General features: G+C 62.1%; 108 protein-coding genes and 1 tRNA gene (1 of these 109 only partly in view). 69 read left to right on the top strand and 40 right to left on the bottom strand.

Going from position 1 to position 113,844, the window contains the following annotated elements; genetic code table 11:
* Both ILT44_RS12930 and ILT44_RS12925 read left to right on the top strand, forming a co-directional pair.
* Positions 1-192, top strand: the 3' portion of a protein-coding gene (locus tag ILT44_RS12930; protein WP_204239998.1) for a VOC family protein. Its footprint begins 192 nt before the window's first position; 192 of the gene's 384 nt are visible here — the last part of the coding sequence; its start codon lies beyond the left edge, outside the window; its stop codon occupies positions 190-192.
* A gap of 170 nt (positions 193-362) precedes the next feature.
* Positions 363-869 (top strand): CreA family protein, encoded by a 507-nt coding sequence (locus ILT44_RS12925; protein ID WP_204239997.1) that lies wholly within the window; start codon positions 363-365, stop codon positions 867-869.
* A 6-nt stretch (positions 870-875) separates the two neighbouring features.
* Here ILT44_RS12925 and ILT44_RS12920 read toward each other — a convergent pair whose 3' ends face one another.
* Complete coding sequence (locus ILT44_RS12920; protein ID WP_204239996.1) at positions 876-1,487, bottom strand: LysE/ArgO family amino acid transporter; 612 nt, start codon at positions 1,485-1,487, stop codon at positions 876-878.
* Between the two features lie 94 nt (positions 1,488-1,581).
* Between ILT44_RS12920 and ILT44_RS12915 the strand changes: the two genes are divergently transcribed.
* Positions 1,582-2,475, top strand: coding sequence for a LysR family transcriptional regulator ArgP (locus tag ILT44_RS12915; protein ID WP_204239995.1), 894 nt, complete (start codon positions 1,582-1,584; stop codon positions 2,473-2,475).
* Between the two features lie 3 nt (positions 2,476-2,478).
* Here ILT44_RS12915 and ILT44_RS12910 read toward each other — a convergent pair whose 3' ends face one another.
* A complete protein-coding gene (locus tag ILT44_RS12910; protein WP_204239994.1) occupies positions 2,479-2,802 on the bottom strand; it encodes a hypothetical protein in 324 nt (107 codons plus the stop codon).
* 294 nt (positions 2,803-3,096) lie between these two features.
* Here ILT44_RS12910 and cysS point away from each other — a divergent pair, with 294 nt between their 5' ends.
* From cysS to cimA, 3 genes are read left to right on the top strand one after another with little or no spacing between them, the layout of a single operon-like run.
* The gene (gene cysS / locus ILT44_RS12905; RefSeq protein ID WP_204239993.1) at positions 3,097-4,563 is read left to right on the top strand and encodes a cysteine--tRNA ligase; all 1,467 of its coding nucleotides are present in this window, start codon (positions 3,097-3,099) and stop codon (positions 4,561-4,563) included.
* Positions 4,563-5,072, top strand: a complete 510-nt coding sequence (locus ILT44_RS12900; protein WP_204239992.1) for a GNAT family N-acetyltransferase — start codon at positions 4,563-4,565, stop codon at positions 5,070-5,072. The genes cysS and ILT44_RS12900 overlap by 1 nt, the downstream gene beginning before the upstream one ends.
* Positions 5,069-6,664 (top strand): citramalate synthase, encoded by a 1,596-nt coding sequence (cimA, locus tag ILT44_RS12895; protein WP_204239991.1) that lies wholly within the window; start codon positions 5,069-5,071, stop codon positions 6,662-6,664. Before ILT44_RS12900 ends, cimA begins: the two co-directional genes overlap by 4 nt.
* Positions 6,665-6,772: 108 nt before the next feature.
* Here cimA and ILT44_RS12890 read toward each other — a convergent pair whose 3' ends face one another.
* Positions 6,773-7,381, bottom strand: a complete 609-nt coding sequence (locus tag ILT44_RS12890) for an LOG family protein (protein WP_239468191.1) — start codon at positions 7,379-7,381, stop codon at positions 6,773-6,775.
* 129 nt (positions 7,382-7,510) lie between these two features.
* Here ILT44_RS12890 and ILT44_RS12885 point away from each other — a divergent pair, with 129 nt between their 5' ends.
* From ILT44_RS12885 to ILT44_RS12845, 9 genes are all read left to right on the top strand, one after another.
* The gene (locus tag ILT44_RS12885) at positions 7,511-8,809 is read left to right on the top strand and encodes a LysM peptidoglycan-binding domain-containing protein (RefSeq protein WP_204239989.1); all 1,299 of its coding nucleotides are present in this window, start codon (positions 7,511-7,513) and stop codon (positions 8,807-8,809) included.
* A gap of 128 nt (positions 8,810-8,937) precedes the next feature.
* Positions 8,938-10,851: an ABCB family ABC transporter ATP-binding protein/permease gene (locus ILT44_RS12880; RefSeq protein ID WP_204239988.1), complete on the top strand. Its 1,914-nt coding sequence runs from the start codon at positions 8,938-8,940 to the stop codon at positions 10,849-10,851.
* A gap of 188 nt (positions 10,852-11,039) precedes the next feature.
* On the top strand, positions 11,040-11,741 hold the full coding sequence (locus ILT44_RS12875) for a phosphatidylserine decarboxylase (protein ID WP_239468176.1): 702 nt from the start codon (positions 11,040-11,042) through the stop codon (positions 11,739-11,741).
* A 42-nt stretch (positions 11,742-11,783) separates the two neighbouring features.
* Positions 11,784-12,650, top strand: a complete 867-nt coding sequence (locus ILT44_RS12870) for a CDP-alcohol phosphatidyltransferase family protein (RefSeq protein WP_204239987.1) — start codon at positions 11,784-11,786, stop codon at positions 12,648-12,650.
* Positions 12,651-12,748: 98 nt separating this feature from the next.
* Positions 12,749-13,399, top strand: coding sequence for a Maf-like protein (locus ILT44_RS12865; RefSeq protein WP_307826479.1), 651 nt, complete (start codon positions 12,749-12,751; stop codon positions 13,397-13,399).
* A gap of 86 nt (positions 13,400-13,485) precedes the next feature.
* Positions 13,486-13,689, top strand: coding sequence for a DNA gyrase inhibitor YacG (gene yacG, locus ILT44_RS12860; protein ID WP_204239986.1), 204 nt, complete (start codon positions 13,486-13,488; stop codon positions 13,687-13,689).
* A 106-nt stretch (positions 13,690-13,795) separates the two neighbouring features.
* Positions 13,796-13,871, top strand: a tRNA-Phe gene (locus ILT44_RS12855).
* Positions 13,872-14,171: 300 nt separating this feature from the next.
* Complete coding sequence (locus ILT44_RS12850) at positions 14,172-14,360, top strand: hypothetical protein (protein ID WP_204239985.1); 189 nt, start codon at positions 14,172-14,174, stop codon at positions 14,358-14,360.
* A gap of 270 nt (positions 14,361-14,630) precedes the next feature.
* Complete coding sequence (locus tag ILT44_RS12845; RefSeq protein WP_204239984.1) at positions 14,631-15,044, top strand: Fic family protein; 414 nt, start codon at positions 14,631-14,633, stop codon at positions 15,042-15,044.
* A 59-nt stretch (positions 15,045-15,103) separates the two neighbouring features.
* Here the strand turns inward: ILT44_RS12845 and ILT44_RS12840 are convergent, their stop codons facing one another.
* The 3 genes from ILT44_RS12840 to ILT44_RS12830 all read right to left on the bottom strand — a co-directional run bounded on the left by ILT44_RS12840 (position 15,104) and on the right by ILT44_RS12830 (position 17,461).
* Positions 15,104-15,484 (bottom strand): hypothetical protein, encoded by a 381-nt coding sequence (locus tag ILT44_RS12840; RefSeq protein ID WP_204239983.1) that lies wholly within the window; start codon positions 15,482-15,484, stop codon positions 15,104-15,106.
* On the bottom strand, positions 15,481-16,401 hold the full coding sequence (locus ILT44_RS12835; RefSeq protein ID WP_204239982.1) for a site-specific integrase: 921 nt from the start codon (positions 16,399-16,401) through the stop codon (positions 15,481-15,483). The genes ILT44_RS12840 and ILT44_RS12835 overlap by 4 nt, the downstream gene beginning before the upstream one ends.
* Positions 16,402-16,753: 352 nt before the next feature.
* Entirely contained in the window at positions 16,754-17,461 is a 708-nt protein-coding gene (locus ILT44_RS12830) for a FadR/GntR family transcriptional regulator (protein WP_204239981.1), read from the bottom strand.
* A gap of 266 nt (positions 17,462-17,727) precedes the next feature.
* On the opposite strand from ILT44_RS12830, the gene ILT44_RS12825 reads away from it, so the two are divergent.
* The 6 genes from ILT44_RS12825 to hydA all read left to right on the top strand — a co-directional run bounded on the left by ILT44_RS12825 (position 17,728) and on the right by hydA (position 23,196).
* Positions 17,728-18,531, top strand: a complete 804-nt coding sequence (locus ILT44_RS12825) for a transporter substrate-binding domain-containing protein (RefSeq protein WP_204239980.1) — start codon at positions 17,728-17,730, stop codon at positions 18,529-18,531.
* Positions 18,532-18,609: 78 nt separating this feature from the next.
* Positions 18,610-19,281, top strand: a complete 672-nt coding sequence (locus ILT44_RS12820) for an amino acid ABC transporter permease (protein WP_239468186.1) — start codon at positions 18,610-18,612, stop codon at positions 19,279-19,281.
* Positions 19,278-20,012 (top strand): amino acid ABC transporter ATP-binding protein, encoded by a 735-nt coding sequence (locus ILT44_RS12815; RefSeq protein WP_239468174.1) that lies wholly within the window; start codon positions 19,278-19,280, stop codon positions 20,010-20,012. The genes ILT44_RS12820 and ILT44_RS12815 overlap by 4 nt, the downstream gene beginning before the upstream one ends.
* A 12-nt stretch (positions 20,013-20,024) precedes the next feature.
* Complete coding sequence (locus ILT44_RS12810; RefSeq protein WP_204239978.1) at positions 20,025-20,543, top strand: ureidoglycolate lyase; 519 nt, start codon at positions 20,025-20,027, stop codon at positions 20,541-20,543.
* Between the two features lie 8 nt (positions 20,544-20,551).
* Positions 20,552-21,766 (top strand): cysteine desulfurase-like protein, encoded by a 1,215-nt coding sequence (locus tag ILT44_RS12805; protein ID WP_204239977.1) that lies wholly within the window; start codon positions 20,552-20,554, stop codon positions 21,764-21,766.
* Between the two features lie 11 nt (positions 21,767-21,777).
* Positions 21,778-23,196 (top strand): dihydropyrimidinase, encoded by a 1,419-nt coding sequence (gene hydA / locus ILT44_RS12800; RefSeq protein ID WP_204239976.1) that lies wholly within the window; start codon positions 21,778-21,780, stop codon positions 23,194-23,196.
* Positions 23,197-23,210: 14 nt separating this feature from the next.
* Here hydA and ILT44_RS12795 read toward each other — a convergent pair whose 3' ends face one another.
* From ILT44_RS12795 to ILT44_RS12765, 7 genes are all read right to left on the bottom strand, one after another.
* Positions 23,211-24,452: an MFS transporter gene (locus ILT44_RS12795; protein WP_204239975.1), complete on the bottom strand. Its 1,242-nt coding sequence runs from the start codon at positions 24,450-24,452 to the stop codon at positions 23,211-23,213.
* Between the two features lie 79 nt (positions 24,453-24,531).
* Positions 24,532-25,986, bottom strand: coding sequence for an amidohydrolase family protein (locus ILT44_RS12790; protein WP_204239974.1), 1,455 nt, complete (start codon positions 25,984-25,986; stop codon positions 24,532-24,534).
* An 18-nt stretch (positions 25,987-26,004) separates the two neighbouring features.
* The gene (locus ILT44_RS12785) at positions 26,005-27,735 is read right to left on the bottom strand and encodes a dipeptide ABC transporter ATP-binding protein (protein ID WP_204239973.1); all 1,731 of its coding nucleotides are present in this window, start codon (positions 27,733-27,735) and stop codon (positions 26,005-26,007) included.
* Positions 27,732-28,646, bottom strand: coding sequence for an ABC transporter permease (locus ILT44_RS12780; protein ID WP_204239972.1), 915 nt, complete (start codon positions 28,644-28,646; stop codon positions 27,732-27,734). The genes ILT44_RS12785 and ILT44_RS12780 overlap by 4 nt, the downstream gene beginning before the upstream one ends.
* Positions 28,643-29,614 (bottom strand): ABC transporter permease, encoded by a 972-nt coding sequence (locus tag ILT44_RS12775; protein WP_204239971.1) that lies wholly within the window; start codon positions 29,612-29,614, stop codon positions 28,643-28,645. The genes ILT44_RS12780 and ILT44_RS12775 overlap by 4 nt, the downstream gene beginning before the upstream one ends.
* A 55-nt stretch (positions 29,615-29,669) precedes the next feature.
* Entirely contained in the window at positions 29,670-31,238 is a 1,569-nt protein-coding gene (locus ILT44_RS12770) for an ABC transporter substrate-binding protein (protein ID WP_204239970.1), read from the bottom strand.
* A gap of 220 nt (positions 31,239-31,458) precedes the next feature.
* The gene (locus ILT44_RS12765; protein WP_204239969.1) at positions 31,459-32,166 is read right to left on the bottom strand and encodes a GntR family transcriptional regulator; all 708 of its coding nucleotides are present in this window, start codon (positions 32,164-32,166) and stop codon (positions 31,459-31,461) included.
* Between the two features lie 166 nt (positions 32,167-32,332).
* Between ILT44_RS12765 and ILT44_RS12760 the strand changes: the two genes are divergently transcribed.
* Positions 32,333-33,523, top strand: coding sequence for an amidohydrolase family protein (locus ILT44_RS12760; RefSeq protein ID WP_204239968.1), 1,191 nt, complete (start codon positions 32,333-32,335; stop codon positions 33,521-33,523).
* 506 nt (positions 33,524-34,029) lie between these two features.
* On the opposite strand, the gene leuD is transcribed toward ILT44_RS12760, so the two are convergent.
* Both leuD and leuC read right to left on the bottom strand, forming a co-directional pair.
* A complete protein-coding gene (gene leuD / locus ILT44_RS12755) occupies positions 34,030-34,647 on the bottom strand; it encodes a 3-isopropylmalate dehydratase small subunit (RefSeq protein WP_204239967.1) in 618 nt (205 codons plus the stop codon).
* A complete protein-coding gene (gene leuC, locus ILT44_RS12750) occupies positions 34,647-36,065 on the bottom strand; it encodes a 3-isopropylmalate dehydratase large subunit (protein ID WP_204239966.1) in 1,419 nt (472 codons plus the stop codon). Before leuC ends, leuD begins: the two co-directional genes overlap by 1 nt.
* A 152-nt stretch (positions 36,066-36,217) precedes the next feature.
* On the opposite strand from leuC, the gene ILT44_RS12745 reads away from it, so the two are divergent.
* The 20 genes from ILT44_RS12745 to ILT44_RS12650 all read left to right on the top strand — a co-directional run bounded on the left by ILT44_RS12745 (position 36,218) and on the right by ILT44_RS12650 (position 59,368).
* On the top strand, positions 36,218-37,090 hold the full coding sequence (locus ILT44_RS12745; protein WP_204239965.1) for a GntR family transcriptional regulator: 873 nt from the start codon (positions 36,218-36,220) through the stop codon (positions 37,088-37,090).
* Entirely contained in the window at positions 37,087-38,304 is a 1,218-nt protein-coding gene (locus ILT44_RS12740) for an ABC transporter substrate-binding protein (RefSeq protein WP_204239964.1), read from the top strand. Before ILT44_RS12745 ends, ILT44_RS12740 begins: the two co-directional genes overlap by 4 nt.
* Before the next feature lie 62 nt (positions 38,305-38,366).
* The gene (locus ILT44_RS12735; protein WP_239468183.1) at positions 38,367-39,239 is read left to right on the top strand and encodes a branched-chain amino acid ABC transporter permease; all 873 of its coding nucleotides are present in this window, start codon (positions 38,367-38,369) and stop codon (positions 39,237-39,239) included.
* Positions 39,236-40,213: a branched-chain amino acid ABC transporter permease gene (locus tag ILT44_RS12730; RefSeq protein WP_204239962.1), complete on the top strand. Its 978-nt coding sequence runs from the start codon at positions 39,236-39,238 to the stop codon at positions 40,211-40,213. Before ILT44_RS12735 ends, ILT44_RS12730 begins: the two co-directional genes overlap by 4 nt.
* Positions 40,206-40,949, top strand: a complete 744-nt coding sequence (locus tag ILT44_RS12725; RefSeq protein WP_204239961.1) for an ABC transporter ATP-binding protein — start codon at positions 40,206-40,208, stop codon at positions 40,947-40,949. Before ILT44_RS12730 ends, ILT44_RS12725 begins: the two co-directional genes overlap by 8 nt.
* Positions 40,942-41,643 carry an ABC transporter ATP-binding protein gene (locus ILT44_RS12720; RefSeq protein ID WP_204239960.1) on the top strand — a complete coding sequence of 234 codons (702 nt, stop codon included), beginning with the start codon at positions 40,942-40,944 and terminating at the stop codon, positions 41,641-41,643. Before ILT44_RS12725 ends, ILT44_RS12720 begins: the two co-directional genes overlap by 8 nt.
* A gap of 13 nt (positions 41,644-41,656) precedes the next feature.
* Complete coding sequence (locus ILT44_RS12715; RefSeq protein WP_204239959.1) at positions 41,657-43,087, top strand: MmgE/PrpD family protein; 1,431 nt, start codon at positions 41,657-41,659, stop codon at positions 43,085-43,087.
* Positions 43,084-43,962 carry an isocitrate lyase/PEP mutase family protein gene (locus tag ILT44_RS12710; RefSeq protein WP_204239958.1) on the top strand — a complete coding sequence of 293 codons (879 nt, stop codon included), beginning with the start codon at positions 43,084-43,086 and terminating at the stop codon, positions 43,960-43,962. The genes ILT44_RS12715 and ILT44_RS12710 overlap by 4 nt, the downstream gene beginning before the upstream one ends.
* Positions 43,959-45,692 (top strand): hydantoinase B/oxoprolinase family protein, encoded by a 1,734-nt coding sequence (locus ILT44_RS12705; RefSeq protein ID WP_204239957.1) that lies wholly within the window; start codon positions 43,959-43,961, stop codon positions 45,690-45,692. The genes ILT44_RS12710 and ILT44_RS12705 overlap by 4 nt, the downstream gene beginning before the upstream one ends.
* Positions 45,689-47,752, top strand: a complete 2,064-nt coding sequence (locus ILT44_RS12700; RefSeq protein WP_204239956.1) for a hydantoinase/oxoprolinase family protein — start codon at positions 45,689-45,691, stop codon at positions 47,750-47,752. Before ILT44_RS12705 ends, ILT44_RS12700 begins: the two co-directional genes overlap by 4 nt.
* Positions 47,749-48,363: a cysteine hydrolase family protein gene (locus tag ILT44_RS12695; protein WP_204239955.1), complete on the top strand. Its 615-nt coding sequence runs from the start codon at positions 47,749-47,751 to the stop codon at positions 48,361-48,363. Before ILT44_RS12700 ends, ILT44_RS12695 begins: the two co-directional genes overlap by 4 nt.
* Entirely contained in the window at positions 48,360-49,757 is a 1,398-nt protein-coding gene (locus ILT44_RS12690) for an FAD-dependent oxidoreductase (RefSeq protein ID WP_204239954.1), read from the top strand. The genes ILT44_RS12695 and ILT44_RS12690 overlap by 4 nt, the downstream gene beginning before the upstream one ends.
* A 588-nt stretch (positions 49,758-50,345) precedes the next feature.
* Positions 50,346-51,389, top strand: a complete 1,044-nt coding sequence (locus ILT44_RS12685; RefSeq protein ID WP_239468182.1) for a LacI family DNA-binding transcriptional regulator — start codon at positions 50,346-50,348, stop codon at positions 51,387-51,389.
* A gap of 236 nt (positions 51,390-51,625) precedes the next feature.
* Entirely contained in the window at positions 51,626-53,461 is a 1,836-nt protein-coding gene (locus ILT44_RS12680; RefSeq protein WP_204239952.1) for an ABC transporter permease, read from the top strand.
* A 48-nt stretch (positions 53,462-53,509) separates the two neighbouring features.
* Positions 53,510-54,748 (top strand): ABC transporter substrate-binding protein, encoded by a 1,239-nt coding sequence (locus tag ILT44_RS12675; RefSeq protein WP_204239951.1) that lies wholly within the window; start codon positions 53,510-53,512, stop codon positions 54,746-54,748.
* A 35-nt stretch (positions 54,749-54,783) separates the two neighbouring features.
* The gene (locus ILT44_RS12670; RefSeq protein WP_204239950.1) at positions 54,784-55,911 is read left to right on the top strand and encodes an ABC transporter ATP-binding protein; all 1,128 of its coding nucleotides are present in this window, start codon (positions 54,784-54,786) and stop codon (positions 55,909-55,911) included.
* A 109-nt stretch (positions 55,912-56,020) separates the two neighbouring features.
* The gene (locus ILT44_RS12665; protein ID WP_204239949.1) at positions 56,021-56,644 is read left to right on the top strand and encodes a protein-tyrosine phosphatase family protein; all 624 of its coding nucleotides are present in this window, start codon (positions 56,021-56,023) and stop codon (positions 56,642-56,644) included.
* A 15-nt stretch (positions 56,645-56,659) separates the two neighbouring features.
* The gene (locus ILT44_RS12660) at positions 56,660-57,487 is read left to right on the top strand and encodes an inositol monophosphatase family protein (protein WP_204239948.1); all 828 of its coding nucleotides are present in this window, start codon (positions 56,660-56,662) and stop codon (positions 57,485-57,487) included.
* A gap of 96 nt (positions 57,488-57,583) precedes the next feature.
* Positions 57,584-58,432: an inositol monophosphatase family protein gene (locus tag ILT44_RS12655; protein ID WP_255549721.1), complete on the top strand. Its 849-nt coding sequence runs from the start codon at positions 57,584-57,586 to the stop codon at positions 58,430-58,432.
* A 501-nt stretch (positions 58,433-58,933) separates the two neighbouring features.
* Positions 58,934-59,368, top strand: coding sequence for a hypothetical protein (locus ILT44_RS12650; protein WP_204239946.1), 435 nt, complete (start codon positions 58,934-58,936; stop codon positions 59,366-59,368).
* Positions 59,369-59,426: 58 nt separating this feature from the next.
* Here the strand turns inward: ILT44_RS12650 and ILT44_RS31625 are convergent, their stop codons facing one another.
* The 9 genes from ILT44_RS31625 to hutI all read right to left on the bottom strand — a co-directional run bounded on the left by ILT44_RS31625 (position 59,427) and on the right by hutI (position 69,456).
* On the bottom strand, positions 59,427-60,599 hold the full coding sequence (locus ILT44_RS31625) for a collagen-like domain-containing protein (RefSeq protein ID WP_204239945.1): 1,173 nt from the start codon (positions 60,597-60,599) through the stop codon (positions 59,427-59,429).
* Positions 60,600-60,679: 80 nt separating this feature from the next.
* Positions 60,680-61,471 carry an ABC transporter ATP-binding protein gene (locus tag ILT44_RS12640; RefSeq protein WP_204239944.1) on the bottom strand — a complete coding sequence of 264 codons (792 nt, stop codon included), beginning with the start codon at positions 61,469-61,471 and terminating at the stop codon, positions 60,680-60,682.
* Positions 61,468-62,244 (bottom strand): ABC transporter permease, encoded by a 777-nt coding sequence (locus ILT44_RS12635; protein WP_204239943.1) that lies wholly within the window; start codon positions 62,242-62,244, stop codon positions 61,468-61,470. Before ILT44_RS12635 ends, ILT44_RS12640 begins: the two co-directional genes overlap by 4 nt.
* A 102-nt stretch (positions 62,245-62,346) precedes the next feature.
* Complete coding sequence (locus tag ILT44_RS12630; RefSeq protein ID WP_204239942.1) at positions 62,347-63,288, bottom strand: ABC transporter substrate-binding protein; 942 nt, start codon at positions 63,286-63,288, stop codon at positions 62,347-62,349.
* A 302-nt stretch (positions 63,289-63,590) separates the two neighbouring features.
* Positions 63,591-64,202, bottom strand: coding sequence for a HutD/Ves family protein (locus ILT44_RS12625; protein WP_204239941.1), 612 nt, complete (start codon positions 64,200-64,202; stop codon positions 63,591-63,593).
* The gene (hutU, locus tag ILT44_RS12620) at positions 64,202-65,866 is read right to left on the bottom strand and encodes a urocanate hydratase (protein WP_204239940.1); all 1,665 of its coding nucleotides are present in this window, start codon (positions 65,864-65,866) and stop codon (positions 64,202-64,204) included. The genes ILT44_RS12625 and hutU overlap by 1 nt, the downstream gene beginning before the upstream one ends.
* Positions 65,867-65,876: 10 nt before the next feature.
* On the bottom strand, positions 65,877-66,710 hold the full coding sequence (hutG, locus tag ILT44_RS12615) for an N-formylglutamate deformylase (RefSeq protein WP_204239939.1): 834 nt from the start codon (positions 66,708-66,710) through the stop codon (positions 65,877-65,879).
* 2 nt (positions 66,711-66,712) lie between these two features.
* Entirely contained in the window at positions 66,713-68,242 is a 1,530-nt protein-coding gene (gene hutH, locus ILT44_RS12610; RefSeq protein WP_239468181.1) for a histidine ammonia-lyase, read from the bottom strand.
* 11 nt (positions 68,243-68,253) lie between these two features.
* On the bottom strand, positions 68,254-69,456 hold the full coding sequence (gene hutI, locus ILT44_RS12605; RefSeq protein ID WP_204239937.1) for an imidazolonepropionase: 1,203 nt from the start codon (positions 69,454-69,456) through the stop codon (positions 68,254-68,256).
* Positions 69,457-69,608: 152 nt separating this feature from the next.
* Between hutI and ILT44_RS12600 the strand changes: the two genes are divergently transcribed.
* Complete coding sequence (locus ILT44_RS12600; protein ID WP_204239936.1) at positions 69,609-70,967, top strand: formimidoylglutamate deiminase; 1,359 nt, start codon at positions 69,609-69,611, stop codon at positions 70,965-70,967.
* 17 nt (positions 70,968-70,984) lie between these two features.
* Positions 70,985-71,689, top strand: coding sequence for a histidine utilization transcriptional repressor HutC (gene hutC, locus ILT44_RS12595; protein WP_204239935.1), 705 nt, complete (start codon positions 70,985-70,987; stop codon positions 71,687-71,689).
* Positions 71,690-72,545: 856 nt separating this feature from the next.
* Here hutC and ILT44_RS12590 read toward each other — a convergent pair.
* The 4 genes from ILT44_RS12590 to ILT44_RS12575 form a co-directional block, all read right to left on the bottom strand.
* Positions 72,546-73,706, bottom strand: coding sequence for a cystathionine gamma-synthase (locus tag ILT44_RS12590; protein WP_204239934.1), 1,161 nt, complete (start codon positions 73,704-73,706; stop codon positions 72,546-72,548).
* On the bottom strand, positions 73,703-75,079 hold the full coding sequence (locus tag ILT44_RS12585) for a pyridoxal-phosphate dependent enzyme (protein ID WP_204239933.1): 1,377 nt from the start codon (positions 75,077-75,079) through the stop codon (positions 73,703-73,705). Before ILT44_RS12585 ends, ILT44_RS12590 begins: the two co-directional genes overlap by 4 nt.
* A 215-nt stretch (positions 75,080-75,294) precedes the next feature.
* Positions 75,295-78,363, bottom strand: coding sequence for a right-handed parallel beta-helix repeat-containing protein (locus ILT44_RS12580; protein WP_204239932.1), 3,069 nt, complete (start codon positions 78,361-78,363; stop codon positions 75,295-75,297).
* A 467-nt stretch (positions 78,364-78,830) separates the two neighbouring features.
* On the bottom strand, positions 78,831-79,145 hold the full coding sequence (locus tag ILT44_RS12575; protein WP_204239931.1) for a hypothetical protein: 315 nt from the start codon (positions 79,143-79,145) through the stop codon (positions 78,831-78,833).
* 121 nt (positions 79,146-79,266) lie between these two features.
* On the opposite strand from ILT44_RS12575, the gene galE reads away from it, so the two are divergent.
* The 5 genes from galE to tyrS all read left to right on the top strand — a co-directional run bounded on the left by galE (position 79,267) and on the right by tyrS (position 84,842).
* Positions 79,267-80,259 carry a UDP-glucose 4-epimerase GalE gene (galE, locus tag ILT44_RS12570; protein WP_204239930.1) on the top strand — a complete coding sequence of 331 codons (993 nt, stop codon included), beginning with the start codon at positions 79,267-79,269 and terminating at the stop codon, positions 80,257-80,259.
* Positions 80,260-80,484: 225 nt separating this feature from the next.
* Positions 80,485-81,027 carry a DoxX family protein gene (locus ILT44_RS12565; RefSeq protein WP_204239929.1) on the top strand — a complete coding sequence of 181 codons (543 nt, stop codon included), beginning with the start codon at positions 80,485-80,487 and terminating at the stop codon, positions 81,025-81,027.
* 243 nt (positions 81,028-81,270) lie between these two features.
* Positions 81,271-82,284 (top strand): LolA family protein, encoded by a 1,014-nt coding sequence (locus ILT44_RS12560; RefSeq protein WP_204239928.1) that lies wholly within the window; start codon positions 81,271-81,273, stop codon positions 82,282-82,284.
* A 122-nt stretch (positions 82,285-82,406) separates the two neighbouring features.
* Positions 82,407-83,381: a phosphoribosylaminoimidazolesuccinocarboxamide synthase gene (locus tag ILT44_RS12555; protein WP_204239927.1), complete on the top strand. Its 975-nt coding sequence runs from the start codon at positions 82,407-82,409 to the stop codon at positions 83,379-83,381.
* Positions 83,382-83,588: 207 nt separating this feature from the next.
* Positions 83,589-84,842 (top strand): tyrosine--tRNA ligase, encoded by a 1,254-nt coding sequence (tyrS, locus tag ILT44_RS12550; protein WP_204239926.1) that lies wholly within the window; start codon positions 83,589-83,591, stop codon positions 84,840-84,842.
* 62 nt (positions 84,843-84,904) lie between these two features.
* On the opposite strand, the gene ILT44_RS12545 is transcribed toward tyrS, so the two are convergent.
* Entirely contained in the window at positions 84,905-85,597 is a 693-nt protein-coding gene (locus ILT44_RS12545) for an EAL domain-containing protein (protein WP_204239925.1), read from the bottom strand.
* Between the two features lie 278 nt (positions 85,598-85,875).
* On the opposite strand from ILT44_RS12545, the gene ILT44_RS12540 reads away from it, so the two are divergent.
* Complete coding sequence (locus ILT44_RS12540) at positions 85,876-86,835, top strand: homocysteine S-methyltransferase family protein (RefSeq protein WP_204239924.1); 960 nt, start codon at positions 85,876-85,878, stop codon at positions 86,833-86,835.
* Here the strand turns inward: ILT44_RS12540 and ILT44_RS12535 are convergent.
* From ILT44_RS12535 to ILT44_RS12525, 3 genes are all read right to left on the bottom strand, one after another.
* The gene (locus ILT44_RS12535; RefSeq protein WP_204239923.1) at positions 86,818-87,201 is read right to left on the bottom strand and encodes a DUF1622 domain-containing protein; all 384 of its coding nucleotides are present in this window, start codon (positions 87,199-87,201) and stop codon (positions 86,818-86,820) included. The two genes, ILT44_RS12540 and ILT44_RS12535, sit on opposite strands and share 18 nt — an antisense overlap.
* A 137-nt stretch (positions 87,202-87,338) precedes the next feature.
* Entirely contained in the window at positions 87,339-87,542 is a 204-nt protein-coding gene (locus tag ILT44_RS12530; protein ID WP_204239922.1) for a YgaP family membrane protein, read from the bottom strand.
* A 117-nt stretch (positions 87,543-87,659) separates the two neighbouring features.
* Entirely contained in the window at positions 87,660-88,391 is a 732-nt protein-coding gene (locus ILT44_RS12525; RefSeq protein WP_239468169.1) for a L,D-transpeptidase, read from the bottom strand.
* 258 nt (positions 88,392-88,649) lie between these two features.
* Between ILT44_RS12525 and ILT44_RS12520 the strand changes: the two genes are divergently transcribed.
* Complete coding sequence (locus tag ILT44_RS12520) at positions 88,650-89,228, top strand: tyrosine phosphatase family protein (protein WP_204239921.1); 579 nt, start codon at positions 88,650-88,652, stop codon at positions 89,226-89,228.
* 65 nt (positions 89,229-89,293) lie between these two features.
* On the opposite strand, the gene cueR is transcribed toward ILT44_RS12520, so the two are convergent.
* Both cueR and ILT44_RS12510 read right to left on the bottom strand, forming a co-directional pair.
* The gene (gene cueR / locus ILT44_RS12515; protein ID WP_204239920.1) at positions 89,294-89,746 is read right to left on the bottom strand and encodes a Cu(I)-responsive transcriptional regulator; all 453 of its coding nucleotides are present in this window, start codon (positions 89,744-89,746) and stop codon (positions 89,294-89,296) included.
* The gene (locus ILT44_RS12510; protein WP_204239919.1) at positions 89,743-92,271 is read right to left on the bottom strand and encodes a heavy metal translocating P-type ATPase; all 2,529 of its coding nucleotides are present in this window, start codon (positions 92,269-92,271) and stop codon (positions 89,743-89,745) included. Before ILT44_RS12510 ends, cueR begins: the two co-directional genes overlap by 4 nt.
* A gap of 232 nt (positions 92,272-92,503) precedes the next feature.
* Here ILT44_RS12510 and ILT44_RS12505 point away from each other — a divergent pair, with 232 nt between their 5' ends.
* The 3 genes from ILT44_RS12505 (at position 92,504) to ILT44_RS12495 (ending at position 94,945) form a co-directional block, all read left to right on the top strand.
* Positions 92,504-93,313 carry an endonuclease/exonuclease/phosphatase family protein gene (locus ILT44_RS12505; RefSeq protein ID WP_204239918.1) on the top strand — a complete coding sequence of 270 codons (810 nt, stop codon included), beginning with the start codon at positions 92,504-92,506 and terminating at the stop codon, positions 93,311-93,313.
* 140 nt (positions 93,314-93,453) lie between these two features.
* The gene (gene gstA / locus ILT44_RS12500) at positions 93,454-94,068 is read left to right on the top strand and encodes a glutathione transferase GstA (protein ID WP_204239917.1); all 615 of its coding nucleotides are present in this window, start codon (positions 93,454-93,456) and stop codon (positions 94,066-94,068) included.
* 79 nt (positions 94,069-94,147) lie between these two features.
* On the top strand, positions 94,148-94,945 hold the full coding sequence (locus ILT44_RS12495) for a glycosyltransferase family 2 protein (RefSeq protein ID WP_204239916.1): 798 nt from the start codon (positions 94,148-94,150) through the stop codon (positions 94,943-94,945).
* Positions 94,946-94,964: 19 nt separating this feature from the next.
* Here the strand turns inward: ILT44_RS12495 and ILT44_RS12490 are convergent, their stop codons facing one another.
* A complete protein-coding gene (locus tag ILT44_RS12490; protein WP_204239915.1) occupies positions 94,965-95,318 on the bottom strand; it encodes a RidA family protein in 354 nt (117 codons plus the stop codon).
* 818 nt (positions 95,319-96,136) lie between these two features.
* Here ILT44_RS12490 and ILT44_RS12485 point away from each other — a divergent pair.
* From ILT44_RS12485 to ILT44_RS12470, 4 genes are all read left to right on the top strand, one after another.
* A complete protein-coding gene (locus tag ILT44_RS12485) occupies positions 96,137-96,460 on the top strand; it encodes a hypothetical protein (protein ID WP_204239914.1) in 324 nt (107 codons plus the stop codon).
* Positions 96,461-96,828: 368 nt separating this feature from the next.
* Positions 96,829-97,185 (top strand): hypothetical protein, encoded by a 357-nt coding sequence (locus ILT44_RS12480; protein WP_204239913.1) that lies wholly within the window; start codon positions 96,829-96,831, stop codon positions 97,183-97,185.
* 507 nt (positions 97,186-97,692) lie between these two features.
* Positions 97,693-98,343: a hypothetical protein gene (locus ILT44_RS12475; protein ID WP_204239912.1), complete on the top strand. Its 651-nt coding sequence runs from the start codon at positions 97,693-97,695 to the stop codon at positions 98,341-98,343.
* A 695-nt stretch (positions 98,344-99,038) separates the two neighbouring features.
* Positions 99,039-99,215 (top strand): hypothetical protein, encoded by a 177-nt coding sequence (locus ILT44_RS12470; RefSeq protein WP_204239911.1) that lies wholly within the window; start codon positions 99,039-99,041, stop codon positions 99,213-99,215.
* Positions 99,216-99,278: 63 nt separating this feature from the next.
* Here ILT44_RS12470 and ILT44_RS31445 read toward each other — a convergent pair whose 3' ends face one another.
* Both ILT44_RS31445 and ILT44_RS12465 read right to left on the bottom strand, forming a co-directional pair.
* Entirely contained in the window at positions 99,279-99,413 is a 135-nt protein-coding gene (locus ILT44_RS31445) for a hypothetical protein (RefSeq protein WP_255549719.1), read from the bottom strand.
* A gap of 460 nt (positions 99,414-99,873) precedes the next feature.
* A complete protein-coding gene (locus ILT44_RS12465) occupies positions 99,874-100,422 on the bottom strand; it encodes an NUDIX hydrolase (protein WP_204239910.1) in 549 nt (182 codons plus the stop codon).
* Positions 100,423-100,796: 374 nt separating this feature from the next.
* Between ILT44_RS12465 and ILT44_RS12460 the strand changes: the two genes are divergently transcribed.
* Positions 100,797-101,912, top strand: coding sequence for a hypothetical protein (locus ILT44_RS12460; protein WP_204239909.1), 1,116 nt, complete (start codon positions 100,797-100,799; stop codon positions 101,910-101,912).
* Here ILT44_RS12460 and ILT44_RS12455 read toward each other — a convergent pair.
* Entirely contained in the window at positions 101,909-102,670 is a 762-nt protein-coding gene (locus ILT44_RS12455; protein ID WP_204239908.1) for a hypothetical protein, read from the bottom strand. The genes ILT44_RS12460 and ILT44_RS12455 overlap by 4 nt on opposite strands.
* The gene (locus ILT44_RS12450; RefSeq protein WP_255549718.1) at positions 102,663-102,875 is read right to left on the bottom strand and encodes a helix-turn-helix domain-containing protein; all 213 of its coding nucleotides are present in this window, start codon (positions 102,873-102,875) and stop codon (positions 102,663-102,665) included. Before ILT44_RS12450 ends, ILT44_RS12455 begins: the two co-directional genes overlap by 8 nt.
* A 600-nt stretch (positions 102,876-103,475) precedes the next feature.
* On the opposite strand from ILT44_RS12450, the gene ILT44_RS12445 reads away from it, so the two are divergent.
* The 5 genes from ILT44_RS12445 (at position 103,476) to ILT44_RS12425 (ending at position 106,184) form a co-directional block, all read left to right on the top strand.
* Positions 103,476-104,684 (top strand): tyrosine-type recombinase/integrase, encoded by a 1,209-nt coding sequence (locus ILT44_RS12445; RefSeq protein ID WP_204239906.1) that lies wholly within the window; start codon positions 103,476-103,478, stop codon positions 104,682-104,684.
* Between the two features lie 133 nt (positions 104,685-104,817).
* Complete coding sequence (locus tag ILT44_RS12440) at positions 104,818-105,060, top strand: hypothetical protein (RefSeq protein WP_204239905.1); 243 nt, start codon at positions 104,818-104,820, stop codon at positions 105,058-105,060.
* 387 nt (positions 105,061-105,447) lie between these two features.
* Positions 105,448-105,582, top strand: a complete 135-nt coding sequence (locus ILT44_RS31715; RefSeq protein WP_204239904.1) for a helix-turn-helix transcriptional regulator — start codon at positions 105,448-105,450, stop codon at positions 105,580-105,582.
* 97 nt (positions 105,583-105,679) lie between these two features.
* Positions 105,680-105,880, top strand: a complete 201-nt coding sequence (locus tag ILT44_RS12430; protein ID WP_204239903.1) for a hypothetical protein — start codon at positions 105,680-105,682, stop codon at positions 105,878-105,880.
* On the top strand, positions 105,873-106,184 hold the full coding sequence (locus ILT44_RS12425) for a winged helix domain-containing protein (RefSeq protein ID WP_204239902.1): 312 nt from the start codon (positions 105,873-105,875) through the stop codon (positions 106,182-106,184). The genes ILT44_RS12430 and ILT44_RS12425 overlap by 8 nt, the downstream gene beginning before the upstream one ends.
* Positions 106,185-106,912: 728 nt before the next feature.
* Here the strand turns inward: ILT44_RS12425 and ILT44_RS12415 are convergent.
* Positions 106,913-108,604, bottom strand: coding sequence for a sensor histidine kinase (locus ILT44_RS12415; protein ID WP_204239900.1), 1,692 nt, complete (start codon positions 108,602-108,604; stop codon positions 106,913-106,915).
* Between the two features lie 167 nt (positions 108,605-108,771).
* Here ILT44_RS12415 and ILT44_RS12410 point away from each other — a divergent pair, with 167 nt between their 5' ends.
* The 5 genes from ILT44_RS12410 (at position 108,772) to ILT44_RS12390 (ending at position 113,770) form a co-directional block, all read left to right on the top strand.
* Positions 108,772-109,350, top strand: a complete 579-nt coding sequence (locus tag ILT44_RS12410; protein WP_204239899.1) for a hypothetical protein — start codon at positions 108,772-108,774, stop codon at positions 109,348-109,350.
* Positions 109,351-109,492: 142 nt separating this feature from the next.
* A complete protein-coding gene (locus tag ILT44_RS12405; RefSeq protein ID WP_204239898.1) occupies positions 109,493-109,801 on the top strand; it encodes a hypothetical protein in 309 nt (102 codons plus the stop codon).
* A gap of 498 nt (positions 109,802-110,299) precedes the next feature.
* On the top strand, positions 110,300-110,689 hold the full coding sequence (locus ILT44_RS12400; protein ID WP_204239897.1) for a hypothetical protein: 390 nt from the start codon (positions 110,300-110,302) through the stop codon (positions 110,687-110,689).
* A gap of 1,366 nt (positions 110,690-112,055) precedes the next feature.
* Positions 112,056-113,174 (top strand): acyltransferase family protein, encoded by a 1,119-nt coding sequence (locus tag ILT44_RS12395; protein ID WP_204239896.1) that lies wholly within the window; start codon positions 112,056-112,058, stop codon positions 113,172-113,174.
* 206 nt (positions 113,175-113,380) lie between these two features.
* Positions 113,381-113,770 (top strand): NUDIX domain-containing protein, encoded by a 390-nt coding sequence (locus ILT44_RS12390; protein WP_204239895.1) that lies wholly within the window; start codon positions 113,381-113,383, stop codon positions 113,768-113,770.
* Positions 113,771-113,844: the final 74 nt, after the last annotated feature.

The raw sequence follows: 113,844 nt of genomic DNA, 5'->3' as shown, positions 1-113,844 counted from the left end.
GGAGCCATGATCGCCCTCGTCGCACGCAAGCGCAGCGTGGTCGATGCCTGCCATGCAGCGGCCCTGGAACAGGGCGGGACGGACGAGGGCAAGCCGAGCCTGCGCCCCCACTACCATCCGAACTACTACGGCGCCTATTTCCGCGATCCCGACGGCAACAAGATCTGCATCGTCTGCCATCAGCCTGAATAGCGCATCGTGCGGCCCGCTGGGTCCGCGCTCAACGATGCGCGCATCTAGGCTGGAGCATCGGATGGATCCCAAAAGTGCAAATCCACTTTTCACGTCCGATGCTCAAGACCCTCGTCAAAGGCCAGAGCTATCCCCACATGAGAGCGTAACGGTGGGAGATGAATCCGACAATGCTTGCACGAATCGCCTTGGCCCTGACCCTCGCCCTGGCTGCCGCCACCGGTGCTACGGCCCAGGAGCCTGACCTGATCTTCAAGAAGTCGACGGTCTGGCGGGCGCTGACGCCTGACGACAAGCTTGCGGTCTATGGGATCGACGATCCGGTGGTGGAGGGCGTGGCTTGCCACTACACGACGCCTGAGCGCGGCGGCATCGCCGGCACCTTCGGCGTGGCCGAGGAGGTGTCCGACATCTCGCTCTCCTGCCGCCAGGTCGGACCGGTGAAGTTCAAGCAGAAATTCGGCCAGGGCGACGTGGTGTTCAGCGAGCGCCGCTCCCTCATCTTCAAGAAGATGCAGATTGTCCGCGGCTGCGATGTGAAGCGCAACACCCTGGTCTACATGGTCTACTCGGACCGGCCGATCGAGGGCTCGCCCAAGAATTCCACCTCGACCGTGCCCCTGATGCCCTGGGGTACCGAAGTGCCTGCGAAATGCGGGGACTGGGTGAATTCCTAAAGCGCATCAGCCTGCGCTTTCGTTCAGCAGCAATCTTGCGGCCGTGGCCCACATGATCAGTCCGATGGCGGTATCGAGAATGCGCCATGTGACGGGTCGGGCAAACAGGGGCTTCAGAAAGCGGGCGCCGAACCCGAGGGAAAAGAAGAACACGAAGGAGGCCAGCATGGCGCCGGTAGTGAACAACCCCTTTCCCTTATCAAACTGAGTCGAGATCGAGCCGATCAGGACCACCGTGTCGAGATACACATGCGGGTTCAGCCAGGTGAGAGCGAGGCACGTGAACACCGCCCTGCCAAGGCCCGACGGTGCCGCGTCGGACGGTCTTAAGGAGGCCGATCCGAAGGCCGCCATGAAGCTGCGTGCGCCATAGGCAAGGAGAAACGCGGCGCCTCCGTAGCGCAGAACCGTCTCGGCCCAGGGTACCTCCGCGCTGAGCCGCGCGAAGCCGGATACGCCGGTCAGGATGAGCACCGCATCCGAGACCGCGCAGGTGAGACACACGGCAAGCACATGCTCCCCGCGCAGGCCGATGCGCAGCACGAAGGCGTTCTGGGCCCCGATGGGAAGAATGAGGCTGAGGCCGAGCAGGAAGCCGGCAAGGAGCGGGGCTGTCATGTCGATTGTCCAATGAGGATTCGACGCTTGCTAGATCCTTGATTAGAATTAGGACAGTTAAACTCTCTGATGCTGATTAAGAAACGCTAATCCAATGCTGGATTACGACCTCCTCTCGGCTCTTGCGGCCGTCATCCGGACCGGAAGCTTCGAGCGCGCTGCGCAGCACCTCAATGTGACCCCCTCGGCAATTTCTCAGAGGGTGAAGCTGCTGGAAGAGCGGATCGGGGCAGTTCTCGTCATCCGGGGCCAGCCCTGCCTGGCGACGGAGGCCGGGCAGCGCCTGTGCCAGCATGTGGAGCAGGTGGCGCTCCTGGAGAATTCCCTGCGCCAGTCGCTTCCAGGTCTGGAGCCAGAGGGCCGTCCAGTCACCCTCCGCATTGCCGTGAACGCGGACAGCCTCGCCACCTGGTTCATTCCGGCCATGGCCGAGACGAATGGGTTTCTCTTCGATCTTGTTCTGGACGATCAGGATTACAGCGCCGACTGGCTGCGGCGTGGGGAGGTGATAGCCGCCGTGACCTCCCATGGAAAGCCTATCCAGGGGTGCAACTGCCAACCCTTGGGCGTCCTGCGGTACGTTGCGACGGCAAGTCCCGACTATATGGCGCGATGGTTCGCCGAGGGGCTGGACGAGCATTCGATTGCCCGCGCACCATGCCTGGTCTTCAACCAGAAGGACAGGCTGCAGAGCCTGTGGCTGCGTCAGGCTTTCGGAACGGACGGGCGGCCGCCGGTCCATTGGCTGCCGTCATCCCAGGCTTTCGTGGATGGCGCATTGGCAGGATTGGGCTGGGGCATGAATCCGGAGATGCTGGTCCTGGATCATCTTCAGGCCGGGAGGCTGGTGGCCTTGAAGCCGGGTCAGGTTCTGGAAGTGCCCCTGTTCTGGCAGCAAAGCCGAATCGTCAGCCTGCTGCTGGGGGAGGTGACCCAGGCCGTGTTGAAGACGGCCCGGACCCTGTTGATGCCGCTCGGCACGGTCTAGAGCTCAGTTCGAGCAGGTCACCGAGACCGGCGGATCCTTGGGACCGAAGGAGGCCTTCTGGATGTTCCCCGTGACCTCGTCCGGCGCGACCTGCCGGAAGGAAACGGCCTTGGTGTAGCCGTGAGCCTCGCACCAGGCGTTTGCCACAACTTGGCCACAAGCCTGGTTTCCTATGAGGCATTCCGCGACGCCATAGCCGTCGGTGGAAGGCACCATGAAGGTCGCTTCGGTCGAAGAGGCCTGGGTACCATTGGGAAGCAGCGTCAGGGACGCGGCTGCGAAAAACACGGCAGTACCCATTCCGAGCATGGCAAATGCGCGGCGCATCGTAGACCTCTTTGTTTGAACTCGTGCGATTATGCCACGAGTGTGCGTGAACAAAGCTCTAACGCGCTTGGCCGGAAGGCGTTTCATGCGTCCGTGCAAATAAAACATGCTTACCAAATCGGAAACCTTGACGTCCGAGGCCTGAATCGGCATTGATGGCTTCATGAACACGGCAACGATCCTCATTTCCGGGATTATTTGCGGCTAGCGCACTTCGCTGGCTGGAGCCGTCTCGTTCTCAATCCAAAGATCGAAACCATCCTCCGGCCTGCGGCCTGACAGGGGTTTGGTTTCATGGCGGTCCAGCTTCGGCTCTACAACACGCTGACCCGGTCGAAGGACGTTTTTCGCCCGATCGACCCTCGGAACGTGCGCCTCTACGTCTGCGGACCCACCGTTTACGACTACGCCCACATCGGCAACGCCCGCCCGATCATCGTCTTCGACCTTCTCTTCCGTCTGCTGAGACATGTTTACGGTACGGAAGCTGTGACGTATGTGCGCAATATCACGGATGTCGACGACAAGATTAACGCCCGCGCCGCCCGAGATTACCCGGATCTGCCCCATAACGAGGCCATCCGCGAGGTCACCCGGAAAACCGAGGAGCAGTTCCACGCCGACATCCGGGCGCTGGGCGTGCTCATGCCGGAGGACGTGAACGAGGAGGACAAGCCCCCGCGCTTCGTCGAGCCCCGGGCGACCGAGCATATCGACGAGATGCGCATGATCATCGAGCGCCTGATCGCGCGCGGGGCGGCCTATGTGGCCGAGGAGCACGTGCTCTTCTCGGTTGCGGCGATGCAGAACCTCCCCAACGTCCCGAAATACGGCGCCTTCTCGAAGCGCTCCCTCGACGAACTGCTCTCCGGCGCCCGCGTGGACGTGGCGCCTTACAAGCGCGACCCGATGGATTTCGTGCTCTGGAAGCCCTCAGGCCCGCAGGACCCGGCCTGGGCCTCGCCGGCCGGCATCGCGACGCCGGGCCGTCCCGGCTGGCATATCGAGTGCTCGGCCATGGCATGGCGGCACCTGGTCCAGGCCTTCGAGACGCGGCTCATCTGCGCCGACCCGACAGCCCGCGAGATCTTCGACATCCACGGCGGCGGCATCGACCTCGTCTTCCCGCACCACGAGAACGAGATCGCGCAGTCCTGCTGCGCTTTTGAGACGCCGCGCATGGCCAATGTGTGGATGCACAACGGCTTCCTGCAGGTGGAAGGGGAGAAGATGTCGAAGTCCCTCGGCAACTTCTTCACCATCAACGAACTGCTGCAGGATTGGCCGGGCGAGGTGCTGCGCTTCAACATGCTGCGCACCCACTACCGCCAGCCCATCGACTGGACGACGAAAGGGCTCGAGGAAAGCGAGAAAACCCTTGACCGCTGGTATGAGCTTGCGGGCAGGGGAGAGACTGCTTTCGTCTCGGACCAGATCGTCGATGCTCTCGCCGACGACCTCAATACGCCGAAGATGCTGGCGGAGCTGCATGCTCTCGACGGGCAGGGCGCTCATGAGGAACTCGGCGCGAACCTTCGCACGCTCGGTTTTCTTCTCGAAGGAGCAGAGGCCTGGAAGGCGCGCAAGCAGGCAGCGCTCAGCGTCGATCCTGCGAAGGTCGAAGCGCTGATCGCGGCCCGCAAGGACGCGCGCGCCGCCAAGAACTGGGCCGAGTCCGACCGCATCCGCGACGAGCTTGCGGCGATGAACGTCGTCGTGAAGGACAACAGAGACGGCACCACCTGGGAGGTCGCGCGCTGATGGGACAGGCCTTGCCGAAACCGGGGCTTCGTCCCTTCCTGCCGGCGGACCTCCCGGTTCTCGTCGATATCTACGAGGAGAGCATCGCGGAGCTGACGGGCGAGGATTACAGTGAGAGCCAGCAGGAAGCCTGGATTGCGCTTGCGGAGGATGAATCCTTTGCCGAAAAACTCACACAGGGTCTCACGCTGGTAGCCACCGTCGAGGGCTCACCCGCCGGTTTCATCGCGTTGAAGGACAACGAGGTGATCGAGCTGTTCTACGTGCATCCGGCCGTGGCGGGGCAGGGGATCGGCACGATGCTCTACGACGCTGTCGAGAAGCTCGCCGGCGCGCGCGGTGCGGCGCGTCTGATAGCGGAAGTACCTGACAATGCGCTGCCCTTCTTCCAGAAGAACGGGTTTCAGCCGCAGCGCCGCAACACGGTGCCATTAGGCGACGAATGGCTCGGCACCACCACCATGGAAAAGCGCCTGACGCCGCCCGAAGACAGGAAGTTGTCATCATGAGCCGAGACCGCGTCTACCTCTTCGACACCACCCTGCGCGATGGAGCGCAGACGACGGGGGTCGACTTCTCGCTCGAGGACAAGAAGGCGATCGCCACGCTCCTCGACCGGCTTGGGATCGACTACGTGGAAGGCGGCTATCCGGGGGCAAACCCGCTGGATACCGCCTTTTTTGCTGAGAAGCGCACCAAGAACGCCAAGTTCACGGCCTTCGGCATGACAAAGCGGGCGGGGCGCTCGGTGTCGAACGATCCCGGCGTCGCGGCCTTGCTGGAAGCGCAAGCCGACGCGATCTGCTTCGTCGCGAAATCATGGGATTACCATGTGCGCGTGGCGCTCGAGATCACGCCCGAGGAGAACCTCGCCGGCATTCATGAAAGCGTCGAGGCCGCCCGCGCGAAGGGCCGCGAGGTGCTCGTCGATTGCGAGCATTTCTTCGACGGCTACAAGGCCAATCCCGATTATGCGCTCTCCTGCGTGAAGACGGCCTATGAGGCCGGCGCGCGATGGGTCGTGCTCTGCGACACCAACGGCGGCACGCTGCCTCACGAGGTGGCGGAGATCGTCTCCACCGTCACGAAGGTTGTGCCAGGCACGCATCTCGGCATCCACGCCCATGACGATTGTGGCTGCGCGGTCGCAAACTCGCTCGCGGCGGTCGAGGCAGGCGCGCGCCACATCCAGGGCACGCTCAACGGTCTCGGCGAGCGCTGCGGCAACGCCAATCTCATCACGCTCATCGGCGCGCTGAAGCTGAAGGACGGCTATGCCGCCCGCTTCGATCTCGGCGTCACCGACGAGACGCTCGGACAGCTCACCCATGTGTCGCGGCAGGTGGACGAAATCCTCAACCGCCAGCCGAACCGTCACGCGCCCTTCGTGGGCTCCAGCGCCTTCGCCACGAAGGCCGGCATTCATGCCTCCGCCGTGCTCAAGGACCCGCGCACCTACGAGCATGTGGAGCCGGAAGTCGTCGGCAATGCACGCAGGGTTCTTGTCTCGGATCAGGGCGGGCAGTCCAACATCCTGGCCGAGCTGAAGCGCTGCGGCTTCGAGCTCGAAAAGGGCGATCCGCGCATCGCTCGCGTGCTCGATGAGGTGAAGCGCAAGGAATCCGAGGGCTTTGCCTTCGAGGGCGCCGACGCGTCCTTCTACGTGCTCGTCAAGCGCATGCTCGGCGAGGTGCCGGCCTTCTTCGACGTGGAGCGCTTCTCCGTCAATGTGGAGCGCCGCTACAACGCGGTCGGCGAACTGGTGACGGCGTCCGAGGCCATCGTGAAGGTGCGCGTCGGCGACGAGGTTCTGATCTCCGCAGCCGAGGGCAACGGCCCGGTCAACGCGCTCGATGTCGCCCTGCGCAAGGATCTCGGCAAGTACCAGCACCTGATCCAGGATCTGGAACTCGTCGACTATAAGGTGCGCATCTATCAAGGCGGTTCGGATGCGGTCACGCGCGTCCTGATCGAGTTCGCCGACGGAACGGGCGAGCGCTGGACCACCATCGGCGTCTCCCCCAACATCATCGACGCCTCGTTCCAGGCGCTCACGGATTCGATGGTCTACAAGCTGCTGAAGGGCGGGGCGGTGCTGTAGATCAAGGCCTTGCGTCTTCCTCTGTCCTTGGGCGCCCCATGAACATCTCGATCCTGCTGCCAATCCTGGGTGGGCTCGTTCCGTCCCGCGCAGGATGAAAATGCCTTCTCAGAACCGGCGTTCGATAGCCTCTTCGTTACTGACGATCCCAACCCGCCGGGCGGCGTTCTCAAGCATCGGGATGACGTCCTCCACACGCTCGGCCACGAGATAGTTGAGTTCCAAGCCATGGCGGATGAAGCCCTGTTCGCGCATATGGGCGATCAGGGTGAGCAGGGGCTTCCAGAATCCCTTGGTGCTCAGCATGAGGATCGGCTTGGTGTGGCGGCCGAGCTGGGACCAGGTCATCTGCTCGACGAGTTCCTCGAGGGTCCCGATGCCGCCGGGCATGGCCACGAAGGCGTCGGCCTTCTCGAACATCAGCCGCTTGCGGGTGTGCATGTCCGGCACGACTATGGTCTCCTGCACGTCGTCGAGGAGCTTCTCGCGGGATTTCAGGAAGTCCGGGATGATCCCTGTGACATAGCCGCCGTGGTCGAGGACGGACTGGGCGACCGTGCCCATCAGGCCCACATTGCCGCCGCCATAGACCAGATTGATCCCCTGCTCGGCCATGAAACGGCCCAAAGCCGCCGCATTCTCGGCAAAAACGGGATCGTCTCCGAAACCGGAGCCGCAATAAACGCAAATGGATTTGATTGTTTTGATGGATGACATGGGCATTTCGGAGAGGCGGGGAGCCTCCCGCGCTGAGTCGTAGAGCATTATTTTGTCCTTTATGGCCGTAGCCTTTTGAAAGATAAACGGTTTAAATGGCTGAAAGTGCCGCGTTTGAGAAAAAGCATCATGGCGCATCCGAAAGAGTTAAAGGGCACGATTGCGCTTCTCGGCGCTGCCGCGGCGGCCGTCGTCGCGGTTCTCCTCGGCGTGCTTTACTGGTCCTGGTCTAGAATTCCCGAGACCCCGCAGAATGCGGCCCCCGTCCAGTCGGCACAGCCGTCCGCCCCACCGCAGCAATCCGTCCCGAGCCAGCAGCAGGCAGCCGCCAAGCCGCCGGCCGAGGCGCCGCCACCGGCACCGGCCAAGGATGCCCCCATCGTTCCGTCCTTCGACGTGGTCCGCGTCGAGCCGGACGGCGAGAGCGTCATCGCGGGCCGGGCGGCCCCCGGGGCGACCATCGAGCTTTTGAGGGGCGATCAGGTTCATGCCCGCGCGGCGGCCGATGCCTCGGGTCTCTTTGCCATCGTGCCACCCCCTCTGCCGCCCGGCTCCCATCAGGTGGTGCTGCAATCCATCGCACCGGATGGGACCCGCCAGCGCTCCGCCCAGAGCGTGACGGTCGTCATCACGGACGGCAAGACGCGGCCGCTCGTGACCCTGACGTCTCCCGACAAGCCCACGGTGGTCCTGTCCAATCCCGAGCCGCCGGAGCCCAAGGTGGCCGAGGCGCCAAAGCCTGATGCCAAGCCGGCCGAGCCGTCTCCCGCGCCTCAGCAGCAGGCCGGAGCGGCCCCGACCGTCTCCCCGCCTGCCCCAGCTCCTGCGTCCCGTCCCGAAATCAAGATCGTGACGGTCGAAGCGGAGGAGGGAAAGCTCTTCGTGTCCGGCCTCTCCGCGCCGGGAGCCACCGTGCGGCTGTACCTCAACGAGAGCTTCATCGCCCCCGGCGGATCCGGCGGCGACGGCAAGGTGTCGTTCTCCATCGGCAGCGGCGTGAAGCCGGGCGACTACCGGATCCGTCTCGACGATGTGGATCCCGTCTCCGGCCAGGTCAGGTCCCGCGCCGAGGTGGGCTTCAACGTGCCCGTCCAAGTGGCCTCGACCCAGCCCAAGGCTCCTGCACCGCCGCAAGCTCCGGCTGCCGCAGTGCCGGCGGTAGCCCAGCCACCGGGCTCCCGCGAAGTGGCCTCGGCCGTACCGCAGACGCAGGTGGCTGACGCCGGCACGGTGGTGATCCCCAACATCAATACGGCCATCGTATCGCGAGGCGACAATCTCTGGCGCATCAGCCAGCGCATTTATGGCAAAGGCCTTCGCTATACGGTGATCTACGGTGCGAACCAGGAGCAGATCCGCAATCCGGACCTGATCTATCCGGGCCAGGTTTTCGTGCTGCCGGGCGAGCAGGAGCTCAAGAGCAACTGATCCGCTCTGCGCGCAAGAGGAGCCAAGCCGGATCAAGCTTAATTTGGAACAATTACAAAGGCGGGGTGAATTCACCCCGCCTTTCGCCTATATCGGGGGTCCAGCGTCTCGATTGGATTCTTAAGCGTATGCCTCCCTCCACCGCCGTCCCCACGACAGGCGCAGCCCGGCCCAAGCCGAGCGGCTTGGCCGCTACCTGGACAAAGCTCTGGCCGTATATCTGGCCCCACGGCCGCCCGGACCTCCAGCGGCGGGTGTTCCTAGCCTTCGGGCTGCTTCTGGTCGCCAAGGGCGTGACCATGGTGACCCCCTTCGCCTTCAAATGGGCGACGGACGCGCTCGTCGCCGTCACGAGCAGCGGCAATCAGGCGACGGAAGTTGCCGCGACTGCCGGGTCCTGGATCTGGAAGGCGCCGATCCTGCTGACGGCGATCTACGGCCTCACCCGCATCCTCATGGCGGTGCTCACGCAGGTCCGCGACGGCATCTTCGCCAAGGTCGCCATGCATGCGGTGAGGCAGCTCGCCCTCCAGACCTTCGAGCACATGCACCGCCTGTCGCTGCGGTTCCATCTGGAGCGTAAGACCGGCGGCCTGACCCGCGTGCTCGAGCGCGGCCGCGAAGGCATCGAGGAGCTGTCGCGCCTCGTGGTGCTCACGCTCCTGCCCACGATTCTCGAGTTCGTTCTCGTTCTGGGACTGCTCGCCTGGGAGTTCAACTGGGTCTATTCCGCCGTCGTGTTCGTGATGGTGGTGGTCTATCTCGCCTATACCTACAAGGCGACCCAGTGGCGGATCTCGATCCGCAAGCAGATGAACGACTCCGACACGGACGCCAACACCAAGGCGGTCGACTCGCTCCTGAACTACGAGACGGTCAAATATTTCGGCGCCGAGCAGCGGGAGACCGCCCGCTACGACCGCTCCATGGAGAAGTACGAGAAAGCCTCGACCCAGACCTATACCTCGCTCGCCGTTCTGAACGCCGGCCAGGCAGTGATCTTCTCCATCGGCATGGCCATCGTGATGGTGCTGGCCGCGCAGGACATCATCGCCGGACGGGCGTCCATCGGCAGCTTCGTTCTCGTCAACGCCATGCTGGTGCAGCTCTACATCCCGCTGAACTTCATGGGCATGCTCTACCGCGAGATCAAGCAGGCGCTGATCGACATCGACGACATGTTCATGATCATCGACCGCAACCCGGAAATCCAGGACAAGCCCGGCGCTAGGCCGCTCGTGACCAACGAGGGCGTCGTGCGTTTCGAGGACGTGCATTTCGCCTATATCCCTGAGCGTCCCATCCTGAAAGGTGTGACCTTCGAGGTGCCGGCCGGCCACACGGTCGCCATCGTCGGCCCGTCGGGCGCCGGCAAGTCGACCATCTCCCGCCTGCTGTTCCGCTTCTATGAGCCCAGCGGCGGCCGCATCCTCATCGACGGGCAGAACATCGCCGACGTGCAGCAGGCGTCCTTACGCAAGGTGATCGGCATGGTCCCGCAGGACACGGTGCTGTTCAACGACACCATCGGCTACAACATCCAGTACGGCCGCTGGGATGCGTCTCCGGACGAGGTGAGGGAAGCAGCGAACCTCGCCCAGATCGACCGCTTCATCGGCCTCCTGCCGGAGGGATATGACACACCGGTCGGCGAGCGCGGCCTGAAGCTGTCCGGCGGCGAGAAGCAGCGCGTGGCCATCGCCCGCACGATCCTCAAAAGCCCTCCGATCCTGGTGCTCGACGAGGCGACCTCGGCGCTGGACACCTTCACCGAGAAGGAGATCCAGGACGCCCTCGACCGGGTCAGCCGCGGTCGGACCACTCTCGTGATCGCCCATCGGTTGTCCACAGTCATCGGCGCCGACGAGATCATCGTTCTCGATCACGGGCGGATCGTCGAGCGCGGCGACCATGCGAGCCTCCTCGCCCATGGCGGGGTCTATGCCGCCATGTGGAACCGCCAGCGCGAGGCGGACCAGGCGAGGGAGACCCTCAAGCGGGCCGAGGAGGAAGAGCGCAGCCCCGAGAGCGTGGCAGGTTGACGGGAGCCCTTCCGCCTGCCATCCCCACTAAAGCATCGGACCCAAAAGTGGATTTGCACTTTTGGGACTCATCCGATGCTCATTTTCTAACTAGCGCATCGTTGAGCGCGGAAAACCGGGACCACTTTTCACTGACGTGGCCCGCTGGGTCCGCACGATGCGCTGGCGCTCTTAAGGCTTGAGAAAATATGACCGATATCCTGGAATCGATGCGCCGCATCTTCGTGCCGATCCACAAGGAGGGCTATCCCTTCATCCTGATCGCGCTGTTTGCGACGATCGTGCTGGCGTGGCTCTGGTCGCCGCTCGGCTGGATCGGCGCGATCCTGACCGTCTGGGTCTGCTACTTCTTCCGCGACCCGCCGCGGGTCACGCCCCTCCGGGAGGGCCTCGTCGTCTCCCCCGCCGACGGACGCGTGAACCTGATCACCACCGCCGTACCCCCGGCCGAGCTCGACCTGCCGCCCGAGCCCATGACCCGCATCTCGGTGTTCATGAATGTGTTCGACTGCCACGTGAACCGCGCGCCGGTCACGGGGCGGATCACCCAGATCCTCTACACGCCAGGCCTCTTCCTCAATGCCGAGCTCGACAAGGCCAGCGAGGACAACGAGCGCAACGCCCTCGTCATCGAGACGGCGAACACGAAGATCGGCGTCGTCCAGATCGCGGGCCTCGTGGCGCGCCGCATCGTTTCCTTCGTGAAGATCGGCGACCATTTGAGCACCGGCGAGCGCTTCGGCCTGATCCGGTTCGGCTCGCGCCTCGACATCTTCGTGCCGCTCGACGCCCAGGTCCTCGTCGGCCTCGGCCAGACGGCGGTCGCGGGCGAGACCGTGCTCGCGGACCTGACGGCGAACGAGCCTGCCCGTCAGTACCGGGTCGGATAGTTCAGGTTGCCGGTGACGCCGGCACCCCCTAGATGTCATGGCATGAGCGATCTTTTCCCCCCCTTCGCCCCCGACCCGAACGAGCCGCGCAAGCGGCTCTTCAAGCCGGTTCCGGTTCGGGTCATCGTCCCCAACATCATCACCCTGATCGCCCTGTGCCTCGGATTGACGGCGATCCGGCTGGCGTTCGAGGGACGTTACGAACCTGCTGTCGTCGCCATCGTGGTGGCCGCGCTGCTGGATGGGGTCGATGGGAGGGTGGCCCGTCTGCTGAAGGGCACGTCGCGCTTCGGCGCGGAGCTCGACTCCCTGGCCGATTTCGTCAATTTCGGCGTGACGCCGGCTCTCATGCTCTACAGCTTCCTGCTGAAGGACTTGAAGGCGGTCGGGTGGATCGCGGTGCTGGTCTTCGCCATTGCGATGGTCCTGCGTCTTGCCCGCTTCAACGTGATGCTCGACGATCCCCACAGGCCCGAGTGGAAGAAGAACTTCTTCACCGGCATGCCCGCTCCCGCCGGCGCGCTGACCTCGATGCTGCCCCTCTATCTCTCGTTCCTGGGCGTCTCGATGGGCCCCGCCGCCGCTTCGATCGCGCTCGTTTATCTGCTGGGGCTCGCCTTCCTGATGGTGTCCACCATTCCGGTCTATTCCGGCAAGACCATCGGCCTGAAGGTGCCCCGCCATTGGGTTCTGCCGATCTTCGTCCTGTCGGCTGCGGTCTTCGGGCTGTTGGCTAACTTCCCCTGGGAGATGCTCACCGTCCTCACGGTGCTGTTCCTCGGCTCCATCCCCTTGAGCGTCATGCGCTATCGCCAGCTCGACCGCGCCCATGCCGCACAGGCGGCGGCGCAGCCCCAGCCGGTACAGCCTCAGCCGGCCGTCTCGGAGCCGGAGCCGCCTGCCGCTTGATCCAAACCCTTCTGGTGCCATGTTGTCACCAGGCGCAGCCTTATGCCCTTGTGAGTGTTCTTGAGGGGTCTGCACGACCCCAGAGCGTGGAGAGAAAAGTGGCGTCGTCTTCCGAGGTGTCGAATTCCAGCGCCCGTTCGAAGCTCATTCTCGCGTCCGCCTCGCCCCGCAGGCTCGCTCTCCTGCAGCAGGCGGGCATCGAGCCCGACGCCCTCCTGCCGGCCGACGTCGACGAGGCGCCCCTGAAGAACGAGGGTGCGAAGGAACTCGCCAAGCGCCTGGCCCGCTCCAAGGCGGAGGTGGCGCGGAAGGTGGCCCGCACGCGGGAGGATTTGAGGGATTCCTATATCCTCTCCGCAGACACGGTGGTTGTCGTAGGCCGGCGTGTGCTCCCGAAGGCCGAGCTGGTGGACGAGGCGGCGGCCTGCCTGCGCCTGCTCTCCGGCCGCGCCCATAGAGTATACACCTCGCTCTGCCTGATCACGCCCAAGGATGGGATCCGCGAGCGCCTCGTGGAGACCCGGGTGCGCTTCAAGCGCCTGTCCCGGGACGAGTTCGAGCGCTATCTCGCCTCGGGCGAATGGCGCGGCAAGGCCGGCGGCTATGCCATTCAGGGGCTCGCCGGCACTTTCGTGGTCAAGCTCGTCGGCTCCTATACGAACGTGGTCGGGTTGCCCCTCTACGAGGCGGCCGCCCTTCTGGACGGGGAGGGCTATCCCGTCCGCCTCTCCTGGCTCGAGGCAGCCTGAAGCTATCTCCCCATCACCCTGTCGCCGCCTTGTGCTGAGGCAGGTCAGAAACCATGTTGCCCCTTGTGAGAGAAAGGAGTCGAGGGATGAATGCTGCCAACGAGAACAAGCCCATGGCTTCGTCCGGCAAGTGCCCGATCTGCGGCAAGCCCGCTGAAACCCAGTACCGGCCGTTCTGCTCCCGACGCTGCTCCGACGTGGACTTGAACCGCTGGCTCTCCGGCACCTACGCCATTCCTGTCGTCGAGAGCGAGCCGGACGATCCGGACGAGGGCGACCGGGAGGCGTGATCCTGAAAACCCGGGTGCAATTTTTCTCGTCCGACCCGCTGGACATAGGGTCTCTGTCTGACTATACACCCCTCCACGACGCGCACGGCTTCGCCGCGCATCGGATGCCCAGGTAGCTCAGTTGGTAGAGCATGCGACTGAAAATCGCAGTGTCGGTGGTTCGATTCCGCCCCTGGGCACCACTTATTTTCCTTATATATCAAAGGGTTGAGGTTCGATGACTTTAGGGCAATGTCTCTGATGTTACCGTGCTTGTCCTGGTGCTGTTTCTGAAGCCGGAGTGCTCGGCCCGTTCGGTTACCTTAAATCTAGATTGGCACGATCGCGGTGATAAAGAATCATTGCGGCCTCTTACGGCCAAGCCTAACAACCCGGATGAGAGCCACGGAACAGCTTAGCTCGGTAGGGGTTCTCCAAGAGTCTCACTTTCCTCGATTGGTGAGACCTATAAGTTTAGTTTTTCGATGCTCCAGGAGGGTAGGATGACCAATGCGCTAGAAGCTCTTCTTGAGAAGGCCAGGAAAGTGCAGCCTTCTCCGGAGCACCGCGAAGAACAGCGGCGCAGCTTTGCATACGGCAACACTCATTTCGAGAACAACCGGATCACTCGCGAGATGGTAGACGAACAAGCCGAGAAGCTTGCGAGGGAAAAGAATGAGCGGCGGGATTGAGAAACGGGATAGTTTCGCGCACGAACCCGAGCTTATCAAAGATCCGATAGAAAAGGCACAAGCTGAGGCCCGGAATGGGCTTCAGCAGTACGACTACGGTGTCCAAACCGTTCTCACGGCGCTGGAACGCGGTGGTTTCAAGCTTCGTCTTTCATTAGTGTTGGCATTGCAGCGCGAAGCACTACGCGGCATCAGCCAGTATGCTGGTAACTTTCGTCCGGGCGGTGTTGAGATCACCGGCAGTAAGCACCCCCAACGGATGCGCACCTCGTGCCCGAGCTGGTCGAGGGGATGTGCGATTATGTTAATGAGAACTGGGAACGGTCGACGCCACTTCATCTGGCCGCATACATTATGTGGCGCCTGAACTGGATCCATCCGTTTGCGGATGGAAACGGGCGAACCTCCCGGATCTTGTCATACGTGGTGCTCTCAATCAGGGCAGGTGGGATTCCGCCTGGAACCCCAACAATCCCAGATCTGATCGTCGAAAATCGGCAGCCTTATTTTAGTGCGCTCGACGCCGCTGATGAAGCGTGGTCGCAGGATCGTATCGATCTTTCAGTGATGGAGGAGTTGCTGGAAAATCTGCTGGCCAAGCAGCTGACCAGCTACTTTCAGCAAGCAGGTGGAAAGATCGATGATGCGTCCACCACCCCGCTGACACAGCAGGATGAAGGTTGATCAGCGGCGCTTTGGCGCCGCTTTTGGTTTTGCCAGAGCTGTTCGAGAACGGTTTCCTGTCACGCGAGCCACGTATCATGCTCGCTGCCCACACCATCCCAACAATGGTCCATGATTGAGACTCGGTGAGAGAAGTTTTCAGGGTTGCGCCCAGCTACCCGGTCGAGCACAACGCGCATCCGTTCAGTGTTGCCCAAGAGCCGGAATAGGTGCTGCCCAAGATCGGAGATTGAGGAGCGAAGGCCTCGCCCTACCGGATCCCTAAGGAGGCTGTTAAGCTCATTCCCCTCCCAACCGAGATCTACAATTTCGGCCATCGTCATCGACTTTCCAGGAGCAGGAGGGAAACGATCCTTTGCTTTTTCGATAGCGGTGAGAAGAGTGTGCAGTGCGTCCTCAATCGCTTGCACCTGAGTGTGATCATTTGCCGTTTCGGTCATGCTTCATCAGTCCTTTTATTACGCCTCACGACCCGCAGCTCAGCTACTCGGCTGGTCTGAACGATCTTACCTCGGTTGTATCGCATGGTCGTGCTGAGTTGGGTATGGGAGGCGGCTTTCATGACATCTTCTGCCTGTGCACCGGCTTCAAAGGCCTCTGAGACGGCTCCCGCGCGGCTGTCCATGTTCCAGACGTCGTCCGGCCATCCTGCTTTGCGGGCGATCTTCCTGAACGTCCGGCTGAAGTGGGACTTCTTCCAGGGTTTGCCTGAGCCCTCATCCAAGATGACGGGGCCTACCCGCCGCTCAGCCGGAACGCTAGCGAGCTCGTTAATCAGATCAGGATATAGCTTCAGATCGTGCTCTGCCGTCTCCGACCCATTTGACTTTGAGGTCGGCTTCCTAATGACCATGGCGTTGTCGACCTGGCCCCAGGTAAGTCCCCATTCCCAGATCCAAGCTCCGTCGGTGATAGCCCCCTGGATCTTCTCGCGAGCGTCAGGGGAGGGCTTAACCCATTCCCCGATGACGTCCTTCTGACGGAGCCCCAGATCGAACTGGAGGGTCACAGCAAGAGCAAGGGAAGGGCGCCCGGCCTCATGGGCAGCTTCGCGGAAGGCGATGATCTGGTCATAGGTCGGCCGCTTCTTACGGGGCTTGGGCGATTTGAACTCCATTCGCTCCAACACCTGGGCCAGTTTCAGGCAGTCATCATCCAGCTCGCACCCGTAGCTGATCACGCTGCGGAATGTCTGGATGCAGGCATAGGCGCTGCGCTCGCCGTGGGCGGCCGTCCAGTTCTTGTGCCAGCGTCGAAGATCCGTGCCAGTGATTTCTGAGACGCGCCGTTTGCCGACAGTGAAGATTATCGTCTTGATGTACCGGCTGTAGAAGATCTGTGTCCCGACGCTTCTCATGATAGGGCGAATCCTCGTCCGTCTCGAAGGCGACGCAGACCCAGGCGATCGATCCATTGCCGTGCAAGTTTTTCGATGTCTCTGCCCCGCCCGCCCATTCCAGCATTTCGGCGTTCAACGTCGCGACCCTTTGCTGTTGACCCGAAGGCGACCTTCGGGAGCATGCTCCTGGGCCGAAGGCAATGATTCACCTGATCACAACGGGCGGAATTGTCAGTGGTTGGGCCGCTGCATCGGGCATAGCGACTGAAACCGCCTTGTGAGCACCTGAGAAACTCGATGCTAACCCGTGCAGTCACGGGCGCTAGGGCCGAGGATAAGGTCGCTTCCGACGCCGACGACGGCGCACTCCTCAGAGCGAGATGCCGTACCGGCCCGCCGCCGAGCGGATATGGCCTTGCATGGCGTCTTCGGCCATGTCGGGGTCCTGGCTGGTGATGCCCTTCAGAATGGCCTCATGCTCCCGCACAGTTTCACTCAGGCGATCGAGCTGCGCCATGGGCAGCCGCTGGCTCTCGACCAGCATCTCGCGGACTGGTCGATACATAGCGGCAAGAACAGGGTTCCCGGACAGCTCGAAGATGAGATCGTGGAATTCCGTGTCCTTGACGGCGAGGCTGATCACGTCGCCCGCCCTCAGCGCCTCGTGCATGGCGTCGGTGCAGCGTCTCAGGCGCTCCTTGGCGGGCTCGTCGATGCGAGCGGCTGCGAGCCTGGCGGCGTAACCCTCCAGTCCCAGGCGCGCCTCGTAGACATCGGCGGGCGTGCATCGGTCAGAGTAGCGCCAGAGCGGCCGGCGTGCATTGGTTTTTGCAACGAACACCCCGCTGCCTGCCCGCACCGTAAGGAGACCCATGGTCTCGAGCACGGTCAGCGCTTCACGCACCGACGGCCGGCTGACCCCGAGTTGCTCCGCCAGTTCTCGCTGGGAAGGAAGACGCTGGCCGGCCTTGAGGCCACCCTTCAGGATCAGGCGCTGGATATGCTCGACGATGCCGCGCGGCACAGGGGTGCGGTCGGCGAGTTCCAATCCTGGCAGGTTCACTGGATCGCCTGTCATCTGCTGTCCCACCTATCCACACGTCGAAAGCTCATAACGTATCAGGTCGCGCTTCTGTGGCCCATTGGCTTGAACTACCCCAAACTGCACGATTTGCCTTGACCATGCTCCAAGATGTCTGCACGATCAACTGGTCAGATTGGTAAGACCAGTTTGGCCAATATAACCTACAGCCGGCCTGTGCATGCTTTCAAGGAGCCGGCTACCAGACGGCAGCAGAGAATCGATCGCCGGCGATGGATCCGGCGCGCAAGATGGAGGATTAGATGTCAGCGAAATTCATCCGACGCGGCGCATTCGCCGCAACCTTAACCGCTCTGATGGCTCTGTCGGCTGGGGTCACGGCCTCCGCCGCCGACATGAAGGTCGGAGCGAATGTCGGTAACGTTCCTTGGGAGTTCCAGGACGAAAAGGGCGAGATCGTCGGCTTTGAGATCGACCTCGCCAAGGAAGTCGGCAAGCGCCTGAACATGAACGTGTCCTTTGTGAACATTCCGTTCAACGGGCTGTTTGCTGCCGTGCAGTCAGGTCAGGTCGATGCCGCCGTGTCGTCGATCACCATCACGAAGAAGCGCCTGGAGTCGGTGTCCTTCGCCCAGCCTTACTATGATAGCGACCAGTCGCTGGCGGTGCGGGCTAACGCGGGCGTCAAGAACCTGGAGAGCATGGCAGGCAAGGTGGCCGCGGTCGACACAGGCTCGACCGGTGATATGTGGTCGACGCAGAACCAACAAAAATACAAGTTCTCCGACATCCGCCGCTACGAAGGTTTGGCGCCGGCGATGCTCGACCTCGCTGCGGGCCGCATCGATGGCTACATCAGCGACATCCCGGCCGTCCAGTACTACATCAAGGACAAGCCGATGTATCAGGTGGTGGAGCGCATCCCGACTGGCGAGCAGTATTCGATGATGTTTGCGAAAAACAGCCCGTTGGCGGAAAAGGTCAATGCCGAGATCTCGAAGATGAAGCAGGACGGGACCCTGGCGAAGATTCACGAGAAGTGGTTCGGCGCCAAGGCGGAGCCGAATTCGACGACCGTTAAGGTCATGGAGATGCCCAAGCTCTGATGAGCAACTCTGCCCGAGCGTCTGGCACTTGCGTTCCAGGCGCTCGGCATGGTCACGAATGCCGAGGCGCTGTCCGTCATGTCCATCTTCGACACCTTCCTGAACTGGAAGGTTTTCGTCCAAACTCTCCCCCTGCTCCTGTCAGGCCTGACCACCACGCTGACTCTGGGAGTCACAGCCATCGTCCTGGGCTTTATCGGCGGGCTGGTTCTCGCCCTAGTCCGGCTCTACGCCAAGACCCCCCTGCGGCAGGTGGCCGTCGCCTATATCGATGTCTTCCGCTCTATCCCAATTCTGGTCTTGCTCGTCGTCATCTACTACGCGTTGCCCTTTGTCGGGCTGCGGCTTTCCTCCTTCGGAGCGGCCGCATCGGCACTGAGCCTTGTCTCCGCCGCCTATTCCGCCGAGATCTTCCGTGCCGGAATCGAGGCTGTGCCGAAGGGCCAGTTCGAGGCTGCTCACGCCCTGGGCCTGAGCCCTTGGAGACTCATGAGCGACGTGGTACTGCCGCAGGCGCTGCGGATCGTCATTCCACCGATCACGTCGAATTCCATCAACGTGATGAAGGATACCGCTCTTGCGTCCGTAGTGGCGATGCCGGACCTGCTCAAGCAGGCGACGCAGGCGCAGGCGCTGGCGGCGAATCCGACCCCACTCATCAGCGCGGCCATTATCTACATCCTGATCCTGATGCCGCTCGTTCGCCTTGTCGGGGTCTTCGAAAAACGACTTGCGGTGAGGGGACGATGACGCGCCCGATTATCGAGATGAAGAATGTCGCCAAGTCGTTCGGACTTTTTCAGGCGCTGCACAGCATCGATCTTAGCGTAAGAGAGGGGGAGATCGTCGTCATCATCGGTCCGTCCGGCTCGGGTAAGTCCACTCTGATCCGCTGCATCAACCAACTCGAGGAGCACAACGGCGGCACGATCATCGTTGACGGGATGGAAGTCGGCCGCGGCCGAAAGCGCGCCGTGCTGACCGAGGTGGGCATGGTGTTCCAGAGCTTCAACCTCTTTCCGCATATGACCGTGCTCCGCAACGTTGCGCTTGGTCCCGTCCGCGTGCGCGGCCTGTCCTGGGTGGCAGCGGAGGAGCGCGCCGAGCGGCTTCTGGCCCGCGTCGGGCTCGCGGATCAGGCGGCGAAATACCCCGCGCAGCTCTCTGGCGGGCAGCAGCAGCGTGTCGGAATTGCGAGGGCGCTTGCCATGGAGCCGAAGGTGCTGCTCTTCGACGAGCCGACCTCCGCGCTGGATCCGGAGATGGTGGGCGAGGTCCTGGATGTCATGCAGCAACTTGCCAAGACCGGCGTCACCATGGTCGTCGTGACACACGAGATGGGGTTCGCCCGCAAAGTCGCCGACCGTGTGGTGTTCATGGACGGCGGACGCATCGTTGAGGAGGGGCCTCCCGACGAAATCTTCAACACGCCGCGTGACCCGCGCCTCAGAAGCTTCCTTCAGGCCGTCCTGTCCCACTAGGCTTACGAATCCGTGCAGACCCTGTTCCCCAAACGCTTGACGCCGTCAGCCTTCAGCCCGTTCGGCGAGGTGCTGTTCTTCGACCCGAACCGCAGCCGCCTGGTTAATGATGGGCGGGCGCTGCGCTTCGACACCGACACCCGCTTCGATCACACATCACCCGATGGCGAGCCCGTGCTTGCGGTTTACCGGGCCCGCGGTGGGCCGCTGCCGATGCGGCTCGTGACCTTCGAACGGCATCCTCTGTCATCGCAGGCGTTCATGGCCCTGTCGGCTGAGTGCTTCCTGATTGTCGTCGCGCCGCAGGACCGGGCGGGGCTGCCGGATCTCGACCGTGCCGAAGCGTTCGTCGGCCATCGGGGCGAGGGCGTCAACTACGCCCGCAACCTCTGGCACGCTCCGATTGCGGCGATCGGCCCCGACGGCGATTTTCTCATGTTCATGTGGGAAAGCGGCTCCTCCGGGGATTGCATTCTCCATCACCTTCACGAGCCGCTCGTCGTCGGCACGTCCCAACCTCCCGCAGAATAGGTGTATCCATGTCTCTCGATCTCGGCTTCGTTCGCTCTCAGTTTCCCGCTCTGGCGGACGGGTTCGCCTATTTTGATAATGCGGGAGGCTCCCTGGTCCTGCGCAATGTCGCTGAGCGAATTTCGGATTATCTCCTGACCACGAGTGTGCAGACCGGCGCCAGCTACGAGCACTCGCAACGGGCCACAAGCCGACTGATGGAGGCTCGCGCCAAGATCGCGCGGCTGCTCGGCGCAGGACGGCCGGAGGAGATCGTTTTGGGACCCTCCACCACCGTCCTCGCCCAGTTCCTATCCCGTGCCATGGAAAGCCGACTCAAGCCCGGTGACGAGATCGTCGTCACGAATTTTGACCATGAGTCGAATATTGGCCCGTGGCGCTCCCTGGAGAAGCGCGGCATCGTTATCAAGGAGTGGTCGATTGATCGCGACAGCTACGAGATCGACCTGGATGACCTCGACCGCCTGATGACCGAGCGGACCCGGCTCGTGGCGGTGACGCACGCCTCAAACATCCTGGGCACCATCAACCCGGTCAAGGAGATCGCGCGCCGCGTGCATGAGCGAGGTGCAGAAATCGTCGTCGACGCCGTCGCCTATGCTCCTCACCGGGCCGTAGACGTGAGCGATCTCGACGTCGACTATTATATCTTCAGCTTCTACAAAACCTACGGTCCGCACTTCGCCGTGATGTACGGCAAGTACGAGAAGCTGATCGAGCTCGATGGGCTCTATCACTACTTCTATGGTCGCGATAAGGTGCCGATGAAGCTTGAGCCAGGCAACACCAACTATGAGCTCGCTTGGGGCTCGGCTGGCATCGTGGACTACATTGATGCCCTCGGTGGCGTCACCGGGGACCGCGCCGCCATCGGCCGTGCCTTCGACAAGATCGCGGCGCACGAGACGCTCTTGGGAGAAAAGCTCCTCAGCTATCTGAGGGACCGCAACGATGTGCGCATCATCGGGCGCCGCGACAGCGCAACGGATCGTCGCGTGCCGACTATCGCCTTCAAGGTTGACGGACGCGACTCGGCCGAGATCGTGCGCTCGACCGAGGCCGACCGGATCGGCATCCGCTTCGGCGACTTCCACTCCCGACGTTTGATTGAGCATTTGGGCCTTGCTGACGGCAATGGCGTGGTGCGTGTCTCCATGGTGCACTACAATACACCCGAGGAGGTCGACCGGCTGATCGGAAGCCTCGACCGAGCGCTTGCCTGAGGAGGACGAAGATGGAGTTCGATCTCGCGATCCGGGGTGGCACCGTTGTCACCGCCTCCGACACGTTCCGCTGTGACGTTGGCGTCAGGGGCGAGCGCATCGTCGCGTTGGGTGAGAACCTACGCGCCCGGCGCGAGATCAACGCCGCTGGGCTTCTCGTGCTCCCTGGCGGCATCGACAGCCATGTTCACATTGCACAGCCCTCCGGTCCCGGAGTGGTGATGGCGGACGATTTCGCCTCCGCCACGGCCTCCGCTGCGGCCGGCGGCAACACCACAATCCTTCCCTTCGCGCTGCAGCAGCGAGGCACGTCCTTGCGGGCCTGCGTCGAGGAGTATCGGCAGAAGGCCGAGAACGAGTGCTATGTCGACACGGCGTTCCACCTGATCGTGTCCGATCCGACGCCTGAGGTTCTGGGTCAGGAGCTCCCCGCGCTGCTCAAGGATGGCTACACGTCGTTCAAGGTCTTCATGACCTACGATGATCTCGTGCTGAAGGACCGCGAGCTTCTCGATGTGTTCGAGGTGGCGCGTCGGGAGCGCGCCCTCGTGATGGTTCATGCGGAAGGATATGATGCCATCCGCTACATGACCGAGCGTCTCGAACGCGAGGGCCGGACCGCCCCTTATTATCATGCGGTTTCTCGCCCCGAGAGCGTGGAGCGCGAAGCCACGCACCGGGCGATCAGCCATGCGGAACTTGTCGACGTGCCGATTATGATCGTGCATGTGTCGGGCCGCGAGGCCATGGAGCAGATCCGCTGGGCGCAGTCCCGTGGTCTCAAGGTCTATGCCGAGACCTGCCCGCAATACATCACGCTTACCGCAGAGGACCTGCAAGGTCCGAACATGGACATGAGCGGCGCGAAATACGTCTGCTCGCCTCCGCCGCGGGATACCGAGAGTCAGGCGGCCATCTGGGAGGGGCTGCGCAGCGGTGTGTTCCAGACGTTTTCGTCAGACCATTGCCCGTTCCGCTACGACAGTCCGTCCGGAAAGCTCCACCCGAACGGCAAGACTTCCTTCCGCTGGGTGCCGAATGGCATTCCCGGCGTCGAGACACGTCTGCCCATACTTTTCTCGGAGGGCGTCTCCAAGGGGCGGATCTCCCTGAACCGGTTCGTGGAACTGACTGCGACCAACCACGCTAAGATCTATGGCCTCTATCCGCGCAAAGGCTCCATCGGCGTCGGCTTCGACGCAGACATCGTGCTCTGGGACCCGAACCGCCGTGAGGTCATTCGCCAGGAGATCCTCCACCATGGAGCCGACTATACGCCCTGGGAAGGGTTCGAGGTCACTGGTTGGCCAGTGACGACGCTGCTGCGCGGTCAGGTCGTGGCCGAGGGCGGACGTATCGTCGGCGCCAAGGGAGCTGGTCGCATCCTGGCCAGGGACGTGTCGGCCTATGCAGCACCCGCCCACACCTGAAAGCGGCACCTCCGTCAGCCCTCCCTGAGATGGGGAAGCACATATGCGGGAGCCGCCGCCCGGAGGCCGGACCAGATGCAGCCCACCGTGATCGAGACCACCATTATGGCGGGCCCGAGGAAAGGGTCGTTGCTGCTGCGCAACACGCTGACGGCAAAGGGGCATAGAGACGCGCCGAGATAACCGAAGCTTTGGGACATTCCGGACAGCATCGCCGTCACTTCAGGTGTCGGAGAGCGCAGCGAAACGAAAAGAAGTGCAAGGCCGAACAGGCCGCCTTGGCCGAGGCCAAGGACGAGCGCCCACATGAGGCGCGTCGTGAGGGGTGCATAGATCAGGCCGAGAAAGCCTGTGCAGGTGGCAAACAGAACCACCAGGATCAGCAATCGCGGTGATACCCGCCGTGTCGCGAGCGAGGGCACCAGCAGCGCGGTCCCGGTCTGCGACAGGATCGAGAGGGAGGTAACGACGCCCGCATCCAGCACGTCGAGCCCGCGGTCGCGCAGCAGCGTCGGCAGCCAGCCGAGAACGATGAACGCCAGACCTGCTTGAAGTCCCATGAAGGCCGTGACCGACCAGGCCAAGCGGTCGCGCATCAGAAGAGAGAAGCGTGGCAGGCGTGCTGTGCCTGCGGAGGGAGTCTCGACTGAAGCAAGGGTGGCCCACATGATGCTGCCGGCGAAGGCGAGGGCACTCCAACTCGCAAGGGCGAGCGTCCAGGAGCGCCACGCCTGTTCGAGAATGGGCGTCAGTCCCGCGGCACTGGCCCCACCGACACTCAGGATCATCGTGTATAGGCCCGTCATCGGGCCGAGCCGCGTGGGAAAGCGGCGGCGGATCACCACCGGCAGAAGCACTCCTGCCATGCCGATGGCCGCTCCTGCAACGAGGGTGCCGGTGAACAGCGCGAGACTCATCGGAAGGGCGCGGAGGGCAAGCCCCGCCGCAAGACCCATGAGAAGAACCGCGATGGCCCGTTCGAGGCCCAGCTTGGCGGACAGGAAGGGAGCGAGCGGCCCGAACGCGCCGAAGCAGAGCACAGGCATGGTGGTCAGAACGCCGATCCACACGCCGCTGAGGCCCAGGCTCGTCTGGATTTCGGCCACCATGGTCGCGGTGGAGGTTAGGGCAGGGCGCAGGTTGACCGCGGCTACCACGACGCAGACCACGACAAAGCCGGCGAGGAGTGATCCGACCTGCGTGCTGGCGCGCAACGCCTGCGCCTCATTCGTCTTCCGGTCGCGTACAGTCAGCATACCCTGTCCTTCCAACCGCGTGGAGGCGGCTGGCGTGGTTGGTCGTGAGGTCGGGATGGGGCCCGCCGTCCCCGGTCCATCAAGCTTCGATCTGGTCAGTTGCTCTCACATGGCGCCAGAACATTTTCGGCGTCTCCAGCATGGACCGGAAGCCGGTTCGGTCGAGCATCGCGTCCGTCTCGCGTTGCGCGTCATCGAGCACCTCGTCCTCATCGACGAACATGGCTTTGCGGCCCTGCAGGGCGATGCGGCCATCGACGATCACGGTATCCACGTCGTTGCCGTTGGCGAAGTAGATGAGCCGGAAAACCGGCATGTTGAGCGGGTAGAGGTGCGGACGGCGTAGGTCGAGCAGCACCACGTCCGCCTTCTTGCCGACTTCCAGAGATCCGATGTCCTTTTCCATCCCGAGCGCCTTGGCGCCGTCGATGGTGCACATCTCCAGTACGCGACCCGGCGGCAGCCAGGTAGGATCCTTGAAGTGGGTCCGGTGGTAATGCATGCATTGCTGCATGTGTCTGAACATGTCGCCGGAGCGGTCCGGCGCCGTAGCGTCCGATCCGAGGCAGACATTGGCCCCCGCCTCCAGCAACTCGGGCACCGGACAGCGCCCGAGGATCGATGCGATGGCGCTCGGATTGTGGACGATGCTGGTACCTGTGTCGGCCACAATCCGGATTTCGTCCTCGGTGAGATCGGTGGAGTGCGATAGAAGAGCGTTCGGCCCCAGAATCCCGAGTTCCTTGGCATAGGCGACGCTGCCCTTCGTGTGCCCGTCCTGGGTAAAGATGAGGCCGGCCTCGCGGGCGAGAGCCGCCGTCAGCCGGGCCTGGCGCTTTGCCTCCTCAAGATTGTCCGCCCCAAGCTCCGCGAGGTGTTCATCACGCAGGGTCGGCGTGATGAGCGCAATGTTGAGGCGCCCGCCATGCTTGCCGTGCCAAGTGTGGATGAGCGACTTGCAGGTTTCGAACTGCTCCTCGAAGCTGACGGGGCGCTCCACGGCTTTGCCGTCGATGATGCGCGCATAGATACGCGGGTGCGGCGGGCGGGTCGGGCCGACCGCCACCACGGAGCGGGTGCCGACCTCGCGCACGCCCTCGCAGTGGGCGTCGCCATAGATTGGCTCGTCGGTGCGCAGGATCGTGTCGCCGCCGCCTAGCAGGGAAACACCGGTTGTCACGCCGAAGCGCAGACGCTCAAGCGCCGCGAGCCGCGCCTCGGCGCGCCAGAATTCGGGTGTCGAGGCCACCGTATAGGCCTTGTGGCACGCCTCGTACCATGCGTTGCTGTCGCCGCCCCCCATGGTTTTGATCAGGCCATGGCCTGCATGGGCATGTCCGTCGATAAGGCCCGGCAAGACGATCTTGCGGCTGGCGTCGATGACAGTGGGAGCTTGGTGGGCCGCCATCACTTCGGAGGTGATGCCCACGGCGACGATCCTGTCCTTCTCGATAACGATCGCGCCGTTCTCGATCACCTGCCGTTCCGGGTTCATCGTGACGACGATGCCGTTGGTGATGATGATGTCAGCCATGGGATAAGCTCCAATCGGTCAGGCGGCTTTGGTTTCGCCGCGGATGCGGTCGAGCGTGGGAACGAGCGATAGCAGCTCCTGCGTATACGCATGCTGCGGCGCATCGAAGAGGGTTTCGGAGTCCGCCTGCTCCAGGAGCATGCCCTGACGCATCACGGCCACGCGGTCGCACATCTGGCGGACCACCGCGAGGTCGTGGCTGATCAGAAGGAGGGTCAGGCCAGTGGCGTCGCGCAGGTCCTTCAGCAAGTTCAGGATCTGCGCCTGCACCGACACGTCGAGGGAGGATGTCGGCTCATCGCAGACGATGAGCCTGGGTCTGGCACCTAGCGCCCGAGCGATGGAAAGGCGCTGCTTCTGCCCGCCGGAGAAGGCATGAGGGAAGCGCTGGGCGGCATCTGCATCCAGTCCCACCGCTTCAATGAGGCGGGCAACGTCGCGTTCCGCTTCTGTGCGGCTGCTCGCGAGCCGGTAGAAGAGAATAGGCTCGGACAGGATCGAGCCGATGCGCATGCGGCTGTTGAGTGAGGAGTAAGGGTCCTGAAAGATCATCTGGATCGCCTGTCGCAGTGGCCCGACCCGGCGGGTCGCGCCTTCGCCGGCAATGCTCTGGCCGCGATAGAGCACGCGGCCTGCAGTGGGGCGCACGAGACCCGACACGACATTGGCGATAGTGGTCTTGCCGCAGCCGGACTCTCCTACGAGGCCGAACACTTCGCCGCTGTGCACGGAGAAGGAGACGTTGTCCACCGCACGGAAGCTATGGCCGCGTGAACCAGGCAGCCATCCGCTGGTGATGTAGTCGACGCATAGGTTCTCGACCGACAGGATGGGCGCGTCGCTTGGTGCCTCATCCATGCCTTCCGCCCTTGCGCGCAGCTCCGTGCGAGCCTCATCCGCGCGACCCTTGCCTTCCTCGCCCAGAACCGGAAAGCGGTCGAGCCGCTGGTCGATGCGCGGCACAGCGCCGATCAGAGCCTTGGCGTAATCCGCTTTAGGACGGCGCAAAACCTCTTCCGTCGTTCCAGTTTCAACCACCTTGCCGCGATGCATGATCGTCACGCGATCGGCGATCTGCGCTACGACGCCCATGTTGTGGGTGACGAGCAGAATGCCGATACCGCGCTCGTCCGCCAGGTTCCGTAAGAGCTTAAGAATCTGCGCCTGAACCGACACGTCGAGGGCCGTGGTGGGCTCATCGGCGACGATGAGGCGGGGATTGCACGACAGGGCCGCCGCGATGACGACGCGCTGCCTCTGGCCACCGGACAGCTGGTGAGGATAGGCCTTGAGCCGCCGTTCCGGTTCCGGGATCCCGACGGCCCGGAGCAGTTCGAGTGCGCGGGTGCGGGCTGCGGCCTTATCCAGCCTCAGGTGATACCGCATTGCCTCGGTGAGCTGGCTCTCAATGGTAAAGAGCGGATTCAAGCTCGTCATCGGGTCCTGGAAAACCGCTCCCACATCGCGGCCGAGCACCACGTCTTTTGCAGAGCCTTTGGTCGGATCGAACCGCTTGCCTTCGATGTGGATGCTGCCCGCAGCAATGCGGCCGGGCCTCTCAAGAAGGCCCATCACCGTGTTGCCGATGGTGGTCTTGCCTGCGCCCGACTCGCCCACGAGTGCGTGGATTTCGCCGGGGCGAATGACAAGGGACGCGTTCTCGACGGCAGTGAAAACCGTGCCGTTCGCGAGCGGATATTCGACCCGCAGGCCGTCGACGGCAAGAACAGGGGTTGAAATCGCCTTCATCGTTTCACCCGCAGTTTGGGGTTGAAGCGGTCGCGCAGCCAGTCGCCGACCACATTAACGGCCAGCACGAGGATCACGAGGGCCAGGGCCGGGAAGAGGGCGATCCACCAGATACCCGAAAAGACGAACTCATTGCCGATGCGGATGAGCGTACCGAGGGAGGGATAGGTCGGCGGCATCCCCACCCCGAGGAAGGACAGGGTCGCCTCGGTGAGCACAGCCGCCGCGAGGTTTATGGTGGAGATGACGAGAACGGGACTCATCACGTTCGGCAAGATGTGCCGCAGCATGATCCGCCACGGCGGCAGGCCGATGACCTTCGCGGCCCGGACATAGTCCTTCGCGGCCTCGACCATCGCGGCCGCGCGCACTGTCCGGGCATATTGAACCCATTCGTGAATGGCGATGGCGCAGATCAGGATGATCGGTGCCCACTCCGCCGTTGCCGCGCCAGGAAAGATTGCCCGTGCGATGCCGCTCACCAGAAGCGCAAGCAGGATGGTGGGAAAGCTTAGGATCACGTCGGCGATGCGCATGATCAGGGCGTCGACGCGTCCACCGAAATAGCCGGCAAGAAGACCCAGCGTCACGCCGAGCGTGGCCGCTAGAAGAACCGCTCCGCCGCCGATGGCGATGGATACGCGCGCGCCATAGAGCATAGCCGAGAGGAGATCGCGGCCCTGATTGTCAGTGCCGAGGAGGAAGCGCGTGTCGCCTTCGGCCGTAAAGGCGGGCGGCAGCTCAGCATTCATCAGCTCGAAGGAGGCGAGATCAGTCGGATCATAAGGGGCGATCCATGAGGCCATGAGGGCGCAGGTGACGAGGATCATGACCAGAATGGCGGCCAGGATTACCGAGACCGGCGCGCCCAGGCGAAATAACAGGCCGGGGGAAGATGCGAGCGTTTTCATGCGGACCTCGCACGCAGGCGGGGATCAACCACAGCGTAAAGGATGTCGACCACGGTGTTGATGAGAACGAAGAGAAGGCCGACGAAGAGCAGGTAGGCGGCCATCACAGGAATATCGACGAAGCTGACCGCCTGTATGAAGAGAAGACCCATGCCTGGCCACTGGAAAACGGTTTCCGTCACGATGGCAAAGGCGATGAGAGAGCCGATTTGAAGGCCGGTGACGGTGATGACGGGCATCAACGCGTTGCGCAGTGCAAGCCTGAAGTGGATGTAACGGCTCGGAAGACCGCGCGCCCTTGCGAAGCGGATGTAGTCGCTGGAAAGAACGTCGATCATCTCGGCGCGCACCAGACGCATGATGAGGGTGAGCTGGTACAGTGCCAGGGTGATGCCGGGCAGGAGAAGCGACTTCAGTCCGCTCGCCGTGAGAAAGCCCGTCGACCACCAGCCGATGCTGACGATCTGGCCGCGCCCGAAGGAGGGCAGCCAGCCGAGGGTCACGGCGAAGACCAGAATGAGCACAATGCCCGTGACGAAGGTGGGCGTCGAGATGCCCACCAGGGAGAGGGCTTGAACCAGTCGCGCCGCCATGCCGTTCGGCTTCAATGCGCAGAGAACGCCAAGCGGAATGCCCAGGGCTAGCGACAAAACGGTCGCGACGATCACGAGTTCCAGCGTCGCGGGGAGGCGCTCGGCGATGAGCTGCGTGACCGGGCGTTGGTTTCGGTAGCTGATGCCCAGATCGCCCCTCAAGGTTCGGGTCAGGAAACGCCCGTACTGGACGAGCAGCGGCTGATCGAGGCCGAGCGAGCGGCGGAGTTCCGCTTTTTCCTCCACGGACGCGTTCTCACGCGACATCGTCGCAACGGGATCGCCTACATAGCGGAACATGACGAAGGATACCGCCGAGACGACAAGCATGACGAGGGCGGCTTGCCCCAGCCGGGAGAGAAGAACTTTCAACATGGCTCATCCAGGCGGCTGCCGCGCAGAGGCAGCCCGCCCGTCTCCTGCTACGGGATCACTTGACGGTGGCGAACCACAGGCGGACATACTCGTCCGAGAACTGCGGTACGTCGACGCCGTCGCGGACGGCCCAGGCCACGGGCTGCTGGTGGAGCGGTATGTACGCCACCGTATCGTGGGCCACCTTCAGGGCCTCCACGAGCATGGCGCGGCGCTTGCCCTCGTCGAGCTCGACGGCAGCCTTACGGGTCAGTTCCTCAATCTGCGGATTGCTGTAGGTGCCCGCGTTGGAACCGCCATAACCCTCCCTCTGCTCAGTGAGAAGCGACGAGAGCACGCTGAAGCCGTCCATGGGCGGCAGGGTTGCCCAGCCAACCATCGACACGTCGAATTCGCCACGGTCCTGGCGCGGGAAGTAAGTTGCACGGGACTCCGTCTGGAGTTCGGCTTGGATGCCGGCCTTGGCCCACATGGAGGCAATGGCCACGCAGGTCTGCTCATCATTGATATAGCGGTCGTTCGGGCAGTTCAGTTTGGTTTTGAAGCCATTCGGATAACCGGCCTCCGTCAGGAGCTGCTTGGCCTTGTTCGGGTCATAGGCTAGGGGCTCGTCATTCTCCTTTGCATAGCCAGGAACGGGGGGCGCCACGAGCGTGCCTGTTTTGCGCGACTTGTCGCGCATGACACGCTTCTTGATCGTGTCCAGGTCGATGGCCTGCCACATGGCCTGACGCACCTTGAGGTCGAGCAGCGGGTTCTTCTGCCCCGGCATGGCCTTAAGCTCGGGACGGAAGTTGAGCGACAGCATGATGAGGCGCAGCGATGGCTCCTCAATGACCTTGAACCCCTGCGACGAGGAAATCCGTTGAAGGTCTTGAAGCGGCGCCGGCGCGATCAGGTCGAGTTCCCCCGACAGCAGTGCCGCCACGCGCGTGGCGTCCGACTTCACCGGCTTGAACTCGATCCGGGTGAGATTGTGCTGGGCCTTGTCCCACCAGTCTCGATTTACGACGAAGCTGGTGCCAGCGTCGGGCTTGTAGGACTCGATCTTGAAGGGACCCGTTCCCACGGCTGTCGTGGAGGCGGCCGTGGTGACGCCCGTGGCGATGTTGCCGGGTTTTAAGGCGTCGTTCGCCTCCATCCATTCCTTATCCATGATGTAGATGCCGGCAAGGTCATTGAGGAGGAGCGGGTAAGGGCCCTTTGTGACGATATCGACCGTGAAGTCGTCCACTTTCTCCGCCTTGGCCACTGTCGCGAGATTGCCGCGGGCGCGGGCACCGGGATCGAGGATGCGGTTGATCGAAGCGACGACGTCGTCAGCGGTAAAAGGATTGCCGTTGTGGAATTTCACGTTCCGGCGCAGTTCGAAGCGCCAAGTGTCGGGCTTCACCGTATTCCAACTCACTGCCAGCGCTGGCTCAAGCTCTAGGGTGCGGCTGCGGCGCACCAGGGGGTCGAAGACGTGGTGCAGCATACTCGTGGTGAAGCTCTCCGTATGGGCATACGGGTCTAGCGTCGTGATGTCCGTCGGCGAGGCCCACCTGAGGGTCTTGGCCTCTGCAGGTGCTCCCATGAGAGCGCTGGCGGCGACGGTCAGGCTGGCAGCAAGTCTGGCTTTCATGTCTCGGCCTCCTCAGAGCCTCTGGATGTATTTCATTTTTGGATACAATTTTAGTAAAAATTGCATACGAAATGTGAGGCGTCAATTCCGCTCTTTGAGTAATTTCGAGCTTGGCGCCCAAAAAGCGGATAGGGGAATGCGGCCAAAGACCAACGACATGCTGGCGCTGGTTCTTGCTGGTGATCGATAAGAAGTCGACCGTAGGTCCTATGCCACGCCGTTAGGAGGCGTAACGATCGAGGATAGACCTGATGTCACGATGCTTTTCGGAATTTGACGACAGCAGGGCCCTGTCGGTGACGGCTTGGAGGTGATGATCCATTGCGTCGATAGCGGTCCGGCCATCCCTGGCTCTCAAAGCATCAATGATTTGCTGGTGCTCATTGATGGAGCAGTCCGAGGAGTGTGGCCGGCTGTAGAGAGCTAAGATCAACGAGCAGCGGGACACCACTTCATTTACGTAGCGTGCAAGAACACCGTTTCCGGAGAGGGCAGCCAGGAGAATATGGAACTCGCCTGCCAAGCGGATTGCAGCGGGCCCGTCATGTGCGTTGGCTTTCATCTCGAGCGCCACGTGCTGCTCTAAGCGCTCAATGTCCCGATCCGTCACCTTCTCTATAAGCCTGGCAATAACTTGTCGCTCCAGACACATCCGGGTCTCGAAAATATCCTGAGCTTCCGACAGGCTCGGCTGGGCGATAGTGGCGCCCTTATTGGGTTGCAGGTCGATGAGTCCCTCGGCATGGAGGCGCGCGAGGGCCGCTCTGACAATAGTGCGGCTGACACCGAAACGGTCTCCGATGATGTCCTCAGGCAGCTTGTCGCCTGGCATCAGGGCCTGCTCGATAATGGCGCGACGCAGTCCTGCGTAGACGGATTCGCTGCGGGTGCCTGAGGTTGTCTTTGGCTTTCTGATCGGCACGTTCATCAATGGTTACAGTACAGATGGAGGGCGAACTTTGTTCCACAAAATTTGAAGCTAAGAAAGAACTATTCATCTCGAAGATTGTATGCATTAATGTATACTTATTTCTGCCCTTTGCAATGGGGGCTGGGTCTTGTGTGGGCCCAATGGGTCAGGGATGAGAAAGCTGATGCATGACTTGGTCATTCGCAATGTGCGCCCAATGGGTGGCGAAGCAACCTCGGTGTCGATCCGCGATGGTCGGATAGCCGGCTACGGTTCGACCCCCGACAATGCTGCACAAGCTTTAGATGGGGCCGGGGCGATCCTAATCCCTGGGCTGGTCGAAGCCCATACGCATATGGACAAGACCCTTCTCGGTATGGGCTGGTACCACAACGAGGTCGGGCCGGCGCTGATCGACAAGATCGAGAACGAGCGAAAGCAGCGACGGATTCTCGGCATCGATCCTGCCCGTCAGTCTGCCCGCCAAGCCGTGCTCGCAGCCTCCCTCGGTGTGACACATATCCGGACCCATGTAGACGTTGACACCGAGGTCGGCACCACAGGCATCGAAGGCGTGCTCGAAACCCGGGAGCGCTACCGAGACATCGTCGATATTGAGCTCGTGGCCTTTCCGCAAAGCGGAATGCTCATCCGGCCCGGCACTGTCGAACTCATGGAGAAGGCCCTACAACTTGGCGCTCAGGTCGTAGGTGGCCTCGATCCCGCCGCTATCGACCGTGATCCGAAGAATCATCTTGACGTCGTGTTTGGTCTCGCTGACCGCTACGGCGTGCCGATCGATATCCATCTGCATGAGCCTGCGGAGTTGGGTGCGTTCTCGATGGAGCTGATCATCGAGCGCACCAGGGCTCTGGGCCTGCAGGGCAGGGTGACTATAAGCCATGCATTCTGCCTTGGCATGGCGGATCACGACTACGTTGCGGCTCTCATTGATGCCCTGGCTAATGCGCGGATCCACATTCTGACGACAGCACCGGCTTCCAGACCGGCTCCTGCTGTCAAGCGCTTGGTGGAGGCCGGCATTGTAGTCGCAGCAGGCTCTGATGGGGTGCGCGACACCTGGGGGCCTTACAACAACCCGGACATGTTGGAGCGTGCCGTCCTCGTCGGTCTGCGCAACAACCTGCGTCGTGACGATGAGGTCGCACTGGCGCTCGATACCTGCACCTATGGTGGTGCGCGGATGATGGGCCTCAATGATTATGGCCTGGAGCCAGGCTGCAAGGCAGATATCGTTCTGCTTGATGGAGAAACTCTCGCGGAAGCGATCGTGAGCCGCCGTCCGCGCAAAATGGTAGTCAAGGGTGGAAAGGTGATCTGTCGCGATGGGGCGACATCGATCACTGCGCCTTAGTACTCATCGCCAAGACTGAGAGGACGGGGGGCGGGACCCGGAGGATCGTGAATGTCGGATGAGCGACTCCTGGATGAGCGCCACGCCCGATCGACAGCTCGGGGCAGGCCGAGATCGATGTTAGCGCATCGTGCGGCCCTCTGGGTCCGCTGCGAACGATGCGCTCATCCGATGCTCTAGTCCTTGTGCGAGGTCTGAACAAGATTTGAGCTCAATGATACGCCTTTGCTCGAGCGGATTGCCAACCTCCCTGGCGCGGCTGGAGAACGTTCGGGAACAGCCGCTCCTTCGAGGGCGAAAACTTAATCAGATTAATGCCGAAACCTCGGAAGCCACCACACGCGGTGCGGCCTAGAACAGGGTTACACCATGCTGCGCTTCTTCTTTCATCATTGCAGTGACGACCATATGATGCGCACTCGGGTGGTTGCCTATTGCCGGGCCTCCGATTTGGGCCTGATCCAAATGAGATTGCTGCGCAGTAAACGGACATCTTTCGCGTGGCATCAGCATGCCGTTCGCGGCACCGCCCACGGGCGTCGTGATAAATCATCCGCCCTGAATCGCGTAATCGCATCTGCCTGATTGATCGTGAGATCGATATCGTCCCAGCCATTTAGAAGCTTCATGCGCCAAACGGGATCGATGTTGAACGGTACTGACAACCCGCCGGCAGAGATCATCTGCTCCATTAGATCCACGATCAGCATTGTGTCGTTCGCCTCAAGAAGTCTGATGAGCGTCTCCGCATCCCTCTCGTCCACTCTGGCGGGAAGAAGTCCGTTGTTGACAGAATTGGAAGCGAAGATATCACCGAAGCTCGGAGCAATCACGCAGCGGATGCCATAATCTACAAGCGCGTATACGGCGGCCTCACGCGACGAGCCCGCTCCGAAGTTTCGCCGCGCTACGAGAATCTGCGCATTGCGATGGCGAGGGCGGTTGAGTGGAAAGTCGGAAATCTCTACGTTGTCGCCAGAGAAGCGCATATCGTGAAGCAGGTAGCCGCCATAGCCTTCCGCGCGCGAGCGCTTCATGAACCGGGCCGGGATCAGCTGGTCCGTATCGATGTTCGCGTAGGGAAGGGGGCACGCCGTGGCAGCCAGGCGCTGAAAGGGTTGCATCAGGAGCGCTCCTCGATCAGGGGGCGGACGTCGGCGAGGTGGCCGGAAACGGCGGCGGCGGCGACCATCGCGGGTGACATGAGGTGGGTCCGCGCGCCCGGCCCCTGGCGACCTTTGAAGTTGCGGTTGGTGGTCGAGGCGCAACGTTCGCCTGGCTGCACGATGTCGCCATTCATGCCCACGCACATGGAGCATCCAGATTCGACCCACTCAAGGCCCGCCTCCTTGAAGATCTGATCCAGTCCCTCCGCTTCCGCTTGCTGCTTCACCAGAGACGAACCGGGCGAGACGAGGCCAGGCACCTTGGCCTTGCGACCCGACAGCACCTTGGCGGCAGCACGCAGGTCCTCGATGCGGCTGTTGGTGCACGAACCGATGAACACGCGATCGATGCGGATATCGGTAAGCTTCTGTCCCGGCTTGAGATCCATATAGGTTAGCGCATCACGTATCTGCGTTGCCCTGCCCGAATCCGGGATCGACTCGGGATCCGGCACAGCTGTGGTGATCGGCAGCGCGTCCTCGGGGCTGACACCCCAGGTGACAACAGGCGCGATCTCGGACGCATCAAGTACGATTTCACGGTCGAACTTCGCGTTCTCGTCGGTCCGCAGACGCAGCCAGTCCTCGGCTGCACGCTCGAAATCGTCGCGCGCAGGCGCAAAGGGCCGGTTACGCAGATACGCAATCGTCGTCTCGTCGGGGGCTACCATACCGCAACGCGCGCCCGCTTCGATCGAGAGGTTGCACAAGGTGAGCCGCCCCTCCATCGAGAGTGCACGGATGGCCGAGCCCGCATATTCCACCGCATGTCCTTGTGCGCCATCTGCGCCGATGCGCGCTATGATCGAGAGCGCAATGTCCTTAGCGCCGACGCCCAGGGCCAGCGTACCGTCGACGGTAATGCGCATGCGCTTGGGTTTCCGCTGCCAGAGCGTCTGCGTCATCAGTACGTGCGCGACTTCCGACGCACCAATGCCGAAACCCCATGCGCCGAAGGCGCCGTGCGTGGAGGTATGGCTATCACCACAGACGATGAGAAGGCCCGGAAGCGTCAGGCCCTGTTCGGGACCGACAACATGGACGATGCCTTGCCGCGGATCGTTGAGGCCGAACAGCATCACGCCGTTCTCCGACGTGTTGCGCTCTAGCTGGTCGAGCATGTTCTGGATCGCCGTATCGATGCCATGTCCGGTCCGGCGGGTTGGCACGTAATGGTCGGCGATACCGAAGGTGAGGTGCGGATGGGCGACCTTGGCGCCGCGCTCCCTCAGCTTGTTGAAGGCATGAAACGAGCCCTCGTGCACAAAGTGCCGATCGACCCACAGCAGCGTCTGCCCGTCCTCGCGGGTTACGATGGCGTGACTGTCCCAGAGCTTGTCGAACAGGGTCCGAGGACCGGAGGGGTTCTGCGCCATCTCGCTCTCCCGAATGCGCTCTCATGGTTCATGTCGGAGCCGACGTCAGTATTTCCAAAGGGGCGGCTTGACGCAAGCGAAATGTATTATAGGGTATACAGGTAACTGTTCTCTGTAGCAGTCAACATTGTTGCGGCCTGGAGCGGGCAACCTTGGCGGACGCAGTCGAACCCCTCAAAGCGAGGCGCATCTACCTTCTACTGCGCGAGCGCATCCTCAACGGCGATCTGGAGCCCGGCTCCCGGCTGCCAGGTGAATTGTCGATCGCGGCGGGATACGGAATTTCACGCGTTACGGTGCGGCGTGCGCTCGATACGCTGGCGAGCGACGGTCTCATCGACCGCCGACCCGGTTCGGGAACATTCGTGCGCGAGGGCAATTCGGTTCAGCCAATCGTGGCGGATCTCTCGAACGTGCTGTCCCACTTGGTCGAGATGGGCCGCAGAACCGGCGTGCGGCTGTTGTCCTTCGCTTATGTGAACCCGCCCGAGAGTGTCGCCGCGTCCCTGGGACTCGAGCCCGGCGAGCGGACACAGCGCTCGATCCGTGTGCGCCTCATCGACGGGGCGCCGTTCTCCTACCTCGTGACCCATGTGCCCGAGCGTATCGGCGTTACCTATTCCGAAGCCGACCTCGCGTCGACGCCGCTTCTCGGGCTCCTCGAACGATCGGGGGTCGTGGTCGAGGAGGCGAGCCAGAGCATCGGCGCCACCTTGGCCGGGCCGGACGTCGCTGACGCACTGGGGCTGGAGATCGGCTCGCCACTCCTGTCGCTCACGCGCGTCGTCTGGGATCCCTCGGGCCAGGGCGTGGAGCATCTCCATGCCCTCTATAGGCCGGATCGCTATTCCTTCCACATGGACCTCGTGCGGACCGGTGCCGTCGGTGCCCGCCGATGGAATCCCGTGGCAAAGCCGGCCACCGCCGGGCCGGAACCGCACAAGCGGATAATCAAAGGGCCGGAGAGCCCCAAGCCAAAGTCCCGCCCGGTGCGGGTGTCCAACCAGAGGAGAACATCGACATGAAGAATATGATGCGTCCGACGCGCCGTTCGATATTGCGGGCAGGCGCCGCTTCGGCAGCTGTGCTTGCCATGCCGGCCTACCTGCGCGCTCAGTCGCAGTCCGTGAAGATCGGCATCCTGCAGCCCGTCACCGGTGCGCTTGCGCAGGACGGTGACTTCGGCCGCATGGGCGCCGAGATGGCCATCAAGGAGATCAACGATTCCGGCGGCCTCAAAGGACTCGGCGGCGCCAAGCTGGAGATGGTCTTCGGCGACGCTCGCTCGAATCCCGAGGCCGGCACCCAGGAGGTCGAGAAGATGCAGGCCGACGGCGTTGCGGCCATCGTCGGCGGCTTCGCGAGCCCCATCTGCCTTGCCGCCACCCAGGCCGCCGCTCGTTATGACCTGCCCTACATCGTCGATGTCGGCGTCAGCGACCCGATCGTGCAGCGCGGCCTCAAGAACACGTTCCGCTTCGCACCCGGATTCGGCATTGTGACAGGAGTTGCTCTCGACAACCTGGTCAAGCTGAACGACGGCGCTGGCAAGCCCGCCAAGACGGTGGTGCTCGTACATGAGGACGGCCTGTTCGGGTCGGGTCTCGCCAAACTCATGCAGACGGAGCTGCCGAAGCGCGGCTTCGAGATCCTTGAGACCATCGCGCATCCGACGCCCGCGCGCGACATGTCGAATGTCGCCCTGCGCATCCGCTCGCTCAGCCCGGATCTTGTGATCCCGTCGAGCTATTACGGTGAGTTCGTGCTGCTCGCGCGCACCATGCAGCAGCAGCGCATCCGGCCGAAGGGCGTCTATGCCGTCCTCAACGGCGCGGCCTCGAACTACCGCTTCGTGAAGGAGTTCCCGGATGCGGCCAACGGCATCATGGATTGCAATCACTGGTACGATCCGCGCAATCCCAAAGCCCTGGAGCTCAAGAAGCAGGTTGAGGCGCAGGGCAAGGTGTTCGCCTACAATGTGCCCTTGAACTATTCCTGCGTGAAGCTCCTTGCCGACGCCATCAACCGGGCCGGTTCAGCCGACCGCGCGAAGATCATCGAGGCGCTGAACACCTCGACCTTCAAGGACCACATCATGCCCTATGGCGAGACGAAGTTCGTCAACGGACAGAACATGGGTGCCGCGCCGGTCAATACGCAGGTGCAGGGCAACGACATCAAGGTGATTTTCCCCGACTCTTTCGCGGACGCGAAACCGCAGTTCCCGGTGGCGGGCTGATCCTGGGGAATCGTCCTGGGGTGCATTGAGCACCCCAGGAAACCTGAGGAGTGTTTCATGTGATGTATTCACCCGCCATCATTGCGGAAGCCGTCGTGAATGGACTGATGACGGGTGCGATCTATGCGCTCATCGCGCTCGGTCTCACCCTGGTCTACGGCGTCCTTCACATCATCAATTTCGCCCATGGAGCACTGCTCACGGCCGCGATGTTTGCCGTGTGGGCCGTGCACGTGGCTTTCGGACTTGATCCCTATCTCGCAATCTTGCCGCTGACCCCACTTTTCTTCGGACTGGGCTATGCGGTGCAGCGCTTCGTAATCGGCCCCGCGAGCCATGGTAGCGATAGCAACATCCTGCTCGTGACCTTGGGTCTGTCCATCGCGATCGAAAACGCGCTGCTGGCCGGTTTCCGCTCGGACACTCGCTCCCTGAACACCGACTATGGCTTCCAGGTCGTGGAGCTCGGGCCGCTCCTGCTCTCCAAACCGCGCCTGATCGGCTTTGGCGCCGCCGTTTTGGTCACGGTGCTGCTGTGGCTTCTTCTCTCGCGCACCGACACCGGCAAGGCTATCCGGGCGGTCGCCAAGGAGAAGCTCGGCGCCAGCCTCGTCGGCATCGACGTGGCCCATGTCTACGCCGTGACGTTCGGGCTGGGCTGCGCCTGTTTGGCGGTGGCGGCATGCCTGCTCATGCCGACCTTCTACGTGAATCCACGCATAGGTCAGGCCTTCGTGCTCGTCGCGTTCACGATCGTGGTTCTGGGTGGCATGGGCTCCATCCCCGGCGCGCTCCTCGGCGGCCTGTTCATCGGCGTTGTCGAGAGCCTTTGCGGCCTGTTTCTCGGGGATTCGCTCGGCCAGATCGGCATCTTCCTCATCTTCATCCTGGTGCTGCTTGTGCGGCCGACGGGCATGTTCGGGGCAAAGGCATGACATTCCGCGACATCGTCCCGATCATCGCCGTGATCGCGCTCCTGGCTTTCGTGCCGGTCTTCGTCACGGCGAACACGGTTCTCAACTTCCTCGTTTTCACCCTCATCATCGCGCTCACCGCACAGGGATGGAACATTCTCGGCGGCTTTGGCGGCCAGTTCTCCTTCGGCCACGCCGCCTTCTTCGGCACGGGGGCGTATGCAGCCGCGCTGCTTCAGGTCCGCCTCGGAATCAATCCCTGGATCGCCTTTGCAATCGGCGCCATGGCCGGCGCGGCGGTCGGCTGGATGATCGGCTATCTGAGCTTCCGGTCCGGCCTGCGCGGCTCCTATTTCGCGCTGGTGACGCTCGCTTTCGCGGAGGTATTGCGGATCCTGGCCAACGCAGCAACCTTTACCGGCGGTGCAGCGGGCGTTCTGATCAAGCTGCACGTGCGGCCGGAGAACTTTCAGTTCGAGAGTCGGAGCGCCTTCTTCTGGATTGCGCTCGCCCTCGTCGGCGCCGTGCTTGTCCTGACCCGCTGGATTGAGCGGTCGCGCTTCGGCGCTCAACTCGTAGCCGTGCGGGAGAACGAGGCGGCTGCCAAGGCACTCGGCGTCGACACGCTGCGGGTGAAGCTCGGCGCGATCACGCTCTCCGGCGCGGTGACGGCGGCGGCAGGCTGCCTCTATGCCCAGTACTTCCTCTATGTGGATGCCAACATCGCCTACGGCACCTGGATCTCGGTCGAGGCGATCCTCGCGCCGATCATTGGTGGGCTTGGGACCGTCTTCGGTCCGTTGGTCGGCGCAGTGGCCTTGCACGGATTGGGCGAAGTCACCAAGCTCGCCGCAGGCAGTGTTCCGGGCATCGACCTTATGGTTTTCGGCGTTCTCCTCGTCGTCGCCGTGGGCTTCGCGCCAGACGGCATCCTCGGTCTCCTGCGTCGCCTTCGCCGGTCGGCCCAGCTTTCAGGAGCCCCCCGCCATGCTTGAGGTGCAGAATGCGACCAAGCGCTTCGGCGGTCTCGTTGCCGTGAATCAGGCGTCGCTCAAGGCGGCCATTGGCTCGATCACCGGTCTCATCGGCCCGAACGGCGCCGGTAAGACGACTCTATTCACGCTGATCTCAGGTTTCGAGAGTCTGACCGAGGGACGTGTGCTGTTTCAGGGCCAAGACATCAGCCACGACGAGACGCACATCCGCGCCCGGCGCGGCATCGCCCGCACATTCCAGATCGTGCAGCCTTTCGCCGGCCTCTCCGTCATCGAGAACATCGCGGTGGGCGCCTATCTGCATCACGCAAAGCGCAGCGACGCCATGGCTCGCGCCGAAGAGGTTGGTCGCCGCGTTGGGCTAGGTCCGGAGCTCGATAAATCGGCTTCGAGCCTGACGGTGGCTGGTCGCAAGCGACTCGAACTCGCCCGCGCTCTCGCAACGGAGCCGAAGCTGCTGCTGCTCGACGAAGTGCTGGCCGGCCTCAATCCTTCCGAGATCCGCGATATCATCCCGGTGATCCGCGCGATCCGGGATGAGGGTGTTTCGATCCTGATGATCGAGCATGTGATGCAGGCGGTGATGAATCTCTGCGAGCAGGTCTATGTGCTGGCGCATGGCCGGATCATTGCCGAAGGCCCGCCTGCTGAGGTCTGCGACGATGCGACAGTCATAGAAGCCTATCTCGGGACCGGCGCCGCAGAACGCCTGAAGCGGGAGAAGGTCCATGCTTGAGGTCAAGTCGCTGAGAGCAGGTTATGGCGGCACGGAAGTGCTACGTGGGCTCGATCTTTCGGTCGGAGCGGGTGAGATCGTTGCAGTGCTCGGCTCCAACGGCGTCGGCAAGACCACGCTGAACAAGGTTCTGTCCGGCGTCTTGCGTGCGAACGATGGCGAGATCCGCTTCGACGGGAAGACCCTCACAGGGAATTCCTCAGCAGACATCGTGAAGGCGGGCCTCATCCATGTGCCCGAGGGCCGCAAGATCTTCCCGAACATGTCGGTACGGGAGAATCTCGATCTCGGCAGCTATCGGAGAGGGCGCGACCGGCGATCCGTCAATCTAGAGCGGGTCTTCGATACCTTCCCGCGCCTGCGAGAGCGCAGCGGCCAGGCTGCTGGCACCTTGTCGGGCGGCGAGCAGCAGATGCTTGCGATCGGACGCGGGATGATGGCGGAGCCGCGCCTGCTCATCCTCGATGAACCATCGCTGGGCCTGTCGCCGCTGCTCGTCGAGGAGATGTTCGCCCTGATCCGTCGGCTCAATGGCGACGGGCTGCCGATCCTGCTCGTCGAGCAGAACGTGGTCCAGTCGCTCGAATGCGCCTCGCGTGCGTACATCCTGGAGAACGGGATCTTTGCCCTGTCGGGATCTGCCGAACAGGTCCGCAACGACCCCGATCTCAAGCGCGCCTACCTCGGCATGTGACGGAGGAAACCTCATGACGATCGTCACGCAGAACGTCATTCCCGCATCCGTCCTTTTGCAGGACGGACAACCTCGATGGCTCCAGCAATGGGGCAGGTTCGCGGCCGACGCACGGTTTGCTGATCTGCCAGCACCTGTGGTCGATCGCACGAAACTCGTGCTTCTCGACTGCATCGGTGCCATTGCGGCTGGAATGCAGGAACCTGAAATGCGCAACCTTGTCGCGCGACTTGGGCGGCGCGAGGCGGGTGACGGTCAGGTTCCGGTAATCGGGGCCGGCCGCCGCATGAGTGCGCTGCTTGCGAGCCTGCTCAACGGCACCGCAGGCACGATGCTGGAGCTCGACGAGGGCAATCAGTATGCGCGCGGCCATCCCGGCATCCACGTCGTTCCGGCAGCTCTGGCAGCAGGCGAACGCCTCTCCGTCTCGGGGGCAGACCTTATCGTTGCCATCGCGCTCGGCTACGAAATCGGGTCACGTGTCGGCATTGCGTCGAAACTGCGGGTTACCATGCATCCGCACGGCACCTGGGGCACCATTGGCGCTGCGCTGACGGCTGCGAGGCTCGAGAGAGCCACACCGGATCAGATCATCGAGACCATTAATCTGGCCTCGAGCTTCGGCCTCTCGACAAGCCGGCGCACGATGCTGGAAGGCGGGACCGTGCGCAACACCTATGCAGGTTTCTCGAACCAGCTCGGTCTCATGGCTTGGGATATGCAAGTCTCCGGCTTCATCGGAGAGACGGATGGCGTCGGCACCGTCTATGGCACCGTGATCGCCGATCAGTTTCGGCCGGACGAGATGGTGCTAGAGCTCGGCGAGCGCTGGGAAATCGCCCGCAACTACTTCAAGCGTCATGCAGCCTGCCGCTACACTCACGGCGCCCTAGACGCCCTCGGCGAGATTGTGCGTCAGGCGGGGGGCTCGATCAGCCCGGCGGCTGTCGAGTCGATCGAGGTCGACACCTATGTTTGGGCGGCGCAGCTCGACTCGGCCGAGCCCAAAAATATGCTCGCCGCGAAATTCTCGCTGCCGTTCGCGCTCGCCACCTATATCGTCAATGGCGCTGCCAGCGTTCCAGCGTTCCGCGAGGAAGCCCAGGCGAATGCCATCGTCCGCGATCTCGCGCGCCGCGTCTCGGTGCGCGAGGATGCTACGCTGACAGCCATGCTTCCGGGTCTCCGTCCGGCCCGGGTTCGGGTGCGCTTCACCGATGGCCGGCAATTGTCGGCCGAGGTGCTCACCAACAAGGGCGACACCGAAGATCCCTATTCGCCCGATGACGTGCGCTCCAAGTTCCGGGAGCTGACCGAGCCCGTCTGGGGCGGCTCGCATGTGGAGCACGTCATTGCTGAGGTCGACGCCATAGACGGCGCCTCCGACATCCGCGGCCTGACGGGTCTTCTCGCCCGCTCTCCCCAACATGGTTGGTTACAATGAGTTTTAGAGAACGATTGCTGCTGAACCAGGTCGTTGTTGCGCCCGGCGTCTACGACCCACTGACTGCATCGCTTGCAACGGAGGCCGGCTTCGAGGCGCTCTACCTGTCCGGTGCAGCGATCGCCTATACGCGCCTTGGGCGGCCCGATATCGGCCTTGTCTCCATGAGCGAGGTAGCCGACACCATCGCGCTTGTGCGCGACCGGGTGCCGACGGCGCTCGTGGTGGATGCGGACAACGGCTATGGTAACGCCCTCAACGTCCAGCGCACGGTCCGGGTCTTCGAGCGTGCGGGCGCTACCGCCATCCAGCTCGAAGACCAGAGCTTCCCGAAGCGCTGCGGCCACCTGCAGGACAAGTCGATCATCCCGGCATCCGAGATGGCTGGCAAGATCAAGGCCGCGGTGGATGCAAGGACGTCGGAGGACACAATCATCATCGCGCGCACCGATGCAGTCGCCGTGGAAGGTTTTGAGCCAGCGGTCGAGCGGGCGCGGCTCTACGCCGCGGCCGGAGCAGACGTGCTGTTCGTGGAGGCGCCTAAGACCCGCGAGCAGCTTGCGGCGGTGACCGCCGCCCTGGGATCGCTGCGACCACTCCTTGCCAACATGGTCGAGGGTGGAGAGACGCCTCTGTCATCAGCACAGGACCTGGGAAATATAGGCTTCCGGCTTGTCATCTTTCCCGGTGGCATCGTCCGTGCGTTGGCCCGCACCGCGCAGGACTATTACCGGTCGCTGCACGCCCACGGCACCAACGAACCCTTCCGCGACCGCATGTACGACTTCACGGCGCTGAACTACTTGATCGGCACCCCGGAGATGCTGGCGCTCGGCGAGCGCTACGAGTCCTTTGACCAGGAGGCCGCCGGATGAGCGCCATCGATCCCGTCACACTGGCCGTCCTGAAAGGGCGCCTCGAGCAGATCGCGGACGAGATGGACGCGACCCTCTACCGCTCCGCATTCAACCCGATCATCGCGGAGGCCCGCGACGCCTGTCACGGGCTTTATCACCCCGTCACCGGCGCGACCCTCGTGCAGGGCACAAACGGGCTGCCGATCTTCGTTGGCGCCATGGCCTTCGCGGTGAAGGCCGTGATCGATAAGGTCGAACGGGAAGGGGGCTTGGAGCCAGGCGACACCTTCCTGTTCAACGATCCTTATGACGGCGGCACGCACTTGAACGATTTTCGCCTCGTGCGCCCCATCTTCCGGGACGGCAGGCTCTATTGCTGGCTCGCCTCCGTCGGCCACTGGCTCGACATCGGCGGCAACGTGCCGGGCGGGTTCAACGCGCAGGCGACTGAAAGCTTCCAGGAAGGTGTTCGCTTCCCGCCCGTCAAGCTCATTCGGGCGGGGGTTATGAACGATGACATCGTGGCGATCCTTTCGGCCAACGCCCGCGTGCCGGTATCGAACTATGGCGACCTCAACGGCCAGCTCAATGCACTCGATCTCGGCGAGCGGCGCTTGACAGAGCTTCTCGACGAGTATGGCGACACGACGGTCGCGGTCGCCTTCGACGCCTTCTCGGATCGTGCCGAGGCGATGATGCGCACGGCCATCGGCGCGCTGCCGGACGGCACCTACTCGTTCGAGGACTACCTCGACAACGACGGCATCACCGACGAGCGGCTCATCATTGCGTTGGACCTGACAGTCGCCGATGACGCCATGACGCTGGATTTCTCGCGTTCGTCTGCGCCTTGCGCCGGACCGCTCAACATCGCCTATTCTACCGCGGTCGCCTGTTGTTACGTAGCGCTCAAACACGTCTTCACCGACGTGCCGGCCAATGCCGGCTGCCTGCGGCCGATCACCTTCGTGATCCCGGGCACGACGCTTCTCGGGGTCAAGGCGCCGAAGCCGGTCGGCGGGTATACGGAGACGATTCTGCGCGTCATCGGTGTGGTCTTTGGCGCGCTCGCCGAGGCTGATCCGAGCCGCGCCACGGCCGGCCCGTTCGGCACGATCAACGCTCTGTCGCTGGCGGGGCATCGCCCGGACGGCTCGCGCTGGGTGATGTTCTCCTTTTTCGGTGGAGGCCTCGGCGGCAATCCGGAGAGCGACGGGCTGAATCATGCCAACAATCCGATCTCAACGGCTACGATTCCGCCGGCGGAGATCCTGGAGGCCGCCTATCCGGTCATGTTCACCCGATGGGCTCTGCGGCCGGATTCTGCCGGAGCCGGAACCCATCGCGGCGGCGTCGGCGCGATCTATGAGATCGAGTCATTGACAGATGCGGATGTGTTCCTCCTCGGTGAGCGCGGCAGGTTCGCGCCCTTTGGTGTGACGGGCGGCCTGCCCGCGTCTCTGAACCAATTTTTCTGGCAGACGGATGACGGCGAGCGTTCACCGCCGATGGCGTCGAAGGTCGCGAATGTGAAGATTCGCGCCGGACAGCGCGTCCGCCTGGAGTCGCCCGGCGGTGGCGGCTGGGGCGATCCCAAGGCGCGAGATCCGCAGCGCGTGGGCCGTGACGTGCGGCTGGGCTATGTCAACGCCGAGAAGGCGGCCCGCGACTACGGCGTTGTCGTCAAGGACAATGGTGAGGTGGACGAGAGCGCGACCGCCGCTCTGAGAAAAGGAGCGGCCGCATGAACGCCGTGGTGGGTAAGATCGTCGGCGTGGATGTGGGCGGGACCTTCACGGATCTGTTCTATTACGACGAGGGTGCGGCCCGGTTCCGGACTGCTAAAGTCCCGTCGAACCGCGGCGACGAAGCGATCGGGTTTCTCGAAGGCCTGAAGACTTTCGGGCCGCTCGCGCAACTCGGCTCGATCGTGCATGGCACGACGGTAGGCACCAATGCCTTGCTCGAGCGCAAAGGCGCGCGTATCGGCCTCATCACGACACGCGGGTTCCGTGACGTGCTCGAGATGCGCCGTCGCGATCGCCGGCACACCTGGGGACTCTGGGGCGACTTCGTACCGGTTGTCGACCGCGACCTGCGCCTCGAAGTCGGCGAACGCACCATGGCGGACGGGACCATCCGTGAAGAGATCGATCCGGAAGAGGTCAGGAAGATTGCCCGAACGCTGCTGTCGGGCGGTGCTGAGGCCCTCGCCATCGTATTTATCAACGCCTATGCCAATCCCGCAAACGAACTCAAGGCTCTCGCGGCGGCTCGAGAGGTCTGGCCGAACGAGAACATCGAGTGCTCGGCCCAGATCCTGCCCGAGATCCGTGAATTCGAGCGCACCTCGACGACGGTGCTCAATGCCTATCTCCAGCCGGTGGTCGGCAGCTACCTCGGCAAGCTGAATCAGGCTTTGACCCACGAGAATTTCTCGGGCCGGTTTCACATCGTTCAGTCGAACGGCGGCGTCATGTCGACGGCCACCGCGCGGCGCCTGCCGGTGCGAACGGCTCTGTCCGGCCCCGCTGCAGGCGTCATCGCCGCCGCTGCCATTGCGAAAGCTGCCGGCTTTCCGGATGTGATCACAGGCGATCTCGGCGGAACCTCCTTCGACGTGTCGATCGTGGTCAATGGTGAGACGGCGCTCGCAGCCCAGACCACCATCGATTTCGGCCTCGTCATCCGAACCCCGATGATCGAGATCACGACGATTGGCGCGGGCGGCGGCTCGATCGCCCATGTGGATGCGGGCGGGATGCTCCAGGTCGGGCCTGAGAGCGCTGGCTCGCGTCCGGGGCCGGTGGCATACGGGCAGGGCAATACGCGTCCGACGCTCACCGATGCCAATGTCGTGCTGGGGCGTATCAATGCGGAGCGTCCCATCGGCGGCAAGCTTGCGCGTCTGGACATCGAGGCGGCAAAGGCCGCCATCGCAACGCATGTGGGTGAACCGCTCGGCCTTGATCCCATGCAGGCGGCGGAAGCCATTGTGCGGGTTGCAAACGGCAAGATGGCCGGCGCCATCCGCCTCGTCTCGATCGAGCGCGGGCATGATCCTGGCCGCTTCGCCGCCGTGCCGTTCGGCGGCGGTGGAGCTCTGCATGTCGGAGCGCTGATCAAGGACGTGGGCCTGAAGGCTGCGCTCGTGCCGCGCTATCCGGGCGTGACCTCCGCCCTCGGCTGCGTCATTGCAGACATCCGCCACGATCAGGTGCAGACCGTGAACCTGCTCCTCGACCAACTCGACGCTGCGGCTCTCGATCGCCGCATGGTCGAGGAGGCTGAAGCGTCCCGCGCTGTGGTGGAGGAGGCTGGTCTTTCCGTCGAGCGGATCGATATCCTGTTCGAACTGGACATGCATTATGTGGGCCAGACCCACACGGTGGGCGTCCCACTCCCTGTCTCGCTGCAGAACGGATCCACCGGCGTAAATCCGTCCATCGTCAGGGAGGCCTTCGAACGGGCTTATCAGTCGTCGTTCAGCCGCCTGTTGCCCGGCGTGCCGGCAAAGATCGTCAACCTGCGCACGGCCGCCGTGGGACGCAGGCCTCATTTCGACCTCGCGGCCCTCGCGCCGGAGGCTTCCGCAAGCATCGAGAAGGCAAGGCTCGGCAGTCGCTCGGTCTGGTTCGACGGCGGTTGGCATGACACCGCGATTTACGCGAGGCTGGATCTGCCGATCGGAGCGGTTGTGCATGGACCGGCCATTCTCGAGCAACCTGATGCGACCACCGTCATCGACCCGGATCTCATCGCGCGGGTCGATGATTTCGGCAATGTCATCGTGGAGCGCGCCGCATGAACGAAACTGCAATTCCGGTGGGGCGCACGGCGCTCCTCATTGTCGATCTCCAGAACGACTTTCTCCACCCGGAGGGCGCCTATGGCCGAGCGGGGCAGAGTGCGTCTGCGATTGCCGCTCTACCGGAAAGATTGAAGCCGCTTGCCGATCTGCTGCGCGCCCATGGCGGCTACGTCGTCTCAACGCAGTTCACTCTAGTTCCCGTAAAAGGAGGCGAACCGCTGATCTCCCCCCATCTCAAGCAGCTTCGGCCTTTCCTCAAAAAGGGTGACTTCCAGCCTGGTGCTTGGGGGCATCAACTCGTGGACATGTTGCAGCCAACCGATCTGAGCGTTGAGAAGATCACCTATTCGGCCTTCTACATGACGCGTCTCGAATGGGTGCTGCGTAAGTGCAGGATCGAGCGTCTTCTCGTCTGTGGCATCGTCACCAATGGTGGCGTAGCATCGACCGTAAGGGATGCGCATGTGCGTGACTTCGACACCACCGTCCTCGAAGACGGCTGCGCAGCCTTCTCGCCCACCGTGCATGCGACAGCCATAGACGCGCTGCGGCCAGTCTGTCGCGTCGCGTCCATTACCGAGATCATGAGAGAGATCGAAGCCGCATGAGCATTCTTTCGGCGGAGGACATTGCCTTCGACGTGAAGGTTCCAGTCGTCATCATCGGCGCAGGGGCGGCTGGCCTCGTTGCAGCCTTATCCGCGCGTGAGGTCGGACAGGATGTCTTGGTTCTCGAGCGCGATGACGTGCCCCGCGGCTCGACGGCCCTCTCGGCCGGATTGATCCCCGCTCCCAGCACCCGGTGGCAGGCGGCGGCCGGTATCGTCGACAGCCCGGAATTGTTCGGCAGAGATATCGCTGCCAAGGCCAAGGGTGAGCCGGAGCCGTCGCTCGTGAAGAGGGTGACGGAAGCTGTCGGCCCAACGATCGAATGGCTTGCGGATCGCCACGGCCTGCCATTCTCACTGATCGAGGACTTTCGCTATCCCGGACATTCCGTCTGCCGCATGCATGGCCTGCCGAGCCGCTCCGGCGGGGAGCTGGTCGACCGCCTTCGCGAGGCAGCGGCCCATGCGGGCGTCGACATTCTCTGTAATGCCCATGTCATATCACTGTTCGCCGAGTCTGACGGCAGGATCGCTGGTGTAGCGGTCGAGCGCCCCGATGGCACGAAGGAACTCATCGGGTGCGGGACGCTGGTCCTCGCCTGTAACGGCTATGGCGGCAATAAGGAACTTGTCCAACGCCACATCCCCGAACTCGGAACCGCCCTTTATTTCGGCCACGAGGGCAACCAGGGCGATGCTCTGCTCTGGGGGCAAGCGCTGGGGGGCGCCACAAGGCACCTGTCGGGACACCAGGGTCATGGGTCGGTCGCGCATCCGCACGGCATTCTCATCACCTGGGCGACCATCACCGAGGGTGGGTTCCAAGTGAACCTGCGCGGCGAGCGCTTCTCGGATGAAAGCCACGGCTATTCCGAGCAGGCGGCGGTCGTGCTGCGGCAACCGGAGGGAATCGTCTGGACGATCTTCGATACGCGCATCGCTGGCATTGCGCGACAGTTCGAGGATTTCCGTCAGGCAGAAGCGCTCGGTGCCATTCTGGCGGCGGAAACCGTTGAGGATCTCGCGCGGCAGATGGGGGTTCCCGTGAACGCTCTCAAGGCAACCCTGCAGGAGGTCGACACGCTAAAGCACACCGGCGCGACAGACCGCTTCGGGCGCAACTTCGCCGGATCGCTGCCTCTGCGCGTCCCGTATTGCGCCGTGAGGGTCACCGGAGCGCTTTTCCATACGCAAGGGGGACTTGTGGTCGACGACGATGCTCGCGTCGTGCGAGACGACGGGAATGTGCTGCCCAACCTCTTTGCTGTCGGCGGAGCGGCCTGCGGGGTCTCAGGCTCCAAGGCAGAGGGCTATCTGTCTGGCAACGGGCTTCTTTCAGCCGTTGCATTGGGCCGGATAGCCGGTTTAGCGGCTGCTCGAACACAAGCGATGTGACGGAAATACACCCGAGGCCTGCCGCCTATTGGCGCTGCGCCTCCGGCTGAAAGCCGATCGACAAGCTCTGGGGAATGCGAACTGCCATCTTGGGTCTCCGCGATGTGACGATGGAGGGGAGATGGTGCCGCACTCCTCTGGATAAACGCGACACCCTGGCGCAAGCCCGCGCAGGCGACGCCCGGCGGCATTTGTCACGGCGCGATGTGGAACAACAAGGGGGCCTTGCTGCCTGCCCCGGAGCTGGATCTTGCGGGGTGAGTGGAACCTCGTGATCCACTGCGCTGATCCGTGGTGATTGATCCTAAACTTGGTGCCATTTCGGGCAAGGTTATGCGCGGCACAGGCTCATGTGGAGGATCGCCGACCCTGAACTTGGCCGATATTCATAGGCCGGAAAGTGAAGGTGTGGCCCAGAACGGAGATCTCGCACTCGCAAGCTTAGGGCTGGTTTGCCGTTTCCGACAGGCTTGCCTAAGCTGAACACGTGTGCATAGACTTTCCGTTCAGGTTCGAGGCAAATCCGTCTTTCCCCGCACATGGCCCATCGAACTCACGCAGAGCATCATGGACGCGGAGCAAGTGCCTATGGAGGCGTCTTCAGACCGGGAAGACCATCTGAAACGTGCAACACGCAACTTCGTGACCGCCGAAGAGGTCGCCCGGCTTGCGGGTGTCTCCCGCTCAGCCGTATCGCGCACGTTCACGCCAGGCGCCAGCGTCTCAGCCGATGTAAGACATCGGGTTCAGGAGGCCGCCAAGACCCTGGGATATCGGGTGAATCGTCTCGCCCGAAGCCTGATCAGCGACCAGTCCAATTTGGTCGGCGTCGTTGGCGCTAACCTCTCCTTGCCTTTCATGGCGCGCCAACTCGACGAATTGAGCCGCGCGCTTCTCAGGCGCGGCATGCAGTGCCTGCTCCTGAACGCCGCCGAGGCGGAGCAAGGAATCACCCCCCTGATCGAATCAATCCTGGAGTTCCGCGTGCGGGCCATCGTGGTGATGTCCGGGTCGCCGCCCTCGTCCATCATCGACGAGTGCGTGGCCAACGGGGTGCGGGTGATCCTGGTCAATCGGCAGGCCGATGACGCCGAAGCGGATACAATCATCAGCGACGATCTTGGCGGAGCCCGCATCGCGGCAGAGCGGCTCCTCCGGGCCGGATGCCGGCGCATCGGCGTCGTCGGCAGCGGCGCCCGCACGCCCACCCAGATCCGGCGACGCGTCGCCTTCGCGGACTGCATCGAGGAAGCCGGGTTAGAACCCGTCATCTGGGCCTCGGGCGAGACCACCTATGAAACCGGCGTAGAGGCTGCCAAAGGCTTGCTCACCTCCCATGACCTGGATGGCGTGTTCTGCGTCACCGATCTTTTGGGGCTCGGCTTTCTCGACGGCGCGCGCGTGACGGGACGGCACATTCCCGACGACCTCTCGGTCGTCGGCTTCGACGACATCCCGCAATCGGCCTGGGCTTCGTACCGCCTGACGACGGTCAGGCAGTCGATGAACGATTTGACCGGGTCTGTGCTGGCGGCCATCGAGCGGGAGATGCACGGGAAGGGCACGGCCCTCGTGCATGAGGTCCTTCCGGTCGAACTCGTCGAGCGGGCGACCGTCCGTCCCGCCATCTGATCCGAAGGCCCAACTTCTTATCCAGAATGCCCCTTGCAAGCTTTGCACACGTGTGCAAAGCTTATGTGGCTTTGCTTCTCGGATCCTCAGGCGGCCTGACCATGCCGCAGCAGGTCGGAGGATAAGAGCGCGAGCTGACCGCCCTCCGGCCAAGCCGGACGAGAGCGCCTAAAACGTCAGCCGCTAATGGGAAACGCTTTTGAACCGGCGCAAGGCTCCGGGAAGGACATGACGGAATGACGAGTTCGGCGGCGCCAGCACACAACTCATCGAACATATCGTCCGTACGCGCCGTCATGGGCCGCCTGCAGCACTTCTTTACCCAGCCCGAACGCCTCCTCGGCATCCTGCTCGCTGCATTGCTAGGAGCGCTGGTCCTCGTGCCGCTGTTTGAGCTGATCCGGGAGACGCTCACCGTCCAGCCCTATGATCGTGCCTACCTGCCCAAGGCCCAGCCAGGAGAGTTCACGCTCTTCCATTATGAGCGCGTCTTCGCCGGTCGTCTCTCATGGGCGATCTTCTACAAGCCCTTCTTCAACTCGCTCGTCACCGCCTTTGCCGCCACTGCCATCTGCCTTGCCTTCGGCGCTGGCCTCGCCTGGCTGATCGTGCGCACGAACATCCCGTTTCGGAATTTCCTGCATACGCTGGTGATGATCCCCTATATGCTTCCGTCCTGGGTGATGGCGCTTGCCTGGATCACGTTCTTCAAGAACGATCGCATCGGTGGAGCGTCAGGCGCGTTCGCGTACTTCTTCGGCGTGCAGCCGCCGGACTGGATCGCCTATGGCCCCGTTCCGATCATCATCTGCCTGTCGCTGCACTACTACGTCTATTCCTATCTCTCGGTGTCGAGCTCGATCACAAGCGTCGACAGCCAGCTTGAGGAAGCAGGGGCGATGGCGGGTCTCTCGCGCCTCAAGCAGTTCTTGTGGATCACCGCGCCGCTTCTGCTGCCCGCCATCGGCTCCGCGGTTGTGATGACCTTCATCCGCGTGGTCGGATCGTTCGGTACGCCCGCCGTGCTTGGCATGCCAGTGCGCTATTTCGTGCTGCCGACCCAGATCTATGCCGCTATGGGAACGCGGAATGCAGGCGACGGCTTCCTGCTCGCTCTGGTGCTTGTGGTCCTCGCCTGCCTGTTCATCTTCATCAATCAGCGGCTCATCGGTGTCCGCAAGAGCTTCGTGACCCTCTCCGGCAAGGGATTCCGCAGCAAGGAGCTTGATCTCGGACGCTGGCGCTGGCCACTCTTCATCCTTGTCATGCTGCTTATGACGGCAGCCGTTGCCTTCCCGCTCGTCCTGCTGGTCCTGCAGTCGCTGATCAAGACGGCCGGCAACTACAGCCTCAGCAACCTGACCCTGCACTATTGGATCGGCGGCGGAGGCGAAGGTGTTGATCAGCTGCAGGCAGCTCTCGTCGACAATACCAACATCATCGACGCGACCTGGAACAGCCTCAAGCTGGCGTTCCTCACAGCCATGACGACCGGCATCTTCGGCTTCCTCATCGGCTACGTCGTCGTCAGGACCCGCGGTTCGCTCACATCACGGGCCTTGGAGCTCGTGGCCTTCATGCCATACATTTTTCCGGCTCTGGCCTTCGGCGCAATCTATATCGGCATGTTCGCCCGTCCGTTCGGGCCGATCCCAGCGCTCTATGGCACCTTCGCGTTGCTCGTTCTGATCTGCTCGGTCAAGACGCTGCCCTTCACCTCCCGTACTGGCATCGCGGCGCTTCTTCAGATCGACAAGTCACTGGAGGAGGCGGCTCGCGTCCAGGGCATCGGCTGGTTTCGCCGCATGATGCGGATTATCGTACCCATCGTCGCCGGCGGCCTCCTGTCAGGCATGCTCCTCAGCTTCATCAGCATCATGCGGGAGCTGTCGCTGATCATCCTGCTCGTCACGCCGTCGACCAACGTGCTCGCGGGCGTCATCTACAACTACCAGAACCAGGACATGCCTCAACTTGTCGGCGTTGCGACCGTGCTGCTCGTCGCTCTTGTGATTGCGGTCAACCTGGTCGTCCGTGCCTTGTCAACCAAGGCGAGGGTCGGAGCGGCCTGACCGCTCCATCCGGATCGACACCGAAAGAAACGCAGGAGGAAGCCCACCATGAGACCGACATTCCGCAGTGCTAAAGCATGGCTCGCAGCCGGAACCCTGGCCCTTGCCCTGGCGGCGCCGGCCCTGGCGCAGCAATCCGACCCCAAGTGGGACGCCTGGCTGCAGAAAAGCCAGCTCGGCCCCTACCAGAAGAACGAGAACTGGGACGAGGTGGTCGCCAACGCGAAGAAGGAGGGCGAGGTCGTCGTCTATTCCTCGTCCGGCACGATGCTGAAGGTGGCCGAGGACTTCGCGAAAATCTATCCCGAGATCAAGGTCAAGGCCTACGATCTCGGCTCCGAGAAGACCATCGAGAAGGTCGTCCGGGAGCACCAGGCTGGCGTCTATGCGGCCGACGTGGTCTACTCGGGCGGCACCGAGCAGATGGTGTTCGACCTGCTCCCCAACCACCGCATCGTCAATTACGTGCCGTCCTATCTGGCGGACAGGATCCCCGCCGAGCACCGCGAGCCGCTGCTGACCCATGTGATCGAAGCCTATGGTGTGCTCTACAACTCGGAGACTTATCCGCAACCGCCGATCAAGAGCATCTGGGAGCTGACGGAGCCGCAATGGAAGGGCCGCTTCTCCATGAAGTCGCCGGCCGGATCGCTCACCACGCTGATGATGCTGGCTGCCATCGTGGAGCATTCAGACGAGATGCGGAAGGCCTACGAGCAGCATTACGGCAAGAAGCTCGAACTTTCGTCCGGGGTCGAGAATGCTGGCTATGAGTTCCTGCATCGTCTCATCAAAAATGACATCGTCATCTCCGACAACAGCTCGAAGATCGCAACGGCGGTCGGCCTTCGCGGCCAGACCAAGCCACCGATGGCGTTTTCGGTCATCCACTACCTGACCAAGAACCAAACCGACAATTATGCAAACGCGATCCCGTTCGATCTGCAGCCGGCGGCGCTGTTTTCCTATCCGACATACGTAACCGTTGCCGGACACGCACCCCATGCCAATGCGGCGAAGCTCTTCGTGGCCTTCCTGATGGGCAGCAAAGACCTGAACTTGAACTCAGAGCTCAAGCCTCCGTTCCGGTCCGGAAAGTCGCTGGAACTTTTGCAGGGCATGGCTGCCTTCTATCAGATCGGAACGTTCTCGCCGCGGACCGACATTCCGGCTCCGCCCCATAGCGAGATGTGGCCGAAAGCCAAGAAGCTTACCGCCTCGCCCGCCTTCGTGAAGGACAATGTCGCGAAGATCAGCGATTTCTGGATGGTCGAGACGAGCCAGTAACCCGAGCCAAGAGGCTTCCGAACGAGAGAGTGCCCATGTCTGAAATCACCCTCAGAAACATCACGAAGTCGTACGGAAGCCATCTGGCCCTCCCAAGCCTCGACCTCGACATCCCGAAGGGCAGCTTCGTCACCCTGCTCGGGCCGTCGGGCTGCGGCAAGACCACGACCTTGCGCGTCATCGCCGGCCTTGAGAATGCGACGACGGGCGAGGTCGTGCTCGGCGGCAAGACGGTCTACTCCAGCCGGACCGGCGTCTTCGTCCCGCCCGAGCGGCGCGGCCTCGGCTTTATCTTTCAGAGCTACGCCCTGTGGCCCAACATGAAGGTCGACAGGAACATCACCCTGGCGCTCTCGGAGGCGAAGCAGCCGGTGCATGTGGTCAAGGAGCGCCTGACCGAGGCGCTCGCGAAGGTCCAGCTGACCGGGCTTGCGGACCGCTATCCGTCCGAGTTGTCGGGCGGGCAGCAGCAGCGGGTGGCCGTGGCCCGTCTGATCGCGGCGCGCAACTCGATCCTGCTGATGGACGAGCCTTTGTCCAATCTAGACGCGAAGCTCAGGACTGAGATGCGCACGGAGCTGAAGCGCCTGCATCGCGAACTGCAGGCGACCACGGTCTATGTCACGCATGATCAGGTCGAGGCGCTGACCATGTCGGACATCATCGTGGTGATGAAGGATGGTATCATTCAGCAGCAGGGCTCGCCCTACGAGATCTATCACAATCCTGCCAATCTCTTCGTCGCCGAGTTCATCGGCGATCCCAGGATCAATCTCCTCGACGGAATTCTAAGCACGTCGGGAGGTGAGCGGGTCGTACGCTTCGAGGATACAGACATTCCTGTGCCCTCGTGCCTGCAGGGAGCCGACGGGCCGGTGACGTTGGCAATTCGCCCGGAGAACATCTCGCTTGTCGAGCGGCAGGGCCCTTTCAGCCTGCCCGCCGAGGTCGACATCGTCCAGCCGACCGGATCGCAGACGATCATCTCGCTCTCCGTCAAAGGGCACCGGGTCACAGCTCTCATCCCGCGCTTCGAGACCTCTCTGCCGCGGAAAAACATCTGGATCGAGTTTCCCGCCGACCAGCTCACCTTCTTCGACAAAGGCAGCGGCAGCCGGATCCCGTTGGCGCAAGCTGCCCTCGGAGCCTCCCACGCAGCCTGAAGGCGGCTCCTGGCCGGAGGCCGACCAAGGCAGAACCCATGATCATGCGGGCCGCGCCACGAGTGCGTGTTCCGCAACAACAACCGTGAAGTTCAGGATACAAGTTTTGATGGTGACCCAGTTCAACTACCCACGTCCTCCCATGAGCCTCATCATCGAGGACCTTCCGCCATTCGGGGTGAAGCTCTTCGTCGGCGATGCCAATGCCGCGTCGGACAAGGCGTTGCTCGAGGGAAACGACATCGCCATTGTGGTGAACTGCGCCGTTAATCTGGACATCGATTACACGGCCGGGGTCGGAGCCTCGGAGATCGCTGCGCCGCATGGCCCGGTTCGGAACTACAAGCTCGGCCTCATCGACGATGCGGGCAATCCGGACACGATGCTGCTGGCCGGCTATTATCTGCTCGACGGCGCCCTGCATCAGAAGCTGCCCGACCGCCACACGTATCCTCACCGCCGCCGCGGCAACGTGCTGCTTCATTGCCGGGGCGGACGCAGCCGATCCGTCATCTTGGCGGCCTTGTACATCCACATCCAGATGACCGACCGTTTCCCGACGCTTGAGGCTGCAATCGATCATTTGCGCGTCACTCGTGAGCTTCATCCCAACGAATGGGAAGAAACGCCGAAGCCGATGCTGATCGAGGCTGCGCGCCATGCCGCCGCGTGGATTCAGCACATCGAGCGTGAGAAGCATCCGGCGCCGCAGTTCGTTTCCTCCAGCCAGTAAGCAGGATATCCCATCATGCCAGCCTTCAGCACCGCGCGGGTCGCGGATCCCGCCTCGTCCCCACTGGAGAAATCCGACCTGAGACTGTCCGTTGCATGCGCGGTGGCTCGCGAGGCGGGGGCCCTGGCCCGCCGCCGGTTCAATGGACGCCCCGGCGCGACAGGCATCAACCTCAAGGGACATCAGGACTACCTCTCGGCTGTCGATGCCGAGGTTGAAGGTCTGGTGCGCGGCCGATTGCTGGAGAGCTTTCCGGACGACGCCTTCTTCGGCGAAGAGGGTGGCGGGTCGTTCGACAATAACGTCTGGGTGGTGGATCCGATTGATGGCACGGCGAACTTCGTGCGCGGGATCTCACAGTTCTGCATCTCCATCGCCTATGTCCGTGACGGCCAAACTCAGATCGGGATCATTTATGATCCAATGCAGGATGAACTGTTCGCGGCGGAGCGCGGCAGGGGCGCGACCCTGAATGGCGAGCCGATCCGGGTCAGCGGGCTGGGCGACATGCAGTCCGCGACCATCGAGGCCGGCTGGTCGACCCGGCTTCCGCTCAGCCTCTATGTCGATCTCGTTGGCCGGATCCTGGCGGATGGGGCCGGCGTCCGCCGCGGCGGGTCGGGTGCCCTGGCTCTGGCCTATGTGGCGGCAGGCCGGATCGACGGTTATTGCGAGTTGCACATGAACTCATGGGATGCCCTGGCCGGAATGCTGTTGATCGAGGAGGCGGGCGGCTGGGTGAACGACTTTCTCGCCCAGTCGGGATTGCGGGACGGCAACATCGTGCTCGGCTGCACGTCCGGCCTGATGAGCCCTCTCGTCCGACTGATGGGCATCGCCTGACCCGACGTCGGTGTTCGATACGGGGACGCGACAACCTCCGTCCCGGTTGTCGCGGCGGGGGCTTTCGCTCCTCGGAATGTTTGAAGGCAGTCCCATATGCTGTTCTCGACCCATGATGCCGGAACTGTGGATCAGCTTCTCCGCGAAGCCGCGAGGGTTGAGATCATGCCCCGCTTCCGGAACCTGTCGGCCCACGAGGTTCGGCAGAAATCGTCGGCCATGGACCTTGTGACGGACGCCGACGAGGCTGCAGAGCGGATGATCGCCAAGGGGCTAGGTCAGATCTTTCCGCAAGCGGTCCTGATCGGTGAGGAGGCCACGGAGCGTGACCCGTCGCTGTTAAACCGGCTCGCGGACGCTGACCTGGCCTTCCTGATCGATCCGGTGGATGGCACCAGGAATTTTGCTTCGGGACTGCCTCTGTTCGGGGTGATGGTGGCAGCTCTAATCCGAGGAGAGGTCGTTGCCAGCTGGATCCTCGACCCGATTGGCAACGAGACCGCCATGGCCGTCCGGGGGGAGGGGGCCTGGATCGAGCATCCCGATGGCAGACGCGTTGACCTCCGGGTTGCGGCTTCGGTTGCCATCCAGGACATGTCGGGATGCGCATCCTGGCATCATATGCCGGAGCCCATGCGGTCCACCTTGGCGGCGAACCTGGCGGGCTTCGGGGCCGTTGCATGTTATCGCTGCGCGGCGCACGAGTATCGGATGGCAGCCGGCGGGCATTGTCACTTCCTGGCCTACTCGAAGCTGATGCCCTGGGATCATGCGGCAGGGTGGCTGCTCCATCGGGAGGCCGGCGGCTACTCTGCACGCTTCGATGGATCGCCTTATCGGCCTGCCCTCCACGACGGGGGCATTATTTGCGCTCCCAGTGCAGAAAGCTGGAGGGCCGTGCGCGAGACGCTGTTGGGCCCACTCGTCGCGACACAAACAGCTTAGCCCTTGCCGCAGACAATGTGCAGCAGCGCGACGAGTGGGATCGTGGCACCTGACTGATCATAGCTTCAAGGGCGGGACTTCGCCCTAGCCACCAGGGTCGTCCGTTCAGGTGTGAAAGCCTTGATTGCCTCTCCGAAAATAACGCCGATAAGAAGCCCGCTGGCGATGATGATCGGCAGTTGCCGCCAGGCGACTCTCAGCCTCGGTAAGAGACCATCCACGGTATCGTCCTCCTTGCGCGCGATCAGGCTTTTGCCGCCAAGATGGCATGCTGTCCTTGCGAAACTGCCTAGCCTCCCGGTCGCCGAGCAGACGTCTGAGGAGCCGTCATTCCCTTCGGCAGCCGGATGCTTTTTATGTTCATGCGCCAGCTTACCACACGGCTGAAACGAAAATATTGGTTTTTCGTTTACCTCAAAGGAGGTACTTCATTCCAGCGCCCGTGCCCAGAAGAGGGTGCGGTTCTAGCCCGTATGGGCAATGGCAAAGCGGATGCGGACGATGTCGGAATTGGAATCGTTGAAGCACATCATTGCGAAGACGTGGCGGGACGAGGAAATGGCCTCGTCGGCCTGCTATGGCATCGATGCCTATGCCAAGCGCTGGCCCTTCGTTCTCAGAATCGATGAATGGGATGTCTGGGATGAGGGACGGAAGGGTCTCAAGCCGGAGGTCTCCAGCTGGCTGAACCAGCAGGGTGCCCCATGGGACTTCTACCATCTGCTTGGTTCTTTCGGCTTCATCGGCTTCAAGGACTCGAAGGCTGCAGCCCATTGCAGGCTGCGCTGGTCCGGCGTGCTGAAGGCGGTGACCTCTTCAGGAGAGGCCGGTTCAGGAGAAGCCTGGAGCCCGCACCCGCTCAGCAGCTCCTTCGCTCCTCATCCGTACGATGAGCCGATTGGTCAGGCCCGGAGAGCGCGACACGCTGCGCGTTGACGCGATGTGGAACCGGTTCGGTGCCGGTTCCGAGACGCTTTTCTGATCTCCGGCCCGCTTACTTCTTCGCGCAGATCGCCCGAGCGATCATGCCCTTCGGGCTCTCGGTCGTGGAGAAGCAGTACACACCAACCTCGTCCATATCGAAGCGGTCGCCCCGATTGCAGGTGCCATTGATGGGATACTCATCCTGGTCGCAGCGGGCCGTGCAGCGCGCCTGAGAGGCGCATTCCTGCACGAAGACCCGCAGAATCGTTCCTGCCAAGCCTGGCTTGCCCTCCGGACCCATCTTTCCTTCCGGACCATTCGAGCCGGGTGGGCCGGCAGGGCCCGTCAGACCGGCCGGGCCGATGGGACCTATAGGGCCGGGAGGTCCGATGGGCCCGATCTCACCGGCGACACCCTGTGGCCCGGGTGAGCCGGCAGATCCTGCCGGTCCCACGGGACCTATGGCTCCAACGGGTCCGGGAGGTCCTCCGGGACCGGCAGGGCCGGGCTCTCCCCGCGGCCCTGGAACACCTTGGGGCCCTTGAGGACCCTGATGCCCGGCAAGACCTTGCGGCCCTTGGGGACCCGCCGGGCCGAGCGGTCCCTCAGGTCCTTGTGGGCCAGCGGGGCCGATGGGTCCGGGCTGGCCTTCGGATGCCACGCGCGTATCCGGGCCGCCTGGAGGACTTGCAGGACCCTGCGGTCCGACGGGGCCGGCTGGTCCAGGAGCACCGTCACGGCCAGGTTCGCCCTGAGGTCCAGGAGGGCCGGCGACACCTTGCGGTCCTTGTGGGCCAGCAGGCCCTGCGGGACCTTGGGAGCCCGGAGTTCCGTCACGTCCCGGCTCACCTTGGGGTCCAACAGGTCCAGCCGGTCCCGGCTGAGCTGGAGCGAGGGTTGCGGCATTCGTCGTCTCGGCCGAGGCGGCAGGGCCTTTTTGCCCGCAGAAGCCAACCACCGCCTGTCGCTGCTCGTCCTCCACCTGAATGTTCACGATGCATGAGGCGGGATGATAGACGACGCGGAAGGCAAAACGTCCATTCGCCTCGGCTCTCGTTTCGAACCGCTCGTCGAGAGTGATCGGCGCCTGGCGCGGTTTGCTCAACCGGCCGATGACCCGCAATTCCCCGCCGGTGATCATCGCCTGATCGATCACGATGTCGGCCAGGGCGGGAGACATGCTGGTGATGAAGATGGATCCGGCTAGCAGGCGCTTGAGCATCGTGCCTTCCCTCAGAGACATGAAGCGTCTCCTGAAGATGGGCGCCGGGTCAATTCATCCGGAAGAGATATCTCCGATGCGCGTTGCGCTGGCAAAGAACGTCAGTGAACGCCTTCCGCCTGCATGGCCTCGACACGGATCTCCTCTGTCAGCTGCGCCTTCAGGCTGGAGAATTCCGGCGTCGTCTTCATCGTGTAGTGCCGCGGATGCGGCAGCTCGACGGGGATGTCGGCCTTGATGCGGCCGGGGCGGGCCGACATGACGACGACGCGGGAGGCGAGGAAGATCGCCTCCTCGATGTCGTGAGTGACGAAGAGCACGGTCTTGCGCTCGCGCTCCCAGATGCCGAGCAGCAGCTCCTGCATCAACCCGCGGGTCTGGTTGTCCAGCGCGCCGAAGGGCTCGTCGAGGAGCAGGATCTCCGGATCGTTGGCGAGCGCGCGGGCAATCGCCGTGCGCTGCTGCATGCCGCCGGAGAGCTGCTTGGGATAATGGTTCTCGAAGCCGCGCAGGCCCACCTTTTCCGTGTAGGAGGCGACGATGTCCCGGCGCTGCTCTTTCGGCATGCCCTTCTCGCGCAGGCCGTAGGCGATGTTCTCGGCGATCGTGAGCCACGGGAACAGGGTGTAGGACTGGAACACCATGCCCCGGTCTGCGCCGGGGCCTCTGATCTCGCGCCCGTTCAGCAGCACGCGCCCATCGGTCGGGCGATCAAGCCCTGCGACGATGCGCAGGAGCGTGGACTTTCCGCAGCCGGACGGACCGAGGATGGTGATGAAGTCGTTCTTCCCCACCTGCAGGTTCGTGGGCTCGAGCGCCCGCACGGGCGCGCCGCCGCGCACGCCCGGAAACACGCGTGACACGTTGTCGATCTGGAGGATCGTGCTGCTCATGCGAGCCTCCATGGGAAGAGCTTGCGGTTGACGGCCTTGAACAGGAAATCGGAAATGAGACCGATGATGCCGATGACGATGATGCCGAAGATCATCTGGCCCGTAGCGAGCAGTGCCTGACTGTCGATGATCATGTGCCCGATGCCGGAGGAGGAGCCGATGAGCTCCGCGACGATCACATAGGTCCAGGCCCAGCCCAGCACGAGGCGCAGGATCTCCGCGATCTCCGGCGCATTGGCCGGAATGAGCACGCGCTTCACCACGCCCTGATCGCTCGAGCCCAGCGTATAGGCGGCCTCGACGAGATCGCGGCGCGTATTGCCGACGGCCACCGCCACCATGAGGATGATCTGGAAGACCGAGCCGATGAAGATGACGAGGAGCTTCTGCATCTCGCCGATGCCGGCCCAGAGAATGAGCAGCGGCACGAAGGCTGAGGCCGGCAGGTAGCGCGCGAAGGACACGAAGGGCTCGAGGAAGGCCTCGAAGGATTTGTAGGCGCCCATCATGATGCCGAGCGGCACGGCGACCATGGCTGCGATGATGAAGCCGCCGACGACACGCCAGACCGTCACTCCGATATCGCTCAGGAAGCCGAAGCGCGTGAGCAGCAGCCAGCCGTCCTGCAGCATGGTGATGGGATCGGCGAGGAAGGTGCGCGAGACGAAGCCGCCGAGCGTCGCGAAGGCCCAGGCCGCCACGAAGAGGACGAAGAAGGAGATGCCGAGCGTGACGCGCGTGCCCTGGCTGACGGGTTCGAGAGGACGAGGCATGAAAGATCTGTTCTGCGATCCGGGCTTGTTCAGGACAGCGGGTGAGGAAAGGAGCAGACAGCGGCCCGCAGGAGTCGGGCCACTGCCGGATGGGGGAATGCGCTACTGGATGAAGCTGGTATCGGCCAGGGCTTCCATGTCCGGCTTCTGCTTGATGATGCCGGTCTCGAGCAGCAGGTCGGCGGCCTCGGCCGAGAAGGTCTTGAACTCGCCCGCGAAGAACTTCTTGTTCGCTTCGCGATCCTGCCAGCGCAGGAACTGCGCCGACTTGCCGAACGCTTCGCCCGTCTGCTTCACGTCCGCGCCCATGATCTCGTAGGCTTTGGCCTGATCCTTGGCGATCATGTCGAGGGCTTCGAAATAGCTGTCGGCAAAAGCTTTCGCAGCCTTCGGGTTGTCAGCGAGAAATTTCGGCGTGCAGCCGAAGGTGTCCATCACCATCGGGTAATCGAGGGTCGTGGCGATGATCTTGCCGGACTGGGGCGCGGCGCGCACGGAGGAGAGATAGGGCTCATAGGTCATGGCCGCGTCGTTCTGGCCGGCGATGAAGGCCTGGGCGGCCGGCCCGGGCTCCATGTTGACGACGGTCACGTCCTTCACCGACAGGCCGTTCTTCTTCAGCATCCAGGAGAGGGCGAAATAGGGCGACGTGCCGGGCGCGGAGGCGGCGACCTGCTTGCCCTTGATGTCCTTGATCGAGGCGATGTCGTTCTTCACCACCATGCCATCGGCGCCGTAGCTCTTGTCGAGCTGGAAGATCTGCTTGGTGGGCACGCCGTTGGCGTTCCACACGATCCAGGTCTCCACCGTCGTGGCGGCGCATTGGATGTCGCCGGACTGGATGGCAAGGTGGCGGCTCGCCTGCGGCACCTTCTTGATCGTCACGTCGAGGCCGTTCTTCTTGAAAATGCCGGCTTCCTTCGCGAGCGTCAGGGGCGCGAAGCCCGTCCAGCCCGAGATGCCGACGGCCACCTTCGTCTCCTGCGCCGAAGCGGACCCAACCGCCAGCGCCAACACGGCCAAACCACCCAATACCGCCTTCATTGCAGCCTCCGTTTTATCCAAATTCCCTGGCTCGTTGTGCCGACCGCACCCTCTGGAAAGTTTTTACCGGACGTTCTCGGCGAGCGCGCGAATGGCACCATGACGCAGCGGCAATGTCAAATGTATAGACATTTTCGTCTGCCGTCATTCTGGGCATCGTCCGCCTAAAGTGCACTCGTAAAAGTCTCGCCATAAGCGATGCCTTACCTGAGCCCTCTCCTGAGGAGCGTAGCGTCTCGAAGGGCGAGGGCGCCTCCAGCGCTCTCTGAAGCCTCCTTCGAGGCGGTCACTCCGTGACCTCCTCAGGATGAGGTTGGAGATTCATGAGCCAGGCTTTCAGGTTGGTCCGGCGCGATCTCGACGAGGATCGCCCGGCCGGTTCCCGAGAGGAGGATCAGATCCTGGCTTGCCTCCAGCATCAGCGTATCGAGCACCTGGAGGGAATGGATCGCCGAGCCGAGCGTCACATCGAAAGAGCCGTCGAAGGGGACGATGAAGGCGGCGCGAGTCTCCTCCGCCAGCAGAGCCACGCCGGATTCCACGAAACGCGTCCAGTGCCGGAACTGCCCGCGCCGGGTCATGACGTTCAGATCACGGATTGGGCCTGAGAGGAGCCGCCCGGCGGTGATGTCATCGCCGGAAAAGGAGAGTTTGGGATTGGCCGTGTCGAGCGGATAGGCGATGCCCTCTACGTCGAGCTCGATGCCGCCGCCCTCGACCACGATCAGCGTGCGGTCGATGCCCGGAAAGAGCGAAAACGGCCCGTCGGAGGCGACATCCGCCATGCTGATGCGCCATCCGAATGAATCGAAGCCCGATCCTTCCGGGAAGGCCGCGACCTCCGCGGTGGTGCCGCCGCCGTTCTTCCAGGGAGCGCGAACGAGATCCTCACTGCGGATGACCCGCGCCTTCATCAGCGCAGGCTCGGCAGGTTGAGGCCATGCTCGCGGGCGCAGTCGATGGCGATGTCGTAGCCCGCATCCGCGTGGCGCATGACGCCGGTCGCCGGGTCGTTCCAGAGCACGCGCTCGACGCGCTTGGCCGCTTCCGGCGTGCCGTCGCAGACGATCACCATGCCCGAATGCTGCGAGAAGCCCATGCCGACGCCGCCGCCGTGATGCAGAGAGACCCAGGTGGCGCCCGACGCACAGTTGAGCAGCGCGTTCAGGAGCGGCCAGTCGGAGACCGCGTCGGAGCCATCCTTCATGGCCTCCGTCTCGCGGTTCGGGCTCGCCACCGAACCGGAATCGAGATGGTCGCGGCCGATCACGATGGGCGCCTTCAGCTCGCCCCTGGCGACCATCTCGTTGAAGGCGAGGCCGAGGCGGTGACGGTCGCCGAGACCGACCCAGCAGATGCGCGCGGGCAGGCCCTGGAACTTGATGCGTTCCTTCGCCATGTCGAGCCAGTTGTGCAGGTGCTTGTTGTCCGGCAGCAGCTCCTTCACCTTGGCGTCGGTCCTGTAGATGTCTTCCGGATCGCCCGAGAGCGCGGCCCAGCGGAACGGGCCGATGCCGCGGCAGAAAAGCGGGCGGATATAGGCCGGCACGAAGCCGGGGAAGTCGAAGGCGTTGTCGACGCCTTCCTCCTTCGCCATCTGGCGGATGTTGTTGCCGTAGTCGAGGGTCGGCACGCCCGCCTTGTAGAAATCCAGCATGGCGCGCACGTGCTCGGCCATGGATTGCTTGGCGGCGTGCTCGACGGCCTTGGGATCGCTCTCGCGCTTGGCTTCCCATTCAGCGAGCGTCCAGCCCTTCGGCAGGTAGCCGTTGATCGGATCGTGCGCGGAGGTCTGGTCCGTCACCGCATCGGGACGTATGCCGCGGCGGTAGATTTCGGGGAAGATTTCTGCCGCATTGCCGAGGAGGCCGACGGAGACCGGTTTCTTGTCGCGACAGGATTGCTCGATGATAGCGAGCGCCTCATCCAGCGTATCGGCGCGCTGGTCCACATAGCCCGTGCGCAGGCGCATCTCGATGCGGCTCGGCTGGCACTCGACCGCGAGGCACGAGGCGCCGGCCATGGTAGCGGCGAGCGGTTGCGCGCCGCCCATGCCGCCGAGGCCGCCGGTGAGGATCCAGCGGCCGGAGAGATCGCCGTTGTAGTGCTGGCGGCCGACCTCCACGAAGGTCTCGTAGGTGCCCTGCACGATGCCCTGCGTGCCGATATAGATCCAGGAGCCGGCCGTCATCTGGCCGTACATCATGAGCCCCTTGCGGTCGAGCTCATGGAACTTGTCCCAATTGGCCCAATGCGGCACGAGGTTGGAATTGGCGATCAGCACGCGCGGCGCATCCGCATGGGTGCGGAAGACGCCGACGGGCTTGCCCGACTGCACGAGCAGCGTCTCGTCGTCGTTGAGATTCTTCAGGGCAGCGACGATGCGGTCGAAGCTGTCCCAGTCGCGCGCGGCGCGGCCGATGCCGCCGTAGACGACGAGCTCACCCGGCTTCTCGGCGACATTCGGGTCGAGGTTGTTCATCAGCATGCGCAGGGGCGCCTCCGTCAGCCAGCTCTTGGCCGACAATTCGGTGCCGTGGGGAGCGCGGATCACGCGGGCGTTGTCGATGCGGGTCATGGACGGATCCTCAGGCTTTGGAACGGGCGAAGGTGAGACAGGTCTGGAAGATGAGGGTCAGCGCCGAACGCATGGGCGCGGCATAGACCCCGTCATACGGCGTCGGCCACTCGCCTTCCGAGACGGGACCGAGCGGCTCGCGCATGTAGCCGCGGCAGGCGAGTTCCATCTGGACGGCATGGACGCCTGCATCCGGCTTGCCGAGGCTGCGCGTGATGTAGCCGCCCTTGAAACGGCCGTTGACCACATGGCTGAAGCCGCTGCTCACGCAAATCTCCTCGATGGCATCACTCAAGGAGCGAGAGCAGGTGGTGCCGCCATTGGTGCCGATGTTGAAGTGGGGCAGGGTGCCGTCGAACAGGCGCGGAATGACTGAGCGGATCGAGTGGCAGTCATAGACCACCACCTTGGCGTGCTTGCTCCGCAGCCGCTCGATCTCGGCACGGAGCGTTGCGTGATAGGGATCGAAGAAGCGGGTGCGGCGTTCAGCGATCTCTTCCGTCGTGGGCTCGGCCTCCGGCTCGTAGAGCGGCTCGCCGTCGAAGGTGGTGGTGGGGCAAAGCTCCGTCGTCGCCTGTCCCGGATACAGAGAGACACCAGACGGATCGCGGTTCACGTCGATCACCGTGCGCGAGATCGCGGTGCGGATCACGGTCGCGCCGAGATCGCCTGCGAAATCGTAGAGCTGCTCAATCCACCAGTCGGCATCCTTGCGCGCGAGCCAGGGCGAGACGAGGCCGCGTTCGTACGCGGCCGGGATCTCCGTCCCCGTATGCGGCAGGCTCACCACGAGCGGTGCGTCGCCACGAATGATTGTGAGCCAGTCCGGATGTACGCCGCTCATGCCTATGCCTCATCCGTCACGAGCGGCAGTACATCGCCTCCGACCGCGTCAGCCAATGCACCGGACGCGACGAGGGCGGTCGCCAGCTCCATCTCGGGCGCCATATGCCGGTCGTCGTCGAGATGCGGGACCTTCGCGCGCAGCAGGGCACGGGCGCGTTCCAGGCGCTCGCTCGATGTCATCGGTGCGTGGAAGTCGCAGCCCTGGACGGCGGCGAGGTACTCGATGCCGATAACGTTGGCCGTGTTCGCCGCCATCGGCAGCAGCCGCCGCGCGCCATGGGTCGCCATGGAGACGTGGTCTTCCTGGTTGGCGGAGGTCGGGATCGAGTCGACGCTCGCCGGATAAGCGCGCTGCTTGTTCTCGGAGACGAGCGCCGCGGCCGTCACCTGCGGGATCATGAAGCCTGAATTGAGACCCGGCTTCGGCGTGAGGAAGGCCGGCAACCCTGAAAGCGCAGGGTCGACCAGCATGGCGACGCGGCGCTCGGCCAGCGAGCCGATCTCGCACAGGGCCATGGCGATCATGTCGGCGGCGAAGGCCACGGGTTCCGCATGGAAGTTGCCGCCGGAGATGACCTCGCCCGTTTCCGCGAAGACGAGGGGATTGTCGGAGACGCCGTTCGCTTCCGTGCCAAGCGTCTCGCCCGCCTGACGCAGCAGGTCGAGCACGGCGCCCATCACCTGCGGCTGGCAGCGCAGGCAGTAAGGGTCCTGCACGCGGTCGTCATTGGTGAGGTGCGAGGCGCGGATGGCGCTGCCCTGCATGAGGGTGCGTAAGGCAGCCGCCACCTCGATCTGTCCGCGGTGGCGCCGCAGCTTCTGGATGCGTTCGTCGAACGGTCCGTCCGATCCTTTCGCGGCATCGGTGGCGAGCGCTCCCGTGACGAGCGCGGCGCGGAACACGCGCTCGGCCTCGAACAGGCCGGCCAGCGCCAGTGCCGTCGAGACCTGTGTGCCGTTGAGAAGTGCCAGGCCTTCCTTGGGCCCCAGGGTCAGCGGAATGAGACCGGCGCGGGCGAGGGCCGCCTCCGCCTTCATGCGCACCCCGTCGACGAAGAACTCGCCGACGCCCATGAGGGCGGCCGTCATATGAGCCAGCGGCGCGAGATCGCCCGAGGCGCCGACCGAACCCTGGCCGGGGATGACCGGGACGAGGCCCGCCTGCAGGCAGGCCGTCAGATGCTCGATGGTCGACCAGCGCACGCCGGATGCGCCTTGGGCAAGGCTCGCGAGCTTGAGCGCCATGACGAGGCGCACCACGGCGGCCGGGAGCGGCTCGCCGACGCCCGCCGCATGCGAGAGCACGATATTGCGCTGGAGCGTCGCGAGATCGGCGGTGCCGATGCGCACGCTTGCGAGCTTTCCGAAGCCGGTGTTGATGCCGTAGACCGGTTCGCCCTTGGCGACGATGGTTTCGATGGTCTTGGCGCCGGCCTCGATGGCAGTGCGGCAATCCTGATCGAGCGAAACGTCCGCGCCGAAATAAACGCGGCGCCAATCGGCGAGAGCGACGGAGCCGGGGTGAAGCATTAGGTCTTTGGTCACTGTCCCCTCCAGACACGGGCGTGAAGCGGGTTGAAGCCGATGCGGTAGACGAGCTCCGCCGGGCGCTCGATATTCCAGATCGCGAGATCGCAGGACTTGCCGGGTTCCAGCGTGCCGATCTCATCGAGTCGTCCGAGCGCACGGGCCGCCTCGCGCGTCACGCCGGCGATGCATTCCTCGACGGTCAGGCGGAACAGCGTCGCGCCCATGTTCACGGTGAGCAGGAGCGAGGTGAGCGGCGACGTGCCGGGATTGCAATCGGTGGCGAGCGCCATCCGCGTGCCGGCTTTCCGGAAGGCAGCAATCGGCGGCACCTTCGTTTCGCGCAGCATGTAGAAGGCGCCCGGAAGCAGCACCGCCACCGTACCCGCCTTTGCCATCGCCGCAGCACCGTCCTCATCCGTATATTCAAGGTGATCCGCCGAGAGAGCGCCGTATTCAGCGGCGAGCTTCGCGCCGTGCAGATTGGAGAGCTGATCGGCATGGAGCTTGAGTTCCAGCCCCAGCGCCTTGGCCGCATCGAACACGCGGGCGGTCTGCGCAGGCGAAAAGGCGATGCCCTCGCAGAAGGCGTCGACCGCATCGACCAAGCCCTCCTGGGCCAAGACCGGCAGCATCTCGGTGCAGACCTTGTCGATGAAGGCATCCTTGTCGCCGCTGGCTTCCGGCGGCAGGGCGTGGGCGCCGAGGAAGGTGGTGGTCACGGAGACGGGACGCTCGCTCGCCAGGCGGCGCGCGGCGCGCAAGGATCGGGCTTCCGTCTCTAGATCAAGCCCGTAGCCCGACTTGATCTCGATGGTGGTGCAGCCCTCGGCGATGAGATGGTCGAGGCGGGGCAGGGCAGTGGCCACGAGTTCGTCCTCGCTCGCGGCGCGGGTGGCTTTGACGGTGGAGACGATTCCGCCGCCGGCCCGGGCGATCTCCTCGTAGCTCGCGCCCTTCAGGCGCAATTCGAATTCATGCGCCCGGTCGCCGCCATAGACGAGGTGGGTGTGACAGTCGACGAGCCCGGGAGTGATCCAGCGGCCTTCGCAGTCGATCCGCTCGGTCGCATCCCAGCCGATCGGGAGGTCTTGGGCCGGTCCGGCAAAGGCGATGCGACCATCCTTCGATGCAACGGCGCCGTTCTCGACGATCCCGAGATCGTTCCCGGCTAGCGTGGCGAGGCGAGCGTTGTGCCATACCCGGTCGAAGCGCATGTTCCTGCTCCGCTGAGGTTGCGATAATGTCTATACATAATCGCGAACAATCGGTATTGTCTAGACGTATTCGATCGGTTCTGATGGTCGAGCGGTGACGTGGCTTTTTGGCGGCTGCCAACCCTCAAGGCCGCTTTGCAAGGGTTTCAGCGATGCGCAGGCTCATTCTCGATCATGCCTTCCTTGCCCACGGCTGGGCCCGGAATGTCGGGGTGGACATCGAGGGCGGGACGATTGCCGCCGTGCATGCGGGGGCTTCCGCCGAGGGCCGCGAGCGGATTGCCGGAATCGCACTTCCCGGACTCCCCAACCTGCACAGCCACACCTTCCAGCGCGGTATGGCGGGACTGGCGGAAACCCGCGGACCGGAAGGGGACAGCTTCTGGACATGGCGGCAGGTGATGTACCGCTTCCTTGGCTCTCTTACGCCCGACGACGTCGAGGCCGTTGCGGCCTTCGCCATGATGGAGATGCTGGAAGGCGGGTTCACGGCGCTTGCCGAGTTCCATTATCTTCACCACGATGCGCAGGGCCGCCCCTATGCCGACATGGCCGAGCTCTCCGGACGCATTGCGGCCGCGGCTCGGGACACGGGCATGGGCTTGACCCTCCTGCCCGTTTTCTACGCGCAAGGCGGCTTCGGCGGTGCTGCGCCCTCTGAGGGGCAGCGGCGCTTCATCAACGATGTCGAGGGTTATTCACGCCTGGTGGAAGGCGCACGCAAGGCCGTGGCCGGTCTCGACGATGCCGTCGTCGGCATCGCGCCGCACAGCCTGCGCGCGGTGACGCCCGAGAACCTGAGCGAGGTCGCCGCCATGGCGGGTGAGGGGCCCATCCACATCCACATTGCCGAGCAGGTGAAGGAGGTCGAGGATTGCCTCGCCTGGTCGGGGCAGCGTCCGGTGGCGTGGCTGCTCGACCATGCGCCTGTGGATCGACGCTGGTGCCTGATCCACGCCACGCATCTCGACCCGCAGGAGGTGAAGGGCATCGCCACGAGCGGCGCCGTGGCAGGCCTGTGCCCGATCACCGAAGCCAATCTCGGCGACGGCATCTTCGAGGGTGTGGATTACCTCGCAGCAGGAGGCCGCTTCGGCGTCGGGTCTGATTCCAATATCGAGATTTCGGCACCGGGTGAGCTCAAGCAGTTCGAGTACAGCCAGCGCCTCAAGCACCGCGCCCGCAATGTCCTGGCCGAGCACGAGGGGCAGTCGACGGGGCGCAGCCTCTACGAGAAGGCGCTGACCGGCGGAGCCCAGGCTCTCGGGCGGCGGATCGGCGCGATCGCCGCAGGGCATCGCGCCGACCTCGTGGTGCTCGATGCGGACCATCCCGATCTTGCCGGCATCTCCGGCGACCGCTGGCTCGACGCATATGTGTTCGTGACCGGCAAATCCGCTCTCGATACCGTGTTCGTCGCAGGCAAGCCTGTGGTAAGGAGCGGCCGGCATGTGAACCGTGACACCATCCGCGCCCGCTATGCGCGCGCCATGGCTCGCATCCTGGCATGAGAGAAGATCCTGTCGGCATGAAGCATCTGCATCAGCGTATCCGCGACGATATCGAGGCCAAGATCATGTCCGGCGAATGGGTGCCGGGTCACCGCATTCCCTTCGAGCACGAGCTGATGGCCGAATACGGCTGCTCACGGATGACGGTGAACAAGGTGCTCTCGACGCTTGCCGCCAACGGCCTCGTCACGCGCCGCCGCCGTGCAGGGACGGTCGTGGCGGAGCCGAGCAGCCAGCAGGCCGTGCTGCAGATCCAGGATTTCGCCCTCGAGGCCGCGCGGGCCGGGCTTGAGTATCGCTTCAAGATCGTACACCGCTCCATCGAGTCCATCGATGCCGCGGGCGCGCAGCGCACGGGATTGCCGGCGGGGACGGAGATGCTCTGCCTCTCGACGCTTCACGTGATGGATGATGTGCCACAGGCTTTCGAGCAGCGCCTGATCAACCTCGCGACCGTGCCCGAAGCGGACAGGGAGCCGTTCAAGGACGATCCGCCCGGGACTTGGCTCCTGCGGCGCGTGCCATGGACGGATGCGGAGCATATCGTCCGTGCGGTCAATGCGGACAGCACCATGGCCAAGCGGCTTCAGATCCAGACGGGAACGGCCTGCCTCATGCTGGAGCGGCGCACCTGGCAGGCGGGCGCATTCGTCACCGAGGCGCGCATCACCTATCCCGGTGACCGGCATCAGCTCGTCGGACGCTTCTCGCCGGTTGCGTAAGGCCAGGCGTCATCCCCGGTGAGCGCAGCGAGAGAAGGAGATTCACTCCATGCTCAGCGCTATGGATTCCCTTCCCTTCCGCTTGCGCGTCCTTCCGGGAATGACACCCCAGTTCTGATCCCTCTCGGTTCTGAGGCTGCCCCGGTCCTGACACCCGCTCCGTCATCACCGGGACGATCCCCGGATCAAGTCCAAGGACGGCCATGACGGGGTGCGGGCGTTCCCTCCCCCCTTTGCGGGGGAGGGTGGCGAACGAAAGTGAGCCGGGAGAGGGGACGTCATCGGTCTCGCACCGCCCCTCTCCCGACCCTCGCTGACGCGAGGGCCACCCTCTCCCGCACAGGGGAGAGGGCAGGTTGTGCGTTCTCACTTTGTTCTTGACAATCGTCCTAAGCTGGGCTATATCATTCCCTATCCCCGCCCTCGAGGGGCGCGCTCGCGAGGCGTCGCAAGAGTGGGGCAGGGAGCGGTCCCGCCGCAGGTCTCGCACACCTGTGATCGCGGGTGGCCGATCCTGGCTTCGATCCAGGTCCGCTGAAACAAACCGCGCGTGACGAGCAGTCCGGCTCTTCCCTTTCACCACACATCATCGAGCCGGGCTGCCCGACGCGCCACCCTCGATCTCCCCGCAAGGCTCGCAGCTCAGGCTGCGGGCCCCAAGGCGCTGGCTCTTTGACATCGATGGATCGGCATATCAGCGCCATAGCCGTCCCGAACGTGATCTGGGGATCGGTTCCGGCCATCCTGATCGGGAAGAGCGTTGCGCCTTGCCAATCGCGATTACCGGCATAAGGCCGGTGACGACAGGCAGGAGCAGGATTGTGTTTCGTCCCGCGGAACTGCGATTCGGAAGTCTTTACGCCAAGGCGGAGCGCAGATCCTCGATCAGGTCGTGTGCATCCTCGATGCCGACCGACAGGCGCACGAGACCGTCATCGATGCCGAGCTCGGCTCGCACCTCCGGCGGCACCGAGGCATGGGTCATGATCGCCGGATGCTCGATGAGGCTTTCCACGCCCCCTAAGCTCTCGGCCAGCGTGAAGAGCTGGCAGCGCTCCAGGACGCGCGTCGCGCCATCGAGCCCGCCCTTGATGCGGGCGGTTATGATGCCGCCGAAGCCGCGCATCTGGCGTTTGGCCAATTCATGCTGCGGATGCGAGGCGAGGCCCGGATAGATCACGCCGTCCACGCCCGGATGAGATTCGAGGAATTGGGCGATCTTGAGGGCCGAGGTGCAGTGCCGCTCCATGCGCAGCGACAGGGTTTTCAGGCCGCGCAGGGCCAGGAAGCTGTCGAACGGACCTGACACGGAGCCGACCGCATTCTGCAGGAAGGCGATCTTCTCTCGGACTTCCTGATTCTGACCGACGATCACCACGCCGCCGACCATGTCGGAATGGCCGTTGAGGTATTTCGTGGTCGAATGCACCACGATGTCGAAGCCGAATTCGAGCGGTCGCTGGACCCAGGGACTGGCAAAGGTGTTGTCGGCGACAAGCCATGTGCCGTGCCCGCGAACTGCCGCGGCAATGGCTTCGAGATCGGCGAGCTTCAGGAGCGGATTGGTCGGCGTCTCGACCCAGACGAGTTTGGTGTTGGGGCGCAAAGCCGCCTTCACCGCATCGGGATCGCCGAGATCGACATAAGAGATGTCGAGCCCTGCAGACTTCCTGCGCACGCGCTCGAAAAGGCGGCGCGTGCCGCCATAGAGATCGTCCGAGGCGACGATGTGCGAGCCATGCTCCAGCATGTCGAGCACGGTTGCGCTCGCGGCAAGGCCCGACGAGAAAGCGAAGGCCGCGGAGCCGCTTTCGAGGTCGGCGATGCAGCGCTCGAAGGCCATGCGGGTCGGGTTCTGCGAGCGGGCATATTCGAAACCCTTGTGAACGCCGGGGCTCTCCTGCGCGAAAGTCGAGGTGGCGTAGATCGGCATCATCACCGCGCCCGTCGTGGGATCGGGCGACTGGCCTGCATGGATGCAGCGGGTGGCGAAATCGAGCTGGTTGCGGGCGGTCATGGAGCTTGGATCCGGAAGAAGTTGATGAGGTCGATGCGGGTGGCAAGACCGACGAAGGCGTCGCCATCCATGATCACCGGCACGAGGCCGGCGGCAAAGAGGGGAAGAAGCTCCTTGACTGGAGCCTTTGCAGAGATGGTCTGCAGGCGTGTCACCATCACGTCGCGCACGGGCTTGTTGAACACGCTCTGAGGTGCGCTCTCGTTGGCCACAAGCGCATCGAGGATGTCGCTCTCGTCGATGAGGCCGACCACCCGACCATTCTCGATGACCGGCAGCTGCGAGACGTCGGAGGAACGCATGCGCGCAAAGGCGGAGCGCAGCGTCTCGTTGGGCGAGACAAAGATGGTCGCACCCTCGCCGAAGGGGTTGATCACCACGTCGCGCGCCGTGCCGGTCACCTTGCGGTCGAGCCAGCCTTCCTGCGCGATGAAGGCATCGTTGAACACCTTCGAGAGGTACTTGGCGCCCGTGTCGCAAACGAGCGTGACGACCCGCTTTGGTTCCGTCTGTTCGCGACAGTAACGCAGGGCGGCGGCCAGAAGCGTACCGGAGGAGGAGCCCGCCAGGATACCTTCCTTGCGCAGGAGCTCGCGCGCTGCGGAGAAGCTCTCCTTGTCGGTGATGGAATAGGCCTTCTTCACTAGGGAAAGATCGCAGTTCGGCGGCACGAAATCCTCGCCGATGCCCTCCACCGCCCAGGAGCCGGCCTCCGTCATCCGGCCCGTCTCGACCAGTGGCGCAAGGATCGAGCCGGCCGGATCGGCCAGCACCATGGCGGTCTTGGGCGAGGCCTTTTTGAGGTAGCGCCCGACACCCGTGAGCGTGCCACCGGAGCCGACGCCGACCACGACGGCGTCGACGTCACCGCCCATTCCTTCCAGGATCTCGGGGCCGGTGCTCGCCTCATGGGCCGCTGGGTTGGCCGGGTTCTCGAATTGGTTGATGTAGACGGCACCAGGCGTCTTGTTGGTGATCGCCTGAGCGAGGTCCTGGTAATAATCCGGGTGGCCCTTGCCGACATCGGAGCGGGTGATGACCACCTCGGCGCCCAGCGCCTTGGCATGCAGGACCTTCTCCCGGGACATCTTGTCCGGCACCACGAGCAATGTCCGATAGCCCTTGGTGGCACCGACCAGCGCCAGCCCGACGCCGGTGTTGCCGGCCGTCGCCTCGACGATGGTGCCGCCGGGCTTCAGTCGCCCGTCAGCTTCAGCTGCCTCGATCATGGCACGGGCCGGGCGATCCTTGATGGAGCCGCTGGGATTGGCGCTCTCGAGCTTGAGGAAGAGCCGGCACGGGCCGGTGTCGAGGTTCGTGACCTCGACAAGGGGGGTGAGGCCGATCAGGTCAAGGGCTCCGCGGGCAGCCATATTATCATCTTTCAGATGTAGAATAGAGTATTCTGTTTTTTTTGATGTGAAACTGCCTCGTCTTTATAGGTGTCGATGTAGCTTGTCACCTGTCCGCCGATCACTCAAATGCGATCGGCAGGCTTGCGTCCCCGAACAGGGGAGCGATTGGAGTTCAATCGCAGAACGAGAAGAGCCCCGGACCTTTCGGCCGGGGCTCTTTGAGCGGGATGGTGTCAGAAGACGAAGAAGTCCTTGTAGGTGAGGGCGAGGTTCTTCGACAGCTGGGCGAACTCCACTGCCTGACCCTTGCCGGAGCCATCTGCGTCATAGGAGAGCACGCCCGTCTTCTTGTTGTAGATCAGGTAGTCGTCCCGCTCCTTCGCCTTGGTGCCGGTGACGAAGAACTCGGCGTCCAGCTGGGTCGGATTGGCCACCGTCCCGCTGCCGAGCTTCTTGAACACGGCGTTGTCGAGCAGGAAGCTGTCGTCCCTGACCTTGAAGTCGACGATCGTGTCGAAGCTCACCTTGCGGTCGGTCGAGGCAGTCCCGAGCCTTGCGTTGAACACGAAAGCATCGCTGCCCGCGTTGCCATAAAGGCGATCGTTGCCGGCTCCGCCATTGACCACGTCATCGCCAAGACCGCCATAGACCCTGTCGTTGCCGCTGTCGCCATAGACCCAGTCGTTGCCGGACCCGCCGTCGACGGTGTCGTTCCCGGAGCTGCCATACACCCGGTCGTTCCCGGAGCTGCCATAGACCCTGTCGTTTCCGGTGCCGCCGCTGGCCCAGTCGTTGCCGGATCCGCCATGAACATAGTCATTGCCGCTATCGCCGTTGACACGATCGTCGCCGCTCTCGCCATAGACCTTGTCGTTGCCGGTGCCGCCATTGAGCCTGTCGTTGCCCCCGCGACCCTTGATCGTATCGTTGCCACCTTGGCCCTTGATGATGTCGTCGATGTTGTCCCGGCCGTTGAGCGTTTCGGATCGGGCGTTGCCGGTGCGGCTGACGACCGGATTGCTCGTGCTGACCGGAGGAGCAGCAGGAACCGGGGTCGGAACCCACGTGTCGCCAACAAGACGTCCATCTGCAAACTGCAGAACATCAATGTTCAGCAGAGTGTCCGTGCCCTCAGTTCCACCGGCGACGGTCCGGTTCGCAAGGAGCCCAGCAATCGTGTAGCTCGCACGGTTGCCGGAGTACTGAGCGATATCGCTTCCTTCGCCGCCGTCCAACGTATCGTTGCCGGCGCCGCCTATCATGGTATCGTCACCCCCATAGCCGTACAGCTTGTTTCCTGCGCTGTTGCCCACGATGGTGTTGCTGAGCTGATTTCCTGCGCCCTCGATGGCCCATTTTGCTAAAGGATCGCCAGGGTTGGCAGGGTCGAGCAGCCAGAGGTTCTCCACATTGGCAGCCAGGGGGCTGGCAACGGAGACGGAGATGGAGCTGATGATGGTATCAGTCCCTTCTCCAGCCGCTTCCGTTACGACATCTTGAGTGTGATCGACATAGTAAATGTCGTTGCCCAGCCCACCCCTCATTTTGTCGCCGCCGCCGCCGCCATCGAGGACGTTGTGCCCGGCATTGCCGTTCAACGTATTTGTGCCGCTATTTCCGACCGCAGTCAGGTTGGCCGTTCCCGTCAGCGTAAGCTCTTCGACTTGAGCCGAGAGCGCATAACTGACGCTGGCAAAGACTTGATCGTAGCCGCCCAAACCGCCATTGGCTTTCTCTACGATGAGATCAACAGCGTCGTCGACGATATAGACGTCGTTGCCATCGCCGCCCTGCAGCGTGTCGGTTCCTCCACCGCCATAGATCGTGTCTGCTCCGCCAAAGCCCTCAAGATTGTTAGCAGCAGCGTTACCAGTTAAAACGTTATTGAGCTCGTTTCCGTAGCCGTTGATGGCGGCGGCGCCCGTCAATGTCAGATTTTCTACGTTGGCTTCAAGGGTGTGCTTGGCCGAAGCGAAGACATGATCAGTACCTTCGTTCGGCTTCTCGGTGACGACGTCTCCGTCCTTGTTGACGATATAGGTGTCGTCGCCTTTACCGCCGGCCATCGTATCGACGCCAGCGGAGCCGGTGAGCGTGTCGGGACCATCGGTTGCAATGCCGCCGGTCATATTACCTGCAATCACCGTTCCGGTTGGTCCTCCGGCGGTGTTCGTGGGCTCCTCACGGATTGCGAAGCGCGCATTCTCCGGGTTGATGACGTTGTTCAGGATCTGCGTGCCGTCTGAATAATAATTCTTGATGGGATTGGTCGCAGGGTTGTTGTCAGGGTTGCCATCCGGGTAATCCTCACGCAGACGGATCTGGACTTCATCGTAAAAGCCTTTGAGCTCCTGCGAATTGTTCGAGATGAAACTTCCCTTGAGGATCGTGTTGTCGGAGCCCTCGATGCGTACGCCTTGGCGCATGTTGTCGTGAATCTCGGCTCCGCTGATGGTCACATTGTCGGACAGCTTGACCAGGATACCCTCGCGGGTGTTGGCATAATAGTCGCCTCCGATGATCTGGACGTTTGTGACATGGGCGATCTCAGCCTCTGTCCCGCGCTGGATATCGCCGCGCTGAACGACAATGCCGGCGCCTCCGGTTGCGCCCAGGCCATTGTGGTGGGCAACGTTGTTCTCGAGAGTGATGTTGGTCGAGGCGTTCTGAATGTTGAAGCCGTGACGATCGTTGCTGTAGGATTCGTTGTTCGCGTAGACGCCGCCGACGACCCCATCGGCCACGAAGCCGTCAAGCCCGTTGTTGTGGGCAACGGAATTCGTGACCGTCATGTTATAGGTGACTTCGTGCGGATTAATCCCGTACGCCGTGCAGTTCATCACCTCTATATCATCGATCGTGATGTTGGTCTGCGTATTCCCAGAATCTGCTTTCACCCCGCAGATGAACCCGGCTTGGTGTCCGATGTTGTTGTCGCGGTTTCCGTCGATGACGAGATTGCTGATGGTGACATTCTCGACAGTCGCAAGATCAGTCCGAACGATGCCGTTGATTCTCGCATCAAAGTTGTTCTCGAGCTTGATCACCGTCTCGCGGTCGCCGGTCCCTGTCAGCTTGACCCCCGAGAGGAGTTCAATGGCGCCTGTCGAGGCGTCTGCCTTGTCTCCCGTGACAACCCATGTTCCCGCGCCGAGTTGAACCTCTACCTGACCCGCCAACGGGTTTTTCAGGTACTCCGCATTGGCTTTCGCGATGGCATCTTTGATCCTCGCGACATTTTCAGCGGCGGCCAGTTCTTCTACGGGATTGGTTGAAGGGCCTTCGACGGTGATGAACGCCATTTTCGGAATTCCTTACTTGAATAAGTCGAGCTGGGGTTTGGCGAGCGTCATCGTCACCGGAACTTCGTCCGGAGGCTGAAGATGCGATGATCGCCAGTTGTCGTGCTTTGCCGCTATCGCTGCGGCACTGTTCAGAGCCGCTTTGGAATCGATCCGAGCTGGCGCCGTCGCCGGGTGGGCGGACGGTCCATTCCAATCCTCAAGGCGGCACCGGATCCCGCCTCGTTTGAATTCATGAGCATCAGGCTATTTCCTCTGCGATAGCTGCTTGATTGCCCAAGATTAAATAGGCATTTTCTCAAATCAGGAATGGAGCAATTTTGTATTGCTGATGCAATTCCGAGTTAACCTGTTCATTGTGGCGATGTAGGCTAATGCTGTTGAAGTATCGGCTCTACCTCGAATGGGTCGAAGGCCTTCAGTGCAAGGCTTAGGAATTATGGCCAAGCTTGAGCATCTGCTCCGCTTCACTTGATCATGTCGAAGAGCTGTCCTGAGCATTGGGCGACGAGGATCAGGAGAAGGATGCCGATGAACCACAGCCACGAACCGCGTCGCTGCGGCGAAGCCTGGGGCTGCGGCGACGATGGCTCGGTCTGAGGGCCGATCACCGGAACGGGAGGCGAGGGCAGACGCTCGATCAATTCGGCCGATGCGGCCGGAATGCTGCCCGTCATCCCGATGAAGCGAAAGCTGATGGGAATTCCGCCCACGAAGCCGACCTCGGCGGGCTGAATCATGGCCTCATAGCGAACCCACCAATATTCCTTGCGATCGTCCATTCTGCATCCGTCCACGGCTGACAGGCTATTCTAACGCTTATCCGCACCGGCTTGATCTGGAAATCCAGAGCCAATAGAGCCAACATGACAAAAAGTTGAGTATGCCGCGGCAGGAGATCCCATGAACGTTCTCGTCACCGGTGGAGCAGGGTATATCGGCGGCCACATGGTTCTGGCCCTGCTCGACGCAGGCCACCAGCCCGTGGTGTTCGACAACCTGTCGACGGGCTTTCGATGGGCTCTTCCCGAAGGAGTGCCTCTTGTGGTCGGCGATGTCGGCGATTTCGAGCTTGTCCTGCGGACTCTGCAGACGTACCGCATCGAGGCCATCGCCCATTTCGCCGCCAAACTTGTCGTGCCGGAATCCGTCGTCGACCCTCTCGGCTATTATCTGAACAACACCGTCAAGAGCCGGTCTCTGATGGCTGCCGCCGTGGCTGCCGGGGTCAAAAAGTTTGTCTTCTCGTCGACGGCAGCCGTTTACGGCAACACATCCGACAAGCCTATCGGCGAGGATGCCCCTCTGGCGCCACTTTCGCCTTATGGCAGCTCGAAGCAGCTGACGGAAGTCATGCTGCGCGACGTCGCGGCTGCCCATGACATGCGCTACGTGGTGCTGCGGTATTTCAACGTTGCCGGATCGGATCCCGCCATGCGCCACGGGCAGTCGACCGCGAATGCCACCCATCTCATCAAGGTCGCGATCCAGACGGCGCTCGGCATGCGGTCCCACATGGAAATCTTCGGCACGGATTACCCGACGCCGGATGGAACCTGCATCAGGGACTACATTCATGTCACCGATCTGATCGCAGCGCATATGCTCGCCCTGAACCACCTCGACACGAGCGGCGAGAGCATGGTCGTGAATTGCGGCTATGGGCACGGCTACTCCGTCTCGGAGGTCATCGAGACGGTCCGCCAAGTCTCCGGAAAGCCCGTGAATGCTCGCGTTGCCCCTCGGAGAGCTGGCGACCCGGTGGCTATCGTGGCGGATTCGACCCGGATCCGCTCCCGTCTGGGGTGGCAGCCGCGCCATGACGATCTCGCCACCATCGTGGAGCATTCCCTGCGCTGGGAGAGCATGCTGCGGGAACGAAATCTCAAGCTGTAAAGACCAGTGGATCGCTAGAGCATCGGACCCAAAAGTGGATTTGCACTTTTGGGATCCATCCGATGCTCAATCTCTAAGACGGCGCATCGTTGATGCGGAAAACCGGGGCCACTTTTCCTCACGATGCGCTGGTCCTGCTAAGCACAGGTTAAGAACATCTGCTTCAAATGCTCATGCACGCAGACGGCCGATTCTCGGCGGAACGCAAGGCTGGAGGGCAGGGGCATGGGTGAGTTCAAGGGCACGGGCGTCAACGGAGTCTTGCTGCTCAACCGCCTTCTGCTGGCAGGCTGCTTCCTGCCCGCTGCCATCGGGCGGATCGCCAACATCTCCGGCTTCGCCGCCACTTTGACGATGAAGGGCGTGCCCTACGGGGATGTGGTGGCCACCCTGATAGTCCTGGCGGAGGTCTTCGGACCGCTGGCCCTGGTTCTCGGCCTTGCGCCTCGCCTCAGCGCCTCCGCACTGATTGCCGCTCTGGTGGTCACGACCGGAACCCTGCATCGGTTCTGGGAGTATGGCGGTCTCACCCGCCAAGCCGAGCAGGCCGTGTTCCTGTCTCATCTCGGCGTCCTCGCCGGACTTCTCTTCTACGCTCTCACCGGGCCTGGAGCCTGGAGCTGGCAGGCCTGGTGGAGCGGCTTCGGCGGGCAGGCGAAGCCGGCCAAAGGCAAGAAGCGCCAGCCTTCCCGTCCGCGCAGCCCGAAGCCCCGGCCTGCGCCGGTTCGGCAGGTTGTGGATGAGGACGAAATGGCGGATGCCGCTTGAGAGGCGGCTCATCCTCGACGCCGCCCTGGACACGACTCGCTCTCACCGTCAAGGTTCCTGCCTTCATTCAGCCTCTAATCCAAACCATAAAGCCTTGAGGAGCCGTGCTTTTGCGCACGGGCATCCCTGTCTTTTCAGGTTAACCGTAGCGTCATGCTCAATCCGTTCTCGCGTTGCATCCTCAGCCTAGCCGTTGCCTTGGCGTGCGCTTCTCCTGCCGCCGCTCAGCAGTCCTCCGACCCGTTGACGCGCTTTCTCGATGGCGTCTTCAAGAAGCCGGCACCTCCGCCTGCGAGCGCGCCTCAGGCCGCGCCCACCACGCCGGCGCCCGCGCGGACGACCCCGCAGGCCCAGGCCCAACCCCAGATGCGTCCACAGCCCGACGTGAAGCCCAAGGTGGCGGATCAAAAGCCTAAGGCTCCGGTGCCCCAAAGGGCAGCGCAGCCCCAGCCGAAGCCGCAGGTTGAGCCTCAGACCGCATCGAAGCCGGAGCCAAAGCCCCAGCCTTCCGCCGCTCTTCCTGAAAAGGTGGACGCCAAGCCTGCCGCGCCCGAGCCCCAGAAGCCGACACCTGCGCCGCCCGTCCAGACGGCCGAGCCGCCCAAGCCCGCAGAGCAGGCTCCGGCCAAGGTCGCCGAGCCGCCGAAGCCTGCACGGTCCACTCCCGCTCAGGCTGCTCCCGCAGTAACGGCCGTAGCCGCACCTGCATCTGCTCCGACGCCGACCTCGCCCCCCGGACCGAAGTCGCCGGAGGAGGCCCTCGACCGGGTGAATGCCTATTTCAACAGCATCGACCAGCTGTCGGCCTATTTCGTGCAGAAGAACCCCAATGGCCAGCAGGCGGAGGGCACATTGTCCATGCGCCGCCCAGGCCAGTTCCACTTCGCCTATGCCCCGCCGAGCACGCTTGAGGTCGTCTCCGACGGCCGCAACGTGGCGATCCGCGACAAGAAGCTCGGCACCAACGACGTCTATCCCGTCGGACAGACACCCCTGAAGTTCCTCGTCCAGGAGAACATCGACCTGTCGCGGGACACCAAGGTGCGCGATGTGCAGGTGGGTCGCGACGGCGTGGTGACCGTCCGTTTCGACGACAGCGCGACGCTGGGCGGTACCTCCAAGATCACCTTGCGTTTCGACACGAGGACCAACGCGCTCAAGCAATGGACCATCATCGACGCCCAGGGCTACGAGACCACCGTGACGCTTTCGGGCCTCAACGCGACCTATCGAAGGGATGCTCGGGCAGGGCAGTAGGCCTCTTCTGGTGGACAGGGCGTGTTTTTGTCCGTCCAGGTCTAGCACGCGAGAGAATTCCGGCTAGAAGTCCGCCTGCTGCTGTCGTAGGGCGGCGCGTCAAAAATCCTTGGCAGGTGAGCATGGTGGATAAAGCAGCCCTCGGAGCCTATGCCGGTTACGTTCTCGAGGACGCGACGATCCCGGAGCTGCCGAACCATTACCGCGGCAAGGTGCGGGACAACTACGACCTGCCTGACGGACGGCGCATCATCATCGCGTCCGATCGCCTGAGCGCCTTCGATCGCAATCTGGCCGCCATTCCGCTGAAAGGCCAAGTGCTGACCCAGACGGCAAAGTTCTGGTTCGAGGCGACGGCGGATATCTGTCCCAACCACGTGATCGAGTATCCGGACCCGAACGTGCTGGTGGGCCGCAGGCTGACCATCCTGCCGGTGGAGATCGTGGTGCGCGATTACCTCGCCGGCACCACGGGCACCTCGATCCTCTCCCTCTACAAGGCCGGCCAGCGCGAGATGTATGGCATCCGCCTGCCTGACGGGATGCGCGACAATGAGAGGCTGCCGCAGACCATCATCACGCCGACGAGCAAGGCGTTCCATGGCAGCCACGACGAGCCCCTGACGCCTGCCGAGATCGTCGGGCAGAATCTGCTCACCGATGAGCAATGGCAGACGGTCTCGGATTACGCCCTCGCGCTCTTCGCCAGGGGCAGGGAGATGGCCCGCGAGCGCGGCCTCATCCTCGTCGACACGAAATACGAATTCGGCATCGACGAGAACGGCCGCATCATGATCGCCGACGAGATCCACACCCCGGACAGCAGCCGCTACTGGTTCCTGGAGAGCTACCGGCAGCGCTTCGAGGCGGGCGAGCGACCCGAGAGCTTCGACAAGGATTTCGTGCGCACCTGGGTGGTCGCCCGCTGCGATCCTTACAAGGACGACATTCCGGAGATCCCGCAGGACGTCGTGCTGGAGACCTCGCGGGTCTATATCGACGCCTTCGAGCGGATCACGGGCCAGGGCTTCGACCTGCCGAACCCGGAGGAGCCGGTGCTGCAGCGAGTGCGAAAGAACCTAAAGGCGTATTTCTGAAGCCGGTTGACGATCCGGCCCCACATCCGTATTTTGTGCCCATGATCACCGGTCGCACCTCTTTCGTGAATTATTTTACGCCGTCCCCATAGGGCGGCTCCGTTCGGTTGCGACCAGACGTTCGATGCCGCCGCTCTCCGGCGGCATCTTCATTTGGTGATCAGGTCTCCGGGCAGCGGCTTCCGCCAATCCCCCAGGAGACAGACAATGAGCACCCCGAAATCCGAATTCCTGAAGACGCTCACGGAGCGCGGCTTCATTCACCAATGCACCGATCTGGCCGGGCTTGATGAGCGTCTCTCGGCTGGGCCGGTCGTGGCCTATATCGGCTTCGACGCAACGGCTGACAGCCTGCATGTCGGCAGCCTCGTACAGATCATGGCCCTGCGCTGGCTGCAGAAGTGCGGTCACAAACCGGTCGTGCTCATCGGCGGCGGCACCTCGCAGATCGGCGATCCGAGCTTCCGCGATGCGGGCCGGCCGCTGCTCGACGGCGAGCAGATTGCCCGGAACGCCGCAGGCTTGAGGCAGGTCTTCTCCCGTTACCTTGCCTTCGGCGATGGGCCGACAGATGCGGTGATGGTCGACAATGCGGACTGGCTCGACCCCTTGCGCTACCTGCCTTTCCTGCGGGACTTCGGCACCCACTTCACCATCAACCGGATGCTGAGCTTCGACAGCGTGCGCCAGCGGCTCGAGCGCGAACAGCCGCTCACGCTGCTCGAGTTCAACTACATGGTCCTGCAGGCCTTCGATTTCCTGGAGCTGTCGCGCCATCATGCCTGCGTGCTGCAGATGGGCGGCTCGGACCAATGGGGCAACATCGTCAACGGCATCGAGCTCGCCCGCCGCATCGACCAGCGCCAACTCTTCGGCCTGACGACGCCGCTGCTGACCACCTCCGCCGGGGCGAAGATGGGAAAGACGGCCAGCGGCGCCGTGTGGCTCAATGCCGAGCGCCTAAGCCCTTATGAGTTCTGGCAGTTCTGGCGCAACGTCGAGGATGATGATGTGGCCCGCTTCCTGCGTCTCTTCACCGAACTGCCGCTCGACGAGGTCCATCGTCTCGGGCAGCTTGCAGGCCAGGAGATCAACGAGGCGAAACGGATCCTTGCTGACGAGGCGACAGGCCTCGCGCATGGGGAGGAGGCTGCACGTGACGCAGCCGACACCGCCCGCCGGGCCTTCGAGGAGGGTGAGAACGCATCCGGGCTTCCGAGCATCAGTCTTGTTCAGTTCGAACTCGACAGAGGCGTGACCGTGGCGCAACTGCTTGTCCAAGCAGGGCTGTCGGCCTCCAAGAGCGAGGCCCGCCGTCTCGTGCTCAACAACGGGGCGAGGCTCAACGGTGCGCTCGTGCAGGATGCGGATTCGCTTGTCACCGCAGCTGACCTCACCGAGGGAGCCTTGAAGCTGACTGTCGGGAAGAAGCGGCATGTTCTGGTGCAGATGAACGATTGAAACCTAGCCGGTGAGAGGCGGACCTATGTAAGCCGTCTCACAGGCTCGTTCATCACTGGCGCTCAGGCGCTGAACGAAACCGGCGGCAGGTTTTCGATGGCGGGACGGGCAAACAGGAAGCCCTGGAACAGGTTGATGCCGGCGCTTTTCAAGGTCGCAAGCTCCGCCTCCGTCTCGATGCCTTCGGCGATGATCGTGATGTCGAGGGCGCGGGCCATCACCAGGATGCCGGACAGGATTGCCTGACGTGCCGCGGAGTCCGTGATCCCGCGGATCAACTCCATGTCGATCTTGATGAGGTCGGTCTGGAAGTTGGCGAGAAGGTTCAGGCCCGCATGACCGGCGCCGAAATCGTCGATGGCGGTGATGAAGCCGAGGCGCCTGTACTCCGCAATGATCCTGGCGACATGCTTCGTGTCCACCATGCGCTCGTTCTCCGTGAACTCGAACATGATGCGCCTCGTGTCGAAGCCGACGCGACGGGCGGCTTCGAGGGAGGTCCTGATGCAGGCCGCCGGTTCATACACGGCATTCGGCATGAAGTTGATGGAAAGCTTCGTGTCCTCTGTTGCCGGAAAGAGGCGTCCTGCCAGTTCGATGGCTTTCACCCGGCAGGCCTGGTCGAACTTGTACTGTCGCTCCTCATCGACCTGGCTCAGTATCGCCCCCGCAGGCTCACCCCTGGTGCCGCGCACGAGCGCTTCGTAGCCCCAGACAATTCCCCGCGTGATATCGATGATCGGATGGAAGGCCATTGTGAAATCGAATGGAAGCGGCCCGCCGTTCCGGCATCCCTGACATCCTGACGTCGTATCTTTCACAGGCGCTTCCGTACGTTTGCTGAAGATTTGCGCAGGCTAGTATGAGAAAAATTCCTTGCGATTGCCCTAATGTGCCTGAAGGGAAAGATAGGCAATTACCTGTGACGGATATCACATCAAGCGCCGGCAAATCACAGTAGGGTGGGAGCAGTTTCAAAGGTCGAGTCCGGGTGACAACGTAACATCCGCGCGAAAATGTGGGAGATGCTTCCATGACCAGCGACCGCTTTGCCTTTCCCCCATCCGATCAGACCGTCTTTCTAACCGATGGCGGTCTCGAAACGACCCTCGTGTTTCTTGAAGGCGTCGATCTTCCCTGTTTCGCGGCTTTTCCTCTGCTGCGCAGCGGGGAGGGGCGTGCGAAGCTCGAGAACTACTTCGCGCCTTTCATCCGCACTGCCGTGGAGCGGGATGTTGGGTTTATTCTCGATACGCCCACATGGCGCGCGAATCCGGATTGGGCCGCGAAGCTGAGCGTCTCGCCCGAAGAGCTGATGGACATCAATCAGGAGGCTGTCCGCTGGGCGGCTCGTGTCCGGGACAGGCTGTCCGACAACCGGGAGCGGGTCCTGATCAACGGTGTCGTCGGCCCGCGGGGCGACGGCTACCGGGCCGATGCGCAGATGACGGCGGAGGAGGCGCAGGCCTACCATGCGCTGCAGGTCGAAGCCTTCCGCGAGGCGGGGGCAGACATGGTGAGCGCCATCACCATGAACTATGTCGAGGAAGCGGTCGGCATCGCCCGCGCGGCCGAGGCCCTCGGCATGCCGGTGGTGGTCTCGTTCACGGTCGAGACGGACGGCCGGATGGCATCGGGAGAGAGCCTCCAGTCCGCCATCGAGCGAACGGATCGCGAGACAGGCCACATCCCGGCGTATTACATGATCAATTGCGCACATCCGACCCATTTCGATGACATTCTGTCGGGAAGCGATGAATGGATCCAGCGTATCCGGGGATTGCGCGCCAATGCTTCGGCGAAGAGCCACGCGGAGCTCGATGAATCCACGGAACTCGATGCCGGCGATCCGCTCGATCTGGCCCGGCGCTACAGAGACCTCCGTGAGCGCATGAAGCACCTATCCGTGCTCGGCGGATGCTGCGGCACGGATCATCGCCACATCGCGGCGATTTGTGACGCCTGTGTCCCGGCCTTAGGCCGCGCGGCTTGAGGAGCGGTCACCCTCGGCTTTGCGCCTCTCCCAGGGCCAGCGCCCTTCGATCTCGACTTCAAGGGAGAAGCTCAGGAAGGTCCGGATCAGGACGATGCCGCCAAGGATCAGGAGGCTCTGGAGGGTCGGCTCGATGGCAACCGTATTGATGATGTCGGCAGCCACGAGAAACTCGAGCCCGAGCAGGATGGCCCGCCCCAGGTTCGAGCGATAGAGATTGAAGGCCTCCGATCCAGAGTGGCCTTTCAGAACCTGCCAGACAACCGCGATGCTCGCGCCGAGGAGCCCAAGGACGATGATGGCGATCCCGCCGATCTCGATGGCGCGTGTCATCACCTTCAACGCCGCGGGGAACCATTCATCCATGGAAGCTCCAATGACTCTGCTACCAACAGAGAGTCATAGGACACTTTGCCGATCTCTCCAGAGGCTCAGGCGGAATGAAGGCCCGGACACAGGCATGCAGGTTCAGGAGATTGGGACGATCACGATGGGATCCGGTGTCAGCTGAAGCCGGGCCTGCTCGGAAGCCCCATGCGCTTGAACATCATCACCACGGGGCACATGCCCGTAAACGAGGCCTGCACCAGATGGGCGCCGAGGATGCCGGTGAGCCAGAGCCAGTTGATGCTGACGGTGACGGCGAGCAGGACGCTGACGATGATGAGCCCGCCGACGGTCAGAAGGATCGCGCGTTCGACTGTCATGACCATGCCTCCAGCAGAGACAGGCTGATCCTACACATCAGACCCGGCAGGTCACCTAAGAAAAAGGGCTAGCCGCCGGCCAGCCCTTTGCTCTGTTCTCAGCTGCTGCAGCCGCGTTCAGTATGCCGACGACACCCGCATCTCGTCGTCCACGTCGAACAGGCGCTGTCCCTGCAGGACGATTACGGGCGAGCCGACCGGCACGCGGCTGTGAAGGTCGATGATGTCCTGATTGAACAGGCGGATGCAGCCGCTCGACACGGATTGACCGATGGACCACGGCTCAGTGGTGCCGTGAATGCGATACATCGTATCGCGGCCGCCGTCGTAGAGATAAAGAGCGCGTGCGCCGAGCGGATTGTTCAGACCGCCTTCCATGCCGCTGGCCCATTTTGCATTGCGCTCGGGCTCGCGGCGGATCATCGATGCCGTCGGCGTCCAGCTCGGCCAAACGGCCTTGCGGCCGACGCGGGCGCGGCCGCCCCAGGCCAGACCCTCCTTTCCAACGCCGATGCCATAGCGGATCGCGCGGCCACCCTCGCGCACGAGGTAGAGATAGCGGGATTGAGTATCGACCACGATCGTGCCGGGCTCCTCCCGACCGTAATACGCGACTTCGCGGCGCAGGAAGCGCGGATCGACTTCGGAAATGTCGGTGGCGGGGAGCGGATGGGGCTCGTCGGGACGCGGCCCGTACATCGCCACGTATGCGGGATCGATGCGGCGCACAGCCTGTTGCGACGGAGACTGCGTGGAAACACAAGCCGCCAGAGCTATGGGAAGAAGCAGCGCGAAGAATCGAGCGGCTTTGTGCAATAAGGAATGGCTAGAGGCCAGTGCAGCAAACATCAGTAGAGGTACCTGCAGTTTCTGATTATTGGATTCATTCGCCGACCCTCACCGGTGACGGCGGCACTCATGGAAAGACATAGCCTTGGCGGTGACGAGAAGGTGGATCTCCCGTGTCGAAAATGTGGCAGAGAGCTGTTGTTGTTTGCAAGACACAGTCTTTTGAACGCAGCGATCCAATTCGGCAGCCGCGAGTTAACTCCATGAAAAGATCTGATAAGGTTTTTGTCCCATTTGGATTTCTGAACGAGTGCTTTGATGCAATCCCTTGCGATACAGATGCTCACGATCTGCGGCATCTCGGAATTGGCAGACCAGCGGGAGCGGCCCGTGACTCATGTGCTCTCGATCCTCGATCCGGATCACCCGGATCCCGAGGCGTTTGAAGCTTATGATCCTCATCACAGGACGATCCTGCGCTTCCACGACATCATCAAGCCCGTGCAGGGCATGATCCTTCCTGAGCCGGAGCATGTGCAGGCCGTTCTGCGCTTTGGTCATGAGGTGGCGGAAGGGCGTGACCAGAGGGTCGAGGGACATCTTCTGGTCCATTGCCACATGGGCGTGTCCCGTTCGACGGCTGCCATGCTGACCCTGATGGCTCAGGCAGGGCCGGAAGAGAGCGAGGATCGCCTCTTCGCGCGTCTGATCGAGATCCGGCCTCAGGCCTGGCCGAACTCCCGCATGGTCGAGTTCGCGGACGAGCTCCTGTCGCGCAACGGGCAGCTCGTCGATGCGCTGCGCCGGCATTATGGTCGTCAGATCCAGCGCATGCCGCGATATGTGCAGTTGATGCACGATCTCGGCCGCAGTCATGAGGTGGAGATGGCGGCCTGAGCATCTGCCTCATGGCACTCTCACCTCATCCTGAGGAGGTGAGAGAGGCTTCTCAAAGGCGCCTCTCACGCTGACACCTTGCCCAATGCGCCGAACTTCGCATCCGTCTTGACGGGAAGCGGCGCCGTCTCGTCGTTGGCCAACTCCTCCAGGATCGGGCAATGCGGTCGCGCATCGCCGTGACAGTTCCTCGCGAGATGCTTCAGGGTCGAGGCCATCTCCTGCAGTTCCTGGATCTTGCGCTCGAGAACGAGTACATGCTCGAGCGCAATCGCCTTCACGTCCTTGCTCGCCCGGTCCCGGTCCTGCCAGAGCGATACGAGATCGGCGATCTGCTCGACCGAGAAGCCGAGATCGCGCGCGCGGCGGATGAAGCGCAGCGTATGCACGTCGTGATCCGCATAAACCCGGTAGCCCGATTCCGTGCGCACGGTCTTCCGGATCAGCCCGATGGACTCGTAGTAGCGGATCATCTTGGCGGAGACGCCCGAGGCTGCAGCGGCCTGCCCGATATTCATGCAACACCTTTGACGGTTTGAGCTGGAAGAGAGATCCCCTGCATGGATGCAACGGGAGCCTTGAAGCGGCGCAGCCTCAACGCATTGCCGATAACGAAGACACTGGAGAGCGCCATGGCGCCCGCCGCCACGATGGGGGAGAGCAGGGTGCCGTTGAACGGGTAGAGCACGCCCGCGGCGACGGGGATCAGCAGCACGTTGTAGGCGAAGGCCCAGAACAGGTTCTGTCCGATGTTGCGGATCGTCGCCTTGGACAGGGCAATGGCGTTCACCACGCCGCGCACATCGCCGGACATGAGCACCACGTCGGCGCTTTCGATGGCGATGTCCGTGCCGGTGCCGATGGCGATGCCGATATCGGCTTCCGCCAGCGCGGGCGCATCGTTGATGCCGTCGCCGACGAAGGCGATCCTGCCATGAGCCTGCCGCAGGCGCTTCACCACCTCGACCTTGCCGTCGGGCAGCACCTCGGCCACCACCTCGTCGATGCCGATCTGCCGAGCGATGGCCTCCGCGGTCCTGCGGTTGTCGCCGGTGATCATCGCGACCTTCAGCCCGAGCGCATGAAGGGCACCGATCGCCTCCGGCGTCGAGGGCTTGACCGGGTCGGCCACCGCGATGATGGCAGCGAGCTTTCCGTCGATGGCCGCATAGAGCGGGCTCTTGCCCTCGGCACCCAGGCGGGCGGCCGTATCGGCAAAATCGGCGATGGAAAACCCGAGCTTCGTCATGAAGCGGTCCGCGCCCACATCCACCTTCCGCCCCTCGACCATGGCCGAGACGCCGAAGCCGGGCACGGCCTCGAAGGCATCGGTGGCAGGCAGGGCGAGACCCCGCTGCTCAGCCGCCGCAACGATGGCCTGAGCGATCGGATGTTCGGAGCGAGCCTCCACGGCGGCAACGAGCCTCAGCGCTTCCGCATCCGAGAAGCCAGGAGCGGTCACGAAGTCGGTAAGGTCCGGGCGGCCCAGGGTCAGGGTGCCGGTCTTGTCGAGGGCGACGACGCCGACCTCCTTCAGGCTCTGCAGCGCCTCGCCCTGGCGGAAAAGCACGCCGAGTTCCGCCGCCCGGCCGGTGCCGACCATGATGGAAGTCGGCGTGGCGAGACCCATGGCGCAGGGGCAGGCGATGATCAGCACAGCCACCGCGTTCACCAGCGCGAAGGTGAGTGCCGGATCAGGGCCGAAGACCAGCCAGACCAGGAAGGTGAGGGCCGCCGCCGCCATGACGGCCGGCACGAACCAAGCCGTCACCCTGTCGACGAGCGCCTGGATCGGCAGCTTCGACCCTTGAGCCTGCTCGACCATGCGGATGATCTGAGCCAGCACCGTCTCGGACCCGATGCGGGTGGCGCGGAAAGTGAAGCTGCCGGTCTTGTTGATGGTGCCGCCGACGACCTCGGCGCCTTGTGCCTTCTGCACCGGCACCGGCTCGCCGGTGATCATGGATTCGTCCACGAAGGAGGAGCCTTCCACGACCTCGCCGTCAACCGGGATCTTCTCGCCGGGGCGGACCTGCACGATGTCGCCCGCGAGGACCTGCTCGAGGGGGACCTCCAGGGCTTCGCCGCCGCGCACTACGCGGGCAGTCTTGGCCTGAAGTCCCATGAGGTGCTTGATCGCCTCGGAGGTGCGCCCCTTCGCCTTGGCCTCGAGGTAGCGCCCGAGCAGGATCAGGGTCACGATCACGGCTGCAGCCTCGTAATAGACGTTGGCCATGCCGGGCGGCAGGAGGCCGGGCAGGAAGGTGGCCACCACCGAATAAGCGTAGGCCGCGCTCGTGCCGAGCACCACGAGCGAGTTCATGTCGGGCGACCAGCGCATGAGGGCCGGCACGCCCTTGCGGAAGAAGCGCAGGCCTGGACCGAAGAGGACCAGCGTGGTGAGAGCAAACTGCAGATACAAGCTCGTGCCATGTCCGAGCGTGCCCATCACCCAGTCATGGACGGCCGGGATGAAATGGGACCCCATGTCCAGCACGAAGACGGGCAGGGTCAGGATCGCTGCGATGGTGAGGGCGTGCCGGAGGCTGGAAATCTCAGCTTCCCGGGCTGCTCGCTCCCGGTCGGTCCGGTCCTGGTCCTGGCGGATGGCCTCGGCCTCGTAGCCAGCCCGCTCGACGGCGTCGATGAGGCGGTCCACCATGTCCGGTCCGCCGAGATAGCGGATCGAGGCCCGCTCGGTAGCAAGATTGACGTGAGCCTCCAGCACGCCCGAGATGCGCTGCAGCGCCTTCTCGACCCGGCTGACGCATGAAGCGCATGTCATCCCGTCGATCTTCAGCTCCACCGTGCTGTCGGACGGCTCGTAGCCGACCGCCCGGATCGCCTCGGCGACAGCGGCGGGGTTGGCCTCGGTCGGCGCAAACTCCACATGCGCCCGCTCGGTCGCCAGATTGACGTTGGCGGCCGTGACGCCCTCGACCGCCCGGATCGCCTTCTCGACCCGGTTCACGCACGAGGCGCAGCTCATGCCCTGAATGGGAATGTCGATCGCATTGATGGAGGCAAGCTTGCCGGCGGCCATGAGGAATCTCCTGATCCTGATATAGGAACAGGGCTTAATCCTTCCAATGATGGGAAGGTCAAGCGTATTCGAAAACCCGGCCCGTGAGAGCTGCCGAGCTTTGGAACCGGGCCTGAAGCAGAGTCATTGATCCGACACGTTTGCTGAATACGCCGCGCTTTCGAGACTCTCGGCTTGTGCTGAGCAGGGCGGTGCCTTTACCTGTAACGAACGATTGAGCCGGTACGAACCTTTGAAGCACAGCGATAACCCGGGGCAAACCCTTCGGATCCTGACCTACAACGTCCACCGCTGGCTCGGCACGGACAGGCAGATCTCACCTAACCGGATCGCTGAGGTGATCGCGTCCTGCGAGCCGGACATCGTCGCGCTCCAGGAAGTCCGTGTCGGTCGCGTACGGGCAGGGGAGGTCGACCAGGCCGCGACCGTGGCCACGGCGCTCGGCATGGACCTGCATTTCCAGCCGACGATCCGCATCCTGGGGGAGCAATACGGCATTGCGGTTCTGACGCGCCATTCCTCGCGCATCGTCAAGTCCGGACGCCTGCCAACCCAGTCCACGCGGCCCTCCTTCGAGAAGCGCAGCGCCCTCTGGGTTGCCGTCGAAATCGATGGGCAGACGATCCAAGTCGTCAATGCGCATCTGTCCCTGCGGTCCGGAGAGAGACGCGCGCAGGCCGCAGCCCTTGTCGGGACGGAATGGATCGGCCATCCCGACTGCGCTGAGCCGGCCGTTCTGCTGGGCGACTTCAACGCGCCGCCCTATTCGCGCTCCTACCGGTTGATCGCGAACCGCCTGCGGGATGCACAGCTTTCCAATTCCTTCGGAGAACCGCAGCCGACCTTTCATACCCGCGCTCCCGTCCTGCGTCTCGACCATGTCTTCGTCACCAAGTCGATTGAGGTGATCGATGCCGGTCCAGTGCGGAACCCTCTCAGCCGTGTGGCCTCGGATCACTTCCCTCTGCTGGCGCACCTGCGCGTTCGCAAGCATACGAAGGCTGCGTCCGCCAGCCATGTTCAGGAGGGCGAACTGCTCTGAATGTCATTTGCCAGCTAAATGAAATACTGTAGCAAATAGTCTAATCGCGCCTTGAAAACGCCATCCTGTGCAGTAGGATTAGGCCATCGTGTTACGTTATATATTTATAAACCCGTGGGGGCGCGGGAAGAAGGGTCACGATGAAGCTGTACTACACCCCCGGAGCCTGTTCCCTAGCGCCGCGGATCATTGCTTGTGAAGCAGGCCTGCAAATCGAATACGACAAAGTCGACCTCAAAACACAAACGACAGCCTCCGGACGGGACTACGTCAGGATCAACCCGAAAGGGTACGTCCCGGCTCTCGTCCTTCACAATGGGGACATCCTGGCCGAGGTGCCGGTAATCCTCGAATATCTGGCGGATCAGGCGCCGTACGCACGCCTCCTGCCGAAGCTGGGCTCTCTGGAGCGTTACAGGGTCAAGGAATGGCTCGATTTCACCGGCGCGGAACTTCATAAGGGCTTTGAACCGCTCTGGCTCGCTCCTATGCCTCCCAAGGCCCGTCAGCTGGCCGTAAGCCAGCTCCAGCGCCGCTTCGCCTATCTCGACCAGTGCCTCCGGGAGCGCTCGTATCTGGCCGGGGACCATTTCACCGTTGCCGACGCCTATTGCTTTACCGTTCTCAGCTGGAGCCGCTTCCACAGGATCGATCTCTCGGCCCACTCGGCAGTCACTGCCTACATGACACGGGTTTCAGACCGTCCGATGGTGAAGCACGCCCTGCAGGCTGAGGGATTGGTGGCACAGGGCTGAACAATCGGACGGGAGGCCTCTCCCTTCGGGTTCCAAAGCTCTTGCCACGGACCGAAGGGGCGGCTAGGCACCCCTTGCCATGTTTCCTGTGTCCGTTTTCATCATCGCCAAGAACGAAGCCGACCGTATCGGGGCGACCATTCGCGCCATCCGGGCGCTGACGGATGACGTGGTCGTGGTCGATTCAGGCTCCAGCGACGGAACTCAGGCTGTCGCCGAGGAGCTCGGCGCTCGGGTCATCTACAATCCCTGGCCCGGCTACGGACCCCAGAAGCGTTTTGCCGAGGATCAATGCCGCTACGATTGGCTTCTGAACCTCGATGCGGACGAGGAGGTGTCTCCGGAGCTCCTGGCCGAGATCCGGGCCCTGTTCTCCCGCGGCGAGCCTCCCTGCAGGGCTTATGGCATCCGCATTGCCGAGACCTATCCGGGAGAGAGCGCCCCGAGCGCGCTGGCCTACCGGATCGCTCCCGTCCGACTCTATCACCGGGATGCAGGCCGGTATTCCTCCTCGCTCGTGCATGACCGTGTGGAACTGAAGCCCGGTACGAAGACCGGACGGTTGAAAGGCCTCGTGCACCACCGGTCCGTGCGCTCCCTCGGCGACCAACTGGCCAAGCTCAACAGCTATACGGACCAGCAGGCGATCGACCTGGAGGTGAGGGGCGTCTCGATCCCCACATGGCGGGTCTATTTCGAGTTCCCCGCAGCCTTCCTGAAGGCCTATTTCGGACGGTTGCACTTCCTGCGCGGCACCTACGGTTTCCTGATTGCCATGAACTACGCCACTTGGCGCCACCTGCGCCTGGCGAAGCATTATGAGCGCAAGCGCCTGAACGGTTTGACCAAGGCTGGCTCCCGAACCGAAAGGGCGTAAGGGGCAGGTTCTCGAGGCGTCAGAGGGCAGCGATGACCTGGATCTCGAGCTTGTAGTCCAGATCCGCCAGCCGGGATTCGACGCAGACCCGGGCCGGAGCATGCCCCGGGAGAACCCAGCCATCCCACACGGCATTCATCTCGTCATAGAAGGCGATGTCGGCAAGCCAGATGGTGGCATGCAGGAGCTTCGACTTGTCGCTGCCGATCTCCGTCAGCGACTGCTCGATCTGCCCAAGGATGTCCCGGATCTGCTCCGATGCGCCTTGGTCCAAGGTCGACTCGGGTACGTATCCGGAGAGGTAAGCCTTGTCGCCGTGGATCACGAGGTCGCTGTATCGCGCGGCAACGCCGATCCGTTGGATATCCGTCACGCGTGCACCCCGCTCGTCCGATAGCCCCGGTCTTCTTCTATCATGGTGCTAGTGAGGTTGATGAGTGTGTTTCGTCACCAGAGCCCGACTCGATTTTAGAATGTGTCGCTTCGTTCCGGTCTCCCGGCAGAGAAGCATCCGTATGCCGAATAGCACAGCGGGCCCACTCAATGAAAGATTGGGCTGCCAAGCTTGTCAGATGCTGGCCAGCAGGAGGCTGGCTCCGATGAAGGAGCTCACGGCGCTAACAAAGAGCAGCAACGCACATTGCAACGATGGGCTATCATCGACCATATGCGGTGGATCCGGAGTAAGGGTGTTACTGTCCTTTGCGGCTCGGCTGTGATCCATGGAGTTGCTCTGCTTTTTTCAAGTCGCGACGTATGATCATCGAACGTGGATGGTCGCCGGTTTATTCCTTCACGAAATTTATAGGACTATTGCCGGGGTGTCGGATTTCCGGACATCGCTCGACAGCATGATTCCAATGTTCTCAAGGATGCGAGCACGGGCCGGTCTTGTCGAATTGATAAATTGCTCTGTGTCAGCAACCATTTGTTAATTCCTCGGGCGCAGCCTCTTTGTGTGCCCAGATGGCACGGTCGTTGTTTCTTCTGGAACTGGCCGTGAAAGGCGGCCTTCCTTGAACGCCATGCGCAACTGGCGCTCTTTCCTTGATGACCGTTTCATCACCAAGACGGTGCACCTTGGTCGAATTAGGCCATACCGTCGGCTGCACACCGAGCGACGGTTTCACGGACGGGCTTCGGATGCCCGCTCAAATGCACGACGCATCTCCAACGGTACAGAGAGGAATCATGATGATTTTCCGCATTGTAACTGCCACCGGCCTCCTGCTCGCTGCCACCAGTGCCATTGCGGCACCGGCGAAGCCAAAACCAGTCTCGGCCCTTGTCATCACAAATGCCCGCGAGGTACCGGCCACTGATGTCGCCATCGGCGCCAACGGGCAGACAATCCGGCTGGCAAAGCCACTTGCTTCGAAAGCAAAAACCACTCTGAGATTGCCGAAGATGACAGGATGCATGGTGGCTGTCGCAGCGACTTTCGAGGATGAATCGTTGGTTGAACTCCCCGAGCTTGATGTCTGCAAGGACAGCACCGTCCGATTCACCGATTAGCGCCTGCTTTATACGGGCAGGAATGCTGAAAGAGGTGGGCGCGGCCCTGAATGGCAGCATCTGAAGAACGACCGGATTCTGCGCTCATCTGACATCTCTGCCGTTTGAACACGACATTTGCTGTCCTTTGCTGGGTAATCTTCAGGCGCATGCCTGATCAGTGATCATACGAAAAAGAATTTACTCCGAGGCTGAGGGGGAATCCTGCACCTTAGCGAGAATCCGTCTTCCCCGCGAGTTGCCGCAAGAAAGCCTACGAGCGATGTCGTAATGTCAGGCGATGGGCTTCCTGAGGGGATTTCTCCATGGGCAGTTTCCTTCCAAACCTGACCCCGGCAGATTGGGCCATCGTTACAGGCGTCACCCTCGTGCCGCTTCTCATGGTCTTTGGCATTTACGTTATCCGCAGCGAGGTGCGGGAGACCCTGCGCATCGAGGCGAAATCGGTCAGGCTCAAAACCAGCAAAGGGGAGCGTCAGAAATGGCGCAGGGAAGCGACGTCCGAGGAGATGCTCAACCTGCTGGATGACATCGAATCGCTACTTCATTTCATAAATGGTGATGAAGCATTCGCCCGGCAGGAGCATCAGGAGGCCGTTCGCCTCTCTTGGATGAGCTATCGTATCCCCATTCGCGTGGCTCTCCTCGGCAGCCTGCTGCTTGCCGGTTTCTTCTCGGCCATCTTCATGGTCATCGCGCAAGGGCCGTCCAATCCCATTCCATGAGGATTGCTCAGCTCATATTGCGTGTGTCGGCGCACGCCCCATGAAAAGTGCGATGACTATGCTGCGCCTTCAACAGCCTGATCGGACGGAGAAGGGTATGCGCAGGATATTCAAATCATTGCGTGCGTTCCCGGCACATGCTGTCAAAACAAGTTCTGATGGATCTCTTGAGATAAGGCCGGAGCGTGTTGAGCGGTATCGATCGACCTTGGCGGATATCGCAACTGACAAAGCCATGTCTGGTAGGTTGCCTTCGGAGCTGCCTCCGAACCTTCACAGAATGATTGAGGCTTGGATCCAAGCCTCCGAGCAGCCAGCCGGTTAGTTGAAGTCTGCAAGGGAGCACACGGCTCGCTGGGGGTGCGCCGTGCTCTCAGCCCTTAGCAACCAAGAAGCTGCGAAAGCATTGATATTTCAATGGTGGCCACCTCGGCTGAGGAGCCGTACCCTGAGCAGCTTGGCTTTTGGCTGGGTTGGCGACGTTCTTCCCTTTTCCGGGGGTGGAGCATGGTGCGGATTTTCCTATCGGTTATCGTTTGTGCCCTTGCTTTCTCTGCCGGAGCGGAGGGTGCGCCCTCCCGCAAACGCAACACGCCTGTGCAGGAGCGAACTTCACCATCACATAAGGCTTTGGAACAAGATGAGTTCCGGTCGTGCGATGTCGCCATCCGTGAGTTCGTTCAAGGGCGAAAGGAGGCTGCGGCGCTTCCCGTCAAAGAGGTGAAGGCCGATGGTTTGAGGATGACGTTGAACTTCGTTCATCCATATGGAGAAAGCGGGGACACCCCTCCGAATCTTGCCTTTACACGGGGCGAATCGATTGAGGAACGTCGTAGCGCCTTGAACGAGGCGAAGCAAAAAGCCCGAATGCTGGCAGAAGCAGCCAAAACGGGAAGTGTCTGGTATGTGATTGTTCTGAAGAAAGAGAGCGATTCAGGTGATGAGCGCCGTAGTCCAGCCAGCGCACAGGCAGGTGAAGGTCATCACTCCATTGCTGATGCTGTGGTTATGGCCAGCATCGACGGCCGCTGCATCACCGTCTCGCAATACGCGTCCATTCCTCTCGGCAGCCTGAGTGGCGAGTTGCGACAATTGCTAGGGCAACGGGAGCAGGAGGCGTCGCCGGCTGAAACATCTCCTCAGCCGCCTCCGTCATGACAGTGGCTATGGCATAATGCGTGAGCGGCGTACGCCGCGAGATTGGTCTTGAGCTAGGGAGATTGGGTCATGGCACATCGTGAACAGCACGGGAATCGTGAAACGAAAAAGCCCAAAAAGAACAAAGGCAGCCGCAGCGCCGAGCCCAAAAAGTGGGACGTCACACAGATTGTGGAGGCAGTCGCCACATCGAAGCATTAGTCGATTCTACCTCTTGGAGCGAACTGCCAACCCCATAGCCGCGTTCCTCTCTCATCTCGTGAGGCAGCACGGTAGAGGCATCAATACTGCCCCACGGACCTGATCCTCGGGATCGGGCCCACTCTATTATCGGTTTGTAGAAGTTAGGGATTTGCGCCGGCTTGGAACTCCTGCTCCTGAGCTGCATTACGGCTTGGTCGCGTAGCGTATGCGTTCCTGACCATCTAACCAGGACACTCACTATGCTCAGACAGTCAATCTGCGGCTTTGCCAAGCGCGTTGATGATACAGTCGCTCGTGCTATGGCCATCCTCCAAGACAGACCAGATTTCACTGCCAAGCCTAAGAACCGCACCGTCTCAGGCGGTAGAAAGTCTCACGAGACAACCTGAGCAGGAATCAGATCGCGACGAACTGCTTGGTGCCCGTCATCCAAAGGCGGATCGCTTCTTGGGCACTTTGCTGAAATGGCTCTCCAAGGTGGAGATGAGCAGATGCTGGTCTGGGCCGCACTTCCAATCCTAGTACTCGCTGCACTTGCCTGCGGCCCCTTACACGACAGCATACCGGCTGCCGTCGAGCCGCTCGCTCAACTGGCAGCCGTTCTCAGCCTCTTCGTTCTGGTCTGCGCCATGGAGGCGGGAGGGCGCAACAAAGACAGTGGCGGTTAGCAGGGTCATTGGGCAACCGGCCGTGAACATGGCAGCCTTTGAAAGTGGCCTTAGTGGTTTTTCTCATCCGAAATTGAGAATGACCCATGCGCACACGCCGAGCGCTGGCAGCAACCCCATCCATTCGAGAGCACGCATCGACCAGTTGCTGTCGGGGGAGCCTTTTGCGGCATTCGGTGAATCCATTTCGTAATTCACGAATATCCTCCTATGAGGCGCAACGCAGTTTGGCGTCCATACGACAATAAATTACCTGTTAACCAGGAAACCTTGCCGTGCGCCTCAACACACCAAGCGAGAGGAGCGGCATCTTGGTCAGAGGCTAGCCAGCAAAAGGCTTGCCCCAATGAACGAGCCCATAGAGGCAACAAAGAGGATTGATGCACGCTGAAGGGACGGGCCCTTGTTTGTCGGAGGCGCAGGGTCTGAAGCAGAACCTGATACTGCTTCGGGATGACGATTGCCATTCATAGGCTTCTCCTGCATCTGGCTTCACGCTGTATCGTCAGCAAACGCAGGAGGGTTCTCGTCTATTCCCTCACGAAGTTTATAGAAATGTTTCGAGAGCAGCGATTGAAGATCGGTATCTACTCTGCCCAAGCAACGAAGCGACTGATCACGTGGTGGCAAAACTCAGCCACATTGCGCCGGGGCGATCCTAAACTCCAAGCAGGTTGGCCGCCTTGAGCCCGATCATCAGCAATCCTGCATGCTGGGCGTGAACCAACTCCCCCGCCAGCGCCATCCGGAGAACTTCGTCAGCTGGCAGCCGTACGACGGTGATATCCTCCTCCGGGTCCGGCGCCAGTCGCTTTGCGATGACGGCCGGCTGTGCAAGAACCACGTGCACTTTATTCGTATGCGTGGCCGGGTTGGGTGAGAGGCTTGCGAGAAGGCGAAAGTCATCGGCCGCATAGCCGGTTTCTTCAGCCAGCTCGCGTCTCGCTGCTGCGACAGGATCGCTGTCCTGCACATCGATGATGCCGCCCGGCAGCTCTAGCGTCGTTCCGCCAAAGCCATGGCGATATTGCTGGACGAGAATGATGTGGTTATCGGCATCCAGTGCAACGACGTGCACCCAGTCCGGGTATTCGAGAACATAGAATGGTGCAATTTCCACGCCTGACCGCGTTAAGCAGTCGTCTGCTCGAACGAAGATCCACCGGTCGCGGAAAACAATACGGGATCCAGTGACCTGCCAGCCCATAGAACACCATCGCCTGAAGAGGTTTAGCCAGCCATTGGCATAGGCTGATCGAGCGGCTTTAGCCAAGACATTTCAATGGCGCTTATGCACAGGATTAAGGCGGCCATGCCACGAAGTTTTTTTGCTAAAGCCAGTGATATCTGCTACCCATTGTCGTCATGGTAGGGATAAAGCAAAAGTATCTGCAGCAGGGCAATCTTTTTCCAGATGAGGCAGAAGTTGTTCATCTGCAAGGCGGAGGTCCAATCATTAGATATGAGCCAATTCATGTCGGCTCATCGACCTTTTTATCTGGGTTGTCACAGCGTATTCATCGCTGGTTTCGCCTCACGCCTAGCTTCGGCCCGGATCTCGTCCAGGCTATGATTGACGAGATGCACCTTGAGAACGGTGCACATATTCACGATCCATTTTCAGGAGCGGGCACGACTGCAATCGAATCCTCGCTCGAGGGGTATCGCAACAGCTGCATCGAGATCAACCCATTCCTTCACTTCGTGAACCGGGTTTGCCTGGATTGGTCTCTCAAGGTGCACGAGGCACGCGCTGTCCTCGCGGACATCGAGCGTGATTTCCGCTGCTTCAAAGGCGAAACCTCGCTCGAGACGATTACGGATCTCGGCATCGGCATCCCGCCCATCCACAATGTGGAGCGTTGGTGGCGCGCCGATGTGCTGCACGAGATGCTCTGCCTGAAGGCGGCTATCGGCGGTGTTGAGGATCCACGCTATCGCGATTTCTTCCGCCTGACGCTCGCGGCGGTTCTCGTTCCTGACCTGACCAACGTGACCCTTGGCCGCCTTCAATTGCATTTCATCGATAGGAGCAAGGACGACATCAATCCTTGGCGAACGTTCGAGGCCCATGCGCGGGTGATGATTGAGGATCTTGTTCTGCTCAACAACAACAGCCTCGTCTCGCAGACAGTGTTGATCCATGGAGATGCGACCCGCCCGGAATCCTACGAATCCCTTGAAGAGATTGATGCGGTCGTCACATCGCCTCCATACCCCAACCGCTACAGCTACGTCTGGAACACGCGGCCTCACTTATACATGCTAGACTTCATCGTCGAGGCCAAGTCGGCGTCGGAGATCGATCGACGGACCATAGGCGGCACCTGGGGCACCGCAACATCCGAGCTGATGAAAGGTGAGATTGCACCGCGCAGTGACGTTCTCGCTGCGGCGCTGGCCGGCTTGCATGAGCGAATCCGCGCCAAAGACAACCTGATGGCTAACTATGTCGTCCATTACTTCAACCGTCTCCAGTTGCATCTGGAAGCCTTGTCGACCCGGCTGAGCCCCTCGGCGAAGCTCGCTTATGTGGTGGGCAATTCCTGGATCAAGGACGAATACGTTGCAACTGACATTGTCCTCAGCCGCCTCATCGAGGGCACGGTTGGGGCTAAGGTGACAAAAGTCCACCGTTTCCGGCGCCGGCACAGCGGCAAGGATCTCTTTGAAAGCATCGTCTACGCTTCCCGCTAACCGGCGACCCTGACGTGCTTGAAGGCAGGCGATGCGAAGATGGACCGCATGATGTCTTGGGTCTGCTTCTTGATCTCGTCCGAAATGGTTGGGTTCTCGAGGACGGACATGATGTCGACACCCAGCAGATCATGCATGAAGTCGAGGGCTTCCTGGCCTTGGATGAAGAACCAGCCGCCTCGGGTCAGGCGAGCAATGGCCTCATCACGCGGACTGATCGAGCTGAAGATCAGGTAAACCGGATAAAGGCCCTGCGCCCTGAGTTTATTGGCAACTGACTCGTCCTTGCGGAGGCGGGAGCTGTCGTTCGGATTGAAGTTGTAGCGAATTTCGATCCCAAGGCCCTTATATTCTTCGTTCGAATACTGGGAGACTAATTGCTGGATGTGCTTCTGATCAGGCTTGCTGAGCAGAGTACTGCGCAAAACGATGTCGATCTCGAGCCCATCGAACAATTCGGCAACCTGCGTCGGTTTGAGGTTGAACCGGGCGGCTGCGATGAAACGCGGAACCTTATCGTAAATTTCGCCAAGACGGCGGCCGACGCTGATGCTCATCCGCCCGATCAAGCGCACGAGAACGTATTCGGCACAATTGAAGCCAAAGCGTTCGTAGACAGGATCGCCACTGAGGTCGGTCAACTCACGCTGGAACGCACCTTGGGAGAAATCCCGTTCAACCTTGGCCTTCCACCCGTCAAGATGGTGGGTCAGCGCGTCCAGGAAGCGCTGTTCAAATACAGTTGGGGTATTAGACATTCCAAGAGCGCTCCTGCAAGAGCAGGTACGGTTGAATATTCAAGGCTCTGGAAATTTTATCGACGTTGCGCAAACTAATGTTTCTTTCTTTCCGCTCGATTCCACCAATATAAGTTCGGTGCAAGCCGCATTTTTCCGCCAGCTCTTCCTGCGTTAGGCCGCTTTTCATTCGGAAATATTTAAGGTTTGATGCGAAAATAGTCATAGTATCTAGCATAACATCTTAGAATTAAAATCGGACAGACAATGAGTCGACAGACAAAGAGTAGCGCTGCGGGGCTATCCACCTGACTCTTCCCACGGCCAGATAGGAAGGCGCTGTCTGTTACGCTCCGTGAAACGTTCATTGGAAAGACAGCCGCAATCATCATGGACGACCGCTTCGTCGTCTGCTCCTGGGCAAGCACCGACGGTAGGGGCGCTCAGTCCTCGGTCTCGACTTTCAGAAGGGGGCGGTCCGAGGTTTCTTGAACAGAACCTCAAGGGACCTCGTCGGCGAACTCGCCGAGACGAAAGTGAGCGCTGCTCGAAGCGGCCAAAGTTCGCTAGGGCGCTGACCTGCCTTCGGATGACAAGGGCGACGTTGGCCGTGGCGCAGGTCTCGCGCGTCTCACCCGTTCGGAAATGTTCAAGGAAGTTGGCGGAGACGGAGTCCGCCATACTAGTGTCCAGTCACAGCCAGTCGCATCCGAAAATCTCCTTAAAATCAAGGCTTTTACCTCGGCGTGCATCTTACGCGGTCCAGCTTCATCCGCTACAATCCAGCCTCAAAGGTGGGGAAGAAGGTGGGGAAGGATAGGGGCAGATGGCACGACAGCTGCACACGTTGAGCGCCAGAACGGTCGCAACACTGACAAAGCCGGGGCGGCACTCCGATGGCGGCGGGCTCTACCTGAACATTACAGCCAGCGGCGCCCGTTCGTGGGTGTTCATGTGGAAGGCAGGCGGCAAGCGCCGGGAGATGGGGCTTGGTGCCTTGCGGGATGTGCCGCTCGCCAAAGCCCGCGAGCGAGCCGCAGAGGCCCGCCAGAAGCTGGCCGATGGGCTGGATCCGATTACGGCACGGGAAAAGCCTCAGGTGCTGACCTTTGGCGAGGCTGTTGACGCTCTGATTGAGAGCATGTCCTCCTCCTGGCGCAATGAGAAGCACCGCGCCCAGTGGAAGATGACACTGACCGTCTACTGCGAACCGCTCAGAACCAAGCCAGTGACGGAGATTGGCACAGAGGACGTTCTGAAGGTTCTCCAGCCACTCTGGACGGCCAAGGCCGAGACGGCCTCACGGCTGCGGGGACGGATGGAGCGGGTGTTCGACTTTGCTCGTGCGCGTGGACAGGGGACCGGTGAGAACCCGGCCCGGTGGCGGGGCCATCTGGATGCTGTTCTGCCGAAGCGGGCAAGGCTCACGCGGGGGCATCACAAGGCTATGCCCTTTGACGAGGTGCCTGCGTTCATAGAGGCACTGCGAGAACGGGAGGGTGTGGCTCCACGTGCTTTGGAGTTTGCTATCCTCACTGCTGCCCGGTCCGGGGAGGTGTTTGGTGCCTCATGGGGTGAGTTCGACCTTGAGGCGCGTGTCTGGACGGTGCCTGCCGCTCGCATGAAGGCAGGGCGAGTGCATCGGGTGCCGCTCTCAGCCCGAGCGGTCGAAATCCTGCGGGAGATGGAGCAGAAGCGGCTCGGTGACCTCGTGTTCCCCGGCACCAAGCCTGGGCGGCCGCTGTCGGTCATGGCATTGGAGATGGTACTGCGCCGGATGAAGTTGGATGTCACGGTGCATGGCTTCCGCAGTGCCTTCCGGGATTGGGCAGGCGAGCGGACGCATTTCCCGCGAGAGGTGGCGGAGGCGGCTCTGGCTCATCTTGTGGGTGATGCGGTCGAGCGGGCGTACAGGCGCGGTGATGCTCTGGAGAAGCGCCGTGAGTTGATGGATGCGTGGGCTGGCTTCCTTGAGCGACAGCCCCAAAACAACGTTGTACGTTTGAATTCAAATGCAGGTGGCACTTCGAAGTAACGCATTCCAGATGTCCACAGGATCCTGTGGATCTTGGGCACTAACGATATTAAACCAGTCTCGGGATCCCAGGTGATCCTTCCTTAGAAAAGAATCGTGCGAGGTTGTCTTACGCGGGTCAAATCGATTCGCTGTGGACCGGTCTTCCGCAGGAAAGGCCAACAACATCCGAGGCAACCAATCGATTCATTTCTCCCTCACGGCGGGCTTCATGGAGGGCACGGAGACGATCCTCTTCTTTGCCGCCATAATCCTGCTTCCGCAGTACTTCCCGATCCTGGCTTATGCGTTCGCCGGCCTGACCCTCATGAGCGCGCTCGCGTGGGTGACGCTGGCTTGGCACGCCTTCCGGGACAAGTTGGAGGAAAGCGATTGAGAATTCCGTAACAAGCTTTAGACAATTAACTGTCTGATGCGGGTCAAATGGATCCGCTGAGGATTGGCTTCTCGCACGAGAGGTCAGCGACACGGAAAAAAGAGCCGCCCTAACCCCTGCCAGGGGGCTAAGGCGGCGCGGTGGGTCGAAACCCGTACTCGTAGCAGAGCGGGCTAAGCCTACTGGGGGCTCAGGGTGCAAGTCAATCGAATCTCCTGAGCCTCGCCGGTCGTTTCATTCACAACTGAACGATGAAAGGACGCGAGCCCAATGGCTTTGCAGAACGTTGATTCACGCCCGAAGGCAGACCCTTCGGCATCCCTTTACCTGCCATCATCGGGCTTTGTCAGGTTGCCCGGCATCCTTGCCCCGAATGGGCCTATTCCCGTGAGCAGGTCCACGTGGTGGGCTGGCATCAAGGACGGGCGTTATCCCAAGCCTGTGAAACTCGGCCCGCGCATCACCGCATGGCGTGTGGAGGACATCCGCGCCCTCATCGCTGGGGCTGCGAACGACCGCTGACGTTGGAAGCTTTTAGCTTCTGAACTACTCCTGTTCATGACCGTGCAAAAGAGAGCCCCGTACGAGGAGCTCTCGCACGGGGCTAAGGATTTCAACCATGAATAGCCTACACAAGCGGCGCTTGCGTCGCAACGAGAACCTGTGCCTGTTGCCACTCTTCGCCTGGGCAGCATCGCAGCCACTCCGCTCCCATCCTCGCGTGGTGAAAAGCCTCGCCACGCGTTTCGGACTGTCTGCGGCGCTCGCACTTACCGTCGCTGAACTGGCGGGCTTCAGCACGGAGGCGCACAATGCCTAACGATGTCGTCGAACTCCTCGTGCAGCGGCTCGACACGGGCGAGATATTGCGCGTGAAAGGGCGTGAGGCGTGGACACTCAGCTGCCTGCTGGAAACAGGGCATGGCGGTGTCATTCCTCTTGAGAGGCCGGCACCGCGTTGGTCTGCATACGTTCACTCACTGCGCAAGCGCGGGCTTGTCATCGACACCATTGATGAGCCCCACGCTGGTCCATATTCCGGGACACACGGGCGCTACATCTTGCGGACACCCTTGCGGGTGCTCAAGGCTGTTTCTGCCCAAGAGAAGCGTCGTGCAGCCTAACGAGCCAGCATCAGACTGCATTCCCTGACTTTGAGACGCCAGCAGCCGCGGTTTATGCCTCGGCTGCACTCTTCCTCATCAACATTCAGAACAGGCGTCCTTGAGCTTCTCAGGGTCGCTGTGAGGCACCTCATGCCCAGACGTCACAACCACAAGGGCCGAAGCACAACCGAACGCTTCGTCTCCCTCCCTCATCATATGCTCCGTTCGCCTGCTTGGCGGTCCCTCTCAGCAGTGGCTCGCTGCATCTTTCTCGAATTGGCTGCCATCTATAACGGCGGCAACAATGGCTTCATTGCACTCTCCACCCGTGACGCAGCCAAGCACGTCCGCTGCTCCAAGGATACTGCTGCACGGGCATTCGCCGAGCTGACGGAAAAGGGCTTCATCGTCTGCTGCTCACGCGGACACTTTGATCGCAAGAGCCCGCATGCCAGCGAGTATCGCCTAACGCTCCACTCCTGTAACCGCAGCGGCGAGAAAGCCTCCAGAGCCTTCATGCGCTGGCACCCGGACCAAGCAAAATTTGTAGCCGGTCCGATGGGAAGGACAGCCGGTCCGACCTCAGGGACAGTTCACGGCTTCACGAAAGAAAATTACCGGCTACGGTCCGATGAGAAGGACCGTGACACCTCAATTCAGCCCATCAGCGGTCCGACTACGAGGACACATATAATCTACCAGATAGGGTCTGGGGTGGAGAGATGATGAAGGGCGGCTCCTGTAGGTTAAGCCGCCCCTGCCTCGTGGACGGTGTGGCCACTCAGAGGCGCATCCACTCGCACTCGGATACCCTCCGGCAGGTACTCCGTCCTGACGCTGCCTTGCAATTGACGCCCAAGCACGCGTTCTAGCAGGGTTGACCCGAAGCCCTTCCGCTTTGGCACTTCGACTGGTGGGCCGTCATGCTCTCGCCACTCTAAGTGAAGACGCCGGTCTGGGCCTTCCCCTTCAGTGGACCAGTTCACGTGTATGCAGCCGGTCGGAAGAGAAAGGGCTCCGTACTTGGCTGCATTTGTGGTCAGCTCATGGACGGCCATGCCGAATGCCAAAGCAATGCTGTCTGGAAGATGTACTTCAGGGCCATGAAGCTTAACCCGCTGGTGCCCAGTGTTGTACGGCTCCAGCTCGGTTCTCAAGATGTGGTTCAGCGAGGCGCCTCCCCAAGCATCGTCCACAAGCAGCGTATGAGTCCTCGCGAGCGAGATGATGCGCTCGGTCACCGCGTCACTGAACTCTCTGATGGTCTCCGCCCTTCGGGCTGTCGAGTTGACGACGGCCTGAACGGTAGCGAGTGTATTCTTTACCCTGTGGTGTAGCTCGCGAACCATCAGGGCTCGCTGCTCCTCTGCACGCTTGCGCTCCTCTGCCGCGTCCGCAAGCGCTGCGCTCACACTGTTGACCTCACGGATGGGTGTCTGAAGTGCTGGCACGTCTGACCCTGTTCCTAACGCACTGGCAGCGGCTGAAAGCCCTTCAATGGCTTTGGTAATGCGTCTGCCAAATAGATAGGCCAGCGCCGTCGAGAGAAGGGCGAGGCACAGACCCGTTGCGGCCAACAAGCTTATGAGCCGCCTGATAGGCGCGTTTAGGGTCTCTTCCTCTAGGCCAACCGCAGCAATCCAATCCGAGTCGGTTACACGAGCATAGTGAACGAGTACTGGAACTCCATCCAAGGATCGTGTCCGAAAATTACCCTCTCGATTTGTCACGCCGCGCATGAACTCGGAGGCTTCAGTTCCAACAAACGTCTGCTGGCCACGGGTCCGCGCAATGACGCGACCTTTTCTGTCGAGGATGGTTGCATAGAGCCCGCTCCCAAGGGGCTCCTTGGAAATGATGTCGAGGATGCGCTTGGCGGGGACGGAGATGTCGATGAAGTAGACGACCTCTCCCGTTGCAGGCTGAACGACCGGCGCGACGACTGCAACAAGAGGCTCTTGGTTGTAGGAACCAAGGAACAAGTCTGAAATGGCGGCTCGCTTGGTGGTCAGCACCGTCTGGTCGACCTCAAGCGGCCGAGAGGGAAGGTTCTGGTCCTGCAAGAGGCGTGTATTGACCAACTGCTGACCCGCAACGTCACGGATAGCGATATCTACTCTAAGGGAGCGAGCGACAGCGGCTGCCGTTTGGCGCGACTCCTCAGGGTTCAATGGACCTTGAACGAGCCTAGGAGAGGAGGCGGCCACCCGTGCAGTCCCCATGATAGAGGCAGCCTCTGTTTCGACGGCATCGGCAATGCGATGCACAAGCTCTTGGCCATTCTGCAGAAGATGGGCTCGTTCGGCAGAAGCGTACTGCCAGAGCACCCACCCGACAAAGGCAGTCGCTGGAAGGACGAGGAGGGAGCAAAGCAGTCCCAGATGCCAAGCGAGGGAGTGAGCCTGCGGAATCCCTGTTCGTCGGAATGCGACCTTCACTGTAAATTCTCAAGGTCTATAGGCTTGGTCATTTGGCCATCGATGAACAGGGAAACGGTGAAATACATGACGAAGAGACACCCCTTGGGGTATAATGACACCACATGGAGGCTCTTTAATGATAACAAAGGCTAAGAAAGCTAAGTTCCCGCCAGTAGGCTATTCAAATGCCTCGTGACCGGCAGCGGCTCACCCTTGAGAGCGGCCCTAATCTGGATCTGGCGAGACTTATCCCGAGCGGCGCTGGCAAGCCGGGCAGCCGCATCCAATGCGTGCTTACCTATGGCTCGGGCGAGACCATCACGGCTGCTCTAAGGCTGTCCGACTATGGTGGCCTGCTAGAGTTGTCCTTTCAGGAACAGCGCCAGACTTTCTCTCTTGTGTCAGAGCCGAGGCACTTCGGCGGGCTGCAATGGTACGTCGTCTGCTCCAGAACCGGACGGCCGGTGCGTGTGCTCTACAGACCGTTGGGGGCGACATACTTTGCCAGCCGATATGCCTGGGGACGCAGAGCAGCCTACGCCTCTCAATTCCTCGACCCCATCGGGAGGTCTTGGCGTACAAAAGCGAAGGTAAAGGCGGCTCTGCTCGGAGATGAGGATCCCGATGAGTGGGATCTGCCGCCCAAGCCTAAGGGCATGCGCTGGGCGACTTACGAGCGATGGGTGGCCAAGTACGATGCTGCTGAGGATCTACTCGATGCGCAACTCGTCATGGCAGCGGCACGGCTGATGAAGCAGTTATAGACGACAATCAGAGGAGTGCCTACCGCGCAAGTTGAGGCACTTTGATAGAACTGACAGGCGCCATATGGGTAGTCTGCTTCATGGGCTCTCCCGAGGTGGAGATGCGAGCACAGCAATTCTCGGGACTTCGGAGATGGCATTCATGACACCACAAGAGCATGCTGAGAGCCTGCGTGAGACGATCCATATGTACATCGACTTGGTTGAGGGCGACGAGGCTGGGCCTTCCTGGCGCCTGACAGACAAGGGCTTTGCCAGGATCGCTGCCGTCATTCGTGAAGCCGAGAACGATGCGTTGGAAAGAGCTGCGGAGATATGTGAGGCGGTACACCTGGGAGCCCGGACGCGATACAGTATACTTCTCGGCCCCGATTATCTGGTCACGAGAAGTCTCTTATCGCGGGAGCTTGCTGCGGCAATCCGAGCGCTGAAGCACAAGAGCGAAAGTTGATACCGCATTTCAAGCACTGCCGCCCAAGTCCAAAGGCCTGTGCTGGGCCACTTACGAGAAGTGGGTGGCCCAATACACTGCTCCGGAGGAGATGCTCGATGCTCAACTCGTCTTGGCGACGGAGCCGCTGATGAGGCGTTGTTAAAATGCGGGGTCGAGAGAGCACCACCTTGAGTGCTCTTCGGCGCTTTTCTCCACGCTATCGGCGCATGCGCCCTATAGGCAGAAGAGGCTAGCGATGGCCCTAGGGCGAGTTCCAGGGACCCCTCGCTCCACGAGCAGATGAGGGACTGCAGAGGCTGTGGGGCTTCTTTCGGATCCGCTGTAGTAATCCGCAGATTTGCATCCCCTAGAACGTTCTAGGCGCGGCAATATAGCGACAGCTACACGCAAGTGATCTATCTACCCATTTAGGGTTAGCGACAGAAATACACTTGTTTAGCTCAGAAGCACTGGTTAACGATTTGCCTGCCGCGGGGCTTGCAAGGGGAGTGTACTATGAAAAGGTTTCTACTTTTCGCAGGAACAGAAGCGTCTAAAACTGTGGGAGTAAATGGGTTTGCTGGTGATTACGAGACAGCCCTGGAGGCTTATGTTTCGCTGGTCGATAACCAGACGCCTTCTGAATGGTGGCACATTCTCGATACCCAAACCGGCGAGGTAGTCGAGCGGCGTCACCTGAAAGTAAACGGGAGCCTGAGCTTCATGCGATCCGACCGGATCATCGGCTCCCAGGCCCAGCGCACCCCAATTACCATCAGACCCACTTTGCAGACGAGTGGTGGCGATGTCGCAAAAGAGCTTGAGGCCGGGATTCGCGCTACCGTGGCGTCTGTGGGCAAGCCGAATGGCAACGCAAACGGACACCTGAATGGTGGGGATCAGTAACGGGAAGGCCTTGCTTCGGCGCGGTTTTACTTCTCCTATATAGTCCTGAGGTCCAATAAGGATATGCCCTCCCGGCTGTCGTGTAGACTTCCGAGAAGGCTTTCCTTCGAGGCATGACATCAGGCGCCACTGAAGCCCTGCAATCTCTTGAGGCCTCGTGAGTCTCCTGGAGCAGATTTGGGGAGGCTACGGGTATATGCGGAAGCTCGGGGCATTTGCGGCCCTTGTATTGAGCGGGATGGCAGCTTCCTGCGCCCAAAGAGTGGTGCCACCTACCAACATTGCTCCATCGTTCCCTGCGCCAGAAGCCGTGTCCAACCAATCTCCCAACATGATGAGAGAGGTGCGGCGGGCTGCAGTCGTCAGGGAAGGTGCCGAGAAACGTTTGGCTGCTCGTACCCGTCAGGTCGACGCTGGTGCTGGAACAGAGCAACTCCCAAAGGCACAAGCCTCGAAGTCGCATCCGTCTCAGCCTCCACGCGAGCCTTGGCACAATCCGCCTTCGGTCGCGGCAGTTCTGCCGCCTCCCGAGCCTGCTGAACCCAGCGTTCCAGCCGTGGCATCGCTGCCTCCACCTCCGGAACCGGCTGAACCAACTTTTCCACCAGCTTCGCATCCGCCCGAGTCCGAGCCAGCAAAGGCCGCGGTTCTGGCGCCTCCGGAAGCAATTGCGCCAAAGTTGCCTTCCGCTCCTTCCGTTCCTGCGGCATCTCCGGAAGCCCAAATGCCGCCAGTTCCAGAGCCTGCTGAACCTAGCTTTCCGACTGCAACCCTAATGCCTCCGCCTCCCGAACCAGCCGAGTTGTCCCTGCCTGGACACGAAGCAGCTGCTGCAGCGTTTCTGTCAATTCCACTCCCGGAATTGACAGAAACGCTGTCGCTACACCCACGCTCTGATTGGCGGGATGTCACCGAGACTTTTTCGGTTCCGCAGGGCCTACTGTCCGGAGCTTTCGAAACCGGCCTGGAAAGAAGACACCCGAGCCTAGTTCGAGATCCTTGGCCGCTTACGATTGGCCCCTAACAAGCTGGGCCGGCGTGGCGCGCGAAGGTGAGGGCGGCTGTGCTTGGAGGCGGGGATCCAGTTGAGCGGGATCTGCCGCTCAAGCCGTTGTGCGTGCGCTAGGCGACCTACGAGCGGTGTTGGCCAAGTGCGATGGTGCTTAGGACGTGCTCGATACGCAGCTCGTCATGGCAGCGGCGCGGCTGATGAGGCGGCTTTAAGCTACAAAACTGGGTTCAGCTAAAAGAGAGCCGCAGAGGGGCAAATAAGGTCTTCTTCACGCGGCTTGACATATTCCACACGTCACAAGAAGAAGGTTATTAGAACGAGGGACGAACGCTTCAATAGAAGAGGCTAGGGGCTATGCTATCCGGCGTAATTGAAACCTTTTGCGGTCGCACCAGCCGGGATGCTTCTGTCCCAGGAATTGATGGTTTGCGCTGCTATGCCGCCCTCTTGGTCATTCTTGCTCATTCCCATCTCGTTGCTCCGGGGTGGGGTGCAACTGGCGTCTTTCTGTTCTTTGTCCTGAGTGGCATGCTTTTAACGCCGAGCTTGGTAAAAGCCTACAAGTCTCCGGTCATACCCAGGGAAGTGTTCGCTTATCTGGTCCGGCGGATCTTTCGAATTATGCCAGCCTTCATCTTCGTGGCTGCGGTCTTTTGTGCCGTTATCTGGGTTCCGAAAGCGAGCGTGTTCAACTACAAGCTCTTTTGGCAGCTGGTGACATTCAAGTATGCTTTGTGGCACTTCTGGACCACCAAAATAGAAATGCTGCTTTATTTGGCTCTGCCTGTCGTTGTAGGCGCATTAGTCTTTCTAAGAGGATGGCGTCTTGCGCTGGGGTTGGCCATTGTGGTCGCAGGCACGTATCTGGCAACCGAGTATTGGAAGCTCATAGTACTGGTGGTGTCGCCAAAAGCAGAAATGCCGTTCCGAGTAACCCCGTTTTTCTTAGGAATGGCCATAGCCTTTGTAAGCCCAACAATCTCTGAGGGAACGCGCAAGGTTTGCTTTTGGGTCGGAGTTGTAGGTCTGGCGGCACTCTCCGCTGATACTCCTCCTCTCTTGGCTATGCGGCAGGCAATTGGCCTCAACGGCATAACGCTGCCTTGGGATTGGTCGGGGCTAATCTACCCGTTTGCAGCGCTCACCGTGTTTGGCGCGGTGGGCGACAAATCCCTGCTGCTGAACAACAGAGTCGTGCAAACCATCGGCGTGGTGGGCTTTAGCGTTTACCTTTGGCAGTCCTTTGTACTCTACCTTTTGCGGAAGTACGGTTTGGAGGATCCAAGCCTGCTGTTCCTCGCTGCGCTACCGCTGATACTTCTTCTATCAGTGCTCACCTACAATTTCATTGAGTTGCCAGGGCAACGGCTCGGTTCGAAGATTTCGAGAAAGATTGTGAGGCGAGGGCCTTCGGTTCAAACGATAGGCGCGTCCAAGCCTCCTCTCGCAGCAGGTAGCATCGTTGGCTCCTAACCGCCCGACGGGGATGAAGAAGCGGGTTTGGCCGAGAGAGTTCGCTTCAGAAATCAAGATTGTCCTGAGCCGCTCTCGCTTGCGGCGTCCGTGCATCCAAACCTGTCGAATGACGAGAAGGTAGGTCGAACTCTTAGTGGGCTTGTAGAGAACACCTGCAGATGTGGGGCGTTCCTAGTGTTCGTTGGGCGCTAGAGGAGAGCCACGTGGACGATAGGATACTACAAAAGCGGGGCAGCCCTTGGCAGACCTTGTCCAAAGAGCGGAGGTACGAAGATGACTTTTTCTCCGTTGATGAGCACGAGGTTCTGAACGCGGCGGGACATCTCGCACCCTATGGCGTAGTTCACTTCAAAAAGAAGGGCCTGAGAATATTGCCCGTTGATGATGACGGCTCGCTGTTTTTGGTCGGGCAATTCCGCTACGGCGCGCAGTACTACAGTTGGGAGCTTCCCGCAGGTGGGGATGAGACAGGGGAGGATCCGAGAGAAGCCGCTGCCCGCGAGCTAAGAGAAGAGGTCGGATTGGAGGCTGAATGCTGGCTTCAATTGTCGCAATATGTGCCGTCCGGATCGCTCACTGACGCACGAGACTGAGGATACCGACGAAGCCGTCCACTTCGTCCAATCTGAAGCCGTCCAGGCATTCCGATTTCAAGCCGTCCATGGGT

It is taken from the genome of Microvirga arvi, from assembly GCF_016892765.1.
Lineage (GTDB): Bacteria > Pseudomonadota > Alphaproteobacteria > Rhizobiales > Beijerinckiaceae > Microvirga > Microvirga arvi.
Note: the sequence above shows the minus strand (reverse complement) of the source record. Positions and strands in the feature narration are given on the sequence as shown.

Bases quoted from the DNA above. Each gene is read 5' to 3' on its own strand.
- ILT44_RS12925 (WP_204239997.1), top strand. From the start codon at position 363: ATGCTTGCACGAATCGCCTTGGCCCTGACCCTCGCCCTGGCTGCCGCC.
- ILT44_RS12920 (WP_204239996.1), bottom strand. From the start codon at position 1,487: ATGACAGCCCCGCTCCTTGCCGGCTTCCTGCTCGGCCTCAGCCTCATT.
- ILT44_RS12915 (WP_204239995.1), top strand. From the start codon at position 1,582: ATGCTGGATTACGACCTCCTCTCGGCTCTTGCGGCCGTCATCCGGACC.
- ILT44_RS12910 (WP_204239994.1), bottom strand. From the start codon at position 2,802: ATGCGCCGCGCATTTGCCATGCTCGGAATGGGTACTGCCGTGTTTTTC.
- cysS (WP_204239993.1), top strand. From the start codon at position 3,097: ATGGCGGTCCAGCTTCGGCTCTACAACACGCTGACCCGGTCGAAGGAC.
- ILT44_RS12900 (WP_204239992.1), top strand. From the start codon at position 4,563: ATGGGACAGGCCTTGCCGAAACCGGGGCTTCGTCCCTTCCTGCCGGCG.
- cimA (WP_204239991.1), top strand. From the start codon at position 5,069: ATGAGCCGAGACCGCGTCTACCTCTTCGACACCACCCTGCGCGATGGA.
- ILT44_RS12890 (WP_239468191.1), bottom strand. From the start codon at position 7,381: ATGTCATCCATCAAAACAATCAAATCCATTTGCGTTTATTGCGGCTCC.
- ILT44_RS12885 (WP_204239989.1), top strand. From the start codon at position 7,511: ATGGCGCATCCGAAAGAGTTAAAGGGCACGATTGCGCTTCTCGGCGCT.
- ILT44_RS12880 (WP_204239988.1), top strand. From the start codon at position 8,938: ATGCCTCCCTCCACCGCCGTCCCCACGACAGGCGCAGCCCGGCCCAAG.
- ILT44_RS12875 (WP_239468176.1), top strand. From the start codon at position 11,040: ATGACCGATATCCTGGAATCGATGCGCCGCATCTTCGTGCCGATCCAC.
- ILT44_RS12870 (WP_204239987.1), top strand. From the start codon at position 11,784: ATGAGCGATCTTTTCCCCCCCTTCGCCCCCGACCCGAACGAGCCGCGC.
- yacG (WP_204239986.1), top strand. From the start codon at position 13,486: ATGAATGCTGCCAACGAGAACAAGCCCATGGCTTCGTCCGGCAAGTGC.
- ILT44_RS12850 (WP_204239985.1), top strand. From the start codon at position 14,172: ATGACCAATGCGCTAGAAGCTCTTCTTGAGAAGGCCAGGAAAGTGCAG.
- ILT44_RS12840 (WP_204239983.1), bottom strand. From the start codon at position 15,484: ATGACCGAAACGGCAAATGATCACACTCAGGTGCAAGCGATTGAGGAC.
- ILT44_RS12835 (WP_204239982.1), bottom strand. From the start codon at position 16,401: ATGAGAAGCGTCGGGACACAGATCTTCTACAGCCGGTACATCAAGACG.
- ILT44_RS12830 (WP_204239981.1), bottom strand. From the start codon at position 17,461: ATGACAGGCGATCCAGTGAACCTGCCAGGATTGGAACTCGCCGACCGC.
- ILT44_RS12825 (WP_204239980.1), top strand. From the start codon at position 17,728: ATGTCAGCGAAATTCATCCGACGCGGCGCATTCGCCGCAACCTTAACC.
- ILT44_RS12820 (WP_239468186.1), top strand. From the start codon at position 18,610: ATGTCCATCTTCGACACCTTCCTGAACTGGAAGGTTTTCGTCCAAACT.
- ILT44_RS12815 (WP_239468174.1), top strand. From the start codon at position 19,278: ATGACGCGCCCGATTATCGAGATGAAGAATGTCGCCAAGTCGTTCGGA.
- ILT44_RS12805 (WP_204239977.1), top strand. From the start codon at position 20,552: ATGTCTCTCGATCTCGGCTTCGTTCGCTCTCAGTTTCCCGCTCTGGCG.
- hydA (WP_204239976.1), top strand. From the start codon at position 21,778: ATGGAGTTCGATCTCGCGATCCGGGGTGGCACCGTTGTCACCGCCTCC.
- ILT44_RS12795 (WP_204239975.1), bottom strand. From the start codon at position 24,452: ATGCTGACTGTACGCGACCGGAAGACGAATGAGGCGCAGGCGTTGCGC.
- ILT44_RS12790 (WP_204239974.1), bottom strand. From the start codon at position 25,986: ATGGCTGACATCATCATCACCAACGGCATCGTCGTCACGATGAACCCG.
- ILT44_RS12785 (WP_204239973.1), bottom strand. From the start codon at position 27,735: ATGAAGGCGATTTCAACCCCTGTTCTTGCCGTCGACGGCCTGCGGGTC.
- ILT44_RS12780 (WP_204239972.1), bottom strand. From the start codon at position 28,646: ATGAAAACGCTCGCATCTTCCCCCGGCCTGTTATTTCGCCTGGGCGCG.
- ILT44_RS12775 (WP_204239971.1), bottom strand. From the start codon at position 29,614: ATGTTGAAAGTTCTTCTCTCCCGGCTGGGGCAAGCCGCCCTCGTCATG.
- ILT44_RS12770 (WP_204239970.1), bottom strand. From the start codon at position 31,238: ATGAAAGCCAGACTTGCTGCCAGCCTGACCGTCGCCGCCAGCGCTCTC.
- ILT44_RS12765 (WP_204239969.1), bottom strand. From the start codon at position 32,166: ATGAACGTGCCGATCAGAAAGCCAAAGACAACCTCAGGCACCCGCAGC.
- ILT44_RS12760 (WP_204239968.1), top strand. From the start codon at position 32,333: ATGCATGACTTGGTCATTCGCAATGTGCGCCCAATGGGTGGCGAAGCA.
- leuD (WP_204239967.1), bottom strand. From the start codon at position 34,647: ATGCAACCCTTTCAGCGCCTGGCTGCCACGGCGTGCCCCCTTCCCTAC.
- leuC (WP_204239966.1), bottom strand. From the start codon at position 36,065: ATGGCGCAGAACCCCTCCGGTCCTCGGACCCTGTTCGACAAGCTCTGG.
- ILT44_RS12740 (WP_204239964.1), top strand. From the start codon at position 37,087: ATGAAGAATATGATGCGTCCGACGCGCCGTTCGATATTGCGGGCAGGC.
- ILT44_RS12735 (WP_239468183.1), top strand. From the start codon at position 38,367: ATGTATTCACCCGCCATCATTGCGGAAGCCGTCGTGAATGGACTGATG.
- ILT44_RS12730 (WP_204239962.1), top strand. From the start codon at position 39,236: ATGACATTCCGCGACATCGTCCCGATCATCGCCGTGATCGCGCTCCTG.
- ILT44_RS12725 (WP_204239961.1), top strand. From the start codon at position 40,206: ATGCTTGAGGTGCAGAATGCGACCAAGCGCTTCGGCGGTCTCGTTGCC.
- ILT44_RS12720 (WP_204239960.1), top strand. From the start codon at position 40,942: ATGCTTGAGGTCAAGTCGCTGAGAGCAGGTTATGGCGGCACGGAAGTG.
- ILT44_RS12715 (WP_204239959.1), top strand. From the start codon at position 41,657: ATGACGATCGTCACGCAGAACGTCATTCCCGCATCCGTCCTTTTGCAG.
- ILT44_RS12710 (WP_204239958.1), top strand. From the start codon at position 43,084: ATGAGTTTTAGAGAACGATTGCTGCTGAACCAGGTCGTTGTTGCGCCC.
- ILT44_RS12705 (WP_204239957.1), top strand. From the start codon at position 43,959: ATGAGCGCCATCGATCCCGTCACACTGGCCGTCCTGAAAGGGCGCCTC.
- ILT44_RS12700 (WP_204239956.1), top strand. From the start codon at position 45,689: ATGAACGCCGTGGTGGGTAAGATCGTCGGCGTGGATGTGGGCGGGACC.
- ILT44_RS12695 (WP_204239955.1), top strand. From the start codon at position 47,749: ATGAACGAAACTGCAATTCCGGTGGGGCGCACGGCGCTCCTCATTGTC.
- ILT44_RS12690 (WP_204239954.1), top strand. From the start codon at position 48,360: ATGAGCATTCTTTCGGCGGAGGACATTGCCTTCGACGTGAAGGTTCCA.
- ILT44_RS12685 (WP_239468182.1), top strand. From the start codon at position 50,346: ATGGAGGCGTCTTCAGACCGGGAAGACCATCTGAAACGTGCAACACGC.
- ILT44_RS12680 (WP_204239952.1), top strand. From the start codon at position 51,626: ATGACGAGTTCGGCGGCGCCAGCACACAACTCATCGAACATATCGTCC.
- ILT44_RS12675 (WP_204239951.1), top strand. From the start codon at position 53,510: ATGAGACCGACATTCCGCAGTGCTAAAGCATGGCTCGCAGCCGGAACC.
- ILT44_RS12670 (WP_204239950.1), top strand. From the start codon at position 54,784: ATGTCTGAAATCACCCTCAGAAACATCACGAAGTCGTACGGAAGCCAT.
- ILT44_RS12665 (WP_204239949.1), top strand. From the start codon at position 56,021: ATGGTGACCCAGTTCAACTACCCACGTCCTCCCATGAGCCTCATCATC.
- ILT44_RS12660 (WP_204239948.1), top strand. From the start codon at position 56,660: ATGCCAGCCTTCAGCACCGCGCGGGTCGCGGATCCCGCCTCGTCCCCA.
- ILT44_RS12655 (WP_255549721.1), top strand. From the start codon at position 57,584: ATGCTGTTCTCGACCCATGATGCCGGAACTGTGGATCAGCTTCTCCGC.
- ILT44_RS12650 (WP_204239946.1), top strand. From the start codon at position 58,934: ATGTCGGAATTGGAATCGTTGAAGCACATCATTGCGAAGACGTGGCGG.
- ILT44_RS31625 (WP_204239945.1), bottom strand. From the start codon at position 60,599: ATGTCTCTGAGGGAAGGCACGATGCTCAAGCGCCTGCTAGCCGGATCC.
- ILT44_RS12640 (WP_204239944.1), bottom strand. From the start codon at position 61,471: ATGAGCAGCACGATCCTCCAGATCGACAACGTGTCACGCGTGTTTCCG.
- ILT44_RS12635 (WP_204239943.1), bottom strand. From the start codon at position 62,244: ATGCCTCGTCCTCTCGAACCCGTCAGCCAGGGCACGCGCGTCACGCTC.
- ILT44_RS12630 (WP_204239942.1), bottom strand. From the start codon at position 63,288: ATGAAGGCGGTATTGGGTGGTTTGGCCGTGTTGGCGCTGGCGGTTGGG.
- ILT44_RS12625 (WP_204239941.1), bottom strand. From the start codon at position 64,202: ATGAAGGCGCGGGTCATCCGCAGTGAGGATCTCGTTCGCGCTCCCTGG.
- hutU (WP_204239940.1), bottom strand. From the start codon at position 65,866: ATGACCCGCATCGACAACGCCCGCGTGATCCGCGCTCCCCACGGCACC.
- hutG (WP_204239939.1), bottom strand. From the start codon at position 66,710: ATGAGCGGCGTACATCCGGACTGGCTCACAATCATTCGTGGCGACGCA.
- hutH (WP_239468181.1), bottom strand. From the start codon at position 68,242: ATGCTTCACCCCGGCTCCGTCGCTCTCGCCGATTGGCGCCGCGTTTAT.
- hutI (WP_204239937.1), bottom strand. From the start codon at position 69,456: ATGCGCTTCGACCGGGTATGGCACAACGCTCGCCTCGCCACGCTAGCC.
- ILT44_RS12600 (WP_204239936.1), top strand. From the start codon at position 69,609: ATGCGCAGGCTCATTCTCGATCATGCCTTCCTTGCCCACGGCTGGGCC.
- hutC (WP_204239935.1), top strand. From the start codon at position 70,985: ATGAAGCATCTGCATCAGCGTATCCGCGACGATATCGAGGCCAAGATC.
- ILT44_RS12590 (WP_204239934.1), bottom strand. From the start codon at position 73,706: ATGACCGCCCGCAACCAGCTCGATTTCGCCACCCGCTGCATCCATGCA.
- ILT44_RS12585 (WP_204239933.1), bottom strand. From the start codon at position 75,079: ATGGCTGCCCGCGGAGCCCTTGACCTGATCGGCCTCACCCCCCTTGTC.
- ILT44_RS12580 (WP_204239932.1), bottom strand. From the start codon at position 78,363: ATGGCGTTCATCACCGTCGAAGGCCCTTCAACCAATCCCGTAGAAGAA.
- ILT44_RS12575 (WP_204239931.1), bottom strand. From the start codon at position 79,145: ATGGACGATCGCAAGGAATATTGGTGGGTTCGCTATGAGGCCATGATT.
- galE (WP_204239930.1), top strand. From the start codon at position 79,267: ATGAACGTTCTCGTCACCGGTGGAGCAGGGTATATCGGCGGCCACATG.
- ILT44_RS12565 (WP_204239929.1), top strand. From the start codon at position 80,485: ATGGGTGAGTTCAAGGGCACGGGCGTCAACGGAGTCTTGCTGCTCAAC.
- ILT44_RS12555 (WP_204239927.1), top strand. From the start codon at position 82,407: ATGGTGGATAAAGCAGCCCTCGGAGCCTATGCCGGTTACGTTCTCGAG.
- tyrS (WP_204239926.1), top strand. From the start codon at position 83,589: ATGAGCACCCCGAAATCCGAATTCCTGAAGACGCTCACGGAGCGCGGC.
- ILT44_RS12545 (WP_204239925.1), bottom strand. From the start codon at position 85,597: ATGGCCTTCCATCCGATCATCGATATCACGCGGGGAATTGTCTGGGGC.
- ILT44_RS12540 (WP_204239924.1), top strand. From the start codon at position 85,876: ATGACCAGCGACCGCTTTGCCTTTCCCCCATCCGATCAGACCGTCTTT.
- ILT44_RS12535 (WP_204239923.1), bottom strand. From the start codon at position 87,201: ATGGATGAATGGTTCCCCGCGGCGTTGAAGGTGATGACACGCGCCATC.
- ILT44_RS12530 (WP_204239922.1), bottom strand. From the start codon at position 87,542: ATGACAGTCGAACGCGCGATCCTTCTGACCGTCGGCGGGCTCATCATC.
- ILT44_RS12525 (WP_239468169.1), bottom strand. From the start codon at position 88,391: ATGTTTGCTGCACTGGCCTCTAGCCATTCCTTATTGCACAAAGCCGCT.
- ILT44_RS12520 (WP_204239921.1), top strand. From the start codon at position 88,650: ATGCAATCCCTTGCGATACAGATGCTCACGATCTGCGGCATCTCGGAA.
- cueR (WP_204239920.1), bottom strand. From the start codon at position 89,746: ATGAATATCGGGCAGGCCGCTGCAGCCTCGGGCGTCTCCGCCAAGATG.
- ILT44_RS12510 (WP_204239919.1), bottom strand. From the start codon at position 92,271: ATGGCCGCCGGCAAGCTTGCCTCCATCAATGCGATCGACATTCCCATT.
- gstA (WP_204239917.1), top strand. From the start codon at position 93,454: ATGAAGCTGTACTACACCCCCGGAGCCTGTTCCCTAGCGCCGCGGATC.
- ILT44_RS12495 (WP_204239916.1), top strand. From the start codon at position 94,148: ATGTTTCCTGTGTCCGTTTTCATCATCGCCAAGAACGAAGCCGACCGT.
- ILT44_RS12485 (WP_204239914.1), top strand. From the start codon at position 96,137: ATGATGATTTTCCGCATTGTAACTGCCACCGGCCTCCTGCTCGCTGCC.
- ILT44_RS12475 (WP_204239912.1), top strand. From the start codon at position 97,693: ATGGTGCGGATTTTCCTATCGGTTATCGTTTGTGCCCTTGCTTTCTCT.
- ILT44_RS12470 (WP_204239911.1), top strand. From the start codon at position 99,039: ATGCTGGTCTGGGCCGCACTTCCAATCCTAGTACTCGCTGCACTTGCC.
- ILT44_RS12465 (WP_204239910.1), bottom strand. From the start codon at position 100,422: ATGGGCTGGCAGGTCACTGGATCCCGTATTGTTTTCCGCGACCGGTGG.
- ILT44_RS12460 (WP_204239909.1), top strand. From the start codon at position 100,797: ATGCACCTTGAGAACGGTGCACATATTCACGATCCATTTTCAGGAGCG.
- ILT44_RS12455 (WP_204239908.1), bottom strand. From the start codon at position 102,670: ATGTCTAATACCCCAACTGTATTTGAACAGCGCTTCCTGGACGCGCTG.
- ILT44_RS12450 (WP_255549718.1), bottom strand. From the start codon at position 102,875: ATGACTATTTTCGCATCAAACCTTAAATATTTCCGAATGAAAAGCGGC.
- ILT44_RS12445 (WP_204239906.1), top strand. From the start codon at position 103,476: ATGGCACGACAGCTGCACACGTTGAGCGCCAGAACGGTCGCAACACTG.
- ILT44_RS12430 (WP_204239903.1), top strand. From the start codon at position 105,680: ATGAATAGCCTACACAAGCGGCGCTTGCGTCGCAACGAGAACCTGTGC.
- ILT44_RS12425 (WP_204239902.1), top strand. From the start codon at position 105,873: ATGCCTAACGATGTCGTCGAACTCCTCGTGCAGCGGCTCGACACGGGC.
- ILT44_RS12410 (WP_204239899.1), top strand. From the start codon at position 108,772: ATGCCTCGTGACCGGCAGCGGCTCACCCTTGAGAGCGGCCCTAATCTG.
- ILT44_RS12405 (WP_204239898.1), top strand. From the start codon at position 109,493: ATGACACCACAAGAGCATGCTGAGAGCCTGCGTGAGACGATCCATATG.
- ILT44_RS12400 (WP_204239897.1), top strand. From the start codon at position 110,300: ATGAAAAGGTTTCTACTTTTCGCAGGAACAGAAGCGTCTAAAACTGTG.
- ILT44_RS12395 (WP_204239896.1), top strand. From the start codon at position 112,056: ATGCTATCCGGCGTAATTGAAACCTTTTGCGGTCGCACCAGCCGGGAT.